The sequence below is a fragment of the Mycobacterium sp. NGS63 genome (assembly GCF_059812295.1).
In genome coordinates this window covers 55,051-170,393 of record NZ_JCALCJ010000008.1, presented here as the reverse complement: position 1 = coordinate 170,393, position 115,343 = coordinate 55,051, and the positions used below count along the sequence as shown (strand labels likewise).

At 70.5% G+C, this 115,343-nt stretch carries 102 protein-coding genes and 4 riboswitches (2 of these 106 only partly in view); of the genes, 63 read left to right on the top strand and 39 right to left on the bottom strand.

Annotation, left to right across the window (positions count from 1 at the left end; genetic code table 11):
* Both AC5Y4Z_RS20660 and AC5Y4Z_RS20655 read right to left on the bottom strand, forming a co-directional pair.
* Positions 1-1,641, bottom strand: the 5' portion of a protein-coding gene (locus AC5Y4Z_RS20660) for an FtsX-like permease family protein (protein WP_499966756.1). Its footprint begins 753 nt before the window's first position; the window shows 1,641 of its 2,394 coding nt (coding positions 1-1,641); its start codon is at positions 1,639-1,641; its stop codon lies beyond the left edge, outside the window.
* Positions 1,642-1,739: 98 nt separating this feature from the next.
* Positions 1,740-2,435 (bottom strand): ABC transporter ATP-binding protein, encoded by a 696-nt coding sequence (locus tag AC5Y4Z_RS20655; RefSeq protein ID WP_499966754.1) that lies wholly within the window; start codon positions 2,433-2,435, stop codon positions 1,740-1,742.
* Between the two features lie 239 nt (positions 2,436-2,674).
* Here AC5Y4Z_RS20655 and AC5Y4Z_RS20650 point away from each other — a divergent pair, with 239 nt between their 5' ends.
* On the top strand, positions 2,675-4,075 hold the full coding sequence (locus AC5Y4Z_RS20650) for a WS/DGAT/MGAT family O-acyltransferase (protein ID WP_499966606.1): 1,401 nt from the start codon (positions 2,675-2,677) through the stop codon (positions 4,073-4,075).
* Positions 4,076-4,093: 18 nt separating this feature from the next.
* Here the strand turns inward: AC5Y4Z_RS20650 and AC5Y4Z_RS20645 are convergent, their stop codons facing one another.
* Genes AC5Y4Z_RS20645 through AC5Y4Z_RS20635 form a run of 3 tightly spaced genes read right to left on the bottom strand, consistent with a single transcriptional unit; the run spans position 4,094 to position 5,884 of the window.
* A complete protein-coding gene (locus AC5Y4Z_RS20645) occupies positions 4,094-4,552 on the bottom strand; it encodes a hypothetical protein (protein ID WP_499966604.1) in 459 nt (152 codons plus the stop codon).
* Between the two features lie 49 nt (positions 4,553-4,601).
* A complete protein-coding gene (locus tag AC5Y4Z_RS20640; protein WP_499966603.1) occupies positions 4,602-5,273 on the bottom strand; it encodes a TetR/AcrR family transcriptional regulator in 672 nt (223 codons plus the stop codon).
* A gap of 29 nt (positions 5,274-5,302) precedes the next feature.
* Entirely contained in the window at positions 5,303-5,884 is a 582-nt protein-coding gene (locus AC5Y4Z_RS20635; RefSeq protein ID WP_499966601.1) for a TetR/AcrR family transcriptional regulator, read from the bottom strand.
* Between the two features lie 38 nt (positions 5,885-5,922).
* Between AC5Y4Z_RS20635 and AC5Y4Z_RS20630 the strand changes: the two genes are divergently transcribed.
* Together AC5Y4Z_RS20630 and AC5Y4Z_RS20625 are read left to right on the top strand one after the other, a co-directional pair.
* A complete protein-coding gene (locus AC5Y4Z_RS20630; protein WP_499966599.1) occupies positions 5,923-6,468 on the top strand; it encodes a class I SAM-dependent methyltransferase in 546 nt (181 codons plus the stop codon).
* Between the two features lie 113 nt (positions 6,469-6,581).
* On the top strand, positions 6,582-7,418 hold the full coding sequence (locus AC5Y4Z_RS20625; protein WP_499966597.1) for an enoyl-CoA hydratase-related protein: 837 nt from the start codon (positions 6,582-6,584) through the stop codon (positions 7,416-7,418).
* Here AC5Y4Z_RS20625 and AC5Y4Z_RS20620 read toward each other — a convergent pair whose 3' ends face one another.
* The 8 genes from AC5Y4Z_RS20620 to AC5Y4Z_RS20585 all read right to left on the bottom strand — a co-directional run bounded on the left by AC5Y4Z_RS20620 (position 7,419) and on the right by AC5Y4Z_RS20585 (position 15,966).
* On the bottom strand, positions 7,419-9,089 hold the full coding sequence (locus tag AC5Y4Z_RS20620) for an FAD-binding protein (RefSeq protein WP_499966595.1): 1,671 nt from the start codon (positions 9,087-9,089) through the stop codon (positions 7,419-7,421).
* Positions 9,086-10,417 carry an aromatic ring-hydroxylating oxygenase subunit alpha gene (locus AC5Y4Z_RS20615; protein ID WP_499966593.1) on the bottom strand — a complete coding sequence of 444 codons (1,332 nt, stop codon included), beginning with the start codon at positions 10,415-10,417 and terminating at the stop codon, positions 9,086-9,088. Before AC5Y4Z_RS20615 ends, AC5Y4Z_RS20620 begins: the two co-directional genes overlap by 4 nt.
* Before the next feature lie 12 nt (positions 10,418-10,429).
* Entirely contained in the window at positions 10,430-11,962 is a 1,533-nt protein-coding gene (locus tag AC5Y4Z_RS20610; RefSeq protein WP_499966591.1) for an acyl-CoA synthetase, read from the bottom strand.
* 9 nt (positions 11,963-11,971) lie between these two features.
* Positions 11,972-12,844, bottom strand: coding sequence for an enoyl-CoA hydratase-related protein (locus tag AC5Y4Z_RS20605; RefSeq protein WP_499966589.1), 873 nt, complete (start codon positions 12,842-12,844; stop codon positions 11,972-11,974).
* Positions 12,845-12,862: 18 nt separating this feature from the next.
* Positions 12,863-13,099, bottom strand: a complete 237-nt coding sequence (locus AC5Y4Z_RS20600) for a lipoyl domain-containing protein (protein WP_499966587.1) — start codon at positions 13,097-13,099, stop codon at positions 12,863-12,865.
* Positions 13,092-14,090 carry an alpha-ketoacid dehydrogenase subunit beta gene (locus AC5Y4Z_RS20595; protein ID WP_499966585.1) on the bottom strand — a complete coding sequence of 333 codons (999 nt, stop codon included), beginning with the start codon at positions 14,088-14,090 and terminating at the stop codon, positions 13,092-13,094. The genes AC5Y4Z_RS20600 and AC5Y4Z_RS20595 overlap by 8 nt, the downstream gene beginning before the upstream one ends.
* A gap of 3 nt (positions 14,091-14,093) precedes the next feature.
* Complete coding sequence (locus tag AC5Y4Z_RS20590) at positions 14,094-15,032, bottom strand: thiamine pyrophosphate-dependent dehydrogenase E1 component subunit alpha (protein WP_499966752.1); 939 nt, start codon at positions 15,030-15,032, stop codon at positions 14,094-14,096.
* 70 nt (positions 15,033-15,102) lie between these two features.
* Positions 15,103-15,966 (bottom strand): mycofactocin-coupled SDR family oxidoreductase, encoded by an 864-nt coding sequence (locus tag AC5Y4Z_RS20585; RefSeq protein ID WP_499966583.1) that lies wholly within the window; start codon positions 15,964-15,966, stop codon positions 15,103-15,105.
* Between the two features lie 208 nt (positions 15,967-16,174).
* On the opposite strand from AC5Y4Z_RS20585, the gene AC5Y4Z_RS20580 reads away from it, so the two are divergent.
* Positions 16,175-17,395: a CaiB/BaiF CoA transferase family protein gene (locus AC5Y4Z_RS20580; protein WP_499966581.1), complete on the top strand. Its 1,221-nt coding sequence runs from the start codon at positions 16,175-16,177 to the stop codon at positions 17,393-17,395.
* A gap of 370 nt (positions 17,396-17,765) precedes the next feature.
* Entirely contained in the window at positions 17,766-18,056 is a 291-nt protein-coding gene (locus AC5Y4Z_RS20575; RefSeq protein WP_499966750.1) for an ANTAR domain-containing protein, read from the top strand.
* A 121-nt stretch (positions 18,057-18,177) separates the two neighbouring features.
* On the opposite strand, the gene AC5Y4Z_RS20570 is transcribed toward AC5Y4Z_RS20575, so the two are convergent.
* The 3 genes from AC5Y4Z_RS20570 to AC5Y4Z_RS20560 all read right to left on the bottom strand — a co-directional run bounded on the left by AC5Y4Z_RS20570 (position 18,178) and on the right by AC5Y4Z_RS20560 (position 20,824).
* The gene (locus AC5Y4Z_RS20570; RefSeq protein WP_499966579.1) at positions 18,178-18,615 is read right to left on the bottom strand and encodes a DUF6941 family protein; all 438 of its coding nucleotides are present in this window, start codon (positions 18,613-18,615) and stop codon (positions 18,178-18,180) included.
* 100 nt (positions 18,616-18,715) lie between these two features.
* The gene (locus AC5Y4Z_RS20565) at positions 18,716-19,057 is read right to left on the bottom strand and encodes a DUF732 domain-containing protein (protein WP_499966577.1); all 342 of its coding nucleotides are present in this window, start codon (positions 19,055-19,057) and stop codon (positions 18,716-18,718) included.
* A 114-nt stretch (positions 19,058-19,171) separates the two neighbouring features.
* Complete coding sequence (locus tag AC5Y4Z_RS20560) at positions 19,172-20,824, bottom strand: DUF4407 domain-containing protein (protein WP_499966575.1); 1,653 nt, start codon at positions 20,822-20,824, stop codon at positions 19,172-19,174.
* Between the two features lie 196 nt (positions 20,825-21,020).
* On the opposite strand from AC5Y4Z_RS20560, the gene AC5Y4Z_RS20555 reads away from it, so the two are divergent.
* Complete coding sequence (locus AC5Y4Z_RS20555) at positions 21,021-21,578, top strand: hypothetical protein (RefSeq protein WP_499966573.1); 558 nt, start codon at positions 21,021-21,023, stop codon at positions 21,576-21,578.
* Between the two features lie 55 nt (positions 21,579-21,633).
* Positions 21,634-22,062 (top strand): type II toxin-antitoxin system Rv0910 family toxin, encoded by a 429-nt coding sequence (locus AC5Y4Z_RS20550; RefSeq protein WP_499966571.1) that lies wholly within the window; start codon positions 21,634-21,636, stop codon positions 22,060-22,062.
* 4 nt (positions 22,063-22,066) lie between these two features.
* Here AC5Y4Z_RS20550 and AC5Y4Z_RS20545 read toward each other — a convergent pair whose 3' ends face one another.
* The 5 genes from AC5Y4Z_RS20545 to malQ form a co-directional block, all read right to left on the bottom strand.
* Positions 22,067-22,303, bottom strand: a complete 237-nt coding sequence (locus tag AC5Y4Z_RS20545) for a LapA family protein (RefSeq protein ID WP_499966748.1) — start codon at positions 22,301-22,303, stop codon at positions 22,067-22,069.
* Positions 22,304-22,406: 103 nt separating this feature from the next.
* Entirely contained in the window at positions 22,407-24,152 is a 1,746-nt protein-coding gene (locus tag AC5Y4Z_RS20540) for a molybdopterin-dependent oxidoreductase (protein ID WP_499966746.1), read from the bottom strand.
* A 296-nt stretch (positions 24,153-24,448) separates the two neighbouring features.
* On the bottom strand, positions 24,449-24,928 hold the full coding sequence (locus tag AC5Y4Z_RS20535) for a nuclear transport factor 2 family protein (RefSeq protein WP_499966569.1): 480 nt from the start codon (positions 24,926-24,928) through the stop codon (positions 24,449-24,451).
* Between the two features lie 8 nt (positions 24,929-24,936).
* Positions 24,937-25,818, bottom strand: coding sequence for an LLM class F420-dependent oxidoreductase (locus tag AC5Y4Z_RS20530; RefSeq protein WP_499966744.1), 882 nt, complete (start codon positions 25,816-25,818; stop codon positions 24,937-24,939).
* 31 nt (positions 25,819-25,849) lie between these two features.
* Complete coding sequence (malQ, locus tag AC5Y4Z_RS20525) at positions 25,850-28,009, bottom strand: 4-alpha-glucanotransferase (RefSeq protein ID WP_499966567.1); 2,160 nt, start codon at positions 28,007-28,009, stop codon at positions 25,850-25,852.
* Between the two features lie 375 nt (positions 28,010-28,384).
* Here malQ and eccB point away from each other — a divergent pair, with 375 nt between their 5' ends.
* Together eccB and eccCa are read left to right on the top strand one after the other, a co-directional pair.
* Entirely contained in the window at positions 28,385-29,905 is a 1,521-nt protein-coding gene (eccB, locus tag AC5Y4Z_RS20520) for a type VII secretion protein EccB (RefSeq protein WP_499966565.1), read from the top strand.
* Positions 29,902-34,065 (top strand): type VII secretion protein EccCa, encoded by a 4,164-nt coding sequence (gene eccCa / locus AC5Y4Z_RS20515; RefSeq protein ID WP_499966563.1) that lies wholly within the window; start codon positions 29,902-29,904, stop codon positions 34,063-34,065. Before eccB ends, eccCa begins: the two co-directional genes overlap by 4 nt.
* A gap of 31 nt (positions 34,066-34,096) precedes the next feature.
* Here eccCa and AC5Y4Z_RS20510 read toward each other — a convergent pair whose 3' ends face one another.
* On the bottom strand, positions 34,097-35,272 hold the full coding sequence (locus tag AC5Y4Z_RS20510; protein ID WP_499966561.1) for a cytochrome P450: 1,176 nt from the start codon (positions 35,270-35,272) through the stop codon (positions 34,097-34,099).
* 607 nt (positions 35,273-35,879) lie between these two features.
* Between AC5Y4Z_RS20510 and fdxE the strand changes: the two genes are divergently transcribed.
* The 20 genes from fdxE (at position 35,880) to AC5Y4Z_RS20410 (ending at position 57,989) form a co-directional block, all read left to right on the top strand.
* The gene (gene fdxE / locus AC5Y4Z_RS20505; RefSeq protein WP_499966559.1) at positions 35,880-36,074 is read left to right on the top strand and encodes a ferredoxin FdxE; all 195 of its coding nucleotides are present in this window, start codon (positions 35,880-35,882) and stop codon (positions 36,072-36,074) included.
* Positions 36,075-36,493: 419 nt separating this feature from the next.
* Positions 36,494-37,753 (top strand): PPE family protein, encoded by a 1,260-nt coding sequence (locus tag AC5Y4Z_RS20500; RefSeq protein WP_499966557.1) that lies wholly within the window; start codon positions 36,494-36,496, stop codon positions 37,751-37,753.
* Positions 37,754-37,815: 62 nt separating this feature from the next.
* Positions 37,816-38,115: a PE family protein gene (locus AC5Y4Z_RS20495; RefSeq protein WP_067319719.1), complete on the top strand. Its 300-nt coding sequence runs from the start codon at positions 37,816-37,818 to the stop codon at positions 38,113-38,115.
* Between the two features lie 11 nt (positions 38,116-38,126).
* Positions 38,127-39,365 (top strand): PPE family protein, SVP subgroup, encoded by a 1,239-nt coding sequence (locus tag AC5Y4Z_RS20490; protein WP_499966555.1) that lies wholly within the window; start codon positions 38,127-38,129, stop codon positions 39,363-39,365.
* 445 nt (positions 39,366-39,810) lie between these two features.
* Positions 39,811-40,110 carry a PE family protein gene (locus AC5Y4Z_RS20485; RefSeq protein WP_071511529.1) on the top strand — a complete coding sequence of 100 codons (300 nt, stop codon included), beginning with the start codon at positions 39,811-39,813 and terminating at the stop codon, positions 40,108-40,110.
* A 164-nt stretch (positions 40,111-40,274) separates the two neighbouring features.
* Complete coding sequence (locus tag AC5Y4Z_RS20480; RefSeq protein WP_067929734.1) at positions 40,275-40,571, top strand: WXG100 family type VII secretion target; 297 nt, start codon at positions 40,275-40,277, stop codon at positions 40,569-40,571.
* A 50-nt stretch (positions 40,572-40,621) separates the two neighbouring features.
* Complete coding sequence (locus AC5Y4Z_RS20475; RefSeq protein WP_046182844.1) at positions 40,622-40,906, top strand: WXG100 family type VII secretion target; 285 nt, start codon at positions 40,622-40,624, stop codon at positions 40,904-40,906.
* Positions 40,907-41,019: 113 nt separating this feature from the next.
* On the top strand, positions 41,020-41,922 hold the full coding sequence (locus AC5Y4Z_RS20470) for an ESX secretion-associated protein EspG (protein WP_499966551.1): 903 nt from the start codon (positions 41,020-41,022) through the stop codon (positions 41,920-41,922).
* A 277-nt stretch (positions 41,923-42,199) separates the two neighbouring features.
* Positions 42,200-43,717 (top strand): type VII secretion integral membrane protein EccD, encoded by a 1,518-nt coding sequence (gene eccD, locus AC5Y4Z_RS20465; protein ID WP_499966549.1) that lies wholly within the window; start codon positions 42,200-42,202, stop codon positions 43,715-43,717.
* Positions 43,695-45,521 carry a type VII secretion-associated serine protease mycosin gene (locus AC5Y4Z_RS20460; RefSeq protein WP_499966547.1) on the top strand — a complete coding sequence of 609 codons (1,827 nt, stop codon included), beginning with the start codon at positions 43,695-43,697 and terminating at the stop codon, positions 45,519-45,521. Before eccD ends, AC5Y4Z_RS20460 begins: the two co-directional genes overlap by 23 nt.
* A 19-nt stretch (positions 45,522-45,540) precedes the next feature.
* Positions 45,541-46,737 (top strand): type VII secretion protein EccE, encoded by a 1,197-nt coding sequence (gene eccE / locus AC5Y4Z_RS20455; RefSeq protein WP_499966545.1) that lies wholly within the window; start codon positions 45,541-45,543, stop codon positions 46,735-46,737.
* On the top strand, positions 46,734-48,566 hold the full coding sequence (eccA, locus tag AC5Y4Z_RS20450) for a type VII secretion AAA-ATPase EccA (RefSeq protein ID WP_499966543.1): 1,833 nt from the start codon (positions 46,734-46,736) through the stop codon (positions 48,564-48,566). The genes eccE and eccA overlap by 4 nt, the downstream gene beginning before the upstream one ends.
* Before the next feature lie 69 nt (positions 48,567-48,635).
* Positions 48,636-48,812: riboswitch (M-box (ykoK) riboswitch) on the top strand.
* A 344-nt stretch (positions 48,813-49,156) separates the two neighbouring features.
* Positions 49,157-50,410, top strand: coding sequence for a PPE family protein (locus tag AC5Y4Z_RS20445; protein WP_499966541.1), 1,254 nt, complete (start codon positions 49,157-49,159; stop codon positions 50,408-50,410).
* A gap of 421 nt (positions 50,411-50,831) precedes the next feature.
* Positions 50,832-52,046 carry a PPE family protein gene (locus AC5Y4Z_RS20440; RefSeq protein WP_499966742.1) on the top strand — a complete coding sequence of 405 codons (1,215 nt, stop codon included), beginning with the start codon at positions 50,832-50,834 and terminating at the stop codon, positions 52,044-52,046.
* Between the two features lie 23 nt (positions 52,047-52,069).
* Positions 52,070-53,395, top strand: coding sequence for a PPE family protein (locus AC5Y4Z_RS20435; RefSeq protein ID WP_499966539.1), 1,326 nt, complete (start codon positions 52,070-52,072; stop codon positions 53,393-53,395).
* Entirely contained in the window at positions 53,392-53,721 is a 330-nt protein-coding gene (locus tag AC5Y4Z_RS20430; RefSeq protein ID WP_499966537.1) for a DUF732 domain-containing protein, read from the top strand. Before AC5Y4Z_RS20435 ends, AC5Y4Z_RS20430 begins: the two co-directional genes overlap by 4 nt.
* A gap of 370 nt (positions 53,722-54,091) precedes the next feature.
* Complete coding sequence (locus tag AC5Y4Z_RS20425; RefSeq protein WP_499966535.1) at positions 54,092-55,402, top strand: PPE family protein, SVP subgroup; 1,311 nt, start codon at positions 54,092-54,094, stop codon at positions 55,400-55,402.
* A gap of 5 nt (positions 55,403-55,407) precedes the next feature.
* On the top strand, positions 55,408-56,844 hold the full coding sequence (locus tag AC5Y4Z_RS20420) for a PPE family protein (RefSeq protein WP_499966533.1): 1,437 nt from the start codon (positions 55,408-55,410) through the stop codon (positions 56,842-56,844).
* Complete coding sequence (locus AC5Y4Z_RS20415; protein ID WP_499966531.1) at positions 56,841-57,164, top strand: DUF732 domain-containing protein; 324 nt, start codon at positions 56,841-56,843, stop codon at positions 57,162-57,164. The genes AC5Y4Z_RS20420 and AC5Y4Z_RS20415 overlap by 4 nt, the downstream gene beginning before the upstream one ends.
* A gap of 114 nt (positions 57,165-57,278) precedes the next feature.
* On the top strand, positions 57,279-57,989 hold the full coding sequence (locus AC5Y4Z_RS20410; RefSeq protein WP_499966529.1) for an MgtC/SapB family protein: 711 nt from the start codon (positions 57,279-57,281) through the stop codon (positions 57,987-57,989).
* Here AC5Y4Z_RS20410 and AC5Y4Z_RS20405 read toward each other — a convergent pair.
* The gene (locus AC5Y4Z_RS20405; RefSeq protein WP_499966527.1) at positions 57,986-59,185 is read right to left on the bottom strand and encodes an NAD(P)/FAD-dependent oxidoreductase; all 1,200 of its coding nucleotides are present in this window, start codon (positions 59,183-59,185) and stop codon (positions 57,986-57,988) included. The genes AC5Y4Z_RS20410 and AC5Y4Z_RS20405 overlap by 4 nt on opposite strands.
* Positions 59,186-59,203: 18 nt before the next feature.
* Here AC5Y4Z_RS20405 and AC5Y4Z_RS20400 point away from each other — a divergent pair, with 18 nt between their 5' ends.
* Positions 59,204-60,133, top strand: a complete 930-nt coding sequence (locus tag AC5Y4Z_RS20400; RefSeq protein WP_499966525.1) for a sterol desaturase family protein — start codon at positions 59,204-59,206, stop codon at positions 60,131-60,133.
* A 97-nt stretch (positions 60,134-60,230) separates the two neighbouring features.
* Positions 60,231-60,908 (top strand): Rv1815 family serine proteinase, encoded by a 678-nt coding sequence (locus AC5Y4Z_RS20395; protein WP_499966740.1) that lies wholly within the window; start codon positions 60,231-60,233, stop codon positions 60,906-60,908.
* Positions 60,909-60,928: 20 nt separating this feature from the next.
* Here the strand turns inward: AC5Y4Z_RS20395 and AC5Y4Z_RS20390 are convergent, their stop codons facing one another.
* On the bottom strand, positions 60,929-61,375 hold the full coding sequence (locus AC5Y4Z_RS20390) for a nitroreductase family deazaflavin-dependent oxidoreductase (protein WP_499966524.1): 447 nt from the start codon (positions 61,373-61,375) through the stop codon (positions 60,929-60,931).
* Positions 61,376-61,488: 113 nt separating this feature from the next.
* Here AC5Y4Z_RS20390 and AC5Y4Z_RS20385 point away from each other — a divergent pair, with 113 nt between their 5' ends.
* From AC5Y4Z_RS20385 to AC5Y4Z_RS20375, 3 genes are all read left to right on the top strand, one after another.
* Complete coding sequence (locus AC5Y4Z_RS20385) at positions 61,489-62,172, top strand: TetR/AcrR family transcriptional regulator (protein WP_499966523.1); 684 nt, start codon at positions 61,489-61,491, stop codon at positions 62,170-62,172.
* A 115-nt stretch (positions 62,173-62,287) separates the two neighbouring features.
* Positions 62,288-62,788 (top strand): VOC family protein, encoded by a 501-nt coding sequence (locus AC5Y4Z_RS20380; protein WP_499966521.1) that lies wholly within the window; start codon positions 62,288-62,290, stop codon positions 62,786-62,788.
* Positions 62,785-64,248, top strand: coding sequence for an FAD-binding protein (locus AC5Y4Z_RS20375; protein WP_499966519.1), 1,464 nt, complete (start codon positions 62,785-62,787; stop codon positions 64,246-64,248). Before AC5Y4Z_RS20380 ends, AC5Y4Z_RS20375 begins: the two co-directional genes overlap by 4 nt.
* Before the next feature lie 119 nt (positions 64,249-64,367).
* Here the strand turns inward: AC5Y4Z_RS20375 and AC5Y4Z_RS20370 are convergent, their stop codons facing one another.
* The gene (locus AC5Y4Z_RS20370) at positions 64,368-65,558 is read right to left on the bottom strand and encodes a PE family protein (RefSeq protein ID WP_499966517.1); all 1,191 of its coding nucleotides are present in this window, start codon (positions 65,556-65,558) and stop codon (positions 64,368-64,370) included.
* A gap of 239 nt (positions 65,559-65,797) precedes the next feature.
* On the bottom strand, positions 65,798-67,717 hold the full coding sequence (gene bacA, locus AC5Y4Z_RS20365; RefSeq protein ID WP_499966515.1) for a vitamin B12 ABC transporter pemease/ATP-binding protein BacA: 1,920 nt from the start codon (positions 67,715-67,717) through the stop codon (positions 65,798-65,800).
* 70 nt (positions 67,718-67,787) lie between these two features.
* Here bacA and AC5Y4Z_RS20360 point away from each other — a divergent pair, with 70 nt between their 5' ends.
* The 12 genes from AC5Y4Z_RS20360 to gcvP all read left to right on the top strand — a co-directional run bounded on the left by AC5Y4Z_RS20360 (position 67,788) and on the right by gcvP (position 81,051).
* The gene (locus tag AC5Y4Z_RS20360; protein ID WP_499966512.1) at positions 67,788-69,431 is read left to right on the top strand and encodes an acetolactate synthase; all 1,644 of its coding nucleotides are present in this window, start codon (positions 67,788-67,790) and stop codon (positions 69,429-69,431) included.
* A gap of 105 nt (positions 69,432-69,536) precedes the next feature.
* Positions 69,537-71,861, top strand: a complete 2,325-nt coding sequence (secA2, locus tag AC5Y4Z_RS20355; RefSeq protein ID WP_499966509.1) for an accessory Sec system translocase SecA2 — start codon at positions 69,537-69,539, stop codon at positions 71,859-71,861.
* A gap of 36 nt (positions 71,862-71,897) precedes the next feature.
* Entirely contained in the window at positions 71,898-72,527 is a 630-nt protein-coding gene (locus tag AC5Y4Z_RS20350) for a CDP-alcohol phosphatidyltransferase family protein (RefSeq protein WP_499966507.1), read from the top strand.
* The gene (locus AC5Y4Z_RS20345) at positions 72,520-73,431 is read left to right on the top strand and encodes a DUF881 domain-containing protein (protein ID WP_499966505.1); all 912 of its coding nucleotides are present in this window, start codon (positions 72,520-72,522) and stop codon (positions 73,429-73,431) included. Before AC5Y4Z_RS20350 ends, AC5Y4Z_RS20345 begins: the two co-directional genes overlap by 8 nt.
* Before the next feature lie 31 nt (positions 73,432-73,462).
* The gene (locus AC5Y4Z_RS20340) at positions 73,463-73,795 is read left to right on the top strand and encodes a small basic family protein (RefSeq protein ID WP_067318747.1); all 333 of its coding nucleotides are present in this window, start codon (positions 73,463-73,465) and stop codon (positions 73,793-73,795) included.
* Between the two features lie 7 nt (positions 73,796-73,802).
* Positions 73,803-74,636, top strand: coding sequence for a DUF881 domain-containing protein (locus AC5Y4Z_RS20335; RefSeq protein WP_499966503.1), 834 nt, complete (start codon positions 73,803-73,805; stop codon positions 74,634-74,636).
* Positions 74,637-74,662: 26 nt separating this feature from the next.
* On the top strand, positions 74,663-75,061 hold the full coding sequence (gene gcvH, locus AC5Y4Z_RS20330) for a glycine cleavage system protein GcvH (protein ID WP_499966501.1): 399 nt from the start codon (positions 74,663-74,665) through the stop codon (positions 75,059-75,061).
* Between the two features lie 178 nt (positions 75,062-75,239).
* Positions 75,240-75,716, top strand: coding sequence for a glycogen accumulation regulator GarA (garA, locus tag AC5Y4Z_RS20325; protein WP_499966738.1), 477 nt, complete (start codon positions 75,240-75,242; stop codon positions 75,714-75,716).
* Positions 75,716-76,471: a transcriptional regulator FtsR gene (ftsR, locus tag AC5Y4Z_RS20320; protein ID WP_499966499.1), complete on the top strand. Its 756-nt coding sequence runs from the start codon at positions 75,716-75,718 to the stop codon at positions 76,469-76,471. Before garA ends, ftsR begins: the two co-directional genes overlap by 1 nt.
* 59 nt (positions 76,472-76,530) lie before the next feature.
* A complete protein-coding gene (locus AC5Y4Z_RS20315) occupies positions 76,531-77,025 on the top strand; it encodes a bifunctional nuclease family protein (RefSeq protein ID WP_076058092.1) in 495 nt (164 codons plus the stop codon).
* 228 nt (positions 77,026-77,253) lie between these two features.
* The gene (locus tag AC5Y4Z_RS20310) at positions 77,254-77,880 is read left to right on the top strand and encodes a MerR family transcriptional regulator (RefSeq protein ID WP_499966496.1); all 627 of its coding nucleotides are present in this window, start codon (positions 77,254-77,256) and stop codon (positions 77,878-77,880) included.
* 106 nt (positions 77,881-77,986) lie between these two features.
* Positions 77,987-78,084: riboswitch (glycine riboswitch) on the top strand.
* A riboswitch (glycine riboswitch) is annotated at positions 78,085-78,189 on the top strand.
* Positions 78,190-78,216: 27 nt separating this feature from the next.
* Complete coding sequence (gene gcvP, locus AC5Y4Z_RS20305) at positions 78,217-81,051, top strand: aminomethyl-transferring glycine dehydrogenase (protein ID WP_499966493.1); 2,835 nt, start codon at positions 78,217-78,219, stop codon at positions 81,049-81,051.
* A gap of 132 nt (positions 81,052-81,183) precedes the next feature.
* Here gcvP and AC5Y4Z_RS20300 read toward each other — a convergent pair whose 3' ends face one another.
* The 10 genes from AC5Y4Z_RS20300 to AC5Y4Z_RS20255 form a co-directional block, all read right to left on the bottom strand.
* Entirely contained in the window at positions 81,184-82,347 is a 1,164-nt protein-coding gene (locus AC5Y4Z_RS20300; protein ID WP_499966491.1) for a serine hydrolase domain-containing protein, read from the bottom strand.
* Positions 82,344-83,816, bottom strand: coding sequence for a biotin carboxylase (locus AC5Y4Z_RS20295; protein WP_499966489.1), 1,473 nt, complete (start codon positions 83,814-83,816; stop codon positions 82,344-82,346). Before AC5Y4Z_RS20295 ends, AC5Y4Z_RS20300 begins: the two co-directional genes overlap by 4 nt.
* Positions 83,817-83,946: 130 nt before the next feature.
* Entirely contained in the window at positions 83,947-85,950 is a 2,004-nt protein-coding gene (locus tag AC5Y4Z_RS20290) for a substrate-binding domain-containing protein (protein ID WP_499966487.1), read from the bottom strand.
* A gap of 66 nt (positions 85,951-86,016) precedes the next feature.
* Positions 86,017-88,212 carry a malate synthase G gene (locus AC5Y4Z_RS20285; protein ID WP_499966485.1) on the bottom strand — a complete coding sequence of 732 codons (2,196 nt, stop codon included), beginning with the start codon at positions 88,210-88,212 and terminating at the stop codon, positions 86,017-86,019.
* A gap of 182 nt (positions 88,213-88,394) precedes the next feature.
* On the bottom strand, positions 88,395-89,444 hold the full coding sequence (locus AC5Y4Z_RS20280) for a hemolysin family protein (RefSeq protein ID WP_499966483.1): 1,050 nt from the start codon (positions 89,442-89,444) through the stop codon (positions 88,395-88,397).
* Complete coding sequence (locus tag AC5Y4Z_RS20275) at positions 89,441-90,805, bottom strand: hemolysin family protein (RefSeq protein ID WP_499966482.1); 1,365 nt, start codon at positions 90,803-90,805, stop codon at positions 89,441-89,443. Before AC5Y4Z_RS20275 ends, AC5Y4Z_RS20280 begins: the two co-directional genes overlap by 4 nt.
* A 190-nt stretch (positions 90,806-90,995) precedes the next feature.
* On the bottom strand, positions 90,996-92,432 hold the full coding sequence (locus tag AC5Y4Z_RS20270; protein ID WP_499966481.1) for a GuaB1 family IMP dehydrogenase-related protein: 1,437 nt from the start codon (positions 92,430-92,432) through the stop codon (positions 90,996-90,998).
* 37 nt (positions 92,433-92,469) lie between these two features.
* The gene (gene gnd, locus AC5Y4Z_RS20265) at positions 92,470-93,924 is read right to left on the bottom strand and encodes an NADP-dependent phosphogluconate dehydrogenase (RefSeq protein ID WP_499966480.1); all 1,455 of its coding nucleotides are present in this window, start codon (positions 93,922-93,924) and stop codon (positions 92,470-92,472) included.
* A 94-nt stretch (positions 93,925-94,018) separates the two neighbouring features.
* Positions 94,019-94,969, bottom strand: a complete 951-nt coding sequence (locus tag AC5Y4Z_RS20260; RefSeq protein WP_499966478.1) for a M56 family metallopeptidase — start codon at positions 94,967-94,969, stop codon at positions 94,019-94,021.
* Positions 94,970-94,983: 14 nt separating this feature from the next.
* Entirely contained in the window at positions 94,984-95,403 is a 420-nt protein-coding gene (locus AC5Y4Z_RS20255; protein ID WP_499966477.1) for a BlaI/MecI/CopY family transcriptional regulator, read from the bottom strand.
* A gap of 250 nt (positions 95,404-95,653) precedes the next feature.
* Here AC5Y4Z_RS20255 and AC5Y4Z_RS20250 point away from each other — a divergent pair, with 250 nt between their 5' ends.
* The 11 genes from AC5Y4Z_RS20250 to AC5Y4Z_RS20200 all read left to right on the top strand — a co-directional run bounded on the left by AC5Y4Z_RS20250 (position 95,654) and on the right by AC5Y4Z_RS20200 (position 107,185).
* Positions 95,654-96,079: a PaaI family thioesterase gene (locus AC5Y4Z_RS20250; RefSeq protein WP_499966475.1), complete on the top strand. Its 426-nt coding sequence runs from the start codon at positions 95,654-95,656 to the stop codon at positions 96,077-96,079.
* Positions 96,080-96,401: 322 nt separating this feature from the next.
* Positions 96,402-96,464, top strand: a riboswitch (guanidine-III (ykkC-III) riboswitch).
* Positions 96,465-96,578: 114 nt separating this feature from the next.
* Positions 96,579-97,742, top strand: a complete 1,164-nt coding sequence (locus AC5Y4Z_RS20245; RefSeq protein ID WP_499966473.1) for an agmatinase family protein — start codon at positions 96,579-96,581, stop codon at positions 97,740-97,742.
* 713 nt (positions 97,743-98,455) lie between these two features.
* Entirely contained in the window at positions 98,456-99,766 is a 1,311-nt protein-coding gene (locus AC5Y4Z_RS20240) for a PPE family protein (RefSeq protein WP_499966736.1), read from the top strand.
* The gene (locus AC5Y4Z_RS20235) at positions 99,763-101,142 is read left to right on the top strand and encodes a PPE family protein (protein WP_499966471.1); all 1,380 of its coding nucleotides are present in this window, start codon (positions 99,763-99,765) and stop codon (positions 101,140-101,142) included. The genes AC5Y4Z_RS20240 and AC5Y4Z_RS20235 overlap by 4 nt, the downstream gene beginning before the upstream one ends.
* A gap of 70 nt (positions 101,143-101,212) precedes the next feature.
* Complete coding sequence (locus AC5Y4Z_RS20230) at positions 101,213-102,802, top strand: APC family permease (protein WP_499966469.1); 1,590 nt, start codon at positions 101,213-101,215, stop codon at positions 102,800-102,802.
* Positions 102,803-102,864: 62 nt separating this feature from the next.
* Positions 102,865-103,167 (top strand): urease subunit gamma, encoded by a 303-nt coding sequence (locus AC5Y4Z_RS20225; RefSeq protein WP_499966468.1) that lies wholly within the window; start codon positions 102,865-102,867, stop codon positions 103,165-103,167.
* Positions 103,164-103,478, top strand: a complete 315-nt coding sequence (locus tag AC5Y4Z_RS20220) for an urease subunit beta (protein ID WP_499966467.1) — start codon at positions 103,164-103,166, stop codon at positions 103,476-103,478. The genes AC5Y4Z_RS20225 and AC5Y4Z_RS20220 overlap by 4 nt, the downstream gene beginning before the upstream one ends.
* Positions 103,475-105,208 carry an urease subunit alpha gene (locus AC5Y4Z_RS20215; RefSeq protein WP_499966466.1) on the top strand — a complete coding sequence of 578 codons (1,734 nt, stop codon included), beginning with the start codon at positions 103,475-103,477 and terminating at the stop codon, positions 105,206-105,208. Before AC5Y4Z_RS20220 ends, AC5Y4Z_RS20215 begins: the two co-directional genes overlap by 4 nt.
* Entirely contained in the window at positions 105,208-105,849 is a 642-nt protein-coding gene (locus AC5Y4Z_RS20210) for an urease accessory protein UreF (RefSeq protein WP_499966465.1), read from the top strand. The genes AC5Y4Z_RS20215 and AC5Y4Z_RS20210 overlap by 1 nt, the downstream gene beginning before the upstream one ends.
* A gap of 10 nt (positions 105,850-105,859) precedes the next feature.
* On the top strand, positions 105,860-106,540 hold the full coding sequence (gene ureG, locus AC5Y4Z_RS20205; RefSeq protein ID WP_499966464.1) for an urease accessory protein UreG: 681 nt from the start codon (positions 105,860-105,862) through the stop codon (positions 106,538-106,540).
* Positions 106,541-107,185 (top strand): urease accessory protein UreD, encoded by a 645-nt coding sequence (locus AC5Y4Z_RS20200; protein WP_499966462.1) that lies wholly within the window; start codon positions 106,541-106,543, stop codon positions 107,183-107,185. It begins immediately after the preceding gene.
* A gap of 105 nt (positions 107,186-107,290) precedes the next feature.
* Here the strand turns inward: AC5Y4Z_RS20200 and AC5Y4Z_RS20195 are convergent, their stop codons facing one another.
* From AC5Y4Z_RS20195 to AC5Y4Z_RS20185, 3 genes are all read right to left on the bottom strand, one after another.
* Positions 107,291-108,682: an NAD(P)/FAD-dependent oxidoreductase gene (locus AC5Y4Z_RS20195; RefSeq protein WP_499966461.1), complete on the bottom strand. Its 1,392-nt coding sequence runs from the start codon at positions 108,680-108,682 to the stop codon at positions 107,291-107,293.
* 175 nt (positions 108,683-108,857) lie between these two features.
* Complete coding sequence (locus AC5Y4Z_RS20190; RefSeq protein WP_499966459.1) at positions 108,858-109,775, bottom strand: LLM class F420-dependent oxidoreductase; 918 nt, start codon at positions 109,773-109,775, stop codon at positions 108,858-108,860.
* Positions 109,776-109,828: 53 nt separating this feature from the next.
* Complete coding sequence (locus AC5Y4Z_RS20185; protein ID WP_499966734.1) at positions 109,829-110,506, bottom strand: SDR family oxidoreductase; 678 nt, start codon at positions 110,504-110,506, stop codon at positions 109,829-109,831.
* A gap of 152 nt (positions 110,507-110,658) precedes the next feature.
* On the opposite strand from AC5Y4Z_RS20185, the gene modA reads away from it, so the two are divergent.
* The 6 genes from modA to AC5Y4Z_RS20155 form a co-directional block, all read left to right on the top strand.
* Positions 110,659-111,411 carry a molybdate ABC transporter substrate-binding protein gene (modA, locus tag AC5Y4Z_RS20180; RefSeq protein WP_499966457.1) on the top strand — a complete coding sequence of 251 codons (753 nt, stop codon included), beginning with the start codon at positions 110,659-110,661 and terminating at the stop codon, positions 111,409-111,411.
* Between the two features lie 3 nt (positions 111,412-111,414).
* The gene (locus AC5Y4Z_RS20175) at positions 111,415-112,206 is read left to right on the top strand and encodes an ABC transporter permease (protein ID WP_499966455.1); all 792 of its coding nucleotides are present in this window, start codon (positions 111,415-111,417) and stop codon (positions 112,204-112,206) included.
* Entirely contained in the window at positions 112,203-113,288 is a 1,086-nt protein-coding gene (locus AC5Y4Z_RS20170; protein ID WP_499966454.1) for a sulfate/molybdate ABC transporter ATP-binding protein, read from the top strand. Before AC5Y4Z_RS20175 ends, AC5Y4Z_RS20170 begins: the two co-directional genes overlap by 4 nt.
* Before the next feature lie 97 nt (positions 113,289-113,385).
* Complete coding sequence (locus tag AC5Y4Z_RS20165; protein WP_499966452.1) at positions 113,386-114,393, top strand: alanine and proline-rich secreted protein Apa; 1,008 nt, start codon at positions 113,386-113,388, stop codon at positions 114,391-114,393.
* A 198-nt stretch (positions 114,394-114,591) separates the two neighbouring features.
* On the top strand, positions 114,592-114,900 hold the full coding sequence (locus tag AC5Y4Z_RS20160) for a GlsB/YeaQ/YmgE family stress response membrane protein (protein ID WP_499966451.1): 309 nt from the start codon (positions 114,592-114,594) through the stop codon (positions 114,898-114,900).
* Between the two features lie 18 nt (positions 114,901-114,918).
* A protein-coding gene (locus AC5Y4Z_RS20155; protein WP_499966449.1) for a zinc-binding alcohol dehydrogenase family protein crosses the window boundary here: on the top strand, positions 114,919-115,343 show its start. 601 nt of this gene lie beyond the right edge of the window; 425 of the gene's 1,026 nt are visible here — the first part of the coding sequence; its start codon is at positions 114,919-114,921; its stop codon lies beyond the right edge, outside the window.

The window sequence follows — 115,343 nt, the reverse complement described above, 5'->3', positions numbered from 1 at the left end:
GGTCTGGCCGAGCGCGCGGTAGAGCGGGTCGGCGGTGCCGGGGGAGAAGCCGTCGAGCATGACGCGGGTGCCGCCCACCTCGGCGAACCCGAACGCCCCCTCGGTGACGCGCCCGACGCCCGGCACCGCGGCCACCGTCGCCGAAAGGCCTTGGGGCAGAGCGTCGGTGGGGTAGCTGTCGGGGGGATTCGCGCTCACCCAGACGGGCACGTCGGCGACCGGGGCGAAGATCCCGGTGGCCGACCGGATCATGTCGGCGTTGGTGCCGGTGATGGTGACGGTGGTGACCACCGCGATGAGCACCGTCATCACGGTCGCCCATACCCGTCGCGGCGCGCGCTGGATGGTCGCCGCGGCCAGCGCGCCGACGGAACCGAACACCCGGGCCGTCACGGCGGTCGCCTCGACGATGGGCGCGGCGAGCGCGAACCCGAGCGCGATCGGGGCCGAGAACACCCCCGCCATCGCCACGAACGCCCACGCGCCGCGCTGGGCGACGACGGCCCCGATCGAGACCGCGAAGACGGCGGCGGCCGCGACGCCGACCGCGGTCCGCAACCACCGCGGCACGCGGTCGGCCGCCGAAACCCCCACCGGCGCCAAGGCCTCGATGGGCGCGACCTTGTACACCTGCCGCGCCGCCATCGCCGAGGCGACCAGGCTGGTGAGTGCCGTCACCGCGACCGCGACCGGCACCGCGTAGCCGGGCAGCCAATAGTCGATACGAGCCTCGAGGCCCTGAGTGATGGCCGGCGGCAACCGGCCGATCGCGGTGCGTCCCAACAGGATACCGATGACCGAGCCGAGGGCACCGCCGAGGACGCCGAGGATCGCGGCCTCGGTGAGCATGTCGCGCACGATCACCGCGCGGCGCCCGCCGATGGCGCGCAGCATGGAGATGACCGGCCGGCGTTGGGCGATCGCCATGGTCATCGTCGTGTAGATCAGGAACGCGCCGACCATCAACGCGACCATGGCGCCCATCAACGCCATGTAGTTCATCAACTTGACGCCGTCGCCGGCGCGCGTGGCGCGCATGGCGGGCTCGGCGACGATGGCGCGACCGCCGACGGCGTCGGTGACCGCGGCGCGAAGCCGGGCGAGGTCCGCGGCGGGCTTGGCCGTGATGAGGATCGAGTCGAGCCGGCCCTGCCGCCCGGTGATGTTCTGCGCCAAGGTAAGTGGGGCAAGGACGTAGTGCCCGCCGTTCAGCGCGGCAACCTGCGTGCCCGCGAGCACCTGGGCGACACTCACCGAACCCGAGCCGAGCCGGAACGTCTCGCCCGCGGCGCGGCCGACGCCCGGGCCGACGCGGACGCCGTCGGGCCGCCCGGGCGCACCGCTGTCCCGCAGGGCGTCCTTGAGCGCGCCGCCCAGGGCGGCGAGGCGCTCGTCGGCGCCGAACAACAGGACGGGTCCAGAGGACGTCAGCGCCGTCGTGCGGATCATCGGCACCGCGGCCGCGACGCCGGGAACCGTTGCGACGTCGGCGGTTATCGTCTCGGAAAATCCCGCGTCGGTGATGCCGGACACCTCCAGGGCGGCGATGCCCGCGATGCCGTCGGACAGGCGGTTGACCGATCCGGTGATCGAGCCGAAGATGCCGAACACCGCGACCAGATACATTGCCGACGCGGCCATTACGGCGATCGACGCGACGGTGCGCCGGCGATGCACGGCAAGTTCGCGGAGGCTGAACAGGCGCAGCCGGCTCGCCGCGGCACCGATCGCGGTGCGCGCTACCACACCAGAACCTTTTCGTCGGTGCTGATCCGGCCGTCCTGCAGCGCGATCACCCGATCGGTTGCGTCGGCGGCCTCGGGGTTGTGGGTCACCATCACCACCAGCCGGCCGCGGCCGGGCTCGTGGGCCACCTCGGCCAGCAGCGTCAGGATCGAGGCGCCCGTCGTGGAGTCGAGGTTCCCGGTCGGCTCGTCGGCGAGGATCAGCGGCGGGTCCATCATCAGTGCGCGCGCCACCGCGACCCGCTGCATCTGGCCGCCGGACAGTTCGGCGGGCCGGTGCTCGCTGCGGTGGGACAGCCCGACGCGGTCGAGCAGCCGAAGCGCCTCGGGTTTGGCCCTGCCCAGGCGGACGCCGTCCAGCAGCCTGGGCACCGCGACGTTCTCCCACGCCGACAGGGCGGGCAACAGGTTGAAGAACTGGAAGACGAAGCCGACGCGGTGATGGCGAAACTCCGACCGCTGTTCATCGCTCAGGCGGCCGATCTCCTCGCCGTCGAATTCGATCGAGCCCGAATCGGGGGAATCCAGCGCGCCCAGCAAATGCAACAGGGTGCTTTTGCCCGCGCCCGAGGGACCGACGACCGACAGGAACTGCCCGCCGTCGAGCCGCAGGCTGATCCCGTCGAGCGCCCGCACGGACTGGCCGCCGATGCGGTATTGGCGCACCACGTCGCTCAGCTCGATGGTCAGCAGCTGGTGCTTGGGAGCGCTGCACGTGTCGACCCGTCTGGACATGATCCTCCCCGCGCGGCTGATACCGGGATCACGAGGCCGCGCCGCGATCGGTTCACGCCCGCCGGTGTGTCGGTCCCCGGCCACGAATATTTAACGAAAGCGAATTTTTTTCGCACTGGAGTCGCGCATTTGCGGTGCCTAGACTCTGTGGGGTTAGGGCGGGGATTTTTCGGTCACTAGTCGAGCGGGCGGCTATGGAACGACTCAGCGGACTTGACGCATTCTTTCTCTATTTGGAGACGCCGACGCAGCCGCTGAATGTGTGTTGCATCGTGGAGCTGGACACCTCGACCATGCCGGGCGGCTACACGTATGGGCGGTTCCGCGCCGCGGTGGCCAAGCGGGCGGCCGCGATGCCGGAATTTCGGATGAAGCTCGCGGATACGCAGCTGAACCTGGACCACCCGGTATGGGTGGACGACGACGACTTCCAGCTGCGGCGCCACGTGCGACGGGTCGGGGTGCCGGCGCCGGGCGGCCGCCGCGAGCTGGCCGACATCTGCGGCTACATCGCGGGGTTGCCGCTGGACCGCAATCACCCGCTGTGGGAGATGTGGGTCCTCGAGGGCGTCGCCCGCACCGGCGCGGTGGCGGTGCTGCTCAAGGTCCATCACGCCGTGGTGGACGGGGTCGCCGGTGCGAATCTGCTGGCCCAGTTGTGCAGCCTTCAGCCCGATGCGCCTGCGCCGCAGCCGGTTCGGGGGGCGGGCGGCGCCAATCCGCTGCAGATCGCGGTGAGCGGGCTGATGGGGTTCGCGCTGCGACCGTTGCGGCTCGCCACGGTGGTGCCGGCGACGATGCTGACGCTGGTGGAGACGGCACTGCGCGCCCGCGACGGCCGCGCCATGGCCGCGCCGTTCTCGGCGCCGCCCACGCCGTTCAACGGCCCGGTCAGCCGCCATCGCAACATCGCCTACACCCAGCTGGACCTGCGCGACGTCAAGCGGGTCAAGGACCGGTTCGGGGTGACGGTCAACGACGTCGTGGTGGCGTTGTGCGCGGGGGTGCTGCGGCGGTTCCTGCTCGAGCGGGGCGAGCTGCCCGACGACCCGCTGGTGGCCACCGTGCCGGTGTCGGTGCGCGAGAAGGCCGATCGTCCGGGCCGCAACCAGACCACGTGGATGTTTTGCCGGGTGCAGACCCAGATCGCCGACCCGGCCGAACGCATCCGCGCCATCGCGGCGGGCAACACCGCCGCCAAGGACCACACCGCGGCCATGCCCACCCTGCTGCACGACTGGACGCAGTTCGGCGGGCCGACGATGTTCGGTGCGGCCATGCGGATCCTGCCCCGCATCCCGATCTCGCACAGCCCCGCGTTCAACCTGATCCTGTCGAATGTGCCCGGCCCGCAGGCGCAGTTGTATTTCCTGGGCTGCCACGTGGACACCATGTACCCGCTGGGCCCAATCATCGGCAGCGCGGGGCTCAACATCACGGTCATGTCGCTCAACGGGGGCCTCGGCGTCGGCATCATCGCCTGCCCCGACCTGCTGCCGGAGCTGTGGGGCATCGCCGACGCGTTCCCCGAGGCGCTCAAGGAGCTGCTGGAGTGCCCGGTCAACGAACCCGAAGACGCCGGGGTCAGTCCATAGCGCCGAGCGGCCACGCCCTCACGTGACGTCGCTCGACCGGTGCAGGTAGGCGCCGGCGGCGCGCAGCGCGCCCCGGACCGTGTACACGGCGGTGACCACGCATAGCAGGATCAGCAGGATGAACATCGGCAGCCAGTTGCTGCGGCTGTGGCTGACGTCCCACCAGATGACGGTGAACAGCAGCACGCACAGCAACAGCACCGCGTCGCGCCAGTTGCCCTGATAGGTCTGCGCGGCCTTGCGCAGCGCGCGGCTCCTGTCGACGGACGCGATCAGGTCGTCGATTCGGGCGTCGATGGTGCGCTGCAGCTCGGCGCGTCGTTCGGCGGCCTCCGGCGGCAGCCGGTCGAGCAGGTCCATGTCCTGTTTGATCCCCTCGCGGTAGTCGGGGGCCCGAAACTGTCCGGCGGCGATGGCCAGCAGCGCGCCGCCGAACACGGGCGCGCTGTTCAGCGCGATCTGTCCCAGACCCACCACTTACGCTCCTCCTGGTGTCACGAGTTGCCTTGGCCCGCAACGTGTCCGATCAGGACGCTCTCGACGGGCGGCGGCGCGGCCGGGCGGGTTCGGCGCCCCGAAGGGCATCCGTCGCGCGCGCCAGCTGCGGATAGGCGATCGCCGGCCCGATCCAGCGCGTGAGGTAGCGCCGGAGCTCGGCGCCGCTGCGGGGCGGTCGGCCCGGGTCGGCGAGGAAGGAGTGCAGCACCCGCAGGCTGAACTCGTTCAGCTCGTCGAGTCCCGCTTCGTCGAAACCGTAACGCTCCCAGTCGATGTCGAAACGATGCAGCATCGAGCGTCCGAATGCCAACGCGGTGTCGGAGACGATGGGGGCGGCCGGCCCGCCGCGGTGGGGCCTGGTCAACACCAGGTCGACCTGGCCGTCGCGGGCCAGCTGTTCGATGGCGTACGCCATTCCCTCGGTCACGGCCACCACCGGGTCGCTGACGTCGTGGAGATGGGTGGCCAACCGCTCGAGAAACCCGTCGGCCGAACGCATCGCGGTGGCCACCAGCAGCGCCTGGGTGCCGGGGAAGTATCGGTAGACGGTCTGGCGGGTCACCCCGACGGCGCGCGCCACATCGGCGATCCGCATCGCCGGGCCGCGCTCGTCGATGATCTTGTCGGCGGCGTCGAGGATGCGCGCGATCGCCTCCTCGTCGGAGGAGGGCGTGTTCCCCGCCCAACCGTGGCTGCGCACAGCTGGGATCATAGTGAGCCGCAGCCTGTTTAGCCGACCGCTACGCCGAGAATGAGCTTGACGGCCTCGTCGAGCTGTCCGGCGATCTCCTGGTAGCTCACGAACCGGGCCGTCATGAGCGCCCCGGCGAACGTCATCTGCAGGGCGGACCGCACCGAGCGCGGCCAGCCGGGGCCCAGCGCGGCCCCGATGCGCCGGGACACCTCGTCGCCGATCTGCTCGCGCAGCGGCGCGACCGCCGGATCGTCGGCCATCAGCGCGGTGCCGCAGGCGGCGGCCAGCTCCGGCTCGTCGGCGACCATCAGCGCCATGTCGCGCAGCGTGGCGCTGACGCGGGCCGGGGTGGCGTCGTCGGCGCCGGTGTGTAAGGGCAGGTCGCGCAGCACGCGCAGGTACACCGCCGCCACCAGTGCGCTCTTCGACGGAAAGTAGGTGTAGGCGCTGGCCGGTGAGACCCCCGCGCGGGTCGCCACCGCGCGCATGGTCAGGTTGGCGTAGGACGACTCGCGCAGCTCCTCCAGCCCGGCGTCGAGGACCTTGCGGATGGTCTGCGCCGGGCGGCGGTCGGAGCGGCGCGATGGGCCGGCACCACTGTCACCGCTGTCGGACACCGGTTCAGTGTAGAAACGCTTCCAGGGAGGTGGCGCCGATGGCCGAGGGGGACCGGCGCCGCTGGGACGAGCGGTATGCCGCGCAGGGACCGCCGCCGCTCGGCGCGGTGGGGCCGCCCGCCTTCCTCGCACCCCATCTGGACCTGGTTCCGGCGTCGGGCCGGGCGCTGGACCTGGCCTGCGGGCAGGGTCTCGGCGCGGTGTGGCTGGCGCGGCGCGGGCTGGACGTCACCGGGTACGACGTTTCCGCGGTGGCGATCGGGCAGGCCCGCGAGGTGGCGCGGGTCGCCGGCGTCGCCGACCGCTGCCGCCTCGACGCCGTCGACCTCGACGACGGCCTGCCGGCCGGGCCGCCCGCCGACGTCATCCTGTGCCACAGATTCCGCGACCCCCGCCTCGACCGGGCGATCGCCGAGCGCCTGGCGCCCGGCGGGCTGCTGGCCATCGCGGCGCTCAGCGAGGTCGGGGCCGCGCCCGGGCCGTTCCGCGCGGCGCCGGGCGAGCTGATTGCCGCGTTCGGAGACCTCGAGCGCATCGCCGACGGCGAGGGCGACGGCCAGGCATGGCTGCTCGCGCGGCGCTGACGCTCCTCGGCGATCGAGCCTGCGCCCAGATCGCGATTTCGGCCAAATCCGCGATCTGTACGCAGGCTCGGCGGCCTCGTCGCGGGCCCGAAACCCCGGTAGTGTCCCCGGACATGGAGCGGCGCGTCCTCGAGGCGATCATCTATGAACGCGAACCGCCGATTGCGCGGATCATCCTCAACCGGGTCGACAAGGCCAACACCAAGGACGCGGTGTTGGTCACCGAGGTCGACAACTGCCTGCACGAGGCCGACCGCGACAACGAGATCAAGGTCGTCATCCTCAAGGCCAACGGCAACGGCTTCTGCGGCGGCCACGTGGCCCGCTGGGGCCCGGACGAGAACCCCTACCCCGACTTCGGAAACACCTTCGAGGAGCTGTACAAGGGGACCGCCGACCTGTTCTTGTGGCCCACCCTGTACCTGTGGGAGTTTCCCAAGCCGACGATCTCGCAGATCCACGGCTACTGCATGGGCGGCGGGATCTACCTGGGCCTGCTGACCGACTTCTGCGTGGCCTCCGACGACGCGTATTTCCAGATGCCCCTTGCCCAGAGCCTCGGCGAGCCGGGCGGGCACACCATGATCGAGCCCTGGTTGCTGATGAACTGGCATCGCACCATGGACTGGCTGCTGCTGGCGCCGACGCTGTCGGCGCAGCAGGCGCTGGACTGGGGCCTGCTGAACAGGGTTGTGCCACGCGAAGATCTGGAAGACACGGTCGAGGAGATGGCCCGCAAGATCGCCCAGATCCCGTTGACCACGCTGATGGCGGTGAAGAACAACGTCAAGCGGGCCTGGGAGCTGATGGGGATGCGGGTCCACCTGCAGGTCAGCCACATCCTGACCAACATGGTCGGCGCCGCCTCCGACGTCCAGGCACGCCGCGCCGAGCTCCTCGAATCGGGCATGAAGCCAAGGGATTTCGTCGCCCGCGACGAGGGTTCCTAGCTACCTGCCGGCGGCGTGCCGCGCGGCGACGTAGCCGAACACCATCGAGTTGGCGATGCTCGCGCCCGCGCCCGGATACGTGCGGCCCATCACCGTCGCGGTGGTGTTGCCGGTCGCGTACAGGCCCTCGATCACCAGGTCCTGTTCGTCGAGAACCTGGGCGTGCTCGTTGGTGAGCACCCCGCCGCACGTCCCGACGTCCGCGGGGAAGACCCTCGTGGCGTAGTACGGCGCGCGGTCGAGGGGACCCAGGGCGGCGTTGGGCCGATAGCCGGGGTCGCCCAGGCAGTCGTTGTAGGCCGACTGACCGCGCCCGAAATCGGGGTCCAGGCCCTTGGCGGCGAACCCGTTGAACCGGCCGATGGTGTTCGCGAGTTCGTCGGCGGGAAGGTCGATCTGGCGGGCCAGATCGGGAATGGAGTCGCCGCGCTTGACGGCGCCGCTGTCGACGAGCTGGGGCGGCAGCCGCCGCTTGAGCGGGTTGGTGCCCGCCACGTAGCGGCGCACGTAGCCGTCGTCGAAGATCATCCAGCACGGCACCGCCTTGTTGGCGTACATCGCCTTGCCGACCTCGACGTAGGAGTTCGACTCGTTGCAGAACCGCCGCCCGCTAGCGTCGACGTAGATGGCGCCGGGCCGCTGCCGGCCGGAGCCGAGCGAGGCGGCCGCCGCACCGCCGTTGGCGATGAAAACCGAAGGCAGCCACCAGGCTTCGTCGAGCAGGTCGGTCTTGGCGCCCAGCCGCATCGCGGCCTGCAGCACCTCGCCGGTGTCGCCGGCGTTCGCGATCGACCACTGCGCCTCGTTGGGCTGGTCGCCGCTGTACCGGCGGCGCATCTCCTTGTTGTGGCCGAATCCGCCCGCGGCCAGCAGGACGCCCTTGCGGGCCCGCACGTTCAGGGTTGCGCCGCCGCGCGTGAGGCGGGCGCCGACGACGCGGCCGTCCTCGACGATCAGGTCGTCGAGCGCCGCGTTGGTCCACAGCGGCGGCTGCCCATCGCTGAGATCGATCAGCGCCTTGAGCATCTGGCCGATCAGCGAGGAGCCGTTGGTGAGGATCTGGCGGCGCCGCGCCCGGGCGGAAGCGGTGCGCAGGAACACCTTGGTAGCCACCGCGAACGCCCGCGGCGAACGGTTGTAGTACTGCACCGAGCGCAGTTCGTTGGTCAGCAGCACGAACCCGTAATTCTTGGCCAGCGGCGGCTGCACCTTGTCGCTCCAGTCGCCCAGCTCGGCGGCGTCGAACGGGACGCCCTCGATGGCGCGCCCGGATTCGTTGCCGCCCTTGTGGTTGGGGTAGTAGTCGCTCCACCCGTCGCAGCGGACGAGCCGCACGCCCTTGCGGATCAGGAAGTTGGTCATCGCGTAGCCAGCGGTGAGGAACGCCTCGCGGCGCGCGGGCGAGGACGGCGCGCCGATGTCGCCGACCACGTCGGCCAGGTAGGCCAGCCCGTCGTCGTGCGAGTCCGCGACGCCCTGCGCCCGCATCAACGGGTTGTTGGGCAGCCAGACGATGCCGCCCGACAGCCCGGTGGATCCGCCGACCAGCGCCTGCTTTTCGAAAATCAGCGGTTCGAGCCCGCAGTCCAGCGCGGCCAGCCCGGCCACCATGCCGCCGCCGCCGCTGCCCGCGATGAGCAGGTCGACGGAGCGGTCCCAGTGTGTGCTCACCTTGCCTCCAGCCCCAGGTCGACGATCGGCACGTCGATGGTGGTGTTGGTCTTCTGGATTGCGGGCACCAGCGCCTCGTACGGCAGGCCGGCGAGGAAGCCGTCGACGACGCGTTCGAAGTTGGAGATCAGCCCCTCGATCCGGCTGGACAGCCGCATGTACTCAAACCCCTTGGAGTGCAGGCCCTTCTGCTGCTTGGGCAGGTTGGAGAAGTCCTGCGCGGGAATGGGGGGCCAGCGCGGGTCGTCGGGCGCCATCGGCTCCGGCGGGGTGGGCCGGCCCGCCGACTCGTCCGACGGCAACCGGGTGAGCGACCAGATCTCGAACAACGTCTCCTCTGGGCCGAGCGGGCGGATCCGGTACGACGAGGCGCTGCTGTATTGGGGCAGCAGGAAATAGTGGGGGAAGCAGAAATTGATCGCATCGAGGAGGCCGCGCCGCTCCAGGTCGTTGAGGTCGGGCATGTCGCAGCCCCGGGCGCGGTGCCAGTTGACGATCGCGTCGTTGAGGGCGCTGTGCCACGTGGCCATCGCCGCGGCCGGATCGGCCGGCAGGTCCATGGTCTGCAGGCCCTCGGCGATGCGGATGTCGTTCTCGTGGGTCATCCCGGCCATGCCCTCGCCGAGCGTGCGCATGAAGTACAGGTTGGTCTGGGCCAGGCCCGGCGTTTTCGACGTGTTCGGCATCGAGGACGGCAGCAGCTGCGGGTGGGTCTGCGGGACGTGATAGCCCTCCATGAACGCGGCCGTCGCCAGCCGCCAGTTCACCGGCAGCCGACAGGCCTGCCACCACTCCACCCGCAGTGACTCCACCTTCCACGCGTCGTATCGCGACGCGAACGGCTCGAAGCAGTCCCGCAGTGGCGGGGCGCCGTCGTCGAGGTTGATCCACGCGCACCCGCCCCAGAGCTCGCAGCGCACCGACACCAGCCGCAGGTCGTCGGGGTCCAGGTTGTGCTCGTCGAACTCCTCGGGCCGCAGCACGAAGGTGTTGCGCCCGTCGATGCCCCAGCACCAGCCGTGGAACGGGCACACGAAGGTGCGCCGGGACCCGTTACCCTCCACCAGCTTTACGCCGCGGTGGCGGCAGGCGTTGTGGTAGGCGCGGACGGTCTCGGCGTCCACCCGCACGACGATGATCGACTCGTCGAGGATCTCGTACTCGACGTAGTCGCCGGGCTTGGGGATCTCCTCGAGCCGGCACGCCATCTGCCAGACCCGCGGCCACAGCAGCTCCTTCTCCAGCGCGTAGAACTCGGGGTCGTAATAGCGCTGCTTGGGGATCCGGTCGGGGGTTTGCACCGCCCACGGCACGTTCCTAACTTTCATAGCCGCCCTCTTCTACACGATCCGTGACGTGCGTCCCTGCCAGTAACGCTCGCGGATGCGGCGCTTGTAAAGCTTCCCGTTCGGGTCGCGGGGCAACTCCGGGTCGAATTCGACTGTGCGCGGGCACTTGTAGCCGGCCAGGTGGGTCCGGCAGTACGCGATGAGTTCGGCCTCCAGCTCGGGCCCGGGAGCCACGCCGTCGACCGGTTGCACGACGGCCTTGACCTCCTCGCCGAACTCGTCGTTGGGCACGCCGAACACCGCGGCGTCGACCAGCTTGGGATGCATCACCAGCAGGTTTTCCGCCTCCTGGGGGTAGATGTTGACCCCGCCCGAGACGATCATGAACGTCGAGCGGTCGGTCAGGTAGAGGTATCCGTCGTCGTCGACGTAGCCCATGTCGCCCAGGGAACGCCAGCCGCGGTCGTTGGATACCGACGCGGTCTTGGCGGGATCCTTGAAGTACTCGAACGCGGGGCCGCCCTCGAAGTACAGCTCGCCGGACTGGCCGACCGGAACCTCCCGCCCGTCCGCGCCGACGACGTGGACGGGGGCCATGGGCACGCCCACCGAACCGGGGTGGGCCAGCCACTCCTCGGGGCCGATCGTGGTGCCCGCGAATCCCTCGGTGCCGCCGTAATACTCGTGGATGATCGGCCCGAACCACTCCATCATCCGGTGCTTGACGTCCACCGGGCAGGGCGCCGCCGCGTGGATGACGCACCGCAGGCTCGACACGTCGTAGCGGCTTCGCACCGATTCGGGCAGCTTCAGCATCCGCACGAACATGGTCGGCACGAACTGGGCGTGGGTGACCCGGTGCGTTTCGATCAGGCGCAGCACGGTCTCGGCGTCGAACTTGCGCACCAGGATCGACGCGGCGCCCACCCGGTTGACCGCCATCGTGTAGTTCACCCCGGCCGCGTGGTACAGCGGCGCGGGGGACAGGTACACGCTCGAGGAGTCCATGCCGTACTTGTGGATCAGGGCCATCTCCAGCACCGCCTGGGCCCAGGATCCGTTGCCGTCGACGGGAAGCGGCCGGCGCACCGCCTTGGGCCGCCCGGTGGTCCCGGACGAGTAGAGCATCTCCGACCCGTCCGACACCGGTGGCGCCTCGCCAGAGGATGCCAGCGCGTCGTGGTAGGAAGCCCAGCCCGGCAGCGGCCCGCCGGCGCCGATCAGGACGTCCGGCCGGGGGCTGTTGTCGCGGAGTTTGGCTGCCAGCTCGGCAAACTCCGAGTCGACGAACAAAGCCCGCGCCTCGCAGTCGGAGACGATGTAGGCGACCTCGTCGACGGTGAGGTGGGTGTTGACCGGCGTGTAGTACAGCCCCGAAAGCTGGCATCCCCAGGTGATTTCGAGAAATTCCGGTCGGTTGGCGACGAGGAGGGCCACGGCGTCGCCGCGCCGCAGCCCCGCCGCGTGCAGGACGGCGGCCACCCGCCGGCCGCGGGCATACAGGTCGCCGAACGAGATCGTGCCGCCCTCGGTGATCAAGGCCGGCGACTGCGCGGCCGCGCTCGCGTGGTCGGCGATGTTCACGCGCGGGACCTAAGCCGTTGTGGCGCCGTCGGTCTGGGCGGCGGCCGCGGCCTGGCGGCGGGCCTGCTCGGAGGGCAGCACCTTGTCCTTGAACACGGTCTGGATCAGCTGTTGGACGTCCTTGCTGATCGATGCGAGCGCGACCAGGTCGTTGGAGCTCTGCCAGTGCACGCGCATCCCCATCAGCTCCCAGGCGCGCTTGAGGTTGGCCTTGGTGGCCAGCAGCGTCGTCATCGGCGCTTGGGCGATGTGCCGGGCGATGGCGTCGACGCGCGCGTCGAGTTGGTCGCGGGGGACCACCTCGTTGACCAGGCCGACCTCCAGGGCCTTCTTCGCGTCGATGACCTCGGCGAGGTACAGGTAGTAGGCCGCGCGGCGCCAGTTCATGAAGATCCACGGCTCGATCGAGCACTCTCCGGAGGGCATGCCGAAGCCCTGCAGCGGCGGGTACGAGAAGTAGGCGTCCTCGGAGGCGATGACGATGTCGGTGGTCAGCCCGTAGTGGGTGCCGCCGCCGACGCAATAGCCGTGCACCTGCGCGATGGTCGGCTTCGAGAACTCCCACAGGTTCAGGATCGGCTTGACGAACAGGTCGGTCTGCGGTTTCCACGGGGTGCCCATCACCTGCGCGCCCTCGACGAAGGCCGGGTAGTCGACGGCGTTGTTGCCGATGGCGTGCCCGGAGCAGAAGCCCTTGCCGTTGGCCTTGAGGATCAGCACCTTGATGTCGTAGTCGCGGTCGGCATCGAGCAGGGCGGCGTCGACCTCTTCGGCCAGCTTCTGGTCCTGGGCGTTGGCCTTCTCGGGCCAGTTGAGCGTGACCCGTGCGATCGGGCCCTGCTTTTCGTAGATGATTCTCTCGCGGGTCTCGTTGAGGTCCATGTGGCGTGCCTTTCTGAGTTATGAAGTGATGACGCCGATTTCGGCGCCGATGTCGTAGGTGGTCCCCACCTGTCCCGTCCACCGCACGATGCCCGAGGCGCCGGCCTCGATTTCCTGTTCCACCTTTTCGGTGGCGATCACGTAGATCGGCGTGCCCGCCTCGACGTGCTCGCCGGCGTCGACGAGAAGGCCGGTGAGCTCGGCCTCCGACACCGCCACCGACACGCGCGGAATCCGAATCACGAAGTCAGCCACGCGTTCTCGCCTCCGCGAGCGTCCGCTGGGCGGCCGCGACGATGCGCGCCGGGGACGGGTAGACCTGCGCCTCGAGCGCCGCCGCGGCCGGGTTCGGGACGAACCGGGCGCCCACCCGCTCGACGGGCGCGGCCAGCTCGGAAAACAACTCGGCGTGCAGGATCGCCGCGATCTCGGCGCCAGGGCCGGCGAACCGCACCGCGTCGTGCACCACCACGACTCGCCGGGTGCGCCGGGCGGATTCGACGATGGTGTCGACGTCGAGCGGTACCAGGGTGCGCAGGTCGACGACCTCGGCGCTGACGCCGTCGGCGGCCAGCGCGTCGGCCGCCGCGAGCGCGTCGTGCACGGCGCGCCCGTAGCTGATCAGCGTCACGTCGGTGCCGGGCCGCTTGACGTCGGCCCGGCCGAGCGGAATGGAGAACCCGGGATCGACGGTGACGGGCCCCTTCTTGCCCTGCAGGCGGATGGTCTCGATGAACAGGCAGGGGTCGGGGTCGAAGATCGCCGCCGTCAGAAGGCCTTTGCCGTCGCGGGGGGTGGACGGCACGATCACCTTCATCCCGGGGATGTGCATGAACCACGCCTCCAGGCTCTGCGAGTGCGTGGCGCCGGTGGCCAGCCCGGCGTACACCTGGGTGCGAATGGTGATGGGCGCCGTGGTGCGCCCCGCGGTCATGAACCGCAGTTTGGCCGCGTTGTTGATCAGCTGGTCGGCGGCGATGCCGATGAAGTCCATGATCATGATCTCCGCGACGGGCAGCATGCCATCGATCGCCGCGCCGATCGCGGCGCCGACGATCGCGGCCTCGGAGATGGGGGTGTCCAGGACCCGTTCGTGGCCGTACTTCGTCGACAGCCCGGCGGTCGGCCCGGACGCGCCCGGGTCGGCAATGTCCTCGCCCAGCAGGAAGACTCGGTCGTCAGCGGCCAGCGCCTGGTCGAGCGCGAGGTTCAGCGCCTCGCGCATCGTCATCTCTTGATCGGCCATGAACTACACCGGAAACCCGATGGCCGTCGCGTAGACGTCGCGGTCGAGTTCGTCGGCCGAGGCTGGGTCCGCGGCCATGACAGTGCGCAGCGCGGCCTCCACCGCCGCCACCGCCTGCTCGTCGATGCGGTCGAGCTCGTCGTCGCCGCAGCTGCCGGCCTCGGCGAGGTGGGAGCGGAACCGGGGCACCGGGTCGGCCGCCAGCGCGGCGGCCAGCTGATCCTTGGGGATGTAGGGCATCCGGTCACCGAAGTAGTGACCGCGGAAGCGGAAGGTCACGCACTCGATGAAGGTGGGTCCGCCGCCACCCCGGGCGCGGTCCAGCGCCTCGTCGAGCGCCGATTTCACCGCGAGCGGGTCGTTTCCGTCGACGCGCACACCCGGCATGCCGTAACCGGCCGCGCGCTGCGCGACGTGTTCGAGCTTCATCGTGTCCGCCGTCGGCGTCATCTCGGCGAACAGGTTGTTCTGGCAGACGAAGACCAGCGGCAGGTCCCACAGCGCGGCCATGTTGGCCGCCTCGTGGAACGAACCGGTGTTGGTGGCGCCGTCGCCGAAGCTGACCACCGTAACGCGGTCCAGGCCTTTGCGTTTGGCGGCCAGCGCCAGCCCGACCGCCACCGGCGGTCCGGCCCCGACGATCCCGGTGGACAGCATGACGCCCTTGTCCGGGTTGGCGATGTGCATGGTGCCGCCCTTGCCGCGGCTCGCGCCGACGGTGCGACCCATCATCTCGCCGTAGATCTCCTCAAGCGGGACGCCCTTGCCGATCAGGTCGTGCAGCCCGCGGTAGGTCGTCACCAACTGGTCGTCGGGGCGCAGCGCCACCCCCATCGCGGCGGCGATGGCCTCCTGGCCGCGCGACGGCCAGTACACGCACATGAACTCGCCGGTGCCGATGCCCTTCGAAAGCCGGTCGTCGGCGGCCTTCATCAGGACCATCAGCTCGTAGAGTCGACGCTCGCTCACCATGAACCCCCGGTTACGTTGTCGCCCAAGCCGGTTCGCGGCATTACGCGCCCGACCACGGCTTGACCTTGAGGAAGCCGCCGCCGTCCACCCGGAGCTGCTGGCCGGTGATATAACGGGCCGCGTCCGAGGCCAGAAACAGCACGGCCTCGCTGATGTCCTCGGGCTCGACGTAGGGGATGGGCATCGCCTGGACCACCGGGAAGACAGGCTCGGCGTCCGCGCGGGTGGGTTCCTTCAGATCGGGCCGGAACGCGCGGTACATCGGCGCGCTGTGCAACATGTCGGTGTTGACGTTGGTCGGATGCACCGCGTTCATCCGGATGGAGAACTTCGCCAGCGCCAGCGCGAAGTCGTTGACGTAGTGTGCGGCAGCGAGTTTCGCGAACGCGTAGCCGGCCCCGCCCGGCCCACCATCGATTCCGGCGGTGTTCATCGAGGACATGAACGCCGCGTTGGACCCGATCACGATGATCGACGCGCCGGCCTGCAGGTGCTTGAGGCTGGCGTGGACCAGGTTGAGCACGCCGACCAGGTCGACGTCGACGGCGTCGGCGAACGCCTGCGGAGGCAGGCCCGCGGTAAGCGGGCAGATACCGGCGTTGGCGACGACGATGTCGAGGCGGCCGAACTCGGCCACACCCCGATCGATCGCGGCGGAAAGGGCGACCCGGTCGCGCACGTCGGCGATCACCGGGTACGCGCGCTGGCCCTCCTTCTCGACCAGGCGCGCCGTCTCGTCGAGGTCCTCGGGCCGGGCGAGCGGGTACTCGTTGGTGTCGATGTCGGCGCACAGATCCACCGCGATGATGTCGGCGCCCTCGGCGGCCAGTAGCCGCGCGTGGGAGCGGCCCTGGCCGCGCGCGGCCCCGCTGATCACGGCCACCTTGCCCGTCACCCTGCCCATCGCGCGTCCTTTGCCCCGGTTCCTACCTGAACGACCCGCGTTGGGGGCCAAGGTGATTCGCTACGGACGCGTGCGCGGCGCGCATCGACTGCACCGCGGATCGGGATCGGACCAATGGTCGGCTCCATCGCATGGGCTATCAATGTCCCTTAGAGTAGCTAGAATATCTAAAATAGCAAGAAATGGTGCCTGGCCCGAGGGGGTTCCTGTGACCGGTGTCCTACACGGGGTCCGGGTGGTCGAGTTGGCGTCGTGGACCTATGTGCCGTCAGCCGGGGCCGCGCTGTCCGACTGGGGCGCCGACGTGATCAAGGTGGAGGGCGTGGCCGCGGGCGATCCCGGCCGCGCGCTCGTCGTCGGCGGCTTCACCCGCGAGGCGGCGCGCCCGGACGCCGACTTCATCCTCGAGCTGGGCAACCGCGGCAAGCGCAGCATCGCCGTCGACATCAAGTCCGAAACGGGTCGCGCGTTCTTCGGCCGGTTGCTGGCCAGCGCGGATGTGTTCCTGACCAATTGGCTGCCCGGGGCGCTCGAACGGGCGCGGCTCACGGTCGACGACATCCGCGGGTTCAACCCGAAGATCATCATCGCGCGGGGGACCGGGCTGGGGGTCCGGGGCCCGGACCGGGATCGGGGCGGGTTCGACGCCGCCACGTACCTGGCGCGCGGCGGGGTGGCGTACACGCTCACGCCGTTCGGCACCGACACGCCGGCCGTCCAGGGTCCGGGGTTCGGTGACCTGCAGGGCGGGGCGACGCTGGCCGGCGGCGTCTGCGCGGCGCTGTTCCACCGGGAACGCACCGGCGAGCCCACGATCGTGGACTCCTCGCTGCTGGCCCAGGCAATGTGGTCGATCGCGCCGTCGATATCGGCGGCCGATTTCTTCGACATCGACGGCATCCCGGGAGCGCCGCCCGGGCTGGCCATCAACCCGCTGGTCAACCGGTACAAGACCAAGGACGGCAGGTGGATTCAGCTGGTCTTCCTGCAGCCCGACAAGTTCTGGGCCGGCTTCTGTGCGCGCATGGGCCTGGCGGAGCTGGCCACCGACGAGCGATTCGTGCCGTCTTCCAACCTGATCGCCAACGCCGCCGCGGCGACCGAGATCGTGGCGAACGCCTTTGCCCGCCACGACCTTGCGCACTGGCAGCGGGTGCTCGCCGACGAGCCCGGCGTGTGGGGCGCCCTCGCGACGCCCCGGGAAACCCTCAACGACCCGCAGGTCGAACCCAACGGGTACGTGGTGACCAACGTCGACGACCACGGCGAGCGCTACCGGATCGTCGCCGCGCCGGTGCAATTCGACGAGACCCCGCCGGCGCCCGCCCGCGCCCCGGAACACGGGCAGCACACCGAGGAGATCCTGCTCGGGCTCGGCGTCGACTGGGACGAGATCGCGGCGGCCAAGGACGCCAAGGCGATTCTGTAAGGGGCTCGCGCTGCGCCGAACGTGCACTGATGGCGGCCTTCCCGAGTCTGAGGGCGATTTTTTCGCCCTGAGAACACGCTCGGCGCGGCCACGTTCCCGGGCCGGGGCCGGTTGACCGCGGCGCTGGACCCGCTGTGACGGCCCCCGTCGCATAGTCGAGAGGACCGGCGCGCGCGGTGTGAAACGGTCCCGAAACGGTCACGAGCGGATACCGATGCGGGCAGCGCTCTGGCACAACGCGTTCGCCGCGCAAATCATTGCATAGGGGCGCCTTTTAAGGATTACGGGCGCAACGATGCGCACCGCGCGGATTCTCTTCCGCTTCGCACGTCGCGGATTTCGTTCGGGCGCAACAGGAGGGATCGACAGCATGATGGCGAACTGGGTTCCAGCCCAGACTTCGTACGGCCCGAATTCGGGCCGCATTCTCGACACCGCACGGGGCATTCTCATCGGCCTTCGCCGCTGCCCGTCGCATGTCGCTTTCGATGAATTGCACAGTGCCGCACTGCGTCACAAGGTGCCGGTGTTCGCCATGGCGTGGGCGCTGGTGCACCTGGCCGGCGATGGCGAGAAGACGCCCAGCTTCGTCGACGCGCAGTCCGCGGCCCGCCGCGAGTGGGGCTCGCTGTTCGGGAGGTCGGCCGCTGTGAGTTGGTGACGGGGGGTGAGGAACGTGGCGCGGCCGGGGTCCTGGGGGGTACCGCGGCCGCCGCCATCACCTCGCCGTCATCAGCCGCCCGCGAAAGCGGTACTGGCGACGCGTTTCTCGACCGGGCGCGTCAGGCCGAATGCGGCGCGCCGAGGACCACGAACGCCTCGACCGCGGTGGCCTGCTCGAAGCCCTCGACCTCCACGCGCCATTCGTAAATCCCCGGTTCCAAAGGGATTCCGCCCGGGATGTTGAGGGTGAGCGGCATGCGGACCGCGGTGCCGTGGATGGCGCCCGGCGGTCGCCCCGCCTCGGCCGACGCCTCGAAGGAGATCTTCTGGGCGCCCTGCGCGCCCATCACCACCACCGGTTCGCCGTCGGTGGTCAATAGCTGGCAGGTCAGCTTGTGCGGTTCGTTGGTCTCATCCCAGTCGATGTCCAAAAACAGCACCAAAGCGAAAGGGGGCGTGGGCGTTTGACACTGCCGCCACCCCAGCCCGAGGGCATGGACCTTGCCGGATTGGGCGTCGGCCTGCGCCGCGTCCGCGAGAAACAGGCTGATCTTCATTGCCGCCGCCTCACGCCATTCACCCGATCCTTCCCCCGCCTCGTGTCGGGAGGATCATACCTGCGCGCGCAGCGGCCAGCGCGGGTGCCGGTGACCTCGGCTATGCGCCGTTGGGCCGCGGCGCCGGGCCGTGCTCCTCGGCCTGGGCCAGCTTCTCCGGGCAGTACGCCGACGCCGCGATGGCCGCGAACTTGGCGGCGCCGGCGCCCTGGAACCCGGGGTTGCGCTCCTGCAGGTTCTTGACGATCTCCTGGCCGGTCATTCCGTCGTCGGCCAGGCTGCACACCTGCTTGCCCGCCGTGACCGCGCGGTCGGCGTTCATATAGGTCAGCCCGGCCTGCGTCAGGGCGGTCAAGAAGGCCTGGTCCTTGGCGTCGGCGTGGGCCGGGGCTGCGGTGCCTACCAGCACCGCGGCACACGCCGCCAGCAGCACGAGTCTCATATTCCGTGATTCTGGCAAAGCGCCTGCGCGCCCGCATCCGTTGCGGCCAACGGGAGTTTAATACCGGCTGACCGGCGAATGAACTTGTGCCGTAATGCCGTTCACGGCTGGCGGTCAGTCTCCGGGCGGTAGCTGGCGCGGTCCGTCGGGCGCGCGCAGCTCGGTCGCCGCATCGGGCCGCGGCAGCTGCGGGTCGCGGCCGCGCCCGGACACCGACCGCGACGGCGGGCGAGGCCGGTGGCTTCCGATCGCATGGGGGATGGCACGGCCCCCGCGCGTGGGCGCGCCGCGTGTGGGCCCGGGCGTGCCGGTGTCGGTGGTGTCCGAGTCGACCGTCACCCGGCGGGTGCGCTTGAGGGAGAACCTGATCTCCTCAACCTCTTCGAAGACCGTTCGCAGCGGCTGAGTCGTGGTGTCGATCATCCGCGCCACCAGCGGCGGCACCAACGGGCGGATCCAGCGGGCCGCGGCCTTGGTGGCGTCCGGGATCGACGGGATCAGCGGGGTCGCCCGCTCCGCGTGCGGTTGCACCGCGCGCGGCGGCTCGACCGGCGCGGGCAGGTTCGCGGGGGGCTCGGGCACCGGCTCGGCCGCCGACGCCGCGGCGATCGCGCGGCTGGCGGCCTCGGCTTCCGCGGCGATCGGCAGGTACACGTCGTCCTCGACCGCCGGCTCCAGGGCCGGCCGAACCGGTCGCAGCGACGGAGTGCTGACCGGGGCCTCGAGGGCCTCGGCCACCCGCCGGCGTTGCTGTTCGCGGTCGATCTCGGCCTGCGCCTCGATGGCGAGCCGCGCCTGGGTGAGGCGGTGTTCGGCCCACATGATTTCGGCCTCGCGGCGAACCTCGGCCCGCTTGATCGCGATCGCGGTGTCGGCGTCGAGCTCGGCGCGTTCCCGGTCCGTCCGCGCGGTCGCGTGGCGGTCGTGGCTGGTCTCACCGCGCCAGCGCCGCAGGATCAGGGGCAGCAGATACAGCAGCGCGCAGAGCGCGTCCGCCGCCAGCCGCAGCGCCAGCGCGCCGGCGCCGGCGAACGTGAGGTCGTTCATGGCGACCCAGCGCGCGCCGAGACCCCGGTCGGCGCCCGCGACGGCGGCCTGGTGCGCCTGTGCCACGACCCGTTCCTGGCGCGCGACGGCGGCGTCGAGCTCCGGTGCTTGGCGGTCCCGCGCCGCCAGCGCGTCGTCCAGCTCGTGCTGCGCGTCGGCGAGCAGCTCGTTTGCGGTTCGCGTTTCCGGTCCGGCGCCGGGAACGCCGGTGATCCGGGTCTGCGGGCACGGCGGGGTGGGGTGGTACTCACAGCGCGCGACCACCAGGGCCCGGTCCTGGTGCTCCCGGGCCTGCTCGACGGCGCGGTCGAGCCCGCCGCGCGCCTCCCTGGCCTGCTGCAGGGATGCCGACGCCCGCGCGACGGCCGGCGTGGCTTCGGCGTCGCGCAGGGCCCGTTCGTCGAGGCGGCGGTCGATCGAGCCGGCAAAGATGACCAGCGCGGCGAGCTCGCCCACCGCGACGCCGAGCGCCACGGCGACGGCCGCGCGGCCACCGATACCGGATCCGCCCCGGTCGGGCCGGCCGGCGATGCCGCGCGTCACCGCGCCGACCAGCAGGCCGACGACCAGCGTCAGTGGGACGACCGCGAGCCGCGGCCAGCGTTCGGCCTGGCTCACCGCCAGCCCCGCGACCAGCCAGGCCAGCAGGGCGCCGATCACCACGACCGCGTCCGCGACGTGGGCCGGCCGCCTTCTGTCAGCGATTTGTCGGGCGCACATCAGCTCCAAACACCTCCCCAGTCAGTCAAGGGTCCCAGGCCGGCGGCCGACACACCGAATCGAGGCGCCCCGCATGTGGTGTGGTTCACAGCCAGAGGGGCGCGAGACGGGAATGTGGGGCCGCGCCCGGCGCGAATGCTGCGACGCGGGCAGATCAGCGGTCGTTCCGGCGGGGGACGTGAGACGGTATAAGCCTATGCAAAACCACGACTATGTCAGCTACGAAGAGTTCGGCCGCCGGTTCTTCGAGGTCGCGGTCACGCCCGAGCGCGTCGCCGCCGCGTTCGCCGACATCGCGGGCAACGAGTTCGCCATGGAGCCCATCGCCCAGGGCCCGGGCGGGATCGCCAAGGTCAGCGCCAACGTCAAGATCCAGGATCCCAAGGTGACCCGGCGGCTGGGCGACGACATCACGTTCGTCATCCACATCCCGCTGTCCATCGATCTGCTGCTGGACCTGCGGCTGGACAAGCAGCGGTTCGTGGTCTCCGGCGACATCGCGTTGCGCGCCACCGCCCGGGCCGCCGAGCCCCTGCTGCTGATCGTCGACGTCGCCAAGCCGCGGCCGTCGGACATCACCGTCAACGTGTCCTCGAAGTCCTTCCGCGGCGAGGTGCTGCGCATCCTGGCGGGCGTCGACGGCGAGATCCGACGCTTCATCGCCGCCTACGTCGCCGAGGAGATCGACTCGCCGCAGTCGCAGGCCGCGCAGGTCATCGACGTGGCCCACCAGCTGCAGGAGGCCTGGCCCTGACGGGCCGCGCGCATCGGGGTTTATCGCGTCGGCGGGCCCGGGTATGCGGGAAGCCGTGGCACGAGTAGATGTTTCGATGTCGTCGGACGTGGACCCGGAAACCGCCTGGAAGCTGGCGTCCGATCTGCGCCGGTTCGACGAATGGATGACGATCTTCGGCGGGTGGCGCGGACCGGTGCCGTCCACGATCGAGAAGGGCACCTGCGTCTCGTCGTGCATCAAGGTCAAGGGCTTCCGCAACATCATCCACTGGGAAGTCACCCGCTACGACGAGCCGAAATCCATTGAGCTGCAAGGCCGGGGGCGCGGCGGGATCCGGATCGGGGTCGCGATGACCGTCACCGGCACCGACTCCGGATCGGATTTCCACCTGACCGCCGAATTGAAGGGCGGCCTGCTCGGCGGGCCCGTCGGGGGACTGGTGGCCCGGGTGTTGCGGTCGGACGTGCGCAAGTCGGTCAACAACCTGGCTTGCCTGCGCTGACGGGTTAGCGCGCGGGCCAGTCGCGTTCGGCGTCGCGGACTCGCCTGCGGTCCATGGCAAGCCACGCCAGCCCGCCGCCGAACGCCAGCAGGCCGACGATCGCCGCGGCGACGCCGCCACCGGCGATACCGAGCGCAAAGTTGGTCACGCAGACCGCGAACGCCACCACGGCTGCCGCGACGGCGACGAGCCCCGGCGACCACGCGGACTCCCGATGGTGGTGCGCGATCTGCCGTGTCACGAGTGCCACGAGCGTCTCCTCAGGTGTTTTTCGTTTTTCGCCGCTTTCTGCCGGCTACCCGAAACACCCTCGGAACAAACGACTTACGCGCGTTGGTGGCGAGCTACAGCGTCTGGTGCCGACCGAAGTACTTGTGGTCCTCGCTGTAGCCGCCGTAGCCGCTGCCGATGTCGCGGTAGTCGGAGACGAACTCGATCCCCTTGATCCACTTCACCAGTTTGAAGCCGTGCTGCAGCTCGTTGCGCAGCCGCAGCGGCTTGCCGTGCATGTAGGGCAGCGGCTGGTCGTTCATGTTGAACGCCAGCATCGTCATGTGGTGGTCCATCTGGCCGATGTGGTGGGCGTTGTAGTAGATGCCGCCGGTGGCGCCGAGACCCATCGAGTAGAACACCGCCCATTTGGCCTCGGGCAGCGGCTTGACGATGTCCATGATCGTCTTCATCTGCACGCCACCCCATTTGGCGACGCCGGACCACGCCTGGATGCAGAAGTGCTGGCTGATCTGCTCGTGGTAGGGCAGCGCCTTGAGGTCGTCGAGCGAGAACTCCATCGGGTGCTCGACGAGGCCGTAGACCTTGAGGCGCCAGTCCTTGAAGTCGTCGCGCTCCAGTTCCTTGTACTCGACGGTCTCGGGCAGCCGGCCGTTGCGCCAGTGATGCGGCGAGATGTCCTTCTCGGTGAACGCGCCGGGCTTGGGGTCCAGCTGCTCGAGCATGCGCTGGAACGGGCCCACCAGCGCGTAGCCGACCCGCTGCACCACCCGGGGGTGCTTGATGGTGAACGGGGTGGCCCAGACCCAGGCGATGGCCGTCACGACCATCGCGAGCGAGAAGATCCCGAATCCGATCCAGCTGTTGTCGTCGCGGGAGGCGAACATGTGGTTGAGATTGCGCAGCGCCTCGGTCGTCAAGACCATCGTCACGTGCACCAGGATGAAGAACAGGAAGTACACCAGCACCACGAAATGCAGCGATCGCGCGTGCTGGATGCTCAGGCGCTTGCTCAGCCAATGCACGCGCTGCGACAGCGCCGGTGACATGCCCAGGCCGGTGATCAGCGCGGCCGGGGCGGCGATGAACACGGTGGTGAAGTACGCCAGCAGCTGCAGGCCGTTGTAGGCGACCCAGCCGTTGTCGGTCGGCCAGTCCAGCGACATGTACTGGATCGCCACCGACAAGGCGTTGGGGAAGACGTCCCAGTTGGTCGGCACGATGTGGCGCCACTGTCCGGTGGCGAACAGCAACACGTAGAAGACCAGGCCGTTCACCAGCCATAGGACGTCGACGCCGAGGTGCCACCACCGGGCCAGGCCGATGGAGTGCCGGAAGCCGGGCAGCCCGAGTTGCGGGGGCAGCGCGACGGTGTCGGCGTTGGCGGTCCACAGTTCGTCATCGGGCACCGGCGGGCCGACCCGCAGCCACTCGTCCTTGCCGGGCGTGGCGTTGCGGCTGAAGTAGAGCCGGGGATGGTCGCAGAGGATCTGGATCCCGGTCCGGATGATGAACATCATCATGAACAGGTTGAAGAAGTGGGTCCAGCCGATCCAGGCGGGCAGACCGTGCGGTCCGGCGCTGGCGATGTCGGTGCCGGGGTGGCGCGCGATGAACTCCTGCACCGCGGGCACGTTGTGCAGGCCCTTGCCGATCGCGATCGCCGCGATCAGCAGAACCATGCCGATCGGGATCAGCCACAGCAGGTTGAACCATTTGTCGCGGCCGACGCGCAGCTTGGGCGCGGTCGCCCGGCGGGTGAGGTCGAAGCCGCCGCCGTAGGCCTCCACGTCGATGGTGTCGTGGGCGGTATGGATCTCGTTCCGGTAGTCCGGGATGGAGGTCAGCGGCGTGCCCACCGCCAACGTCGAGATTGAGCTGTTCCCCACCGGATCAACGTGCTTGCTTTCGGCATGCGTCACGGGGTTGAAAATACACGAGAGCACCCGGATAAATCCAAGTTTGGTTGGGAAAAATACCCGACGCCCGGCGCGCCGGGGCGTATTGCTGTCGGCAATAGTTGACGGCGGTCACACTTTGTCTGGGCGCGCATGGCGGTTTTGCCGCAGCTGCCACGGGACGGCGCGGTTATCGCCGCAGAATCGGTTTCTTGGCGCTCACTGTGAGTTTGGTTAAAACCGTCTGGCAGTCGCCGCTAGCCCGTGTCGGGCGGTCGCACGCGTCGGGCAGGGCGGGTCTCAATGGCGTTGATGGTCAGGGCGCGGCGGCCGATCCGCCAGCCGGCGTCGGTCAGCTGGTAGTCGTCGTCGTAGCGCAGGTGCCAGACCACGTCGGTCACGTCACCGGGGTCCGCGCCGCGGCGGCTCCAGTGGTGCGCGACGCACGCCACCCGCCCGGTTGCGGCCCCGGGCCGCGGCCCGTCGCCGTAGACCTCGCCGACGATCGCGTGCTGGGTGCGCTCGACCGCGGCGACGGCGGCCAGCGCGGCGGCGATGGCGTCGGTGCCGCGGTGGGAACGAACGGGCTCCAGCGCGCCCGGCGGCTCGGGCACGTTCAGCTCGGCAGTCGCCGTGAAAAGCGTTGCGACCGCGTCGAACTGGCGGTCGTCGACGCCGGCCGCATACCGGTGCACCAGGTCGCTGAGGGCCGCCCGGTCGTCGGCGGAAAGGGGCATGACGAAACCTACGCGATCAGCGACAGCCGCTGCGCACACGCCGACAGCATGTCCTTGGCCTCCTCGATGTCGGCGGTCGGCGGCGTCGACAGCACGATCCGGTCGGCGCCCTGGTCGACCAGGGCGCCCGCGCGCTCCGCGTCGATCTTGGTGACCGTGTGCCCCAGGGACACCTCCAGGGCCGCGGGGTCGCGGCCCGCCGCCGCCGCCTCGTCGCGCATCAGCGCGATCAGTGACGCGAGCTGCCGGCCGGCCACGCCCAGCGGTTGCAGGCCGTCGCCCAGGCGCCCCGCCCGGCGCGCCGCCGCCCTGCTGTGCCCACCGATGTGGACCGGAAGTCGTTCGCCGGCAACGGGTTTGGGATAGCACATGACGTCGTCGAAGTCGAAGAACTCGCCGTGGTGCGACACCCCCTGCGGCCGGTCGGCCCATAGTGCCCGCAACACGGCCAGCTGCTCGTCGGCCCGCCGGCCCCGGCTGTCGAACTCCGCGCCGCAGGCCTCGACCTCCTCCCGCAGCCAGCCCACGCCCACGCACAGCCGCAGCCGTCCGCCCGAGAGCGCGTCGACGGTCGCCGCGCGTTTGGCGAGCACCACCGGGTGGTGGTTGGGCAGCACCAGCACGCCGGTGGCCAGGCCCAACCGGCTGGTGTGGCCGGCCAGGAACGCCAGCAGGTCCAGCGGGTCGGGGATGGGGCAGTCGGCGGCCAGGCCGACCCGCCCGGAGCTGTCGTAGGGGTAGACGCTGTCGTAGCGGGTGGCCAGGACGGTGTGCTCGACGACCACGATCGACTCGAACCCGCACCGCTCCAGGTGGCCCGCGAAGGCCGCCATGTATTCGGGATCCGCGGTGACGCCGTCGGCGACCGGGGCCAGAACTCCCACTTTCACGGCAGCGTTCATGGCTCCTGAAGCTACAGGGCTATACCGCGGGCGTTATCGCCGCGCGGACGGCCTCGGCCAGGGCGGCCGCCCGGCGATCGGTGAAGACGTCCTCGAGCAGCACCGGGCGGCCGTCCGGTCCGGTCAGCGGCACCCGCCAGTTCGGGTACTCGTCGGTGGTGCCCGGCTGGTTCTGGGTGCGGCGGTCGCCGACCGCGTCGGTCAGCGCCACCCCCAGCAGCCGCGACGGGGTCCGGCCCAGGTAGCGGTACAGCGCGAGGACGACCGCTTCCGGGTCGTCTTCGGGGTTGTCTGAGCCCGCACCCAGCAGGCCCACCCGGCGCAGCTCGGCCATCCAGGCCGCCAGCTCGGCCCGATCGGATGCGAGCTCGTCGGCCGCGGGCCGGGTCAGCAAACCGAGGGACTCCCGCAGCCGCACGTGGTCGCCGGCCAGGTAACCCGCCGTCGGCGGCAGGTCGTGGGTGGTCACCGACGACAGGCAGTACTCGCGCCAGCGCTCGGCGGGCAGCGGCCCGCCGTTCCCGTCGCGGTCGGACTCGAACCACAGGATCGAGGTGCCCAGCACCCCACGCAGCAAGAGGTAGTCGCGCACCCACGGCTCGACGGTGCCGAGGTCCTCGCCGACGACGAGCGCCCCGGCCCGGTGCGCCTCCAGCGCGACGATGCCGATCATCGCCTCGTGGTCGTAGCGCACGTAGGTGCCCTCGGTGGGCGGTGCGCCCTGCGGGATCCACCACAGCCGGAACAACCCGATGATGTGGTCGATGCGCACGCCGCCGGCGTGCCGCAGCACGGCCCGGATCAGCGCGCGAAAGGGCCGGTACTCCTGCTCGTCGAGGCGGTCCGGGCGCCACGGCGGCTGCGACCAGTCCTGGCCGAGCTGGTTGAACTCGTCCGGTGGCGCGCCCGCCGTCACCCCCAGCGCCAGCACGTCCTGCAGGGCCCAGGCGTCGGCGCCGTCGGGGTGCACGCCGACGGCGAGGTCGTGCATGATGCCCAGCCCCATCCCCGCCCGCACCGCCTGCGACTGGGCCGCCGCGAGTTGTTCGTCGAGCTGCCACTGCAGCCAGCGGTGGAAATCGACGGCGTCCGAATGCTTTTCGGCAAAACGCCGCACGGCGGCGCAGTCGGGCCGGCGCAGCGACTCCGGCCAGCGGTGCCAGTCACCGCCGTATTCCTCGGCCAGCGCGCACCAGGTGGCGAAGTCGTCGAGCGCGCCACCCTCGCGGTCGCGGAACGCGGCGTAGGCCAGCTCGCGGCCGGCCGAGCGGGGCAGCCGGTGCAGCAGCTCCAGCGCCGCGCGCTTGGCCGCCCACGCGCCGTCGCGGTCGACGGCGTCGAGCCGGGCGGCCCGCCGCTGGACGTCCGAGCGCAGCCGCCGCACCCGGCCGCGCTTGGTCAGGTCGGCGTATTCCGGGATCGCCTCCACCCGCAGGTAGAGCGGGTTGACGAAGCGGCGCGAGGTCGGCAGGTAGGGCGACGGCTCCATCCGGCCCGTCGGCCCCGCGAACCCGGCGGCGTGCAGCGGGTTGACCAGCACGTAGTCCGCGCCGTGGCGCGCCGCCGACCACACCGCGAGGTCGGCCAGGTCGGTGAGGTCCCCGACGCCCCACGAACGCCGGGACCGCACGCTGTAGAGCTGCGCGGCCAGCCCCCACGCGCGGCGTGCCCCCAGCCGCTCCGGCAAACCCAGCCAGTCCGGCGTCACGATCAGCGCGGTGCTGGCCTCGAAGTCGCCGGAGCGCAGCCGCACCCGGTGGTAGCCCAGCGGCAAATCGCCGGGCAGGACGAAGCTGGCCTCGCCGATCAGGCGGCCGTCCAGGTCGAAGGGCGGCGTGAAGTTGTCCACCTGCCGGACCCCGCCGCGCACCGTGCCGTCCTCGAGCTCGACGCGCACCTCGGCGGGGTCGCCGTGGGTCACGTGCACCCAGAACCGGATCTGCTCACCGCTGCGCCCGACGATGGTCGCGGGCATCCGGCGCTCCCAATACGACCGCCGCCTGGCCGCCAGCGCGTCGTTGCGCTCCCGTTCGGTGCCCGCCGCGACACCGAGCGCGCCGAGCACGGCCACCAGCGTGTCCTGCCCGACGGGCACGCGCCGGCCGGTCCAGTCCTCGTAGTCGGTGGCGATGTGATAGCGGCGGGCGAGTTCGACCAGCGAGGGCGCGAGCTCAGTCATGTCGCCCATCTTGCTGGAGAACCGCGCGCCCAGGGGGTCCAGTGTGAGCTGACGGCTTTCAGTGTGCGCGTAGGGCGCGGTGGGGGCGGTTTTTCCGCCCTGGATTCACAGCCAACGCCGTGAACTCACACTCGATTGCGAGCGGGGTCGCCGGGTTGGACTGCCGGGCGGGCTCGCGGAGGTGCCCGTTCAACAGGACTAGTCGGCCAACCACGGCTAACATGCCCAATGAGACGTGAAGAATCCAGCCGGGGGATCAGTGGGGAAGACCGACGTTGCGGGCGCTGCTGCCCGCACCGGGTCCTCGCGGGTGATTCACGTAATTCGCGAGACGGACAATATCCAGGCGTTCGAACAGACCGGATGGTGAATTAAGTGGCGGAAGAGAGTCGCGGGCAGCGCGGGTCGGGCTACGGCCTCGGGTTGTCGACCCGGACCCAGGTGACCGGTTACCAGTTCCTGGCTCGCCGCACCGCGATGGCGCTGACCCGCTGGCGCGTCCGCATGGAGATCGAGCCGGGCCGGCGCCAGACCCTGGCCGTCATCGCCTCGGTCTCCGCGTCCCTGGTGATCTGCCTGGGCGCGCTGCTCTGGTCGTTCCTGTCCCCGTCGGGCCAGATCAACGAGTCGCCGATCATCGCCGACCGCGACTCCGGCGCCCTCTACGTCCGCGTGGGGGACAAGCTGTACCCCGCGCTGAACCTGGCCTCGGCCCGGCTGATCACCGGACGCCCGGACAACCCGCACCTGGTCCGCTCCAGCCAGATCGCGAACCTGCCCCGCGGGCCGCTGGTCGGCATCCCGGGCGCGCCGTCGCACTTCGCCCCCAAGACGCCGGCCGCGTCGTCCTGGCTGGTGTGCGACACGGTCGGCTCGACCGGTGTCGGCGCGCCGTCGGGGGTCACGGTGACGGTGATCGACGGCACCCCCGACCTCAGCGGCCACCGGCAGGTGCTCAACGGCTCGGACGCCGTAGTGCTGCGCTACGGCGACGACACGTGGGTGGTCCGGCAGGGCCGCCGCTCGAAGATCGACGCCATGAACCGCTCGGTGCTGCTGCCGCTGGGCCTGACGCCCGAGCAGGTCAGCATGGCCAAGCCGATGAGCCGCGCCCTGTACGACGCGTTGCCCGTCGGGCCCGAACTCACGGTGCCGGAGATTCCGAACGGCGGATCCCCGGCCGCCTTCCCGGGCGCGCCCGGCCCGGTGGGAACGGTCATCGTCACCCCGCAAATCAGTGGGCCGCAACAGTATTCGCTGGTACTGACCGACGGCGTCCAGACGCTGCCGCCGCTGGTGGCCCAGATCCTGCAGAACGCCGGCGGCCCGGGTTCTGCCACCAAGCCGGTCACCGTGGAACCGTCGGCGCTGGCGAAGATGCCGGTGGTCAACAAGCTGGACCTGTCGTCGTATCCCGACAACCCACTGAACGTGATGGACATCCGGGAGAACCCGGCGACCTGCTGGTGGTGGCAGAAGACCTCGGGCGAGAACCGGGCCCGCATCCAGGTGGTGTCCGGGTCGACCCTGCCCGTCGGGGCCAAGGAGACGAACAAGGTGGTGTCCCTGGTCAAGGCCGACACCACCGGCCGCGAGGCCGACCAGGTCTACTTCGCCCCCGACCACGCCAACTTCGTGGCCGTCACCGGCAACGACGCCGGCGCCAAGACGACGGAGTCGCTGTGGTGGCTGACGGACGCCGGCGCCCGGTTCGGTGTGGACGACACCCGTGAGGCCCGCGAGGCGCTGGGCCTGAAGACCACGCCGAGCCTGGCGCCGTGGGTGGCGCTGCGGCTGCTGCCCCAGGGCCCCACCCTGTCGCGCGCGGACGCTCTGGTGGAGCACGACACCTTACCGATGGACATGTCCCCTGCAGAGTTGGTGGTACCCCGATGAAACGCGGATTCGCAAGGCCCACACCGGAAAAGGCGCCGGTGATCAAGCCGGAGAACATCGTTCTGCCCACGCCGCTGAGCATCCCGCCGCCCGAGGGCAAGCCGTGGTGGATCGTGGTGGTCGGCGTCGTGGTGATCGGCCTGCTGGGCGGGATGGTCGCGATGACCTTCGCCAGCGGCTCGCACGTGTTCGGCGGCGTCGGCGCGATCTTCCCGATCTTCATGGTCGGCGGGATGATGATGATGATGTTCCGCGGCGGCGGCGGCCAGCAGCAGATGAGCCGGCCGAAGCTGGACGCGATGCGCGCCCAGTTCATGCTGATGCTGGACATGCTGCGCGAGACGGCCCACGAATCCGCCGACAGCATGGACGCCAACTACCGCTGGTTCCACCCCGAACCGACGACGCTGGCGGCGGCAGTCGGGTCGTCGCGGATGTGGGAGCGCAAGCCCGACGGCAAGGACCTCAACTTCGGCGTGGTGCGCGTCGGCGTGGGCATGACGCGCCCCGAGGTGACCTGGGGCGAGCCGCAGAACATGCCGACCGACATCGAGCTCGAGCCGGTGACGGGCAAGGCGCTGCAGGAGTTCGGCCGCTACCAGAGCGTCGTCTACAACCTGCCGAAGATGATCTCGCTGCTGGTCGAACCCTGGTACTCGCTGGTCGGGGAGCGCGAGCAGGTGCTGGGCCTGATGCGGGCGATCATCTGCCAGCTGGGGTTCTCGCACGGGCCCGACCACGTGCAGATGATCGTGGTCAGTTCCGATCTCGAGCAATGGGATTGGGTCAAGTGGCTGCCGCACTTCGGTGACCCGCGGCGCCAGGACGCGGCCGGCAACGCGCGGATGGTCTACAGCTCGGTGCGGGAGTTCGCCGCCGAGCAAGCCGAATTGTTCGCCGGCCGTGGCTCTTTCACGCCCCGGCACGCCAGCTCGTCGGCGCAGACCCCGACGCCGCACACGGTGATCATCGCCGACATCGCCGACCCGCAGTGGGAGTTCGTCATCAGCGCCGAGGGCATCGACGGTGTGACGTTCTTCGACCTGACCGGCGGGTCGATGTGGTCGGCCGTCCCGGAGCGCACCCTGCGGTTCGACGACCGCGGCGTCATCGAGGCCCTGCCGCGCGACCGCGACACCTGGATGGTCATCGACGAGAAGCCGTGGTTTTTCGCCCTCACCGACCACGTCAGCGTCGCCGAGGCGGAGGAGTTCGCGCAGAAGCTGGCGCGCTGGCGGCTGGCCGAGGCATACGAGGAGATCGGTCAGCGGGTGGCCCACATCGGCGCCCGCGACATCATGGCCTACTACGGGATCGACGACCCGGCCGACATCGACTTCGACGCGCTGTGGGGCAGCCGCACCGACTCGATGGGCCGCTCGCGGCTGCGGGCGCCGTTCGGCAACCGCTCCGACAACGGCGAATTGCTGTTCCTGGACATGAAGTCGCTGGACGAGGGCGGCGACGGCCCGCACGGGGTCATGTCGGGTACCACCGGTTCGGGTAAGTCGACGCTGGTGCGCACCGTGATCGAGTCCCTGATGCTCGGCCACCCGCCGGAGGAACTGCAGTTCGTGCTCGCCGACCTCAAGGGTGGTTCGGCCGTCAAGCCGTTCGCCGGGGTGCCGCACGTGTCGCGCATCATCACCGACCTGGAAGAGGACCAGGCGCTGATGGAGCGGTTCCTGGACGCGCTGTGGGGCGAGATCGCCCGCCGCAAGGCGATCTGCGACAGCGCCGGCGTCGACGACGCCAAGGAGTACAACAGCGTGCGCTCCCGGATGCGCGCCCGCGGCCAGGACATGCCGCCGCTGCCGATGCTCGTGGTCGTCATCGACGAGTTCTACGAGTGGTTCCGCATCATGCCGACGGCCGTCGATGTGCTCGACTCGATCGGGCGGCAGGGCCGCGCGTACTGGATCCACCTGATGATGGCGTCGCAGACGATCGAGAGCCGCGCCGAAAAGCTCATGGAGAACATGGGTTACCGGTTGGTGCTGAAGGCGCGCACCGCCGGTGCGGCGCAGGCCGCCGGCGTGCCGAACGCGGTGAACCTGCCGGCCCAGGCCGGCCTGGGCTACTTCCGCCGCAGCCTGGAGGACATCGTCCGGTTCCAGGCCGAGTTCCTGTGGCGCGACTACATCTCCCGCGGGTCGTCCATCGACGGCGACGAGGCGCCGGCGCTGGTGCACAGCATCGATTACGTTCGCCCGCAACTGTTTACCAACTCGTTCACCCCGCTCGAGGTCAGCGTCGGCGGGCCGCAGCTGGAGCAGACGCTCGCCAACGGCTCCAACGGCGAGGTGCTCGAGCCGGCCGAGGCCGAGGACGACGACGAAGGCGTCCGGACGCCCAAGGTCGGCACGGTGATCATCGATCAGCTGCGCAGGATCGACTTCGAGCCCTACCGGTTGTGGCAACCGCCGCTGAGCGAACCGGTCGCCATCGACGAGCTGGTCAACCGGTTCCTCGGGCACGCCTGGCAGCAGGACTACGGCAGCGCGCAGAACCTGGTCTTCCCCATCGGGATCATCGACCGGCCGTTCAAGCACGACCAGCCGCCGTGGACGGTGGACACCTCCGGCCCCGGCGCCAACGTGCTGATCCTCGGCGCCGGCGGGTCGGGCAAGACCACCGCGCTGCAGACGCTGATCTGCTCGGCCGCGCTGACCCACACGCCGGATCAGGTTCAGTTCTACTGCCTGGCCTACAGCGGCACCGCGCTGACCACGGTCGCCCAGCTGCCCCACGTGGGCGAGGTGGCCGGCCCGACCGACCCGTACGGCGTGCGCCGCACGGTCGCCGAGTTGCTGGCCCTGGTCCGCGAGCGCAAGCGCAGCTTCCTCGAATACGGCATCGCCTCGATGGAGGTGTTCCGGCGCCGCAAGTTCGCCGGCGAGGCCGGCCCGGTGCCCAACGACGGGTTCGGCGACGTCTACCTGGTGATCGACAACTACCGCGCGCTGGCCGAGGAGAACGAGGTCCTGATCGAGCAGGTGAACCTGATCATCAACCAGGGCCCCTCGTTCGGGGTGCACGTGGTCGTCACCGCCGACCGCGAGTCGGAGCTGCGGCCGCCGGTGCGCAGCGGTTTCGGCTGCCGCGTCGAGTTGCGCCTGGCCGCGGTGGAGGACGCCAAGCTGGTGCGTTCGCGCTTCGCCAAGGAAGTCCCGGTCAAGCCCGGGCGCGGCATGGTCGCGGTTAACTACGTCCGCCTGGACGCCGACCCGCAGGCCGGCCTGCACACGCTGGTGGCGCGGCCCGCGCTGGCCAGCACGCGCGACAACGTGTTCGCCTCCGACAGCATCGTCGAGGCGGTCAGCCGGCTGGCGAGCGGCCAGGCGCCGCCGATCCGCCGGCTGCCCGCGCGGTTCGGCGTGGAGCAGGTGCGCGAGCTGGCCGCCCGCGACACCCGCCAGGGCGTCGGTGCCGGCGGAATCGCCTGGGCCATCTCGGAATTGGACCTGGCGCCGGTCTATCTCAACTTCGCCGAGAACGCGCACCTGATGGTGACGGGCCGGCGCGAGTGTGGGAAGACCACGACGCTGGCGACCATCATGTCCGAGATCGGCCGGCTCTACGCGCCCGGCGCCAGCAGCGCCCCGCCGCCGCCGCCCGGGCGGCCGTCGGCCCAGGTGTGGCTGGTCGACCCGCGCCGCCAGCTGCTGACCGTGATGGGCTCGGAGTATGTCGAGAACTTCGCCTACAACCTCGACGGCGTGCAGGCGATGATGAACGACCTGTCCGCGCTGCTGGCCAGCCGCGAGCCGCCGCCCGGCCTGTCGGCGGAGGAGCTGATGTCGCACTCGTGGTGGAGTGGCCCGGAGATCTTCCTGATCGTCGACGACATCCAGCAGATGCCGGCCGGTTTCGATTCGCCGCTGCACAAGGCGGCCGCCTGGGTGACCAGGGCCTCCGACGTGGGCCTGCACGTGATCGCCACGCGCTCGTTCGGCGGCTGGTCGTCGGCGGGCAGCGACCCGATGCTGCGGGCGCTGCACCAGGCCAACGCGCCGCTGCTGGTAATGGACGCCGACCCCGACGAGGGCTTCATCCGCGGCAAGATGAAGGGCGGCCCGCTGCCCCGCGGCCGCGGCCTGCTGATGGCCGAGGACACCGGGGTGTTCGTCCAGGTGGCGGCCACCGAGTTCCGCAAGTAGGACCGGGCGTTGCGCTGGGGCTGATCGAAGGTCAGCCCCAGCGCAGCGGTAATTCCTTGAGCGCGAACGTCTTCGACGGGAATCTGATCTCCGGCGTGTAGTCCGCGGGCAGTTCGAAGTCGGGGATCTGGCGCAGCCATTCGTCGACGACGATGGTCAGCTCGATGCGCGCCAGATGCGACCCCAGGCAGCGGTGCGGGCCGCCGCCGAAGCCCCAGTGCCGGTGCACCTTGCCGTCCAAAAACAGCTCGTCGGTGGACATCTCGTCGCTGCCGTCGCGGTTCACCGCGGCCATGCACAGCCGCACCGGGGTGCCGGCGGGCAGCGTCATGCCGCCGATGGTGACCACCTGCGTCGTCACCCGGGGCGCCACTGGCGCCGACGGCTCCAGCCGGACGATCTCTTCGATGAAAACCCTGATCTGGCGGGGGTTTTCGCGCAGCGATTCGCGCAGCTGGGGTCGGCGCGCGAGTTCGAACAAGGAGAACCCGATCGCCGCGGTCACGGTGTCCAGGCCGGCCAGGATCAACAGGTGGCTCATGCCCAGCAGCTCGAGATCGGTGAAGTCGCCCGGGCCGGTCATCACCCGCGACAACATGTCCGGGCCCGGGTTTTTGCGGCGCTGCGCGATCGCGTCGGTCAGATACGCCATCAGCTCGCCCGCCTTCTCGAGGTCCTCCCGCGTCGAATAGGGCCGGTCGCCGACGATGGCGTCCTTCCAGTCGATGATGCGGTCGCGATCGTCGACGGGCAGCCCGTAGAGGTCGAGGAAGACCTGGAAGGGATAGAGGTTCGCGAAATCGGCCATCGCCTCGCACTTGCCCTGTGCGGCGAGCGCGGCGATCATCTCGGCGGCGTGGCGCGACAGCACGGGGCGGGACTTGCTCAACCCGTGCGGGCTGAAATAGGGCTGCAGGATCTTGCGGTACCGGGTGTGCTCGGGCGGGTCGAACGCCAGGGGCACCACCGGCAGCGGGCTGCCGGGCGGTTGCAGGGCCAGGCGCGACGAGAAGACCTGCGGGTTGCGCAGCGCGGTCAGGACGTCCTCGCGCCGGGTCAGGTAGTAGTGGCCGTTCATGAACACCACCGGCCCGGCGTCCCGCAGCGTCTTCCACCCGACGCCACGGTCTACGGCCATCGGCAGCTTGGAGTACTCGAGCCGCGGCAGGTGGAAGGCGCCCGGCTGGCCTGCACCGAGAGTGCTCATGCGTCTGAACTCCGCGTGTCCGTTGGGTTTTCGTGGATTGTGGGCAAAGTCACCGTCGCGGCCCGGCGGGCTCGGATCGCGTCACGACGGCTTTGCCGGCGGCACCCCAATATCGCACGCGGGCCATGGGGGCACCACCCGTGTCGCCCGCGATCGTCGGCTTCGGCGCCCGGTGCCGCACACGGCGGCTTTATCCGCGGCGGGATTTTATTGCGCGCCGGGCCGCCGGCACCCCGGGCGGGCACTGCCAACCGTCATCGCGCGACCGCGCGGGCGACCGCCCGTCGTTCGCCCGCCGGCCGATTGTCGCAGCTCATGGCGACCGGAACCGGGTTGCGGCGGGCGTCGGGGGAGACGGCGCCACCGCTGAGCACCGCCGGCGGGGCGGCACGCGATGGTCGGCCGCCTGCCAGGCCCCGGCTTCGCCAGATTGCCGATCGGCCGCGGCGAACTAACGTGACGCACAGCCCAAAGGCCGACGAGATTCGAGGGAGGCGACACGTGTCGTTCGGGACCGCACAGCCGGCGGCTACGGCCGCGGCTCGGGCCGTCTCCGCGTCGGTAGAGTGGACCGGCACAGCCCCGAACCGTCGTAGAAGGGCATCGCGTGAAGGTTCGCCTCGACAAGTCCAAGTGCGTCGGCCACGCCCAGTGCTACGCGGTGGATCCGGAGCTGTTCCCGATCGACGAGTCGGGCTATTCGATCCTCGAGGAGCACGAGGTGCGGCCCGAGGACGAGCAGGTGACGCGCGACGGCGTGGCCTCGTGTCCCGAGATGGCGTTGCTGATCGACGAGGACTAGCGCCGGGCGACCGCGCCCCGTTGAGCAAACTGCACATGAACACTCGGCGGTCGCCGGTGAACGGCGGCTGACCGGGAATGAACATTGGTTGGCCAATTACCAACAGTCGCCGATGTAGCTCGGCGTGCCCTGTCTGAGCAGCTAATGTCAACCGCGAGCGGCAGTTCCAGTACGACAAGAGCTGTCGCTCGGTTGCTGAAAGCGGGGTAGTCGAGGCACGTTGCGCACCGTGGTCCTGACCGGGCATCCGGGAATCCTGGTGGCGGAGAGTTTCTCCGGGCCGACGGGACCGGCGCGCAAAGTCACGAAATTCCCGCCCACTGGGTTAGCTGGTCCACAGGGTTGTGACCGCGCCCATCAAGCTTTTTGCCCGACAGCCGAGATTGCCACCGCGATCATGGCCGATTGAGGAGGACACGGTGTTCGACTTCGGTGCGTTACCGCCCGAAATCAATTCCGGTCGTATCTATGCCGGCCCCGGGGCCGAGTCGATCATGGTTGCCGCCACCGCCTGGGACGAACTGGCGGCGGAGCTCGGGACGGCGGCCAGCAGCTACGACTCGGTGCTCACCGAACTGACCAGCGCGCCCTGGGTGGGGCCGTCGTCGACGGCGATGGTGGCGGCCGTCGCGCCCTACGTCAGCTGGCTCGGCGCGGCCGCCGGGCTGGCCGAGGAGAGCGCCAGCCAGGCGCGGGCGGCCGCGGCCGCCTTCGAGACCGCGTTCGCGATGACGGTGCCGCCGCCCGTGATCGCGGCCAACCGGGTGTTGCTGATGACGCTGGTCGCGACCAACTTCTTCGGGCAGAACACCCCGGCGATCATGGCCACCGAGGCCCAGTACATGGAGATGTGGGCCCAGGACGCCGCCGCCATGTACGGCTACGCCGCCGCGTCGGCGACCGCCGCGCAGCTGACCCCCTACCAGCCGCCGCCGAACACCACGACGCCGGAGGGCGTCGCCAATCAGGGCGCCGCGGTGGCCCAGGCCGCCGCCGAGCCGGCCGGCAACTCCGGCCAGACGGCCGCGGCGACCGTCACCCAGCTCGTCCCCGCGGCGACGGTTCCCCAAGCGCTGCAACAACTTTCGACGGGCGTCTCGACGACCTGGCCGTTCTCGATGTTCGAAAGCCAGCTCAAGGACTTCTTGACGTACGGGTTGCCCACCCCGACCAACAACTGGCTGGGGCTGGCATCCAGCCAGTACACCCCGATCCTGAAGAACACGCTGCAGGCCTACTTCGGGGTGGGCATGGGACAGTTCGCCGTGTCGATCGGGCAGCAGTTGACCTTCGGTACCGGTACGACGGCCGGTGCGGGCGGTGCCTGGTACCCGACCCCGCAATTCGCCGGCCTGCACCTGGGCACCGTGGGCGGTGGGGCCGCCGCGGGCGCCCACGCCGCGTCGGCCGCCTCGGCCGTGTCGGCGAGCGCGGGCCAGGCCGGCAAGGTCGGGCTGCTGTCGGTCCCGGCGAACTGGACGACGCCGACCTCGGAGGCCGGCGTCACGCTGGCGGCGGCCGAGGAGGCTCCCGCGAACGCCGGTGCGGGCGCCCCGACCAACGCCGTGCTGCGGGGCATGCCGCCCGGCGCCGTGGGCCGCCGCACCGCGGGCTACGGCTACACCAACAAATACGGGTTCCGCTACAGCGTGCTGACGCGCCCGCCGTCGGCCGGATGACGGGGGGGCGACGGGCAGACATGACACGACCAACAAGCCGGGAAAACTGAGGAGGAAAGCGAATGTCGTTTGTGACCACGCAACCCGAGGCGCTGGCCGCGGCGGCGGGCAGCCTGCAGGGCATCGGCTCGGCGCTGAGCGCCCAGAACGCGGCGGCGGCCGCGCCGACGACGGGTGTGGTGCCCGCGGCCGCCGATGAGGTGTCGGCGCTGACCGCGGCGCAGTTCGCCGCGCACGCCCAGATGTATCAGGCCGTCAGCGCACAGGCTGCGGCAATCCACGAGACGTTCGTCAACACCCTGGGCATCAGCTCGGGGTCGTACGCGGCGACCGAGGCGGCCAACGCGGCCGCGGCCGGCTAGGAGATGAGGACATGACAATCGATTTGGGTGCGCTGCCCCCGGAGGTCACCTCCGCGCAGATCTATGCGGGTCCGGGCTCGACGTCGCTGGCGACGGCGGCCTCGGCCTGGAATGGCATTGCGGCCGAACTGAATTCGGCCGCAATGGGCTACGACAAGCTGATCACGCAGCTGTCCAGCGAGGAGTGGCTGGGGCCGGCCTCGGCGTCGATGGCTGCGGCGGTGCAGCCGTACGTGACCTGGATGACCACCACCGCCGCGCAGGCGGAGGAGGCGGCCGCCCAGGCCCAGTCGGCCGCGGCGGCCTACGAGACCGTGCTCGCCTCCGTGACGCCGCCGCCGCTCATCGCGGCCAACCGCACCGAACTGGCCCAGGCCACGGCGACCAACGTGCTGGGCCAGAACAACGGCATCATCGCCCAGCTGGAGGCGCAGTACACCGAATTCTGGGCGCAGAACGCCGCGGCGATGTACAGCTACGCCGGCCAGTCGGCGTCGGCGACCAAGGTGACGCCGTACCAAAGCGCCCCGACGATCACCAACCAGGCGGCCACGGGCACCCAGACCGCCGCGGTCGCGGCGGCCCAGGCCGGCCCGGCCGCCTCGGTGCAGCAGAGCCTGCAGGGCTACCTGAGCCAGATCCAGAGCCAGCTCGGCCAGCTGGCCGGGCCGCTGGCCAACCCGACCGCGACGTCCTCGGCCGTCTCGCAGTTCCAGTCGACCAACCCGATGCTGCAGGAAGTCTGGTTCCTGCTGACCGGGCAGACCTCGCTGCCCACCAACCTGGGGGCGCTGGCCAACGGCTACACCCCGTTCGCGGGCTTGTTCTACAACACCGAGGGTCTGCCCTACTTCAGCATCGGTATGGGCAACAACTTCGTTCAGGTCGCCAAGAGCCTCGGGCTCATCAGCGCGCCCGCGGCGGCGGCCGCGGCCGCCGTCCCCAAGGGCCTGCCCAACCTGGGCGGCCTGCTGGGCGGCGGCGCCGGCGCCGCAGCGCACCTGGGCAGCGCGACCTCGATCGGCAAGTTGTCGGTGCCGGCGTCGTGGGCGGGGTCGGCGCCGGTGGCGGCGCCGCACGCCGCCATCCCGGTGAGCAGCATCAGCGCGGCGCCGGAGGCCGCCGCTGGACCCGGAAACCTGCTGGGCGGCATGCCGCTGGCCGGCGCGGGCGCCGGCGGCTCGCACGGCGCCGGGCCCCGCTACGGGTTCCGCCCCACGGTCATGGCGCGGCCGCCCCTCGGTGGTTAGCGGGCCGGCGGTGACTGCCCGACACGCCCGCCGGCGCGTTATCCGCGACGGGATTTTTTCCGGGCGCGGTTACCCGGGCGCGCCGGCGCGGGACCTGGGCCCACAGGGCGGTGCTTGCGGTCCGTTCGGTTCGCCCAGCGAGCGACCGTTCTCGCATTTGCTCCTACGCGATGTCGGCGGGCCGGTGTTATCCTCCATACGTGCTGGCCAGCAGGCTTGCACCGGCCCCTCGGGCGGGTTCGCTGCGGCGGTTTGCTGTGACCGTCCTGTGAAGGCCACCGCCGGGGGCCGGACGCTGTTACTGTGTCGTTACCAAAAGTGAATTTGCCGTGCCGTCCAGTGAACATTTGCTAACAGGGGGCTCGGACCCAGGCTTGAAACGGACGTTGTCATCTACTCTCGTGCACGGAAGTGGTGCCGGGAGGCGATCTAGGAGGGAAAAGCTATGTCATTCGTGACCACACAGCCGGAGGCGCTGGCCGCGGCCGCCGGAAGCCTGCAGGGCATCGGTTCGGCGCTGAGCGCACAGAACGCGGCCGCGGCTGCCCCGACGACCGGGGTGGTGCCCGCCGCCGCCGACGAGGTGTCGGCGCTGACCGCCGCCCAGTTCGCCGCGCACGCGCAGATGTACCAGGCGGTGAGCGCCCAGGCCGCCGCGATTCACGAGCAGTTCGTGAACACGCTGGGGATCAGCTCGGGCTCCTACGCCGCGACCGAAGCCGCCAACGCGGCCGCCGCCGGCTGACCGGCTCAGGCGATTCACGCCCGCAACGGGTATGCCTCCGGCCGCCGGCCCGGCGGCGGGGGGACCGAATCTTTACTCCCTCGGCTCGGCGCGCCAGCGCAGGGCCGAGCTCATCACAACTGAAAACAACCGAGAGTTACTGAGAACCTAAGGAGACAGCCGACATGGCAACACGTTTTATGACTGACCCGCATGAGATGCGGGCGATGGCGGGCCGTTTTGAGGTCCACGCGCAGACGGTGGAGGACGAGGCGCGCAAGATGTGGGCGTCGTCGATGAACATCGCCGGTGCGGGCTGGAGCGGCCAGGCGCAGGCGACCTCCTACGACACCATGGGCCAGGTCAATCAAGCGTTCCGCAACATCGTGAACATGCTGCACGGGGTGCGTGACGGTTTGATCCGCGACGCCAACAACTACGAGCAGCAAGAGCAGGCCTCGCAGCAAATCCTCGGCAGCTAGCGCGAAAAGCGCAGGTTGCGTACCCTTTGAGACGTTAGGAGAACACCGACATGACAATCAATTACCAGTTTGGCGATGTGGATGCCCACGGTGCGTTGATCCGCGCCCAGGCCGCGTCGCTGGAAGCCGAGCACCAGGCCATCGTTCGTGATGTGCTGGCCGCTGGTGACTTCTGGGGTGGCGCCGGTTCGGTGGCCTGCCAGGAGTTCATCACCCAGTTGGGTCGCAACTTCCAGGTGATCTACGAGCAGGCCAACGCCCACGGCCAGAAGGTGCAAAGCGCCGGCAGCAACATGGCCAGCACCGACAGCGCCGTCGGGTCCAGCTGGGCCTAGCTCCCAACTTCAGGCGCGGCAGCACACGTCGGTGTGCTGCCGCGTCCTGCAGTTTCCGACCAGTTCCACATAGTCGCCACCTTTTCCGACCACCTTCGAACCCTGAGGTATTGATGGACCAGCAGAGCACCCGCACCGACATCACCGTCAACGTCGACGGCTTCTGGATGCTTCAGGCGCTGCTCGACATCCGGCACGTCGCACCGGAGCTGCGGTGCCGGCCGTTCGTCTCCACCGACTCGAACGACTGGCTCAACGAACACCCCGGCATGGCGGTGATGCGCGAACAGGGCATCGTCGTCGGCGACGAGGTGCAGGAGCAGGTCGCCGCGCGGATGCGAGTCCTCGCCGCGCCCGACCTCGAGGTCGTGGCCCTGCTCTCGCGGGGCAAGCTGCTCTACGGGGTCGTCGAGGACGAAAACCAGCCGCCCGGTTCGCGCGACATTCCCGACAACGAGTTCCGCGTGGTCCTGGCCCGGCGCGGCCAGCACTGGGTGTCGGCGGTGCGCGTCGGCAGCGACATCACCGTCGACGACGTCGCCGTCGCCGACAGCGCCTCGATCGCGTCGTTGGTGATCGACGGCCTGGAGTCGATCCACCACGCCGAACCGGCGGCGATCAACGCCGTCAACGTGCCGCTGGAGGAGATGCTGGAAGCGACCAAGTCGTGGCAGGAGTCCGGTTTCAACGTGTTTTCCGGCGGCGACCTGCGCCGGATGGGCATCAGCGCTTCCACCGTCGCCGCGCTCGGCCAGGCCCTGTCGGACCCGGCGGCCGAGGTTGCCGTCTACGCCCGCCAGTACCGCGACGACGCCAAGGGCCCCAGCGCCTCGGTGCTGTCGCTGAAGGACGGCTCGGGCGGCCGCATCGCGCTGTACCAGCAGGCGCGCACCGCGGGTTCGGGGGAGGCCTGGCTGGCGATCTGCCCGGCGACACCGCAGCTGGTTCAGGTGGGCATCAAGACCGTGCTGGACACGCTGCCCTACGGCGAATGGAAAACGCACAGCAGGGTCTAAAAGGGTCGGACACACGCGTGAAACACAAACTTCACCAACGCTTTTGCCGACAACATGCGGCCAGGGGGCGAAGACGGCATACTTCTCTAGAATCATCAGCAAATCTTCACAGCAGTGTCACCACAATTCCGTAACGCAAGGCGAGGCAGATGAAAACCGAACTAGTCGTGCGGCACCTGTCCGGGGGCCACGGCGTCCCGGCGCGTGAAGCGACCGGCGCCGCCGCCCGCCTGGCAACGCGGGACCACACATTCACCAGGGCAGGGGGCGCAGGGCGATGACCGCGGTAGGAGTAGCTGACGCTCTACAGGCAGACATCGAGGGGATTTCGCAACCCCGGGCGGTAGTGGTCGGCGTGATGGCCGGCGAGGGCGTCCAGATCGGCGTCCTGCTGGACGCCAACGCCCCCGTCTCGGTGATGACCGAGCCGCTGCTGAAGGTGGTCAACAGCCGGCTGCGGGAACTCGGCGAGACCCCGCTGGAGGCCGCCGGCCGCGGCAGGTGGGCGCTGTGCCTGGTCGACGGCACGCCGCTGCGCTCCACCCAGTCGCTGACCGAGCAGGACGTCTACGACGGCGACCGGTTGTGGATCCGGTTCCTGGCGGACACCGAGCACCGGTCCCAGGTCATCGAGCACATCTCGACGGCCGTCTCGGCAAACCTGAGCAAGCGGTTCGCCGCGATCGACCCGGTCGTCGCGGTCCAGGTCGGCGCCTCGATGGTCGCGGTGGGGGTGACCGCGGCATCGGCGTTGCTGGCGTGGTGGCGTTGGCACCACAACTCCTGGCTGCCCACGGTGTACGCCGCGATCATCGCCGCGATCGTGTTGTCGGTGGCGATCATGCTGGCCATGCGCGCGAAGACGCAGGCGGACCGGCGCGTCGCGGACACCATCCTGCTGAGCGGCCTCGCGCCGCTCACGGTGGCCGCCGCCTCGGCGCCGCCGGGTGGCGTCGGTTCCCCGCAGGCGGTGCTGGGCTTCGGCGTGCTGACCATCGCCGCGGCGCTGGCGCTGCGCTTCACCGGCCGCCGGCTGGGCATCTACACCGCGATCATCACGATCGGCGTGGTGACCGCGATCGCCAGCCTGTCCCGCATGGTCGCGATGACCAGCGCGGTCACCAACTTCACCTGCGTGGTGCTGGTCTGCGTGCTGGCCTACCACGCCGCACCGGCGCTGTCCCGGCGGCTGGCCGGCATCCGGCTGCCCGTCTTCCCGTCGGCCACCAGCCGCTGGGTCTTCGAGGCGCGACCCGACCTGCCCACCACCGTGGTGCGCCCCGACGGCGGCGCCCCCGTGCTGGAGGGGCCCGCGTCGGTCCGCGACGTGGTGCTGCAGGCCGAACGGGCCCGCTCGTTCTTGACCGGTCTGCTGGTGGGGCTGGGCGTGCTGATGGTGGTCTCGCTGACCGCGCTGTCGGATCCGCGCACCGGTCAGCGCTGGCTGCCGCTGCTGCTGGCCGGCTTCGCCGCCGGTTTCCTGATGTTGCGCGGCCGCTCGTACGTGGACCGCTGGCAGGCGATCACCCTGGCCGCGACGTCGGTGATCATCGTCGCCGCGGTGGTGGTGCGGTACGCGCTGGTGCTGCACTCGCCGCTGGCGGTGTCGGTGAGCGTGGCGATTTTGGTGCTGCTGCCCGCGGCGGGCCTGACGGCCGCGGCGGTCGTGCCCAACACCATCTACAGCCCGCTGTTCCGCAAGTTCGTGGAATGGATCGAATACCTGTGCCTGATGCCGATCTTCCCGTTGGCATTGTGGTTGATGAATGTCTATGCGGCGATCCGTTACCGCTAGCCGTAAGGTGCGGCGCCGGAGCGCGGCCCGCGCGACCGTCGCCGCGCTCCTGCTGACCACCGGCGCGCTGGCCGGGCTGCCGCCCGCGTCCGCGATCTCGCCGCCGGCGGTCGATCCGGGCGCGCTGCCGCCCGACGGTCCGCCGTCACCGCCGGCGCCGATGAAGCAGAACTCCTACTGCACCGAGGTCGGGGTGATCCCCGGCACCGACTTCCGGCTGCCGCCGAAGTACATGGAGATGCTCAACCTGCAGGAGGCGTGGCAGTTCGGGCGCGGCGCCGGGCAGAAGGTCGCCGTCATCGACACCGGCGTGACCCCGCACCCGCGGTTCCCGCACCTGATCCCCGGCGGCGACTACATCATGTCGGGCGACGGGCTTTCCGACTGCGACGCGCACGGCACCATCGTGGCGTCGATGATCGGCGCGGCCCCGGCCAACGGCGCGGCCGCGCCGCCGGCGGCTCCGCGCAAGCCGGTCACCATCCCCACCACGGAGCCGCCCCCGAAAGCGCCGCCGCCCCAGACCGTGACGCTGTCGCCGTTGCCGCAGACGGTGACGATGGTGCCCCCGCCGCCGGAATCCCCGCCGCCCGGGCCGTTCGGCGCGCCGCCGGCACCGCCCGCGCCGCCGGCGCCCGCGGGACCCGCGCCCGCCCAGGCCCCGTCGGCCAACCACGGCGGGCCGGGCACGGTGACGATACCGAGCTATGCCGGCGGCCGGCAGGTCATCGGTGTCGACCACCCAGCTGTCCCGCGCGCGCCGCGGCCCCTCGACCCGCCCAAGCCGCCGCCGCCACCGCCGGCTCCCGCCCCGGCGGCGCCGCCCGACGCCTATAGCGGGATCGCCCCGGACGTCGACATCATCTCGATCCGCCAGTCCAGCCAGGCCTTCGGCCTCAAGGACGCCTACACCGGCGACGAGGACCCGCAGACGCGGGCCAAGATCGACGACGTCGAGACCATGGCGCGGGCGATCGTGCACGCCGCCAACATGGGCGCCACGGTCATCAACATCTCCGACGTGAGCTGCATGAGCGCGCGCAACGTCGTCGACCAGCGCTCGCTGGGCGCCGCGGTGCGCTACGCGGCCGTCGACAAGAACGTCGTCATCGTGGCCGCCGCCGGCGACACCAGCAAGAAGGACTGCAAGCAGAACCCCGCCTACGATCCGATGCAGCCCAAGGATCCCCGGGGCTGGAGCGGCGTGACGACCGTGGTGACGCCGTCCTGGTTCAGCGACTACGTCCTGACCGTCGGCGCGGTTGACACCGACGGCCGGCCGCTCGTGCAGAACGGCGGGCAGGGCTCGTCCAGCGTCGCCGGGCCCTGGCTGGGCATCGCCGCGCCGGGGACCGACGTCATCGGGCTGTCGCCCCGCGACGACGGGTTGATCAACGCCATCGACGGCCCGGACAACACGCTGCTGGTCCCCGCCGGCACCAGCTTCTCGACCGCGATCGTGTCCGGGGTGGCCGCCCTGGTCCGCGCCAAGTACCCCCAGCTATCCGCCTACCAGGTCATCAACCGGCTGGAACGCACCGCCAGGGCGCCCGCGCGCGGGGTGGACAACCAGGTCGGCCACGGTGTCATCGACCCGGTGGCGGCCCTGACCTGGGACGTTCCCGACGGCCCAGCAAAGCCTCCGCAGCAGCTGTCGGCGCCACTGAACCTCCCGAAAGCGGCCCCCCACCGCGATATGGTGCCAGTATGGGTGGCAGCCGGAGGGTTGACCGCAGCTCTACTGATCGGCGGCGCCGTGTTCGGTATAGCGATGTTCATCAAGCGAACACGCAAGCAGCAATGAGGTCGGAGCAGCGATAGCAATGAAGGCTCAGCGCAGTTTTGGTTTGTCTCTGTCGTGGCCGCGGGTCACGGCGGTGTTTCTGATCGACGTCCTGATCCTGTTGGTGGCCAGCCACTGCCCGGCGTCGTGGCAGGGCGAACACCGCATCGCGTTCTGGGTGGGCGTGGGCCTGGCGGCGCTGGTGACGCTGCTGTCGCTGGTCACCCACCACGGGCTGACCGTGACCTCCGGCCTGGCCACCTGGCTGTGGGACTGGTCGGCCGACCCGGGCACCGCGCTGACGGCCGGCTGCACCCCCGCGATCGACCACCAGCGCCGCTTCGGGCGCGACACCGTCGGCGTGCGGCAGTACGAGGGCCACCTGGTGACGGTGATCGCCGTCGACGGCGGCGACGACGACTCCGGGCGCCACCGGCACAAGACCAAGGCGGCCGTCCTGCCGCTGGACGCGGTCGCGGATGGCTTGCGCCAGTTCGATATTCACCTCGACGGCATCGACATCGTGTCGATGAAGGTGCGCCGCGGCGGGAACGCGGCCGAGAAGTCGTCCAAGCTGGACGACTGGGGGCCCGAGGAGTGGGGGCTGGTCAGCGACGAACCCACCTCCTACGTGCGCCGCACCTGGCTGGTGCTGCGGATGAACCCGCAGCGCAACGTCGCCGCCGTCGCGGCCCGCGACTCGCTCGCGTCGACGCTGGTGGCGGCCACCGAGCGGCTCGCCCAGGATCTCGACGGCCCCAACTGCGCGGCCCGGCCGCTGACCGCCGACGAGCTCGCCGAGGTCGACAGCGCCGTGCTGGCCGACCTGGAGCCGACCTGGAGCCGTCCCGGCTGGCGGCACCTCAAGCACTTCAACGGGTTCGCCGCCAGCTTCTGGCTGACGCCCGCGGACATCAGCACGGAGACGCTGGAGGACCTGTTGTCGCCCGACGTGGGCGCCGCGGTGGTCACGATCCGCCTCGTCACCCGCGGCGGCCGGCCGCAGCTGTCCGCCTGGGTGCGCTACCACAGCGAGCGCCGGCTGCCCAGGAGCGTCTGGTCGGGACTCAACCGGCTCACCGGGCGCCAGCTGGCGGCGGTGCGCGCCAGCCTGCCCGCCCCGGCGGCCCGCCCGCTCTTGACCGTGCCCAGCCGGCCCCTGCTCGACGACGATGACCTCGTGCTGTCCGTCGGGCAGGTGCGGGAGGGCGCGGCGAGCGTGCCCGCGGCGCAATGACGCGCTCCCAATCGACCGCCGAAGACGCCCGCAACGCCATGGTCGCCGGCCTGCTGGCGTCGGGCATTTCGGTGAACGGGCTGCAGCCCAGCCACAACCCGCAGGTGGCCGCGCAGATGTTCACCACCGCGACCACGCTGGATCCGGCGATGTGCGACGGCTGGCTGGCTCGCATCCTGGCCGGGGACCAGAGCATCGAGGTGCTCGCCGGCGCGTGGGCCGCGGTCCGGACGTTCGGCTGGGAGACCCGCCGCCTCGGGGTCACCGACCTGCAGTTCCGGCCCGAGGTCTCCGACGGGCTGTTCCTGCGCCTGGCCGTCACCAGCGTGGAGTCGCTGGCGTGCGCCTACGCCGCCGTGCTCGCCGAGGCGAAGCGCTACGAGGAAGCGGCCACGCTGCTCGACGGCGTCGAGCCCCGGCACCCGTTCGACGAGGAAGTGGTCAACTACGTGCGGGGCGTGCTGTACTTCCGCACCGGGCGCTGGCCCGACGTGCTGCTCGCGTTCCCCGAGGGAAAGACCTGGCGCCACCCGGAATTGAAGGCCGCCGGCGCGGCGATGGCGACGACGGCGCTGGCGTCGCTGGGGGTCTTCGAGGAAGCGTTCCGGCGCGGCGAGGCCGCGGTCGAGGGCGACCGGGTGCCGGGCGCGGCGAACATCGCGCTGTACACCCAGGGCATGTGCCTGCGGCACGTCGGCCGCGAGGAGGAGGCCGTCGAGCTGTTGCGGCGGGTGTACTCGCGGGACCCGAAGTTCGGCCCGGCGCGCGAAGCCCTGGACAACCCCAACTACCGGCTGGTGCTGACCGACCCCGAGACCATCGAGGCACGCACCAACCCGTGGGACCCCGACAGCGCGCCGAGCCGCGCGCAGACCGAGGCCGCCCGCCACGCCCAGGAGGCCGCCAAGTACCTGGCCGAGGGCGACGCCGAGCTCAACGCGATGCTGGGCATGGAGCGGGCCAAGCGGGAAATCAAGCTGATCAAGTCGACCACCAAGGTGAACCTGGCCCGCGCCAAGATGGGCCTGCCGGTGCCGGTGACGTCGCGCCACACCCTGTTGCTGGGGCCGCCCGGGACCGGCAAGACGTCGGTGGCGCGGGCGTTCTCCAAGCAGCTGTGCGGGCTCACGGTGTTGCGCAAGCCCGTGGTGGTGGAGACCAGCCGCACCAAGCTGCTGGGGCGCTACATGGCCGACGCCGAGAAGAACACCGAGGAGATGCTCGAGGGCGCGCTGGGCGGCGCCGTCTTCTTCGACGAGATGCACACGCTGCACGAGACGGGCTACCACCAGGGCGACCCCTACGGCAACGCGATCATCAACACGCTGCTGCTGTACATGGAGAACCATCGCGACGAGCTGGTGGTCTTCGGCGCGGGCTACGCCAAGGCCATGGACAAGATGCTCGAGGTGAATCAGGGTCTGCGGCGGCGCTTTTCGACCGTGATCGAGTTCTTCAGCTACACCCCCGAGGAGCTGGTCGCGCTGACCAAGCTGATGGGCCGGGAGAACGAGGACGTCATCGCCGACGAAGCGGCCGAGGCGCTGTTGCCGTCGTACACGAAGTTCTACGTCGACGAGAGCTACTCCGAGGACGGGGACCTGATCCGCGGCATCGACACCCTGGGCAACGCCGGCTTCGTCCGCAACGTGGTGGAAAAGGCGCGCGACCACCGCAGTTTCCGCCTGGACGACGAGGACCTGGACGCGGTGCTGGCCAGCGATCTCAGCGACTTCAGCGAGGCCCAGCTGCTGCGGTTCAAGGAGCTGACGGCCGAGGACCTCGCCGAGGGCCTGCGCGCGGCGGTGGCGGAGAAGAAGACGACCTGAGCCAAAGCTGTTGCAAGCGTTTCGCAACGAACTTGACTGGCTTGCGCTTCGATGCCACGATGGCCTCTGCAAGCACCTCGCTAGGTGAGGCGTCTGCACGGATACAGGCCACTGACCTCCAACGTCGAAAGACGCCCAGGGTCAGGACAGCTCTTCCCGGCTTAAGGGTTGAGCCCAAGTGGCTTCCGGCCCGAAACGAGCCGGATACGCCGTGTGGTGCCAAAGCTCTGACGAGAGGGGTGCCGCGTCCGGGCGTTTTTCCGGGCGCTTCTCCCCGCGTGCACGTAGTGGCATCCCCGTGTGCCCTGGCCGTGAGGAGGTGAGAGCGAAATGAGTCCCGACGATAGTCCGTATCCCAGATCGACCATTTCGTCTCGATCCGAACCCGGCGTCTCTCTGACAGTCTGAACGGTCCGTTCCGACCGGTCTCCTCCGCGCGCCCCGCCCGCGGAAAGTGGCCAGAACTCGCCGGTAGCCCGGGTTCGGTCCCCTTTCGTGAGGAGCATTCCGATGTCGTTTGTCATTGTGCGCCCGTCGGCGCGGATCGAGGTATCCGCCTGGGGCGCAACACCATTGGGGGAGGGCTGACGATGACCGTCGCACTGGACTTCGCAATGTTTCCGCCCGAGGTGAACTCCGCCCGGATGTACTCGGGCCCCGGTTCGGGACCGATGCTGGCCGCCGCGTCGGCCTGGCACGGGCTGGCCGCCGAATTGCGTTCCACCGCACAGTCTTACGGCTCGGTGCTGTCGACGCTGAGCGGCGACGAGTGGCACGGCCCGGCGTCGGCGGCGATGTCGGCCGCGGCCGCGCCGTACGTGGCGTGGCTGGACACCACGGCCGAGCAGGCCCTGCAGACCGCCGCCCAGGCCGAGGCCGCGGCGGCGGCCTACGACGCCGCGTTCGCCGCCACGGTGCCGCCGCCGGTGATCGCGGCCAACCGCGCCCAGCTGATGGCGCTGATCGCCACCAACATTCTGGGCCAGAACACGCCGGCGATCGCGGCCACCGAGGCGCAATACCTGGAGATGTGGGCGCAGGACGCCGCGGCGATGTACGGCTACGCCGCGTCCTCGGCGGCGGCCACCCGGCTGAGCGAGTTCGTCGGGCCCCGGCAGACCACCACCCCCGGCGGGCCGGCCGCACAGTCGGCCGCGGTGGCCCAGGCCGCCGCGACCCCGGCCGGCACCCAGCAGGGCACGCTGTCGCAGCTGATGTCCGCGCTGCCCACCACGCTGCAGGGCCTGTCCTCGCCGGCGTCGTCACAGGCGACGGGCCTGGGCGGCGGCCTGGGCGCGATGGATCCCTTCGCGCCCGGCTCGGCGAGCGAGACCGCCGGGCTGGACGGGCTGATGAACCTGATCGGCGGCGACAACACCGCCTTCGGGCAGTTGCTGAACGCCAACATCTGGAACACCGTCTTCTCGTCCGGGTTCTACATGCCCAGCAACACGATGGCGCCGTTCCTCGGGCTGGCAAGCGCCCAGGCCGCCGGCAACGCCGTCGGCGACGCGGCGGGGCAGGCGGCCACCGGTGCGCTCGGCGAGGCCCTCGCGGGTCCCGTCGGCGGCATCGGCGGGCTGGGCAACGCCGTCTCGGCCGCCCTCGGCCACTCCCCGACTATCGGCGCGTTGTCGGTGCCGCCCAGCTGGACGGCGCCCGCGCCGCTGGCCAGCCCGCTGGCCTCGGCGCTGGGCGGAACGCCGATGACGCCACCGCCGGCCGGGACGCCCGGCGTGCCCGGAATGCCGATGGCGCCGATGAACGCGCAAGCGTACGGGCGCGCCGTGCCGCAGTACGGCTTCCGTCCCACGTTCGTCTCGCGCCCGCCGGCGGCGGGGTAGCGCGCCGGATCCCGTCAGCCGCAACGCCGTTGGCGTTAGTTGCCCATATCAACATTTGCCCAGGGCCGTCTTTCGGTCGCGCCGGTCCCCGAAAGGCCGTCGGACACTGGACATCTCGGTGAGTCAGAGGCCGATCTGATGGATTTCATATGAACCACACAAAGTTGACAGCTGGCCCACAGGTCCCTGATTAGCATGGCGGCCATCTAAGGAACCGGAGGAATGCGTAAGGCCGCCAGGTTCCTAGCAGCATGGCGACCAGGGAGGTAATCCATGTCCGTAGTGACCGCGGGGGCGGAGTCGCGGTGGCGGCGGGAAGTGACTCTCGTTGCCGCCGAAGGGCTTTCGGTGGCGTCCGCACCGACCGAGGCAGTCAACGCGCCCGCACACCGTAAGTAATCCGGAGGCGACCGGCGTGTTCGTGGATTTCGGGGCGCTTCCGCCCGAGGTCAATTCCGGGCGGATGTACCTCGGTCCGGGGTCGGGACCGATGCTGGCCGCCGCGGCGGCCTGGGATGCGTTGGCCGCCGAAATGCATTCGGCCGCCGCGTCCTATCGCTCGACGATCGAGGGCATGGCCGTCGGGCCCTGGCAAGGCCCGGCGTCGGCGGCGATGGTGGCCGCCGCCGTCCCGTATGTGGCGTGGATGACGGCGACGGCGGGACAGGCGGAGCAGGCGGCGATGCAGGCCACGGCCGCCGCCGCGGCGTACGAGAGCGCGTTCGCCGCGACGGTGCCGCCCCCGGTGATCGAGGCCAACCGCAGCCTGCTGGCGGCGCTCGTCGCCACCAACGTCTTCGGCCAGAACACCGCCGCGATCGCGGCCACCGAGGCGCACTACGCCGAAATGTGGGCACAGGACGCCGTGACGATGTACGCCTACGCCGCCTCGTCGGCGGCCGCCACGCGCCTGACCCCGTTCACCGAGCCGCCCCAGACCACCGACGCGTCGGCGGCCGCGGCCCGGGCGGCCGCCGCGCCCGTGTCGGAGCTGCAGACCCAGTTGTCGGCGCTGATCGGCGTGGTGCCCGGCGCGCTGCAGGGCCTGGGTTCAGTGAAGCCGGCGGCGTCGATCATCGACGCCCTCTATCCCGTCGTGTCGAATCTGCGGCCCTTTTTCGCGGCCGTCACCGGCGCCTACAGCCCCATCGGGGCGGTCATCGTGCCCGGCGGCTGGTGGCTGTTGTCGCTGCAGGCCCTCGGCCTGTCCCAAAACGCCCCGGGCGTCGTCGAACTGCTCAGCGGTGGCAAGGGCATCTCCGGGGCGCTGGCGCCGCTGCGGACCGGATACATCTCCTGGGTGGCGCCGGACCCGGCGGCCGCGGCGGTGTCGGGGTCCATGGGCCGCTCCACCCTGGTCGGGTCGCTGTCGGTGCCGCAGGGCTGGGTCACCGCCGCCCCGGTGCTCAGGACGGTCTCGTCGGTCCTGCCGTCCGCGCCCCTGGGCGCGCTCCCGGCGGGGACCGCGGTCTCGCCCGGCGCGCTGTTCGGCGGGATGGCCGCGGCGAGCCTGGCCGGGCGCGCCCTGGCCGGCACCGCCGTGCGCAGCGCCGGCGGGGCCGCCGGTGTCGGGGTGGCCGAGGACCTGACCGCGGCAGCGACCACCGCCACCATCATCGTGATCCCGGCGGACTAGACGAGGGATTTCGAGGTGCCGCAATGACTTTCGCATTCCAACCGCCGGAGATCACCTCCGCCGCCATGTACGCCGGCCCGGGGGCGGGGCCGATGCTCACTGCCGCGGCCGCCTGGGACGGGCTGGCCGTTGAATTGCAGTCCGCGGCGGGCTCCTACGCCTCCGTCGTCGCCAGCCTGGCCAACGACGCGTGGACCGGTCCGTCATCGGTCGCGATGGCCGACGCGGCCGCGCCGTACGTCGCGTGGATGTCGAAAACCTCGGCGCAGGCCCGCGCCGCGGCCGAGCAGGCCAGGGCGGCCGCGAGCGCGTACGAGACCGCGTTCGTGGCGGTGGTGCCGCCGCCGGAGATCGCCGCGAACCGCACCCAGCTGGCAATCCTGGTGGCCACCAACGTCTTCGGGCAGAACACCGCCGCCATCGCCGCCACCGAGGCGCAGTACGCCCAGATGTGGGCGCAGGACACGTCCGCGATGCTCGGCTACGCCAGCTCGTCGGCGGCCGCCTCGCGGCTGGCGCCGTTCACCGAGCCGCCGCCGACCGCCGCGGCATCCGGGATCGCCGCCCAGGCGGCCTTCCCCTTCGACGTCGTCACGCAACTGCTGGAGGCGATCGGCAACGCGTCGCGCGGCTACATGGAGTTCTGGGGCCAGCTGCTCAACACCATGACCGGGTCGCCCCTGGCGGCGGCGACGTGGGAGAACAGTTTCGGCATCCTCGCCGACATCGGCCGGTTCAGCACGGTGGCCAACGACAGCATGAGCCCGGTCAACCTCGGCATGACCGAGTTCAAGATGTTCTGGACGCCCCCGGCCGCGGCCCTCGACATCCCGAAGTCGGCGCTGGGCGCCGGGCTGGGGTTGCGCTCGGCCGGCCTGGCCGGCGCGGTGTCGGCGAGCGCGGGCGACGCGAACGTGGTGGGCCGACTGTCCGTGCCGCCCAGCTGGGCGTCGGCGACGCCGGCGATCAGGATGGCCACCAGCGCGCTGCCGGCCACCAGCCTGGCCGCGGCCGCCGAGGCGGGCATCCCCGGCAGCCTGGTCGGCCAAATGGCGCTGGGCGCCATGACCGGGGGCGCCCTCGGCACCGTCCCGCAGGTGCTCAGCGGGAGCGGTGCCCGCGCCCGCGCCGCCGGCGGCAAGGGGACCGTCGAGCCCGTCAAACTCGACCACGTCATCGCCAAGCTGCAGAAGGAACCGGAGGCGGTGCAGCACTGGAACGTCGACAAGGCCGGGCTCGACGCCCTGCTCGACCGGTTGTCGAAGAAGCCCGGCATCCACGCGGTGCACGTCTCCGGCGGGGACAAGCCGGCGGTGACACCGCCCGGCGCGCAATCGAGGGTGCCGTGAAACGGCTACTGGCGCTGGCCGGCGCGGTCACCGCGATCGGGCTCGCGGTGCCCGCGCACGCCGAGCCGCCCGGCGACCCCGACGCGGACGACGCGGCCTTTCTGGCCGCGCTGGACCACGCCGGGTTCACCTACGCCAGCCCGGGCCAGGTGATCGCGTCCGCCCAGGCCGTGTGCGGGATGATGCGCAAGGGCGAAACCGGTTTGCAGGTCGTCCACGACATCAAGGATCAAAATCCCGGCATGACGATGGACGGCGCGGCCCGCTTCGCCGCGATCGTGTCCAATACCTACTGTCCCGAACACCTGACGCCCAAGGGCCGTTAATCGCCGCATTATGGTGTGCGCAACAAAACGACTTTATTTGACGCCCGCCAAAAGATAATCGACAATTCTGGCGCATCGCTGGTTCCCGGCTGGCAGTTTCCTGGAAATGCCGCGATCCGGCTTTCAGCCGCTTGACCGGTGCCTCACACGCGACCTCACGGGCCAGAGAGTTTCTTTTTACGTCGCGATTACCAAGCGGGAACGCCCGCTGAATATTCTCCGTCAAAATGGTGACTAGCTGACGCGATTCCGTAACGCGCGTACGCCGGCTTCATCAATCGGTTTTGTGTTGATTCACCGTCGAATTCAACAATTCGTATTTGGCCGCAAAGCCGCGCGCGCCTGGCCGCCGGGGACCGGAGGGGAGTAGATGTTCGATTTCGGTGCGCTGCCGCCGGAGGTCAACTCCGGCCGGATGTACGTCGGCGCCGGTGCGGGGCCGCTGCTGGCGGCCGCGGCGGCGTGGGACGACCTGGCGACGGAACTTCAGTCGGCGGCGGCCTCCTACGGCTCCACGATCGAGAGCCTCGCGACCGGGCCCTGGACCGGCCCGTCCGCCGTCGCGATGGCGGGCGCGGCCGCGCCCTACGTGGCGTGGATGAGCGCGGCGGGCGCGCAGGCCGAAGCGGCGGCCAGCCAGGCCAAGGTCGCCGCCGGCGCCTACGAGGCGGCGTTCGCGGCCACGGTGCCCCCGCCGGTGGTCGCGGCCAACCGGGCGTTGCTGGCGGCGCTGATCGCCACCAACTTCCTGGGCCAGAACACGCCGGCGATCGCGGCCACCGAGGCGCACTACGCCGAGATGTGGGCCCAGGACGCGACCGCGATGTACTCCTATGCGGCCGCGTCGGCAACGGCGTCGCAGCTGATGCCGTTCACCGAGCCGCCGCAGACCACCAACCCCGCGGCCGCGCCGGCGCAGGCGGCCGCGGTTTCCCAGTCCGCCGGGACCGGCGGGGCGAACATCGGCACCGAACTGTCCCAGCTGGTCAACTCGCTGCCCACCGCGCTGCAAAGCCTCGGCAGCGGACTGGTCAACTCGCCGACGACGTCGGGCAACCTGCTGGCGGGCCTGCAGCTGCCGCAGCTGGCCAACCTGCCGTCGCTGTCGGGCTGGCCGGCGGGCCTGGGCACCGACCTGTCCAACTGGAACACCATCGTGGGGGCCCTCACCGGGACGTACTCCCTGCAGGGCTGGAGCGCGATTCCCGGCGGCCCCTTCCTGTCGTTCGGGCAGGCCTACGCCTGGGGGCAGAACGGGCAGGGCGCCGCCGCCTATCTGGCGGGTCCCAAGGCCATCAGCGGGGCGCTGGCGCCCCTGACCCAGGGCGCCGTGAAACCGATGCTGAGTTCGGCGGTGGGGTCGCCGGCGTCGGGCGCCATGGGCAAAGCGGCCCTGGTGGGGAGCATGTCGGTGCCGCAGGGCTGGACCGAGGCCGCGCCGGCGATCCGAACGCTCGCGCAGGTGCTGCCCGCCAACGCCGCTGCGGTGCCGGCGGCCTCGCTCGCCGACGAGGGCGGCGTGTTCGGCCAGATGGCCCTGTCGAGCCTGGCGGGCCGCGCGGTGGGCGCCGCCGCCTCGTTCCAGTCCGCCGGTGGCGGCGCCGCCGGCTCGCTGGGCGGCGTCGTCGAAGGCGGTGCGGCCGCCGCGACGATCATCGTCATTCCCGCCATGGAGGACTGAGAGCGATGTTCTACGCAGCGTTTCCACCGGAGTTCAACTCGGGCCGGATCTACGCGGGTCCGGGCGCAAGCTCGATGCGGGAGGCCGCGGCGGCCTGGGAGGGGCTGGCCGGCGAGCTGCAGTCCGCGGTGTCCGCGTATTCGTCGGTCATCGACGGCCTGACGAGCCAGTCGTGGCTGGGCCCGTCGTCGGTCGGCATGGTCGCCGCCGTCACGCCGTACCTGGCGTGGATGCAGGGGGCCGCGGGCCAGGCCGCCGAGGCCGCCGCCCAGGCCATCGTGGCGGCGACGGCCTACGAGACGGCGTTCGCCGCGCACGTCCCGCCGGCGGTCATCGCGGCCAACCGCACCCAGCTGACGCAGCTGGTGGCCACCAACGTCTTCGGCCAGAACACCGCCGCGATCGCGGCGACCGAGATCCAGTACGCCGAAATGTGGGCGCAGGACGCGTTGGCGATGGACAGCTACGCCGGTTCGTCGGCGGCCGCGTCCGACGTCAGCCCGTTCACCGCGGCCCCACCGATCACCAACGGCGGTGGGACGGCCGGCCAGGCCGCGGCACTGACTCAGGCCGCCGCCACGTCGGCCGGCAGCGCGCAGTCGGCCGTCTCGTCGCTCTCGTCGCTGTCCAGCCCGGCGTCGTGGCTGCTGCAGACCGGCGCCAACCTGAGCAACTCCTACACCGCCACCGTCACCGGCCTGCTGAACGGCCTCTTCGGCCCGAACGGGGCCTCGACGTTCGCGGCCCTGTACTCCGCGGTGAAGGTCCCGCTGGGGTTCACCACGCAGTTCAACGACGTCGGGCTGCTGATCAACTTCCCGCTGTCGCAGGTCCTCAAGTTCGCCCCGCCGGCCGGATACGGCGCGCTGCCCAAGGACGCGCTGGGCGCGGGGCTGGGCGCGCTGGGATTCGGCCGGGGCACGCTGTACAACGCGGTGTCGGCGGGGATGGGCAACGCCGGCACGCTGGTGGGCAAGCTGTCGGTCCCGCCGAGCTGGGCCACGGCCACCCCGGCCATCCGGACGGTCGCGGCCGCCCTGTCGGCCGCCGGGCCCGACGCGGTGCCCGCCGCCGCGCTCGGCGAGGGCGGACTGCTCGGCGCGATGTCGCTGGCGGGGATGCTCGGCAGCGCCGCGGGCGCCGGCGCCCCCGACGTGGTGCGCCGCGCCGGCGTCCGGGGCCGCATCACCCCGATCAAGGACCTCAAGGACGCCAACTCCCCGGAGCACCTGAAGCGGGTGGTCGCCCAGATTTCGGAAAAGCCCGAAAGCGTGCAACACCACGACGTCGACCAGGACGGTCTGGACGCGCTGCTCGAGCAGTTGTCCAAGAAGCCCGGCATCCATGCCGTGCACCTGCGCAAGGGCGACAAACCACAGGTCGTGGCGCCGATGCCTAATGCGGTTGGCGCGCAACGCTATTGGGAAGGTGATGAATCATGAGACTGGCACTGACGACGGTCGGGGTCGCGGTGATGATCGGCATCGCCGCACCCGCCTACGCCGACCCGCCGCCGCCCGTGGCGGGTGACGACGCCGGCTTTCTCGCCGCGCTGCACCAGGTCGGCATCGGCTACGCCAGCCCTGATGCGGCCGTCGCGTCGGGCAAGGCGGTGTGCACGTGCCTGAACAACGGCGAGTCCGGCCTGGAACTCGTCCAGGACGTGAAGACCCACAACCCCGGATTCGACCTGGAGAACGCCTCCCATTTCGCCATGATCGCCGCGAAATACTATTGCCCCCACCAACTTTCGAAGGCGTAGCGCCCGGCCGACGCCTACCGCGCGCGGGCGGTCCACCTGCCGTTCACCTCGGTGTGCTTGGCTGCAGGCCCCCGCGACCGTCCGTCGTCGCGGGCGGGGAGGGAAAATCGGGTCGTGCACACGCTGACCATCGCGGATTTCGCGCTCCGGCTGGCCGTCGGGGTGGGTTGTGGCGCGCTCATCGGCCTCGAGCGCCAGTGGCGGGCGCGCCGGGCCGGGCTGCGCACCAACGCGCTGGTGGCCGCCGGGGCGACGCTGTTCGTCTTGTATGCGGCGGCCACCACGGACAGCAGCCCCACCCGGGTCGCGTCGTATGTGGTGTCGGGCATCGGGTTCCTGGGCGGCGGTGTCATCCTGCGCGAGGGCGTCAACGTCCGCGGCCTCAACACCGCGGCCACGCTGTGGTGTTCGGCGGCCATCGGCGTGCTGGCGGCGTCGGGGCACCTGGTCTTCACGTTGATCGGCACCGGCACCGTCATCGCCATCCACCTGTTCGGGCGGCCGCTCGGCCGGCTGATCGATCGTGACAACACCGACGACGAGGACGAAGGCTTGCAGCCCTACCGGATTCAGGTGATCTGCCGCCCCAAATCCGCGAAGTATGCCCGCGCCCAGATCGTGCAGCACACCGCCAGCAACGACATCACGCTGCGCGGCATCCACACCGGGCAGGCCGGCGAGGACGGCAACATCACGCTGACCGCCCACCTGCTGATGGGCGGCCACACGCCCGCCCGCCTGGAGCGGCTGGTGGCCGAATTGTCGCTGCAGCCGGGCATTTACGCCGTGCACTGGTACGCCGGCGAGCAGGCGCAGGCGGACTAGACCTGAGGCCGGTCCTGCAGCTGCGGTGCCGCCGCCGCCAGCAGGTCGGCGCGGTTGCCGGTCAGCGGGGGATAGATGCGGCGGGTGTTGATGGTCCGCTTGACGTCCTTGGCCTGCGCGCCCGTTGTCACCACGGCGCGGTCCCACCCTTCGGTGTAAACCGCGCCGGCCGGTCCGAGATCGAGAACCGTGACGTACCAAGGGATCCGGAGCGCCAGCGGCGGCGCCCCGAGCAGGTCGCTGACGACGTTGTAACCGGCGTAGCGGCCCATCGGGCGCCCGTGCTGACACGACATCACCGACAGGTGCTCGTCGTCCATGCGGGCGGCGGCCACGTCGCCCGCGGCGTAAACCGACGGCACGCCGACCACCCGCAGGAAGTCGTCGACCTCCACCCGGCCCAGTCGGTCGCGTGGCACCGGCAGCTGCTCGGTCAGCGGGCTGGCCCGCATGCCCGCGCTCCACACCACGGTGGCCGCGTCCAGCTGCTCACCCGTCGACAGCGACACCCCGCGCCCGGTGACCTCCGCGACCCCGGCCGCCGTCCTGGTCTCGACGCCCGCCTCGGCCAGGGCCCGTTCGATCACCGGCCGCGCCGAGTCGCCCATGTCGGAGCCCACCGCGGGGTTACGGTCGACCAGAACCACCCGGGGTCGCACGCCCGGGAACAGGGCGCGCAGCCGTCCCGGCAGCTCGCAGGCGGTCTCGATGCCGGTCAGCCCGGCACCCACCACGACGACGGTGGCCGCCGCCGGCGTCGGCGCCGCGCCGGCGAGCGCGCTCAGGTGGCGCTGCAGCGCGAGGGCGCCGTCGTACGTGTCGACGTCGAAACCGAACTCGCGCAATCCCGGCACTGCGGGTTTGAGCACGTGGCTGCCCGCGGCCAGCACGAGGCGGTCGTAGCGGCAGGTCAGTCCGTCCGAGGCGGTGACGGTGCGCGCGCGGGTGTCGATGGCGGTGACCTCGGTGGCGACGTGCGCGACCCCGACGGGGTCGAGCAGGCCGGCGAGCGGGATGCGGCAGGCGCTGAGGTCGGCCTCGTAGTTGCGCACCCGGATGTCGTGAAACGGCTGGGCGCTCAACACGGTGATGTCGAGCGTGCCGGCGAGCTCGTCGCGCCGCCGCGCCGCGCCGAGCGCGGCCCACAACCCCGCGAATCCCGAGCCGATCACCACCACGCGCTTCGGGCCGGTCACGAGTCGTAATCTATCCATGTGAACGCCTTCGCCGGGTTCTTGTCCGCGCTGCCACCGCCGATGCGGGACCCTGTGCTGTTCGCGATCCCGTTTTTCCTGCTGCTTTTGACCCTGGAGTGGACGGCGGCCCGCAAACTCGAACAGCTCGAGGACGCCCGGCCCGCCTCCGGGGCCCACTTCACCCGCGACTCGGTGGCGAGCATCTCGATGGGGCTGGTCTCGGTCGCCACCACCGCCGCCTGGAAGACGCTGGCCCTCTTCGGCTACGCCGCGATCTACGCCTACCTGGCGCCGTGGCACCTGTCGCCGGCGCGCTGGTACACCTGGGTGATCGCGATCCTCGGCGTCGACCTGCTGTACTACGCGTATCACCGCATCGCCCATCGGGTGCGGCTGATCTGGGCGACGCACCAGGCCCACCACTCCAGCGAGTACTACAACTTCGCCACCGCGCTGCGCCAGAAGTGGAACAACAGCGGCGAGATCCTGATGTGGATCCCGTTGCCGCTGTTGGGGATTCCGCCGTGGATGGTGTTCTTCGCGTTTTCGGTGAACCTGATCTACCAGTTCTGGATCCACACCGAGCGCATCGACAAGCTGCCGCGGCCGTTCGAGTTCATCTTCAACACCCCGTCGCACCACCGCGTGCACCACGGGATGGACCAGCCGTATCTGGACAAGAACTACGGCGGCATCCTGATCGTCTGGGACCGGTTGTTCGGCACCTTCCAGGCCGAGGTGTTCCGGCCCCACTACGGGCTGACCAAGCGGGTCGACACGTTCAACATCTGGAACCTGCAGACCCGCGAATACGTCGCGATCGCCCGCGACTGGAGATCGGCGAGCCGGCTGCGCGACCGGCTGGCCTACGTGTTCGGCCCGCCCGGCTGGGCGCCCCGCGCGGCCGGCCAACCCGTGGCCGCGGCCCCGCTGGCCACCCCGGGGTAACGCCGCGGCCGCCGGTAACGAAATGATCAACGCGGGGTGACGTTAAGACATAGCCTCAACCCGTGGGTCGGTTTGTTTCCCGGACGGATCGGAGCTCATCGTGCACCGCCTGGCAATGCGCTCACTGGCCGCGTCGGCTTGCGCCGCGGCACTCGCATCCTGGTTGACGCCTGTGACGGCCAAAGCAGACCCCCCGGTGGTGTATCCGGGCATGGAAATCCGCCAGGACAACCGCGTCTGCACCCTGGGCTACGTCGACCCCGCACTGAAGATCGCCTTCACCGCGGGCCACTGCCGGGGCAATGGCACCGTCTTCGATCGGGACCACAACGTCATCGGCCGGCTGGCGACGTTCCGCGACAACACGCCCAGCGGCACCACGGTGGCCACCGACCAGGTGATCTCCGACTACGAGGCGATCGTGCTGGACAGCGGCGTCAGCGCCAACAACATCCTGCCGGGCGGGCGCCCACTGGAATCGAACCCCGGCGCGGCGCTGCAGCCCGGGCAGGCGGTCTGCCACTTCGGCGTCATCACGGGTGAGACGTGCGGGACCGTGGAAAGCGTCAACAACGGCTGGTTCACCATGTCGCACGGCGTGCAGAGCGGCAGGGGCGATTCCGGGGGACCCGTCTACCTGGCGCCCAACGGTGGCCCGGGGCAGATCGTCGGGATCTTCAACAGCGTCTGGGGGGATCTGCCCGCGGCGGTGTCGTGGCGGGCCACCTCCGACCAGGTCCGCCAGGACCTCGGGGCGACGACCAATCCCAGCTGAGTCCCTGGCTGAGTCCCTGCCTAGGCGGCCGGCGTCAGCGCGAACACCGGGATCCGCGGCGCCCCCGCCAGCAGCTGCTCGTCGGTGGAGTCCGGCGTCAGGCCGCCGACGTAATCCTTGACCTGCCAGTACCACCGGGCCAGGTAGCGCCGCAGCACCTCCGGCTTGGCGGCGTCGTCCAGCTCGGCCGCCCGGGCCTCTCGCCGGCGCCAGCGCGGGCCCACCTCGACGGCACCGGCCGCCCGCACGTTGCGCGCCCACTGCGTGTTGCCGCGGGGCGAGACGAGGTAGTCCACGCCGTCGAGGGTCAGCAGGTTGATCACCACCGCGCGCGGTTTGCCGCTCTTGCGCCCGCGCACGCGCAGCGCGCGGGTCCCGGCGATGCTGATGCCCAGCTCGGCGAGCCAACGGATCACCGCGTTGGCGGCGCGGGCCGCCCGGTTGGGTTCGTCGTAGCGCGTGGCCATTTGGTGCGTCCTTCCGCCAGGCTCGAGAGAGCGGTGCTCTCGTTGGCGGACACGCTGCCACAGCGCGGGCCGAAAAGCAAGAGCAGTGATCTCGGTTGTGCCAGACTGGCCGCGTGGGCAAGCGCCAGGAGTCGCGGGAGCAGATCGAGGCGCGAATCGTCGACCTGGGTCGCCGGCAACTGGTGGAGCGCGGCGCCGGCGGGCTGTCGGTGCGGGCGATCGCCCGCGACCTGGGCATGGTGTCCTCGGCGGTGTACCGGTACGTGTCCAGTCGCGACGAGCTGCTGACCCTGCTGCTGGTGGACGCCTACTCCGACCTCGCCGACGCCGTGGACCGGGCCCGCGAGACCGTCGGCGAGCTGTGGAGCGACGACGTCATCGCCATCGCGCGCGCGACGCGGCGGTGGGCGGTGGCCCACCCGTCGCGCTGGGCCCTGCTGTACGGCAGCCCCGTCCCCGGATACCACGCGCCGCCGGAGCGCACCGTCGCCGCCGGAACCCGCGTGGTGGGGGCCTTGTTCGACGCGGTGGCGGCCGGGATCGCCACCGGCGACATCCGGTTGACGAATGATCTTGCGCCGCAACCGATGTCGTCGGACTTCGAACGCATTCGCCACGAATTCGGGTTTCCCGGCGACGACCGGGTGATCGCGAAATGCTTCCTGCTGTGGGCGGGCGTGCTGGGCGCGATCAGCCTCGAGGTGTTCGGGCAATACGGCGCCGACACGCTGACCGACCCGGCGGCGGTGTTCGACGCGCAGCTTCGGCTGCTGGTGGACGTGCTGAGCCAGCACTGATCGCGGCAAATTAGAACGTGTTCATTGCGCTTTTGCGGTGGTGGCGCGGATGCCCGCGGCAAAGCCTTTCCCGGGCCTTCCCGCCCGAGCGCGGGCTGGGATATCCTGCGTTGCGATGACCCTTCCCGTTCAGTCGCCGACGCAAATCGCGTGGGTCACCCAGGACCTTGACGCCACCGAAACGGCCCTCACCGGCCTGTTAGGCGTTCGGAAATGGGTACGCATCCCCGACGTGCACTTTGCTCCGGATGCCTGCAGCTACCACGGCGAGCCCGCCGATTTCGTCGCCGGCATCTCCCTGAGCTATCTCGGGGACATGCAGCTGGAGCTGATCTCACCGGTGCGCGGGGAGAACATCTATAGTGACTTTTTGCGGGAGTCCGGGCCGGGCTTGCACCACATCTGCGTGGAGGCCGACAGCCCCGCGCAATTCGACGCGGCGTTGTCGGCGGCGGCCGAGCGCGGCGCCCCGGTGGTGCAGCAGGGCGTGATGCCCGGCGGCATCCAGTTCGCCTACATCTCGGCGCCGCAGGCCGGGGTGCCGTTTCTGGAAATCGCCTACGTCTCACCGGAGATGCGGGCCTTCTACGACTACATCAAACAGGAGCAGCGGTGAGCACCGAGATCCCGGCAACCATCAACGCGGACGCCGTGACGTCGTGGTCGGACGACGTCGACGTGGTGGTGATCGGTTTCGGCATCGGCGGCGGGTGCGCGGCGGTCAGCGCCGCAGAGGCCCTGGGCGCCGGCGCGCGGGTGCTGGTGCTCGAGCGCGCCGCGGCGGCCGGAGGCACCACTTCGCTTGCGGGGGGCCACTTTTACCTCGGCGGCGGGACGGCCGTCCAGCAGGCGACCGGCCACCCCGACTCGCCCGAGGAGATGTACAAGTACTTGGTCGCCGTGTCGCGCGAGCCGGACCACGCCAAGATTCGCGCCTACTGCGACGGCAGCGTCGAGCACTTCGACTGGCTGGAGGCGCTGGGATTCCAGTTCGAGCGAAGCTACTTCCCGGGCAAGGCGGTGATCCAGCCCAACACCGAGGGGCTGATGTTCACCGGCAACGAGAAGGTGTGGCCCTTCCTGGAGCGGGCGGTGCCGGCGCCGCGCGGGCACAAGGTGCCCGTGCCCGGCGACACCGGCGGCGCCAGCATGGTGATCGAGCTGCTCCTCAAGCGCGCCGCCAGCCTGGGCGTGCAGGTCCGCTACGAGACCGGCGCCACCCAGCTCGTCGTCGACGGGTCGGGAGCCGTCGCGGGCGTGGCGTGGAAGCAGTTCTCCGAGACCGGTGCGATCAGGGCAAAGTCGGTGATCATCGCTGCCGGCGGATTCGTGATGAACCCGGAGATGGTTGCCGAGTACACCCCGAAGCTGGCGGAGAAGCCGTTCGTCCTCGGCAACACCTACGACGACGGGCTGGGCATCCGGATGGGCGTGTCCGCCGGCGGCGCCACCCAGCACATGGACCAGATCTTCATCACCGCCCCGCCGTACCCGCCGTCGATCCTGCTGACCGGGATCGTCGTGAACAAGCTCGGCCAGCGCTTCGTCGCCGAGGACTCCTACCACTCCCGAACCGCGGGGTTCATCATGGACCAGCCGGACAGCGCGGCGTTCTTGATCGTCGACGAGGCGCACCTCGAGCATCCCAAGATGCCGCTGGTGCCGCTGATCGACGGCTGGGAGACCGTCACCGAGATGGAGGCCGCGCTGGGTATCCCGGCCGGCAACCTGGTCGCGACGCTGGACCGCTACAACAGCCACGCCGCGCGCGGCGAGGACCCCGACTTCCACAAGCAGCCGGAATTCCTTGCGCCGCAAGACAAAGGACCGTGGGGCGCGTTCGACATGTCGCTGGGCAAGGCCATGTATGCCGGCTTCACGGTCGGGGGGCTGGCCACGTCGGTGGACGGGGAGGTGCTGCGCGAGGACGGCTCGGCGGTGCCCGGCCTGTACGCGGTGGGCGCGTGCGCGTCCAACATCGCCCAGGACGGCAAGGGGTACGCCAGCGGCACGCAGCTGGGTGAGGGTTCGTTCTTCGGGCGCCGCGCCGGAGCGCACGCGGCGGCAAGCCGCTAACCCGCCGCTAACCCGCGAGTGTGAATCACACGACGCGACACGCGGGCGACGCGTCGCGAATTTCACACTCGGCACCGCCGCAGCGCACGCGGCCCGAGGGGCCGGGGGCGCGGCGCCGACTACTCCGGCTTGAACCCATCGTGTCCGTCGGCGCCCAGCAGCCCACCCGCGCCGCCGGCCCCGATGCGGCCGGCGTTTCCGCCTAGCCCGGGGTTGCCCCCGTTACCGCCGTTGCCGATCAGGACGGCGTTGCCGCCGTGTCCGCCGTTGCCGCCCGGACGTATTCCGCCGCCGTATCCGCCGGCGCCACCGTCACCGCCGTCGCCGAACAGCCCACCGGCCCCGCCCCCGCCGCCGTCACCGCCGGCACCCGACAGCGTCCCGCCATTGGCGGAGACGCCTGTGACGCTGGAGCCGCCGGCTCCGCCGTCACCGCCCGCGCCGAACAGCAAGCCGGCGTTGCCACCGATCCCACCGGCACCGCCCGTCCCACCGGCGGTGCCGTAGCCGCCGCCACCCCCGGTGCCGCCCGCGCCGAACAGCAGCCCACCGGCGCCGCCGGCACCACCGGCCCCGCCACCACCGGTGGCGCCCAATCCGCCCACCCCGCCGACTCCACCGGCCCCGCCGAACAGCCCACCGGCCCCGCCGGCGCCACCCGCCCCGCCGGCACTGAAAAAGGCAGCGGGTCCGCCGACACCACCGGCGCCGCCCGCGCCGCCGGCGCCGAACAGCAGCCCACCAGCGCCGCCGGCGCCGCCTGCGCCGGCGTAGCCCGCGCCGGTGTCCCCACCCGCACCGCCGGTTCCACCCGTCCCGAACAGCAATCCGCCCGCGCCGCCGTGGCCGCCCGCTGCGCCGGGGCTACCCGAGCCACCGGCCCCGCCATTGCCGATCAATATCCCGCCGTCCCCGCCGTTTGCCCCGGTCCCCGGCGCCCCGTTGATGCCGTTGCCGATCAAGGGTCGGCCCAACAAGGCCAGCGTGGGGGCATTCACCAGATCCAGCAGTCCCTCTAGCGGGTTGACACTGGCGGCCTCGGTGGCCGCGTACGAGCCCGCCGCAGCGGCGAGGACGCGCACGAACTGCTCATGAAACGACGCCGCCTCGTCGGCGAGCTGCTGCCAGTCCCGCGCGTGTCCGGAAAAGACCGCAGCGACAGCCGCCGACACCTCGTCACCACCGGCGGCCGCCAGCTCCGTCGTCGCGGCGGCCGCAGCCGTATGAGCAGTCATGACCGCCGAACCCAGACTTGCCAAATCCGTCGCCGCCGCCTCCAAAATCGGCGGCGCCGCAATCACGAACGACATGTGAGACCTCCGAACGGCGATGGCTACGTGCCGCGACGATATGGGGCGGGTCCCGCCAGCGTCATGACCACAACGAGGCATTTCGGCGGTGCTGCTGGATAGTCAGATCTGCCTATCGACCCCGGCTGCACCGGGGGCGGGACAATATCCACGCGAGTGTGAATCCTGCGACGCGACACGCGGGCGACGCGTCGCGAATTTCACACTCGGCAACGCCGCGGCGCAGGCGCCCGAAGGCGTCAAACCTGAGCGGGTTCCTTCTCCACCGGGCCCAGGCGCCATTGGCCCCCGCCGAGCAGGTGCAGCTCCTGCTCGTGGTGCTGCTCGACGGTGTGGCGATGGCTGACACTGACCACGACGCACTCGGGCAGCTCGGCGCGCAACAGCTGGTAGAGCGCGAACTCCAAACCCTCGTCGAGCGCGGAGGTGGACTCGTCGAGGAAGACCGCCCGCGGCTTGGTCAGCAGGATCCTGGCGAACGCGACCCGCTGCTGCTCCCCGGGGGAGAGCACCTTGGCCCAGTCCTCCTCCTCGTCCAGCCGGTCGTACAGCGGCGTGAGCGCCACCTTGGTCAGCACGTCGCGCAGTTCGTCGTCGGAGACGTTGTCCGGCGCATTCGGGTAGCACACCACCCCGCGCAGGCTGCCCAGCGGCACATACGGCAGCTGCGACAGGAACATCGTCGCGTTGTCGCCCTCGGGCCGGCACAGCGTCCCCGACGCGTACGGCCACAATTCGGCCAGGCTGCGCAGCAGGGTGGTCTTGCCGGCGCCCGAACGCCCGGTGATCACCAGCGTGTCCCCGGTGTCCAGCTGGACGTCCAGCGAGTCGATCAGCTGATCCCCGTCGGGCGTGCGCACCTCGACGTGGGCGAGCTCGACGGCGGTGTCCTCGCTGGGTTTGACCAGCAGCGCGGGCAGCGCCCGGCCGCGGGCGTTGGCGTCGACGAGACCGTGCAACCGGATGATCGCCGCCCGGAACGCCGCGAACGCGTCGTAGTTGTTGCGGAAGAACGACAGTGAGTCGTTGATGTTGCCGAACGCCTGCGCGGTCTGGGTGACATCGCCGAAGGCGATCTCCCCGGCGAACAGGCGCGGCGCCTGAATCGCCAACGGCAGCGGAATGATCGTCTGCGTGGCCGACCAGTTCCACCCGTTGAAGATGATGGTCCGGCGGACGAACCTGCGGTAGTTGCCGATGATCGGCGTGAAGCGCCGCCACAATTGGGTGCGTTCGACGCGCTCACCGCGGTAAAAGCCCACCGCCTCCGCGGCGTCGCGCAACCGCACCAGGGCGTAGCGGAACGCGGCGTTGAGTTTCTCGTTGTTGAAGCTGAGCCAAATCAGCGGGCGCCCAAGCCAAATCGCGACCACCGTCACAATCAAGACATAGATCAGGACGGTCCAGAACATCGCCCGCGGCACGTTCACACCGAAGAGATCGAAGTTTCCGGACAAATTCCACAGGATCGCGGCGAACGAGATCACCGATGCCACCGCATTGACGGCGCCGAACAGCAGGGTGTTGGTGGTCCCGTTGGACGGGATGTTCGGGGTGCCGCCAACCCCCGCGGTGAAGATGTCGACATCCTGCTGGATGCGCTGGTCAGGGTTGTCAATCGTGTTGTCGATGAACAGGTCCCGGTAATAAGCGCGGCCGTCCAGCCAGTCGTCGGTGAGATGTCCGGTCAGCCACACGCGCCACGCGATGATGTACCGCTGGGTCAGGTAGATGTCGAGGATCACCCGGGCGATGAAGATGGCCGCCAGCAGGATGAAGATCCCCAGCGAGACCCAAAAGTTATGCATCCCAGACTGTTTGACCTCGTCGTTACCCGTGGCGAGCCCTTTGAGTGCCACCTGCAACGCGGTGTACATGTCGTTGCTCTGATAGCTGAACAGCACGTTGAGCCGGACCGAAAACAGCACCAGCAGCAGCAGCACACCGAGCCCGAGCCACGCCTTGACGGCGGTCGGGCCGACGAAGTAGCCGCGAGTGATCCGCCAGAACTGCCGCCCCCAGGGGGTGAAGTACCGGAAGGCCACCAGCACGGCCAGCAGGCAGACGGCGCCGATCAGCCACGCGATGGCGAGCCACCGCAGGGAATCCTGCAACGCCGTCGACCAATCGATGGACGGTTTGAACAGCTTCGAGTCCAACTTCGACGTCTCCTTCTGCGGCGATTGCTTCCCCGCAAGCTACCCGAGCGATTCTCGATAGGCTGCGCAGATGAGCATCGACGCTCCATCCAGCCAGACCGTGCATGCCGGCCGACTCATCGCCCGCCGGCTCAAAGCCAGCGGCGTCGACACCGTCTTCACGCTGTCGGGTGGCCACCTGTTCTCCGTCTACGACGGCTGCCGCGACGAGGGCATCCGGCTGATCGACACCCGCCACGAGCAGACCGCGACGTTCGCCGCCGAGGGCTGGTCGAAGGTCACGCGCGTACCGGGCGTGGCCGCGCTGACCGCCGGGCCGGGCGTCACCAACGGGATGAGCGCGATGGCCGCCGCGCAGCAGAACTCCTCGCCGCTGGTGGTGCTCGGCGGCCGCGCGCCCGCGCTGCGCTGGGGCATGGGCTCGCTGCAGGAGATCGACCACGTGCCGTTCGTGGCCCCGCTGGCGCGGTTCGCGGCCACCGCGCAGTCGGCCGCCGACGCCGGGCGCCTGGTCGACGAGGCGCTGCGGGCGGCGGTCGGCGCCCCGTCGGGCGTGGGTTTCGTCGACTTTCCGATGGACCACGCCTTTTCGATGTCCGAGGACGACAACGGCCCCGGCGCCCTGGCCGCGCCGCCGCCGGACCCCGCCGCGGACGGCGACGCGATGGACCGCGCGGCGGCCCTGCTGTCGGGGGCGCGCCGGCCGGTGATCATGGCGGGCACCAACGTGTGGTGGGGCCGGGGCGAGGCGGCGCTGCTGCGGCTGGCAGAGCAACGGCGGATCCCGGTGCTGATGAACGGGATGGCCCGCGGCGTCGTGCCCGCCGACCACCCGATGGCGTTCTCGCGCGTCCGCGGCAAGGCGCTCGGCGAGGCCGACGTGGCGTTGATCGTCGGCGTGCCAATGGATTTCCGGCTGGGCTTCGGTAAGGTGTTCGGGCCCGAGACCCAGCTCGTCGTCGCCGACCGTGCCGAACCGGCGCGCGAGCATCCGCGCGCCATCGCGGCCGGGCTGTACGGCGACCTCACCTCGACGCTGACGGCCCTGGCGGAAACGGGCGGCGCCGACCACCAGGGCTGGGTCGACGAGCTGCGGGCGGCCGAGACCGCCGCGCGTGGCCAGGAGGCGGCCGAGCTCGGCGACGACCGGATCCCGCTGCACCCGATGCGGGTGTACGCCGAGCTGGCGCCGCTGCTGGACCGCGACGCCATCGTGGTGATCGACGCGGGGGACTTCGGGTCGTACGCGGGGCGGGTGATCGACAGCTACCTGCCGGGCTGCTGGCTGGACAGCGGCCCCTTCGGCTGCCTCGGCTCGGGCCCCGGCTACGCGCTGGCCGCCAAGCTGGCCCGGCCCGATCGCCAGGTGGTACTGCTGCAGGGCGACGGCGCGTTCGGCTTCAGCGGCATGGAGTGGGACACGCTGGTCCGGCACAACGTGCCGGTGGTGTCGGTGGTCGGCAACAACGGGATCTGGGGGCTCGAAAAGCACCCGATGGAAGCGCTTTACGGCTATTCGGTGGTGGCCGAGCTGCGTCCGGGCACGCGCTACGACGAGGTGGTGCGCGCCCTGGGCGGCCACGGCGAGCTGGTCTCCGCGCCCACCGAGCTGCGGCCCGCACTCGAACGCGCTTTCGCCAGCGGCCTGCCCGCCCTCGTCAACGTGCTGACCGATCCAGAGGTGGCCTATCCGCGCCGATCCAACCTCGCCTGATCGGTCCCGACGGGCGGCGAGCGTCCGCATTTGTACGCAAAACCTCGGCGCGTCGCGTGCAAACACGCGCGCTCGCGCTGTCGGGTGGCCCGGTACCGTTGACCTGTGCCGAAGACCACCCGGACCCAGCCCGGCCGCCTGAGCAGCCGCTTCTGGCGGCTGCTGGGCGCCAGCACCGAAAAGAATCGCAGCCGGTCCCTCGCGGACGTCACCGCGTCGGCGGACTACGACAAGGAAGCCGCCGAGCTGTCCGACGAGAAGCTGCGCAAGGCGGCCGGGCTGCTCAAGCTCGACGACCTCGCGGACGCCGCGGACATCCCGCAGTTCCTCGCGATCGCCCGGGAAGCGGCCGAGCGGGCGACCGGCCTGCGCCCCTTTGACGTTCAGCTCCTGGGGGCCCTGCGCATGCTGGCCGGCGACGTGATCGAGATGGCCACGGGAGAGGGCAAGACGCTGGCCGGCGCGATCGCGGCCGCCGGATACGCCATCGGCGGGCGCCACGTCCACGTGGTGACCATCAACGACTACCTGGCCCGGCGCGACGCGGAATGGATGGGCCCCCTGCTCGAGGCCATGGGCCTGACGGTCGGCTGGATCACCGCGGAGTCGACCAGCGAGGAGCGCCGGGCCGCCTACGGCTGCGACGTCACCTACGCCTCGGTCAACGAAATCGGCTTCGACGTGCTGCGCGACCAGCTGGTGACCGACGTCGACGACCTGGTGTCGCCCAATCCCGACGTGGCCCTCATCGACGAGGCCGACTCGGTGCTGGTCGACGAGGCGTTGGTGCCGCTGGTGCTGGCCGGCACCACCCACCGCGAGACGCCGCGGCTGGAGATCATCAAGCTGGTCGGCGAGCTGTCCGCCGACACCGATTTCGAGACCGACGCCGACAGCCGCAACGTCCACCTCACCGACGTGGGCGCGCGCAAGGTCGAAAAGGGGCTTGGCGGCATCGACCTGTACTCCGAGGAGCACGTCGGCACCACCCTGACCGAGGTCAACGTGGCCCTGCACGCCCACGTGCTGCTGCAGCGCGACGTGCACTACATCGTTCGCGACGATGCCGTGCACCTGATCAACGCCTCGCGGGGCCGCATCGCGCAGCTGCAGCGCTGGCCGGACGGCCTGCAGGCCGCCGTCGAGGCCAAGGAGGGCATCGAGACCACCGAGACGGGCGAGGTGCTCGACACCATCACCGTGCAGGCGCTGATCAACCGCTACGCCACGGTGTGCGGCATGACCGGGACCGCGCTGGCCGCCGGCGAGCAGCTGCGCCAGTTCTACAAGCTCGGCGTGTCGCCAATCCCGCCGAATACTCCCAACATTCGCGAGGACGAGTCCGACCGCGTCTACATCACCGCGGCCGCCAAGAACGACGCGATCGTCGCCCACATCGCCGAGGTGCACGAGACCGGGCAGCCCGTGCTGGTGGGCACCCGCGACGTCGCGGAATCCGAGGAGCTGCACGAGCGGCTGCTGCGCCGCGGCGTGCCCGCGGTGGTGCTCAACGCGAAGAACGACGCCGAGGAGGCCAAGGTGATCGCCGAGGCCGGCGAGTTCGGCACGGTGACGGTGTCCACCCAGATGGCCGGGCGCGGCACCGACATCCGCCTCGGCGGATCCGACGAGGCCGACCACGACCGGGTCGCCGAGCTGGGCGGGCTGCACGTGGTCGGCACCGGCCGCCACCACACCGAACGCCTCGACAACCAGCTGCGTGGCCGCGCCGGCCGGCAGGGCGACCCGGGCTCGTCGGTGTTCTTCTCCAGTTGGGAGGACGACGTCGTCGCGGCCAACCTCGACCGCAACAAGCTGCCCATGCAGACCGACGAAGATGGGCGCATCGTCAGCCCCAAGGCGGCCGGGATGCTGGACCACGCCCAGCGCGTCGCCGAGGGCCGGATGCTGGACGTGCACGCCAACACCTGGCGCTACAACCAGCTGATCGCCCAGCAGCGCGCCATCATCGTCGACCGGCGAAACACGTTGCTGCGCACCGCAACCGCGCGCGAGGAGCTGGCCGAGCTGGCGCCGAAACGCTACGAGGAGCTGTCCGAATCGCTGTCGGAGGAACAGCTCGAGAGAATCTCCCGGCTGATCATGCTGTATCACCTCGACCGGGGCTGGGCCGACCATCTGGCGTATCTGGCCGACATCCGCGAGAGCATCCACCTGCGTGCGCTGGGCCGGCAAAACCCGCTGGACGAGTTCCACCGGCTGGCCGTCGACGCCTTCGCGTCGCTGGCCGCCGACGCGATCGAGGCCGCGCAGCAGACGTTCGAGACCGCCAACGTGCTCGAGGAAGAGCCCGGCCTGGACCTGTCCAAGCTGGCGCGGCCGACCTCGACGTGGACCTACATGGTCAACGACAACCCGCTGTCCGACGACACGCTGTCCACGCTGAGCCTGCCCGGCGTTTTCCGCTAGGCGCGGCCCCCAAGCGTTCGACTAATGTCACGGCTCATGGAGCCCGTGCTTCCGCCCGATCGGGTGCTGACGGTGCCCAACGCGCTGAGCGCCATCCGGCTGCTGCTCATCCCGGTCTTCGTCTACGTCCTGCTGTTCGCCCACGCCAACGGCTGGGCGGTGGCGATCCTGATGTTCAGCGGCGCCTCGGACTGGGCCGACGGCAAGATCGCCCGCACGCTGAACCAGTCCTCGCGGCTCGGCGTGCTGCTGGACCCGGCGGTGGATCGCCTCTACATGGTGGCGGTGCCGATCGTGTTGGCGATCGGCGGGATCGTGCCGTGGTGGTTCGTCATCACGCTGCTGGCGCGCGACGGGCTGCTGGCCGCGACGCTGCCGCTGCTGCGCAGCCGCGGGCTGTCGGCGCTGCCGGTGACCTACGTCGGCAAGGCCGCCACCTTCGCGTTGATGTCCGGCTTCCCGTTGGTCCTGCTGGGCACGGGCGGCGCGGCGTGGAGCCGGGTGCTGCACGCGTGCGGCTGGGGCTTTCTGGGGTGGGGTTTGTACACCTACCTGTGGGCGTTCGTGCTGTACGTGGTGCAGATGGCGTTGGTCATGCGCACCATGCCGAAGCTGAAACAGCCTGCCCGCCAGTCGATCTCGCCCAAGGCGGGTGAGCATGGCTGACGCCGATCGCCTGCTGGGCGGCTACAACCCCGACGCGGGCCGCGGTGCGCACGACGCGGAGCGGCCGCAGCTGATCCCGGTGCCGTCGCTGCTGCGCGCCCTGCTGTCCGAGCACCTGGACCCCGGCTACGCCGCGGCCACCGCCAAGCGCGGCGAGACGCCCGCGCGCCCGCGCGCCGCCGGCTGGCTGTGGCAGGCCCTGGCGGCGCTGCTGATCGCCACGGTGTTCGCCGCCGCGGTCGCGCAGGCCCGCTCGGTCGCCCCCGGCGTGCGCACCGCGCAGCAGTTGCTGTTGCAAAGCGTGCGCGAGTCGGAAGCCACCGCGGCAAGACTGGGCCGCGAGCGCGGCGCCCTGTCGTCCCGCGTCGACGACGTGCAGCGGCACGCGCTGGCGGACAACGCCGAGGGGCAGCGGCTGCTGAAGCGTCTCGACGCGCTCAGCCTGGCGGGGGCCAGCACCGCGGTCATCGGTCCCGGCCTGTCGGTGACCGTGACGGATCCCGGTGCCGGGCCGAACCTTTCCGACGTGTCCAAGCAGCGCGTCAGCGGCAGCAGGCAAATCATCCTGGACCGCGATCTGCAGCTGGTGGTCAACTCGCTGTGGGCCAGCGGGGCCGAGGCCATCGCCGTCGGCGGTATCCGGATCGGACCGGACGTGACGATCCGGCAGGCCGGGGGCGCGATCCTGGTCGACAACAACCCCACCGCCAGCCCGTACCAGATCCTCGCGGTCGGGCCCCCGCACGCGATGCGGGACGTCTTCGACAACAGCCCCGGGCTGCAGCGCCTGCGGCTGCTGCAGGCCTCCTACGGCGTCGTCGTCACCGTCGACGTCGCCGACGGCCTGTCGCTGCCCGCCGGATCGATCCGGGACGTCAAGTTCGCCAAACAGATTGGGCCGTAGTGAGACAACTCCTGCTGAGACGGAACCGGGCATGATCGGCATCGCGGCGCTCGCGGTCGGCATCGTGCTGGGCCTGGTGTTCCATCCCGCCGTCCCCGAGGTCATCCAGCCCTACCTGCCGATCGCGGTGGTGGCCGCTCTCGACGCGGTGTTCGGCGGGCTGCGCGCCTACCTCGAGCGGATCTTCGACCCCAAGGTCTTCGTGGTGTCGTTCGTGTTCAACGTCTTCGTGGCCGCCCTGATCGTGTACGTCGGCGACCAACTGGGCGTCGGCACGCAGCTGTCCACGGCCATCATCGTCGTGCTGGGCATCCGGATCTTCGGAAACGCCGCCGCGCTGCGGCGCCGCCTGTTCGGAGCATGAGGTCACCGTGAGCCAGGATCCGCCCGAAACCGCCCGCCCGCCCGACGGGGACGGCGCGCACCGGGGCCGCCACGAGCTGCCGGCGAAAAGCCCGCGCCCCGAAATCGGCCAGGTGCACCGCAGGGGCCTCTCGGGCGTGCTGCGCGGCGGCCGCACCCGCCTGGTGTTCGGGACGCTGGCCAGCCTGCTGTGCCTGCTCCTGGGGATCGCGATCGTCACCCAGGTGCGCCAGACCAAGTCGGGCGACTCGCTGGACACCGCCCGGCCCGCCGACCTGTTGGTGCTGCTGGACTCGCTGCGGCAGCGCGAGGCCACCCTGAACACCGAAGTCGGCGAGCTGCAGAACACGCTGAATTCGCTGCAGGCCTCCGGCAACACCGACCAGGCCGCCATCAACAGCGCGCAGGCCCGGCTGGCCGCCCTGTCCATCCTGGTCGGCGCGGTGGGCGCCACCGGGCCGGGTGTCACCATCACGATCGAGGACCCCGGGCCCGGCGTCTCGCCGGAGGCCATGCTCGACGTGCTCAACGAGTTGCGCGCCGCCGGCGCCGAGGCCATCGAGATCAACGACGCGCACCAGTCCGTGCGCGTAGGTGTCGACACCTGGATTGTGGGTACGCCAGGCTCGTTGACCATCGACACCAAGAACCTGTCGCCGCCGTATTCGATTCTGGCGATTGGCGATCCGCCCACGTTGGCGGCGGCGATGAACATTCCGGGCGGCGCGGACGACAGCATCAAGCGCGTCGGCGCCAGGATGTCCGTGCAGCAGGCCGACCGCGTCGACGTAACCACCTTGCGACAACCAAAACCGCACCAATACGCTCAGCCCGTCAAATGAACGTGCCGACCAGAACAGGATCACCCGTGAGCGATATCCCCACCGATCTGCACTACACCGCCGACCACGAATGGGTTCGACGCGGCGGTGACGACACCGTGCGGGTCGGGATCACCGACTTTGCCCAGTCGGCGTTGGGCGACGTCGTTTTCGTCCAGCTGCCCGACGTGGGCGCCCAGGTGACCGCGGGCGAATCCTTCGGCGAGGTGGAATCGACGAAATCGGTATCCGACCTGTTCGCACCGCTCTCGGGCACGGTGACCGCGGTCAACGGCGAACTGGAGCGCAGCCCCCAGCTGGTCAATTCCGACCCGTACGGGGCCGGCTGGCTGGTGGACGTCCAGGTCTCCGACGGCGGCGAGCTGGAATCGGCCATTTCGGCGCTGCTCGACGCCGAGTCCTACCGCGGGACGCTGACCGAATGACGCTTGCTCACGAGGGGTGGGGACATGGCGCGGCGGTGCGCGGTACGGTCGACAGATCGACACTTGATAGACGTTCGACAGCACGAGACAGTCAGCTCGAAAAACCCAGGGGAGAGCCGGGCCGGTGGCCCGATCGGATAACGCCACAGCGGCCAGTGAGGAGCAGCGCGTGACGGACATGGACTCAGGAAGTCAGCAGGACCAGACCTCTGACGAAGTCACGGTGGAGACGACTTCCGTCTTCCGGGCCGACTTCCTCAACGAATTGGACGCACCCGCCCAGGCGGGGACCGACAGCGCGGTGTCCGGGGTCGAGGGGCTCCCGGCCGGCTCGGCGTTGCTGGTCGTCAAGCGGGGGCCGAACGCCGGGTCGCGATTCCTGCTCGACCAGGCCATCACGTCCGCCGGCCGGCACCCGGACAGCGACATCTTCCTCGACGACGTCACCGTCAGCCGCCGTCACGCCGAATTCAGGTTGGAAAACAACGAATTTCACGTCGTCGATGTCGGTAGCCTGAACGGCACCTACGTCAACCGCGAGCCCGTGGATTCGGCGGTGCTCGCCAACGGCGACGAGGTGCAGATCGGCAAGTTCCGGTTGGTCTTTTTGACCGGACCCAAGCAGGGCGACGACGACGGAGGTTCGCAAGGGTAGTGAGCGCGCCCGATAGCCCGGCGCTGGCCGGGATGTCGATTGGGGCGGTCCTGGACCTGTTGAGGCCGGATTTCCCCGATGTCACGATCTCCAAGATTCGCTTCCTGGAGGCCGAGGGACTGGTGACGCCCCAACGCGCCGCGTCGGGCTATCGGCGGTTCACCGCCTACGACTGCGCGCGGCTGCGCTTCATCCTCACCGCCCAGCGCGACCACTACCTGCCGCTGAAGGTGATCCGCGCGCAGCTGGATGCCCAGCCCGACGGCGAGCTGCCCCCGATCGGATCGCCTTACGGGGTACCGCGATTGGTGTCGGTGCCGGACCCGGCAACGAAAGCCGGCGGGGGCGAGTCCGAACCCGACGCCGCCGCAGTGGCCCCCACCCGCGTCCGGCTGAGCCGGGAGGACCTGCTGGAGCGCTCCGGGGTGGACGACGCCCTGCTGACGGGGCTGCTCAAGGCCGGCGTGATCACCCCCGGGCCGGGCGGCTTCTTCGACGAGCACGACGTGGTCATCCTGCAGTGCGCGCGGGCGCTGGCCGAGTATGGCGTCGAGCCGCGGCACCTGCGCGCCTTCCGCTCCGCGGCCGACCGGCAGTCGGACCTGATCGCCCAAATCGCCGGGCCGGTAGTCAAAGCCGGCAAGGCCGGCGCCCGCGACCGCGCCGACGACCTGGCGCGTGAGGTGGCCGCGCTCGCTATCACACTGCACACCTCGTTGATCAAGTCCGCCGTTCGCGACGTTCTGCACCGCTGAGGATTAGACTTCGTTGGACAGCTAGGTGTTCGACGGCGGCATGCGGAGGGCAGACACAGATGGGTGAAGTTCGTGTTGTCGGCATTCGCGTCGAACAGCCGCAGAACCAGCCGGTCCTGTTGCTGCGGGAGGCCAACGGTGACCGGTACCTGCCGATCTGGATCGGCCAGTCCGAAGCCGCCGCCATCGCGCTCGAGCAGCAGGGCGTCGAGCCGCCCCGCCCGCTGACCCACGACCTGATCAGGGATCTCATTGCCGCGCTTGGGCATTCGCTGAAAGAGGTCCGGATCGTCGACCTGCAGGAGGGCACGTTCTACGCCGACCTGGTTTTCGACCGCAACATCACCGTCTCGGCGCGGCCGTCGGACTCGGTCGCGATCGCGTTGCGGGTGGGCGTCCCGATCTACGTGGAGGAGGCCGTGCTCGCCCAGGCCGGCCTGCTCATCCCCGACGAGAGCGACGAAGAGCCCAACACCGCCGTCCGGGAGGACGAGGTGGAGAAATTCAAGGAGTTCCTCGACAGCGTCTCGCCCGACGATTTCAAGGCCACGTAACCGGCTCACCGGACATCACGGATGTGTCTCAACTAACACCGCGATGTCGACACGCTGGCGGATAGCGCGCCCAGTTGGCCCGGCGGCCGCCATACTTTGATCACGACTTAAGGGCGCGGCGGCTATCGAAAAGCGTAAGCTCTCTAGCACTCGGGCCTGACCAAACGCGGCTGCGGTGCAGCCAGACGCAGCTAAACACCTACAGCGCGATCGGCGAGAGGAACCACCGTGAGCGAGCAGCCACGTCAAGAGCAGTTGGACCTAGCTGACCACGCCAACGCGAGCGGTGACCAGGCCGTCGCCGCGCCCGGCGCGCCCGTGCAACCGGGGCTGTTCCCCGACGACTCCGTGCCCGACGAGCTGGTGGGCTACCGCGGGCCGAGCGCCTGCCAGATCGCCGGGATCACCTACCGGCAGCTGGACTACTGGGCGCGGACGTCGCTGGTGGTGCCCTCGATCCGCAGCGCGGCCGGCTCCGGCAGCCAGCGGCTCTACTCGTTCAAGGACATCCTGGTCCTCAAAATCGTCAAGCGGTTGCTGGACACCGGGATCTCGCTGCACAACATCCGGGTCGCCGTCGACCACCTGCGCCAGCGCGGCGTCCAGGACCTGGCCAACATCACCCTGTTCTCCGACGGCACCACGGTCTACGAGTGCACCTCGGCCGAAGAGGTCGTCGACCTGCTGCAGGGCGGGCAGGGCGTGTTCGGCATCGCGGTGAGCGGCGCCATGCGCGAGCTGACCGGCGTCATCGCGGACTTCCACGGCGAGCGCGCCGACGGCGGGGAGTCCATCGCGGCCCCCGAGGACGAGCTGGCGTCGCGGCGCAAGCATCGCGACCGCAAGATCGGCTAGTTTTTCTGGCGCGAGCGTCCGCGTTTGTACGCGCTTTGCGGCGTGTCGGCGTACCGACACGCACGCTCGCGGGGGTTTTAGCCCGCGGGTAAACTGGCGCACGCGTCGCACTCGAGCGGGAGAGTTCCGTGATCGCCAGTCACGGACGCCGAAGGAGCAACACCTCTCCGTCAACCTCTCAGGCACCCGGACCGCGCGAGTTAACGATGCCTCTGGAAAGCGGTGCGATCGGCACCCGCCGATGGGGAAAGGCGCCCGGCGCCGAATCTCTCAGGCGCCCGGCGAACGGGTGAAGACAGAGGGGGAGGGCCGCTCGTCCTACCCCAGGAGCTCGCCTTGCCTGAATCCAAGTCCGACCAGTCAACGTTCGCCGCCCGGCACATCGGCCCGGACGCCCAGGCCGTCGCCGCGATGTTGTCCGTCATCGGTGTCGACTCGTTGGACGAGCTGGCCGCCAAGGCCGTCCCGACCGGCATCTTCGACAAGCTCACCGGCGACACCGCGCCGGGCCTGGAGCAGCTGCCGCCCCCGGCCGGCGAGGCCGAGGCGCTGGGCGAGCTGCGGCGGCTGGCCGACGCGAACACCGTGGCCGTGTCGATGATCGGGCAGGGCTACTACGACACGCTCACCCCGCCGGTGTTGCTGCGCAACATTCTGGAGAACCCCGCCTGGTACACCGCGTACACGCCGTACCAGCCGGAGATCAGCCAGGGCCGGCTGGAGGCGCTGCTGAACTTCCAGACGATGGTCGCCGATCTCGCCGGCCTCGAGGTCGCCAACGCGTCGATGCTCGACGAGGGCACCGCGGCCGCGGAGGCGATGACGCTGATGCACCGCGCGGCGCGGGGCGGGGCCAACCGGCTGGCCGTCGACGCCGACGTGTTCGCCCAGACCGCGGCCGTCCTGGCCACGCGCGCCAAGCCGCTGGGCATCGAGATCGTCACCGCCGACCTGCGTGACGGCCTGCCCGACGGCGACTTCTTCGGCGTCATCGCGCAGCTGCCCGGCGCCAGCGGCCGCGTCACCGATTGGTCGGCGGTGGTGGCGCAGGCCCACGAGCGGGGCGCGCTGGTCGCCGTCGGCGCCGACCTGCTGGCCTGCACGCTGGTCACGCCGCCCGGGGAGACCGGGGCCGACGTCGCGTTCGGAAGCACCCAAAGATTCGGTGTTCCAATGGGATTCGGCGGCCCGCACGCCGGCTATCTGGCCGTGCACGGCAAGCACGCCCGCCAGCTGCCGGGCCGGCTGGTCGGGGTGTCGTTGGACGCCGACGGTTCGCCGGCCTACCGGCTGGCGCTGCAGACCCGCGAGCAGCACATCCGCCGCGACAAGGCGACGTCCAACATCTGCACCGCGCAGGTGCTGCTGGCGGTGATGGCCGCGATGTACGCCAGCTATCACGGCGCCGACGGGCTGACCGCGATCGCGCGGCGCGTCCACGGTCACGCCGAGGCGATCGCGGCGGCGCTCGGCGATGCTTTGGTGCACGACAAGTACTTCGACACCGTGCTGGCCCGGGTTCCCGGCCGCGCCGACGAGGTGCTCGCCGCGGCCAAAGCCCGCGGGATCAACCTGTGGCGGGTCGACGACGACCACGTGTCGGTGGCGTGCGACGAGGCCACCACCGATGAGCACGTCGCCGCGGTCCTCAAGGCGTTTGGCGTGAAAGCCGCCGAGCCGGTGTGTGCGGGCATCGCCACCCGCACCTCGGAGTTCCTCACCCATGCCGCGTTCACGCAATACCGCACCGAGACGGCGATGATGCGCTACCTGCGCGCGCTGGCGGACAGGGATATCGCCTTGGACCGCAGCATGATTCCGCTCGGCTCGTGCACGATGAAGCTCAACGCCGCCGCCGAGATGGAGCCGATCACCTGGCCCGAATTCTCCCGGCTGCACCCGTTCGCCCCGGCGTCCGACAGCGCGGGGATCCGCCGGCTCATCGCCGACCTGGAGGGCTGGCTGGTGGCCATCACCGGCTACGACGCCGTCTCGTTGCAGCCCAACGCCGGCTCGCAGGGCGAGTATGCCGGCCTGCTGGCGATCCACGACTACCACGCCAGCCGCGGCGAGCCGCACCGCGACGTGTGCCTGATCCCGTCCAGCGCGCACGGCACCAATGCGGCGTCGGCCGCGCTGGCCGGGCTGCGGGTGGCCGTCGTGGCCTGCCGCGACAACGGCGACGTCGACCTCGACGACCTGCGCGCCAAGGTCGCCGAGCACGCCGACCGGCTGGCGGCGCTGATGATCACCTACCCGTCCACCCACGGCGTCTACGAGCACGACATCGCCGAGATCTGCGCGGCCGTGCACGACGCGGGCGGCCAGGTCTACATCGACGGCGCCAACCTCAACGCGCTGGTCGGGCTGGCCCGGCCCGGGAAGTTCGGCGGCGACGTCAGTCACCTGAACCTGCACAAGACGTTCTGCATCCCGCACGGCGGCGGCGGGCCGGGCGTCGGTCCGGTGGCGGTGCGCTCGCACCTGGCGCCGTTTTTGCCCGGCCACCCGTATGCGCCGGAGTTGCCCGGGGGCCCGCCGGTGTCGTCGGCGCCGTACGGGTCGGCCTCGATCCTGCCGATCAGCTGGGCCTACATCCGGATGATGGGCGCCGAGGGACTGCGGGCTGCCTCGCTGACCGCGATCGCGTCGGCCAACTACATCGCCCGGCGGCTCGACGAGTACTTCCCGGTGCTTTACGCCGGCGAGCACGGCATGGTCGCCCACGAGTGCATCCTGGACCTGCGCGGCATCACGAAGTCGACCGGGGTGGCCGTCGACGACGTGGCAAAACGCCTGGCGGACTATGGGTTTCACGCGCCCACCATGAGCTTCCCGGTGGCGGGCACGCTGATGGTGGAGCCCACCGAGAGCGAGAACCTGACCGAGATCGACGCGTTCTGCGAGGCCATGATCGCGATCCGCGCCGAGATCGACCGCGTCGGCGCGGGGGAGTGGCCGGTGGACGACAACCCGCTGCGGGGCGCCCCGCACACCGCGGAGTGCCTGCTGGTCGCCGACTGGGATCACCCGTACACCCGCGAGCAGGCCGCCTACCCGCTGGGCAAGGGGTTCCGGCCCAAGGTGTGGCCGCCGGTGCGCCGCATCGACGGCGCCTACGGCGACCGCAACCTGGTCTGCTCGTGCCCACCGGTGGAGGCGTTCGCCTGACGGGCGGCTTTTGGGTGTGAACCTACGGCTTCGATTGTGAGCCTATGGCGAGATCCGGCCGAATTTCTCGCCCAGGATTCACTATCAAAGCCAAGGATTCACACTCAAGCCCGGTCCGGATAGGCCGGCGGCTCAAGCCAATTCGCGTGCCACCGCGTCGAAGGCGCACAGCGTGTCCACCATGTGCGGCTCGTGGGAGTGCGGCTGGGTGGACACCTTGGCGGCGACCACGTCCGCGGCGCGGTTGACGTAGATCATCTGACCGCACATGCCCAGGCACAGCACGACGTCGCTGCCGTCGTAGGGAAGCCACATCTGGTTGCGGTACATCCCGCCGGGCATTTCGGTGTCGTCGGGGCTGGCGGCGAAGGCCCGCCGCGAGTCGGGGCCGCCGTCGACCGTGTCGGCGATCCACGCCGGCGGCACCGCCTGCTGCCCGGTCAGCGAGACGCCGTCGCGCACGAACAGCGAGCCGAACCGGATCATGTCGACCAGACAGGCGCTGACGCCGCCGTCGAAAAATCCGGTGCCGGCGGCGTCGACGCCGATGGTGGCGTCGCTACCCGGGCCAATGCGGCTCCACAGCAGCTCCGACATCAGCCCGGGCATCCGCTGGCCGCCGGCGACCTCGCAGACCCAGCCGAGCACGTCGGTGTCGCACGAGCGGTATTCGAACGGGCCGCCGTGCGCCGACTTCTGCCGCAGGGTCAGCAGGAAGTCGTACAGCGTGGCGGGGGTGTCCGGACCGGTCCTGGGTGCCCACCCCATCGCCTGGTCGAGGAGGTGGATCTCCGCGGCCGGGTCGTCGTAGTTCTCGGAGAACGCGATGCCCGAGCGCATGTCCAGCAAGTGACGCACCGTCGCGCCGGCGTAGCCGCAATCACCAAGCGCCGGAACGAATGTCGTGACCGGCGCGTCGAGTGCGATCGCACCGCCCCCGTGCAGAACGCCGACGACGGCGCCCACCAGCGACTTGCTCACCGAGAACAGCAGGTGCCGGGTGCCGGCCGTCATGCCGCCGAGATAGTGCTCGGCCACCAGCGACCCGCGGTGGGCGACGGCCCACCCGTCGGTGTCGGTGGCCGCCATCACCGCGCCCACGGTGGTGGCCGCCCCGCCGGTGACGGTCACCGGGATCTCGGCCAGCGCGGCGGTGTCACCGGGCAGCGCCGCCACCGGCCCGGCCCCGCGCGAGATCACCGCGGTGGGCACGAAGTCCTCGACGTGCTGGAAAGACCAGCGCGAATGGGGCGGCGAGAGCCAGTTGTCCAGTGAGATACCGGCCGGCCGGCTCACGCTCGTGCGACGAGCCGCGAGACGATCGGCGCGGCGGGCGTCAACGGCGTCGAGACGAACTTCGCCTTCATGCCCTTGACCCAGCGCTGGCAGCGCTCGCTGAGCTGATAGTCGTCGGTCTGCAGGTGTGAGCGAGTGACGAGCACGCCGAGTTGCGCGCCCTCCGAACGTAAGTCGCCGGGTGCCGCGACGCGCATGTAGAAGGCTTCGGAACCGTCGAGCAGCGTGGCCCAGTCGTTGGCGGTCCGCGAAAAGGAGACCCGGCCGTCGTCGTCGATGCGCCACACGCCGGTGCGTGGCGTCGCGGTGAAGATCTCGATGTCCGGCGACGTCTCCGTGATGATCACCTGCCCCCACACCTCGTCCTCGCCGTAGCCGCGCTCCCAGCGCGCGTTGATGTCCTCGATGTCGAGCTCGTAGTCGACGTCCATGTACTCGAGCAGATGAAAAAGGAACAGCGGCATGTCTGCGTAGGCCTCGGTCGTCAAATTCGTCATCGGGCTGGCGCCGGACAGCCGCGGATTCACCTCGCCGAGGTAGAGCTCGTCGGAGTCCAGGTCATGCAGGAGGTCCACCTCGAAGTAGCCGACGTAACCCTCGCGGCGCATGACGTCACCCAGCTTTGCCACCATTTCTCGCGCCGCGCGGGTCTGCGCGGGCGGCAGCACCTCGTGCCAGATGTCGTTGCCGCACCAGCTGCCCCGGCTCGGAGTCAGCTCCGAATAACCGACCAGGCTCGTCATCGCGGGGCCGACCACGGTGCCGTGGCGGGTCACGGCGCCCTCGAGGCACACCTCGACATTGCGGATGCGCTTCATGACTTTGATTTCCTGCTGCGAGGTCAGGTCGCCGGCGTGCTCGTCCCAGTCGCGCTGACCGTGCACAAAGAACGTCCCGCTGCCGGCGTTTCCGTAAGCGACCGAGATGACCAGGTCATCTCCCAATCCGGCGTTCTGTGCGAGCGCCTGCAGTTCGTCGTAGGAGCCGGCCCGCCCGATCGCGTGCGGCACGCTCGGTATGCCCGCCTCGTTGGCCAGCCGCGTCATGACGATCTTGGAGCCCAGGCGCTGGCGCAACTCGATCGGCGGATGCATGATCTCGAGGCCCGCCGACCGCGCGAGGGCATGGATTTCCTCGTTCAGCATCACAAAGCAGCACTTACCGCCGGGGCCTTTGCCCGCGATGAACTCGAGCGTCTCCGAGTCGGACAGCAGATGGCTGCACACCTCGTCCATGGAGTCGAAATCGCGGCGGTCGCGCCGGCGGGGCACGAAGACGCGCGAATGCGTGCCCTCGAAGGAGTCAAAGTACGTCAGGTAGAAGAAGTTTCGTATCCAGCGGTCGACGCCCAACAGGTTGAACGGCGTGGGCGAGATGAAGTAGAGCGGCACCTTGTTCGTGTGAAAGAACGCGCGCACGTCCGAGATGCCGTTCAGCTTGCGGGGTGGCTCAATGTCACGATCCTGCATCGCACAAGTGTGGACCCGCCCCCGGCCGGGACGCCACTGCGGGTTTGTTGTTCGCGAGCCGAACCTCACTGCGATTTTCGGCCGCATATTTCGCAGTGCGGTTCGGCCGGCGGCGGGGCCGGCCGGCGGATCAGCTCAAAAAGGCGTTGAGGGCCGCGGCGAGGTCGGGGGACGCCGACGTGGGCAGGTTCTGGTAGCCGCCGCCGCTGAGCTGGGCGACGGCCTCCCAGGTGGCCCGGTCGGGGTCGGCGCCGAAGTCGATGACGTTGACCGCGATCGGCTTGGCCGGATCGGCGCTACGGCGGATGAAGTCCTGCAACCCGGCCCCGTCCAGGGTCTGGTCGGTGTGCGGCCCTGCCGTGATCACCAGGATCGAATTCGTTTGGCCGGCACGGTAATTGGCCTGAAGTTCCTGGTAGATCATGCGCAGCGTGGTGAACGACACCGCGCCCCCGGCCGACGAGTACTGCTTGTCCAGCGCGGCCGCCAGCGCCGCCGAGCGCGGCTGGCCGTTCACCGGATCGCCCAGCGGCCCGCCCGCCACCTCGGAGCGGCCCTCGTGGCCGTCGAAGGTCCACAACCCCACGGCCGCGCTGGGCGGCAGGGATTTGATCTTGTCCTGCAGCGCCGCAACCACATTGGCCAGCCGCGTCTTGCCGCCGTCGTCGGTGGGCAGCGACTGGTCGAGCATGATGGTCGCGGCCAGCCCGCTCGACGGGGCCGCCATGGCCTCGGCCAGTGTGGCGCGCATCGCGTCGTCGCCGACCGACAGGGTCGACGGCAGCGCCGGGAAGCCGGTGACCGGACTGCTCGGGGGTTTGACGCCGTTGACCCGGAATCCGGCCTTGGCCAGCTTGGCGAGCTGCTCGGGTTTCTGCAGGAAGCGGGCGAACCCGCTGGCCGCCGAGGTCTGCTCCTGGGTCAGCCAGGAGCCGCTGAGCAGCACCGCGGGGTAGTCGGCGACGGGCGCGGCCCCGGGCGGCAGCCAGGCCGCCAGCAGGTTCTTGGCCTCGGGCAGCGACTGGCCGCGCGCGAACACCTGCTGCTCGGTGGTGACCACCGCGTGCACCGGCGCGGTCGCCGCGTCCGTGGAGCCGATCAACACGTTCAGCGCCTCGGTCAGCGATTTGTCGGCCAGCTTGGGCTGGGCGCCCAGCAGCGTGCGCACGGCGCCGGTGCCCTGCGTCGGCGGCGCGCCGGTGGGCACCGACCCCGCGGCCACCGCCTCGCCGGCCAGGTACGACGCGTCGCCGTTGCCGTTGGCCGGCAGCGCCAGCCGCAGCGATCCCCACGTCGGCAGGTTCAGGCCGGCCAGTGAGTTCGGGCCGGTCTGCAGGCCGGGCAGCGCCGCCCAGTTCTTGGTGCCCAGGGCCTGCCCGAGTTCCGGCCGGACGGCGAGCACCACCGGCGACGTCACCAGCGAGTGGCTTTCGGTGATCGTCTTCTGGCCCGCGCCCGCGGCCAGCCGGGCGGCGGAGATCGAGCTGCCCGGGATCCACAGCGCCGGCTGCCCGCCCAGGTCGGCCGGCCACTTGCCGACGAAGCCGTTGAGGACGGCGTCGGAGCCCGCCGGTTTGACGCTCACCACCATGCAGTGGTCGCCGACGGGGCCGGCCGTGGCGTTGTAGCCCTCGGCGAGCTGCTGCACGGACTCGGCGATCGACGGGTCGGCGATGACGGCGACGTTCTCCTTGCCGCCCACGCAGCGGGCGGCGGCGCTGTGCGAACGGTTGGACAGCGCGTCGCCGAAGAAGCTCCACAGGATCACGGTCCCGACCACCACGACGACGGCGACGAGCGCGACGATCACGCCGATGCTGACCCCGCGGCGCCCGCCCTCGCTGCGGTGGCCGCCCCGCCATTCGGCCAGGCCGCGGTGCCCGCCCCGGAACCGGGACGACAGCGACGACGAGGCCCCCGGCTCCTCGTCCGCCGGGGAAGCCTTGCGCGGCGGGAAGTCAGGGTAGTCGTCGGCGGGCAGGGGTTCGTCCCCTGCGGCGAAGCCGTCCTCGGGCGCGTAGCGGTGGTGGTGGCCCGTCTCGGCGGCGCCGGACGCGTCGTCGACGAGGTCATCGGGCTCGCCAACCTCCGAATCGACGGCGTCCTCGGGGTCGGGCATGCTGTGCCTACCCATACCGGTACCCGCCGCCTTTCCGTCGACTTGTCATGAGGTTTGTTGTGGACCCGGCGCAGATTCTAGTCACTCACCGGCGGCGCGGGCTTTGAACTCGCGCCGGCGCCGATGCAGGATCGGCTCGGTGTAGCCGTTGGGCTGCTGCGTCCCCGACAGGATCAGCTCCTCGGCGGCCAAAAAGGCGATGCTGTCGTCGAAGTTGGGCGCCATCGGCAGGTACTTCGCGTCGCCTTCGTTCTGCTGGTCCACCATCGGGGCCATCCGCTCCAGGCTGGCCCGCACGTCCTCTTCGGTGATGACCCCGTGGCGCAGCCAGTTGGCCAGCAGCTGGCTGGAGATGCGCAGCGTGGCGCGGTCCTCCATGAGCGCCACGTTGTGGATGTCGGGCACCTTGGAGGACCCGACGCCCTGGTCGATCCAGCGCACCACGTAGCCCAGGATGGACTGGCAGTTGTTGTCGACCTCCTCGCGGATCTCCTCGGGGGCCCACGCCAGCTCCTTGGCCAGCGGAATGGTCAGTAGCTGCTCGATCGTGGCCCGCTTCTTGCCGGCGAGTTCCTTCTGCACCTCGAACACGTCGACCTTGTGGTAGTGCAGGGCGTGCAGCGTGGCCGCCGTCGGCGAGGGCACCCAGGCGGTGCTGGCGCCGGCCCGCGGCTGGCCGATCTTCTGCTCGACCATGTCGGCCATCAGCTCGGTCATGGTCCACATGCCCTTGCCGATCTGAGCGTGCCCGGCGAAACCGGCGGCCAGGCCGGTGTCGACGTTGTTGTCCTCGTAGCCCAGGATCCACGGCTGGCTCTTCATGGTGCCTTTGCGCACCATCGGGCCGGCCTCCATCGAGGTGTGGATCTCGTCGCCGGTGCGGTCCAGGAACCCGGTGTTGATGAACACGATCCGGTCGGCGGCCGCCTTGATGCACGCCTTCAGGTTGACCGTCGTGCGCCGCTCCTCGTCCATGACGCCGACCTTCAGGGTGGTCTGCGGCAGGCCGAGCACGTCCTCGACCCGGCTGAACAGCTCGGCGGTATACGCCACCTCGTCGGGGCCGTGCATCTTGGGCTTGACGATGTAGATCGAGCCGGTGCGGCTGTTGGCCAGCGGGCCGTTCGCGTCGCTTTCCGTCAGGCCGTGCACCGCGCACAGGCCGGTGAACAGCGCGTCCTGGATGCCCTCGAATATCTCGTTACCCTCGGCGTCCACTATCGCGTCATTGGTCATCAGGTGCCCGACGTTGCGGACGAACAGCAGCGCGCGCCCCGGCAGCACCAGCTCGCCGCCGTCGGGCGTGCTGTAGCGGCGATCGGCGTTGAGCACCCGGGTGAACGTCTTGCCGTCCTTGTCCACCTCGGCGGCCAGGTCACCCCGCATCAGGCCCAGCCAGTTGCGGTAGGCGGCGGTCTTGTCGTCGGCGTCGACGGCGGCCACCGCGTCCTCGAAGTCGATGATCGTGGTGACCGCGGACTCCAGCACGACGTCCTTGATGCCGGCGCGGTCGGTCTTGCCGATGGGCGACTCGGGGTCGATCAGGATCTCGATGTGCAGGCCGTTGTTGACCAGCAGCACCGACCAGTCGGGGGAGCCGAGCTCGCCGCTGTAGCCGACGAACTTCTCGGGCCCGGCGAGCCCGACGGGCTCGGCCTCGGAGCCGAGGGTGACCTGCAGCTGCCCGTCGTCGATGCTCAGGCCCGTCGCGTCGGTCCAGGAGCCCGACGCGAGCGGCACCGCCTCGTCGAGGAACTCGCGGGCGTAGGCGATCACCTTGTCGCCGCGGACCTTGTTGTAGCTGGTGCCCTGTTCGGCGCCCTCGTCCTCGGGGATGACGTCGGTGCCGTACAGCGCGTCGTAGAGCGAGCCCCAGCGGGCGTTGGCGGCGTTGAGGGCGAACCGGGCGTTGGTCACCGGCACCACCAGCTGGGGACCGGCCGTGGTGGTGATCTCGGGGTCGACGCCGGAGGTGGTGATGTCGAAGTCTTCGGGCTCGGGCCGCAGGTAGCCGATCTCGGCCAGGAACTCGCGGTAGGCCTCCGGGTCGATGGGCTCGATCACCCGGTGCCGGTGCCACTTGTCGATCTGGGCCTGCAGCTCGTCGCGGCGGTTCAGCAGGTCCCGGTTCCGCGGCGTGAGGTCGGCGACGACCTTGTCGACGCCCGACCAGAAGCTGTCCGGGTCGATGTCGGTGCCGGGCAGCGCCTCGTTGTTCACGAAGTCGTAGAGCACTCGGGCGACGCGCAGGTTCCCCACCGACACGCGATCAGTCATGTTTCTCCTCCATAAAGGGCCAGGTGAAAGCTCACTGGGCCGCAAATACGCCAAAAGACTTTGTCGTCAGCCTACCGACCGGCAGCCGGACAAACGCCATCCGGGCGACCCGCAACAGCAGGTCAGGCCCGCGCGGGCCGGTAGCCCTGGGAGATCATACGGGCTGCGCGCCGGAGAACCGGTTACGTGTCGCGCATGGTCCCGACCAGGTCCTCCACCAGGTCTTCCATCGCCACCATCGCGACGACGCCGCCGCCGTCGGCCGCGCCGTCGGTCACCAGCGCCAGGTGGCTGTTGTTGCGCCGCATCCGGGTCAGCGCGTCGGCCAGTGGCAGCGACTTGGGCACCCGCGGCAGCGGGCGCACCACGGGCAGGTCGATCACCGTCTGGCGGTCGGCGCCGAGCGCCAACACGTCCTTGATGTGCACGTAGCCGATGAACTTGCGGCCCGGGTCCACCACCGGGAAGCGGGAGTAGCCGGTGCGGGCCAGGGCGTCCTCGACGGCGCCGACGGTCGGGCCGAAGCCCGCGGCGGCCACCGGCACCGCCTCGATGTCGGCGAGCGGGCGCGCCACCTCGCCGACCATGCGGTAGCGCAGCTGCAGCGCCCGGGTCAGCCGGGTGTGCTCCTCGGCGTCCAGCAGGCCCTCCGACACCGATTCGGTGATCATCACCCGCAGCTCCGTGGTCGACACCGCGGCGTCGAGGTGCGTCTTGGGTTCGACGCCCAGCGCGCGCAGCACCACGTTGGCGCACTTGTCGTAGAACGCGATGAACGGCCGCGCCGCCCGCACGTAGGCCAGATACGGCGGGACCAGCAGCATCGCGGCGCGCTCCGGGCCGGCCAGCGCGATGTTCTTCGGGACCATCTCGCCCAGCAGCACGTGCAGCGTGACCACGATGGCCAGCGCGATCACGAACGACAGCGTGTGCAGCAGCGCCGCGTTCATGTTGGTCAGCCCGAGCCCGCTGCGCAACAGGCCGGCGACGGCGGACTCGCCGATCCGGCCGAGCAACAGCGAGGCGACCGTCACCCCGAGCTGCACTCCGGCCAGCATGGACGACAGTTGCTGGCCGGCGCGGATCACCGTGACCGCACGGGTCTTGCCCTGCTCGGCCAGCGCCTCGAGGCGGTCGCGGCGCGCCGAGATCAGCGCGAACTCCGCGCCGACGAAGAACGCGTTCACCCCGATCAGCAGGACCGCCAGCACCAGCCCCAGCGCCTCGCTCATCGCTGGCCCCGTCCTATCTCGGCGCGCCCGCCCAGTTGCTCGAGTTCGAGCACGTCGATGCGCCGGCCGTCCATGCCGACCACGGTCGCCTGCCAGCGCGCCGACGCGTCCAGCAGGCCATCGGCGTCCAGCGCGGTCAGTTCGACGGTTTCCCCGGCGGCCGGGATGTGGCCGAGCTCGCGCAGCACCAGGCCGCCGATCGTCTCGTAGGGCCCCTCGGGGGCGCGGAATCCGGTGGCCGCGGCGACCTCGTCGATGCGCAGCAGCCCGTTGACCCGCCAGCCGGCGCCGGCGGCGACCACGTCGGGGGTGGCGTCGTCGTGTTCGTCGCGGACGTCGCCGACGATCTCCTCGACCAGGTCCTCGAGGGTCACCATGCCCGCGGTGCCGCCGTATTCGTCGACGACCAGCACGGTCTGCAGGTCGTTGGCCCGGATCTCGGCCATCACCGCGTCGCCGTCCAGCGTCGACGGCACCACCGGCACGTCCTTCGCGAGCGCGGTCAGCGGGGTGCTGGCGCGGTCGGTGGGCGGCACCGCGAACACCTGCTTGACGTGCACGATGCCGACGGTCTCGTCGAGGTCGCCGTCCACGATGGGGAACCGGGAGAAGCCCGACTCGGCCGTCGCGGCGACCAGGTCGGCGACGGTGTTGCCGGTCTGCAGGGCGACGATCTTGGAGCGCGGCGTCATCAATTCCTCGGCGGTCAGGTCGCCGAATTGCAGCGACCGCCGCACCAGGGCGGCGGTGGCCGCGTCCATGGTGCCGCTGCGCGCGGAGTTGCGCACCAGCGACGCCAGCTCCTGCGGTGAGCGGGCCGAGCGCAGCTCCTCGGCCGGCTCGACGCCCAGCTGGCGCACGATCCAGTTGGCCGCGCCGTTCGTCAACCGGATGGCGGGGGTGAACACGAGCGAGAACAGCAACTGGAAGCCCGCGACGGCGCGGGCGCTCGACAGCGGGCGCGCCACCGCGAGGTACTTCGGGACCAGCTCACCGAACACCATCGACACCGACGTCACGACCACCAGCACTAGAAACGCGATGATCCCGTCGGCCAGCCGGTCGGGAATTCCGAACGCGCGCAACGCCGGATGCGGCAGGTGCTCGACCATCGGCTCGGTCAGGTAGCCGGTTGCCAGCGTGGTGATCGAGATGCCCAGCTGGGCGCCGGACAGCTGAAACGACAGCCGGCGCTGGGCGCTGAGGATGAAGCGGTCGCGGCGCCCGCCGGTGCGGGCGTTGGCCTCGACCACGCTGCGATCCAGCGCGGTCAGCGAGAATTCGGCCGCGACGAACACCGCATTGCCGAAGATCAGCGCCGCGATGGCCAGCACGCTGACGAGCGTGACGGTGACGTTCATGACGCGGTTTTAAGGGGCGCCGGGAACGCCGTGGGTGGCCGCTGGGCCCCGAAGGCCGGGCTCGGTCTTCGGGCCTTGACGCGTGCCTGGGGCACGTCAAACCTTTCCCGCGATGCGGCGCAGCACTTTGCTGCGAGCCGGAAGTTCGCGTGAATTCACATGTTAGCCAAGACGTCCAGGCGAGTTGTGCTTACCAACCCAGTGGCAGGGGATGGCCCTCGGCGAACCCCGCGGCCGACTGCACGCCGACGACGGCCCGCTCGTGCAGCTCGGCCAGCGTCGAGGCGCCGACGTAGGTGCAGGTGCTGCGCAGCCCGGAGGTGATGTGGTCGAGCAGGTCCTCGACGCCGCCGCGGTCGGGGTCCAGGCCCATCCGCGCCGTGGAGATGCCCTCCTCGAACAGCGCCTTGCGGGCGCGGTCGAACGCGGTTTCGGCGCCGCTGCGCGCGACCACCGCCCGCTTGGACGCCATGCCGTAGCTCTCCTTGTAGGGCTGGTCGTCGCGGTCGCGCATCAGGTCCCCGGGCGACTCGTAGGTGCCGGCGAACCACGACCCGATCATCACGTTCGACGCGCCCGCGGCCAGCGCCAGCGCGACGTCCCGCGGATGCCGCACGCCGCCGTCGGCCCACACATGACCACCGAGTTCCCTTGCCGCAGTGGCGCATTCGAGCACGGCGGAAAACTGCGGCCGGCCGACGCCGGTCATCATCCGGGTGGTACACATCGCGCCCGGGCCGACGCCGACCTTGACGATGCTCGCCCCGGCGCCCAACAGGTCGCGGGTGCCGTCGGCCGACACCACGTTGCCGGCCACCAGCGGTAGACCCAGGCCCAGCTCGGCGACCGCGGTGATCGCCTCCAGCGTCTTGATCTGATGGCCGTGGGCGGTGTCGATGACCAGGACGTCGGCCCCGGCCTCGGCCAGGGCACGGGCCTTGGCGCCCACGTCGCCGTTGATGCCGACGGCCGCGCCGACGCGCAGCCGCCCGCGCGCGTCGGTGGCCGGGGTGTACAGCCCGGCGCGGACGGCCGCGGTGCGGGTGAGCACCCCGGCCAGCGTGCCGTCGGCGTGGGTGACCACAGCGACGCCGATCGGGGCGTGCTCGAGCAGGTCGAAGATCTTGCGCGGCTCGGCGCCCGCCGGGGCGGCCACGAAGTCGGTCACGGCCACGTCGCGCACCCGGGTGAACCGGTCCACCCCCAGGCACGACGCCTCGGTGACCAGGCCGATCGGGCGGCCCTCGAAGGCGACCACGGCCACCCCGTGCGCGCGCTTGTGGATCAGGGCCATCGCGTCGGACACGGAGTCGTCGGGCCCCAGCACGACCGGGGTGTCCAGCACCAGGTCGCGGCTCTTGACGAACTCCACCGTCTGCTGCACCGCCGGGATCGGCAGGTCCTGCGGCAGGATCACCACGCCGCCGCGGCGCGCAATGGTCTCGGCCATCCGCCGCCCGGCCACCGCGGTCATGTTGGCCACCACCACCGGAATGGTGGTGCCCGAGCCGTCGGTGGTGGACAGGTCGACGTCGAACCGGGACGCGACGTCCGAGCGGTTCGGCACGATGAAGACGTCGTTGTAGGTCAGGTCGTAGCCGGGTCGATGCCCGTCGAGAAACCTCATGGGATTCGGCTTGCCCCCTTCGCGAACTCTTACACGACTATGCGGGCACTTCGCTGCGGTCGCCGCTCCACAGCGTGTGGAAGCGCTTGTCCGGCTCGTCGTCGATGCGGCCGTAGGTGTGCGCGCCGAAGAAATCGCGCAGCCCCTGCGTGAGTGCCGCGGGCAGCCGCTCGGTGCGCAGCGCGTCGTAGTAGGACAGCGCCGAGGAGAAGCCCGGGATCGGGATCCCCAACTGCGTGGCGGTCACCACGACGCGACGCCAGCCGTCGATCGCGGCCTCGATCGCGCTGCGGAAGTACGGCGCCACGATCAGCGTCGGCAGGTCGGGGTCCTCGTCGAACGCGTCCTTGATGCGGTTGAGGAACTTGGCCCGGATGATGCAGCCGCCGCGCCAGATGGTGGCCAGGTCGCCCGGCGTGATGCCCCAGTCGTATTCGGCGCCGCCGGCCTGGATCTGGTTGAACCCCTGCGCGTAGGCGATGATCTTCGACGCGTACAGCGCCTGCCGGACGTCCTCGACGAATTGCGTTGCGTCGGTGGGCTTTTCGCCGAGCTGTCCCGCGGCCAGCCCGGTGGTGGCCTTGCGCTGGGCCACCGAGCCGGACAGCGCGCGGGCGAACACCGCCTCGGCGATGCCGGTGACGGGGACGCCGAGGTCCAGCGCGGACTTGACCGTCCAGCGCCCGGTGCCCTTCTGCTCGGCCTCGTCGAGGATGACGTCGACGAGCGGCTTGCCCGTCTTGGCGTCGTTCTGGCGCAGGACCTGGGCGGTGATCTCGATGAGGAAGCTGTCCAGGTCGCCCTCGTTCCATTCGGCGAACACGTCGGCGATCTCGCCGGCAGTCTTGCCGAGGCCGTCGCGCAGCAGCTGGTAGGCCTCGCCGATCAGCTGCATGTCGGAGTACTCGATGCCGTTGTGCACCATCTTGACGAAGTGGCCGGCGCCGTCGGGTCCGATGTGCGTGCAGCACGGCACCCCGTCGACGTGCGCGGAGATCTCCTCGAGCAGCGGGCCCAGCGACTTGTAGGACTCGGCCGGGCCGCCCGGCATGATCGACGGGCCGTTGAGCGCGCCCTCCTCGCCGCCGGAGATGCCGGCGCCGACGAAGTGCAGCCCGCGATCGCGCATCGCCTTCTCGCGGCGGATGGTGTCGGTGTAGAGGGCGTTGCCGCCGTCGATGATGATGTCGCCTTCCTCCATGGCGTCGGCGAGCTCGTTGATGACCGCGTCGGTCGGGTCACCGGCCTTGACCATGATCAGCACCCGCCGCGGCTTCTCCAGCGCGTCGAGGAACTCCGCGATGGTCTCCGAGCGCACGAACTTGCCCTCGTCACCGTGCTCTTTGAGCAGCGCATCGGTCTTGGCGACCGACCGGTTGTGCAGGGCGACCGTGTAGCCGTGGCGGGCGAAGTTGCGGGCGATGTTGGAACCCATGACGGCGAGGCCGGTGACGCCGATCTGCGCGGTACCAGTCTTGTCCGACGAACTCATGTCTTGGCCTTTCACGTCAATTCAGGTCAATTCCGGAAAGCTGTCGCCACACACTGTGGCATACCGGACTTTCGGCCCGCCAAAGCGTTTCGCGCTACAGGTTGAACAGTCGCTGCAGCTCCGTCAGCCACGGCACGACCAGCGCCACGGTGGGGACCACGAGAATCGCGGCGGCGGTCAGGTAGGCGGCCGCCGACAGCACCGGGCTGTTGCCGCGCCCGGAGAGCCGGCGCACCCGCAACACCGTGCTGGTGCCGCCGACGGCCAGCGCGCCCGACGGCGCCCGCCCCGACGCGCAGGCGACCAGCGCCCGTGCCAGGGGAGCGCGGCCCGCGGCGCGCACCGCGGCGTCGTCGGCGAGCAGCTCGACGAGCAGTTGCACCGAGCGCAGCGCGTGGGTGCTGCGGACCAGCCGCGGGAAGGCCGCGTGCACCGCGGTGAACGCCTCGAGCACCAGGTCGTGACGGGCCCGCAGGTGGGCGCGCTCGTGGGTGAGGATGGCCGACACCTCGTCGTCGGTGAGCGCGCTCAGCGTCCCCTCGCTGACGACCACCCGGCTGCGCACGCCCGGCAGGCAGTAGGCGAGCGGCTGCGCGACGTCCAGGACGCGAAGGTCGCGGGTCCGGGCGCAGGGCGTGGTGCGCGCGGCGTCGTGGCCCACGCCGACGAGGTCGACCACCATGCGGTGATGGGCGCGGCGGCGCCGGTTGGCGATGGCGACCCGCGCCAGCGCGACCGTCAGCCGGGCGCCGACCAGCACGGTCAGCGCGAAGACCGCGACGTAGGCCGTCCACAGCGGCCAGCCGAGCCGCCCCTCGGCGCCCAGGATGGTGGCGGTGGGCCGCCCGTCGGGCCCCGGCACGAGCAGCCGGCTGGCGATGGCGATGCCGGCGCTGAACGCCGAGAGCACCGCGGCCAGCGCGACCGCCTGCCACAACACCATCGCCGCGCGCGGGGCGCGCAGGGGCCACGTCGCTCGTGCCAATAAAGCCGGCGCCGGGCCGACCAACAGCACCGCGAGGAGGGTGAAGGCCAGCGCGGACACGCTGCCAGTCTCCCTCAGTCCTCCGCCGGAGCGCCAGCAGGTCGGGTGTTATTGCGTTGATTGGCTTCCAGTTCGGCCAGCGCGCGCCGCAGCGCCTGTGCCTCGTCGGCGCCGACGCGCTCGACGAAATGCACGAGCGCGGCCTGCCGGCCGCCGGAATCCTCTGCCTGGGCGAGCGCGTCGACCATCAGGCCGGCAACGAGCTCGTCGCGCCCGTGCACCGGCGCGTACCGGTGCGCGCGGTCGTCGCGGATCTGGGAGACCAAATTCTTCTTCGCCAACCGCTGCAGCACGGTCATGATCGTCGTATAGGCCAGGTCGCGTCGCGCCGACAACGCTTCGTGGACCTGACGAACGGTTTGGGGTTCCGGCGTGGACCACAGATGGTCCATCACCGCGCGTTCCAGATCCCCCAGCCGGGTCAGCTTGGCCATAGTTCGTTCATCTCCTGAGCGTCGAAGTAAGCGTACTCCCGTTTACTACTGGGCGTCGTACCGAAAGCCTCGATCCACAGGCGACTCTAACCCTTGCGAAATTAGGACAGCCTTGCCTATGCTGATGGCGGTCGAGCGACAATGACCGCGGCAGAGTCCTGAGGGCTGCAGTGACCCCCGGTCTACTCGATCGGCGAGCCCCGCGCCCAGCGCGGGGCTCGCCTGTTTCTCGATGGTGTAGACACTGAACGTGCCTCCGAACGTGCCTCAGCCCGACGCGATCCTGCCGCCAGATTTCTCCGCGCCGTTCGACCGCGAACTGGGGCTGCGGTTCACCGAGCTCAGCCCCGATCGCGCCCGCGCCCAACTCGAGGTCACCCCCAAGCTGTTGCAGCCGATGGGCCTGGTGCACGGCGGCGTCTACTGCTCGGTGATCGAGAGCATGGCCAGCGTGGCCGCCTACACCTGGCTGAACACCAAGGGCGACGGCGGCAACGTGGTGGGCGTCAACAACAACACGGACTTCCTGCGCTCGATCGGTTCCGGGACGGTGCACGGCACGGCCGAACCGATCCATCGCGGCCGGCGCCAGCAGCTGTGGCTCGTCACGATCACCGACGACGACGAGCGGGCGGTGGCCAGGGGCCAGGTGCGGCTGCAGAACCTCGAGGCCTAACGCCGATACCGGCCACCCCAGGCGCCGAGCGTCCCCCGACGCCGAGCGTCCGCAAAATGCCGGGCCGACCGGCGCGTCGCCGTACAGACACGCACCCTCGCGAGATGATGCCAGGGCGCGGGGCCGAAATTCCCAGCAACTTCCCAGCAGCCGCGCGCCGGCGCCCCGCGGCCCGGTCGGCGGTGAAATGGCTTGGCGTGGAAGGTTTTTCGATAGGGCTATAGCTCGGCCGCCCGCGCGACGGCTACCGCGCCCGTCGTCGTGGCGGGACACGAGCACCGCCTAAGTTGCGGACGCAAAGCGACCCGGTACCTTCTATAGCGGCGCGCCGCACTGGCCGCCCGGACGAGTTCGCCGTACCCGGAAAGCGACAAGACGGTGACCGCGGGATGCCTGGCGCGCCGGATCACCGAAAACGGGCTCGTGGCTCCGCCTTCCGCTTAGACACCGGTCGCCGGGGCATCCTCCGCCGTGAAATTTCGCGACGAGAGGACTAGTGATGATCAATCCGTTCGCCGGGCAGGCCGACATTCCCAACCGGGAAGGCGCGTGGGCCCAGCAGGCCGAAGCCGAGCTCTCCACCCGCCGCCACCGCGAGGAGATCGACCGGTGCATCAGCCACGGGCTGGAGGCCGCCCCCACGATCAACGACCGCACGCTGTCGACGTTCGCGCGGGGCGAGCTGCCGCACTTCGCCGGGGAGCGGGGAACGTTCCTGAAGTGCCCCTTCCTGGAGGACGTGCACGACGTGGGCGACGCCGAGGTGGCCGTCTTCGGGGCGCCGCTGGACGCCGGCACCACCTACCGGCCGGGCACCCGGTTCGGCCCGATGGGGATCCGCCGCTCCACCAACCTGTTCGGCACCTATTGCTATGAGCTCGGGGTGGACCTGCGCGAGCAGCTCAACATCGTCGACATCGGCGACGTGGTCACCATTCCGGCCAACATCGAGAAGTCGTTCGACCAGATCAGCACCGCCATGTCCCACGTGGTCTCGCAGGGCGTGTTCCCGGTGATCCTCGGCGGCGACCACTCGATCGGGTTCCCGACCGTGCGTGGCCTGGCCCCGCACATGGACGGCAACGTCGGCATCATCCACTTCGACCGCCACGTCGACACCCAGGAATCCGACCTCGACGAGCGGATGCACACCACGCCGTGGTTCCACGCCACCAACATCAAGAACGCGCCGGCCACCAACCTGGTGCAGATCGGCATCGGCGGCTGGCAGGCCCCGCGCGCGGGGGTCCGGGTCGGCCGCCAGCGCGGCAGCACCGTGATCACCGTCGGGGACGTCGAGCGCGTCGGGATCGAGAAGGTCGCCGAGATCGCTTTGGAGACCGCGTGGAAGGACGCCAAGGCGGTGTACCTGTCGTTCGACATCGACGTGATCGACGCCGGTTTCGTGCCCGGCACCGGCTGGCCCGAGCCGGGCGGCCTGCTGCCCCGCGAGGCGCTCAACCTCATCCGGCTGATCTCCGAGCCCGGGCTGAACGGCATCGAGGTCGTGGAGTGCTCGCCGCCCTACGACTGGGCCGAGCAGACCGCCCTGATGAGCAGCCGGGTCATCCTGGACAGCCTGGCCGTCATGGTGCGCGCCGGAAAGCTCGGCAAGAAACCCGCCGCCATGAAGCGGCACGCGTGGGGGCCATACAGCGACTAGGCGTCCCGCGGGGCCCGACGAGCGCCGCCCGGCCGTCCGCCCGGGCGGCACGGTCGGTTGCTCGACCGACCGACGGCAAAGCCAACCCCGCGGGCGGGCTCCGGCCTGGCGGTGGCCCGAGACGGCTCGCCGCGGCGCCCGCGCACATCGTCCGCCGGAGGCGCGATCGATTCCGAACGGCCGTGCGCCGGCGGGCGCCGGCCGCCGCCGCGGGCGGTGGCGTCGTACGTTCCCGTCGACGCACTGAAACGCCTGCCGGACAACGGCTTTGCCGCCATGCCCAGGCGAGCCGGTCGTGTGCCCGGCGCGACATTCCGTGACGGCCGGGTGCGGCCCCCGCCGATCGGCGGTGAGCCTGGGCGGGCCACGTCTTGCCGGGCCGTATCGAGTTCGCCGGCGCGCGTCCGCGGGAGCCGGGATCCAACGCCTCCCAGCTAATTCCCAGGAGTTAACCAGGACCACTACAGGGTTGGCTGACACTATTAAGCACTTGTGCGGCAACCTCAGCGCCGGTATGGCGATATGCACATCGGTGCGGTGATACGCACATCGAGGGGGACACCATATCGCGCGCCGCGTCTTGAATTCAAAGGCTTGCGCCAAACCACCATTCGGGAAGTGGTGGCGGCCGCAAAGTTTGCGCCGGACGCGCTTGCTAGGGGGGGTTAGCGGTGGATTTCGCGTTGTTTCCACCCGAATTCAATTCCGGGCGGATGTATGCGGGCGCTGGCCCGGGCCCGATGGTCGCGGCCGCCGCCGCGTGGGACGGGCTGGCGGCGGAGCTGAATTTCGCGACGAGCGGGTACCGGTCGGCGATCGCCGAGCTCACCGGCGGGCCCTGGGTGGGCCCGTCGTCGACGATGATGACCGCCGCGGTGGCCCCGTACATGTCGTGGATGACCGTGACGGCCGCGCAGGCCGAGCAGGCCGCCAGCCAGCTCAAGTCGGCGGTGGCGGCCTACGAGGCGGCGTTCACGGCCACCGTGCCGCCGCCGGAGATCGAGGTCAACCGGGCGTTGTTGGCGGCGCTGGTGGCCACCAACATCCTGGGCCAGAACACCCCGGCGATCGCGGCCACCGAGGCGCAGTACGCCGAGATGTGGGCCCAGGACGCCGCGGCGATGTACGGCTACGCCGGTGCGTCGGCGGCCGCGACGAAGCTGACCGCGTTCACCGCGCCGCCGCAGACCACCGACCCGGCCGGGACCGCCGCCCAGGCCGCCGCGGTCACCCAGGCCGCGGCCGTCCCGGGCACGGCGTCGGGGCTGAATCAGGCGATGGACCTGGTCCCCGGCGCGCTTCAGGCCCTGGGGACGGGCGGCGCGTTCGACCCGATCTCGTTCCTGGAGGAAGTACTCGGCACCACCACGGGCCAGGCCCTCAACGTCTTCACCACCGATGCGGGTAACTGGACCCTGGTCATCAGTGGCTTCCTGTTCACCGCGTCCGGCATCACGCCCTTGTTGGGCGGCCTCTACGGCCTCGCGGTGCCGACCGCCGCGGCCGTGGCCGGCGACGTGGCGCCCGACGCAGGTCTGGGTGCCCTGGTCAATTCGGCCGGGCCGGGAACCGGCGGACCCATCTCGGCGAGCGTGGGCGGGGCGGACTCGATCGGCAAACTGTCGGTACCGCAGTCCTGGACTTCCGGGCCGGGGATCCGGCTCGCCAGCAGCGCATCGCCGCTGGCCGAGGCCGCGCCGGGCGCCGCGGCGGCGGCCGAGGGGCAGGGAGGCTTCCTCGGCGGCATCCCGCCCGTCGGCAGCCTGGTCAACGCTCCCCGCGGCGAACAGACCCGCACCCGATCGGGCACGGGCCAAAAGGTCGTTCCGGCGATGCCCGGCGAGCAGGCCCCCGAGCAGGGGGCGCCCGCCCCGGCCCCGCAACCGCAGCGCACGGTCCGGCACGTCGCCAGCGCGCTCAGCGCCGGGGAACGCGAGGAGCTCGACAAGCTGCGCAAGGAGATCGCCGAAGCCGCGATGGAGCGCGACGCGGCGGCACGCCTGATCAAGGAGGCGATGCTGTGATTGCCCTCCTGGATTTCGCGGGGCTGCCGCCCGAGGTCAATTCCGCCCGGATGTACGCGGGCCCGGGGGCGGAGTCGCTGGCGGCGGCCGCGACCGCCTGGACCACGTTGGCCACCGAGCTGAGTTCGACGGCAAGCGAGTACCGGGCGGTGGTGGCCACGCTCGCCGGCGGGCCGTGGGTGGGCCCGTCGTCGGCGTCGATGGCCGCCGCGGTGAGCCCGTACCTGTCGTGGATGACCGCGACCGCCGCGCAGGCCGCGCAAACCGCCGGCCAGCTCGGGTCGGCGATCGCGGCCTACGAGTCGGCATTCGCGGCGACGGTGCCCCCGGTGGAGATCGAGGTGAACCGGGCGCTGCTGGCGTCGCTGGTCGCCACCAACACCTTCGGGCAGAACACCCCGGCGATCGCGAGCACCGAGGCGCGGTACGCCGAGATGTGGGCCCAGGACGCCGCGGCGATGTACGGCTACGCGGGCGCCTCGGCGGCCGCGACGAAGCTGGCGTCATTCACCGAACCGCCGCAGACCACCAACCAGGCCGGCACCACGGCGCAGGGCCCGGCCGTCGGCCAGGCCACCGCCCAGGCGACCGCCTCGAACGTGCCGAACCTGCTGCAGAGCATGTCGTCGGGATCCGCGGCCGCCACGCCCGCGTCAAACCCGATTATCGACTACCTCAACGGGCCGAACCCGATCCTGAATGTGCTGAACAGCTACCCGTTCCAGACGTTCCACACGCTGAGCGGCGGGACGGTGGGCTATCAGATCCTCTCCGAGGGGCTCAACTTCGACGCGTCCGGCGCCATGCTGACCCTGGCGCCACCGGTGGCCGCGGCCTGGAACCCGCTGGTGAGTGCGCTGTCGGCGCCGGCGACCGCCGCCTCCGACGTGACGGGGGCGGGCCAGGCCGGCTCGTCGCTGGTGGGCTCGTCGGGACCCACGGCCGGGATGGGCGAGGCGGCCACCGTCGGCAAGCTGTCGGTGCCCCAGTCCTGGAGCGCGTCTCCGGGCATCCGGCTGGCCGCCACCGCGTTGCCGGCCACCGGGCTGGGCGGCGCGCCGGAGGCCGGGCTGGGCGGGTTCTACGGCGGCATGCCGATGGGGCCGGTGGCCAGCGTGGTCAACGCGCCGCGCGGCGACGCGCCCCGCACGCGGTCCCGGCACAAGGTCGTCGCGGCGCTGCCCGGCGAATCCGGCATGGACGACGACGCCGCGGCGCGCTGGGTCAAACCGTCCGCCGCGGCGGAGGGTGACGGCGCGCTCAGCGAGCGCGACGAACTCAACCAGCTGCGCAAGGCGATCGCCGACGTGACCAGGCAGCGCGATGTGCTCAAGCGCACGGCCTCCACGCTGATCAAGGAGGCTTCGGAAAAGTAGTGCAAAGAAGTTGCGAAACCTGCAGTAACACAACAGATTTCGACGATTGGGGTCGGTTCAATTGTTTTTCATGAAGTTCGCCGGTACTGACAACAGGCTGGAGAGCGAAGTGGCCGAGGACATCGCGGCGGGCGTACCCGCGCACGACGGCGTGGACGACGCGCGGCTGCGCACCGGCGCGGCCACCGAGGTCGCGCCCGACACCGGCGCCGACGACGAGGACCTCGCGCAGCTGAAGGCGCTGGGCTTCTCCTCGGAGTTCAAGCGCGACATGAGCCCGTGGGCGAACTTCTCGCTCGGCTTCACCTACCTGTCGCCGGTGGTCGGCATCTACACCGTGTTCGCGTTCGCGCTGGCCACCGCCGGCCCGCCGATGATCTGGAGCCTGCTGATCGTCGGCGCGGGACAGATGCTGGTGGCGCTCGTCTTCAGCGAGGTCGTCGCGCAGTTCCCGGTGGCCGGCGGCGTGTACCCGTGGGCGCGCCGGCTGTGGGGACGCAAATGGGCGTGGATGACCGGGTGGATCTATATGTTCTGCCTGCTGGCGCTGATCGCCGACGCCGCCTTCGGCGCCGGCCCGTACGTGGCGGCCATGTTCGGCTTCGCGCCGACCGTGCCGGCCAAGGTCTGTTGCGGCCTGGCCGTGCTGGCGGTGGCCACCCTGATCAACCTGACCGGCACCAAAATCCTGGGCTACTTCGCGATCTTCGGCTTCACCGCCGAGCTGATCGGCGCCCTGGTGGTCGGCGTGTGGCTGCTCATCTCCCACCGGTTCCACGGGCTCGGCGTGCTGTTCCACAGCTTCGGCGCCGAGGGCAACCACAGCTTCCTTTCCGCCTTCTTCGCCGCCGGCCTCATCGGCCTCTACCAGTTCTTCGGGTTCGAGGCGTGCGGCGACGTCGCCGAGGAGGTGCGCAACCCCGGCATCCAGATCCCGAAGGCGATGCGCCGCACCATCTACATCGGCGGGGCCGCATCGACATTCGTCTGCCTGAGCCTGATCCTGTCGGTCACCGACTTCGGCGCGGTGATCCGCGGCGAGGACACCAATCCGATCGACACGATCCTGGCGAGCGCGTTCGGGGACATGGGGTCGCGGATCGTGCTGGGCATCGTGCTGATCTCGTTCGTGTCGTGCGCGCTGAGCCTGCAGGCCGCCGCGAGCCGGCTGATCTTCTCCTACGGCCGCGACGGCATGATCATCGGGTCAAAGCTGCTGGCGCACTTCAACCACAAGCGCCACGTGCCGCCGTACTCCCTGCTCGCCGCGGTCATCATCCCGGGCGGACTGATCCTCGCCGCCCTGCTGTCCGCGCACCCGCTCAACAAGCTGGTCAGCTTCGGCACGGTCGGGGTGTACCTCGGGTTCCAGATGGTGGTGCTGGCCGCGCTGCGCGCCAGGCTCAAGGGCTGGAAACCGACCGGCAAATACCAGCTGGGCCGCTGGGGGATGCTCGTCAACGTCGGCGCCCTGATCTACGGCGTGTCGGCCATCGTCAACGTCTGCTGGCCGCGCACCCCCGAGGCACCCTGGTACGACAACTGGGTGGTCCTGCTGATGTCGGGCCTGATCATCGGCTTCGGCCTGGTGTACATGGCGTTCTCCCGCTCTTACGCCAAGAGCGACGCCCCCTACGCCGACGCCATCCCGGCGCGGTAGCGGCCGGGCGGTCGGTGTAGCCCGTTGGGGCCGCAAGGCCCCGACTGGCAGGATTTACAGCCATGCTCCTCACCCCGCACGAGCAAGAGCGACTGATGCTGTCCTACGCCGCCGAGCTGGCCCGGCGGCGCCGGGCCCGGGGGCTACGCCTGAATTTCCCGGAGGCCGTCGCCGTCATCACCGACCACATCCTCGAGGGCGCGCGGGACGGCCGCAGCGTCGCCGACTTGATGGCCAGCGGGTGTGACGTGCTCAGCCGCGACGACGTGATGGAGGGAGTGCCCGAGATGATCGACGACGTGCAGGTGGAAGCGACGTTCCCGGACGGCACGAAGCTGGTCACCGTGCATCACCCCATCCCATGATTCCCGGCGAAATCCTTTACGGCACGGGCGATATCGACATCAACGCGGGCGCCCAGCGCCTGGAGATGCGGATCGTCAACACCGGCGACCGCCCGGTGCAGGTCGGCAGCCACGTGCACCTCCCGCAGGCAAACGCGGCCTTGTCGTTCGACCGCGCGGCCGCCCACGGTTACCGGCTGGACGTCCCGGCGGCCACCGCGGTGCGCTTCGAGCCGGGCATCGCCCAGACCGTCCGGCTCGTCCCGCTGCGGGGACGGCGCGAAGTGCACGGCCTGAGCCTCAACCCGCCCGGACGGCTCGACCCCGCATGACGTCGCTATCCAGGCAGCGCTACGCCGAGCTGTTCGGCCCGACCACCGGCGACCGGATCCGGCTGGCCGACACCGACCTGCTGGTGGAGATCACCGAAGACCGCAGCGGGGGACCGGGTCTGGCCGGCGACGAGGCCGTGTTCGGCGGCGGCAAGGTGTTGCGCGAATCGATGGGCCAGGGGCGCGCGAGCCGCGCCGAGGGCGCGCCGGACACCGTGATCACCGGCGCGGTGATCGTCGACCACTGGGGAATCATCAAGGCCGACATCGGGATTCGCGACGGCCGGATCGTCGCCATCGGCAAGGCCGGCAACCCCGACGTCATGTCGGGCGTGCACCCGGACCTGGTCGTCGGCCCGTCCACCGAGGTTATCGGCGGCAACGGCCGGATCCTGACCGCCGGCGCGATCGACTGCCACGTGCACCTGATCTGCCCGCAACTGATGCCCGAGGCGCTCGGGTCGGGCATCACCACGATCATCGGGGGCGGCACCGGGCCCGCGGAGGGCACCAAGGCCACCACGGTCACGCCCGGCGAATGGCATCTGGCTCGGATGCTGGAGGCGCTGGATTCGTGGCCGCTGAACTTCGCACTCCTCGGCAAGGGCAACACCGTCAACGCCGAGGGGCTGTGGGAGCAATTACGCGGCGGCGCTTCGGGTTTCAAGCTGCACGAGGACTGGGGTTCCACACCCGCGGCCATCGACGCCTGCCTGACCGTGTCCGACGCGGCGGGCGTGCAGGTGGCGCTGCACACCGACACGCTCAACGAGATGGGGTTCGTCGAGGACACCCTGGGTGCCATCGCCGGCCGCTCGATCCACACGTATCACACCGAGGGTGCAGGCGGCGGGCACGCGCCCGACATCATGCGGGTCGCGGCCGAGCCGAACGTGCTGCCCAGTTCCACCAACCCGACGCGCCCGCACACGGTCAACACGCTCGACGAGCACCTGGACATGTTGATGGTGTGTCACCACCTCAACCCGGCGGTGCCCGAGGACCTGGCGTTCGCCGAGAGCCGCATCAGGGGATCGACGATGGCCGCCGAGGACCTGCTGCACGACATGGGCGCGATCTCGATGATCGGCAGCGACTCGCAGGCGATGGGCCGCATCGGCGAGGTGGTGATCCGCACCTGGCAGACCGCGCACGTGATGAAGCGCCGCCGCGGCGCACTGCCCGGCGACCCGTCTGGCCCCCAAGCCGCAGACAACAACCGCGCGCGGCGCTACGTCGCGAAATACACCATCTGCCCGGCGATCACGCACGGCCTCGATCACGAGATCGGCTCGGTGGAGGTGGGCAAGCTCGCCGACCTGGTGCTGTGGGAGCCCAAGTTCTTCGGGGTTCGTCCGCACCTGGTCCTCAAGGGCGGCGCGATCGCGTGGGCGGCGATGGGCGACGCCAACGCATCGATCCCGACGCCCCAGCCGGTGCTGCCGCGCCCGATGTTCGGCGCCGCGCCGGCCACGTCGGCCGCCACCTCCCTGCACTTCGTGGCGCCGCAGGCGATCGAGGCGGGCCTGGCCGAAAAGCTGGCGGTGAACCGGCAATTGGTGCCCGTTCGCGACGTCGGCCACATCGGCAAGGCCGACCTACCGCTCAACGACGCGATGCCGGCCATCGACATCGACCCCGACACGTTCACCGTGCGCATCGACGGCGAGGTCTGGCCGGAGCAGCCGGCGACCGAACTGCCGATGGCGCAACGATATTTCCTGTTCTGATGTTCGAGCCCGCACTGACCACCCTGCTCGCGCTGGCCGATTCGCGGCTGCCCACCGGCGCGCACGTGCACTCCGGCGGCGTCGAGGAGGCCGTCGCCCAGGGCATGGTGGCCGACCTGGTCACGCTGAAGGCGTTTTTGGTGCGCAGGATTCGCACCCAGGGACTGGTCTCGGGATCGGTGGCGGCCGCGGTGCACCGCGGCGACCTCTCCGTCGACGACGCCGACGCCGAAACCGACGCGCGCACACCGGCACCCGCGGCCCGGCACGCCTCGCGCAGCCAGGGCAGGGGGCTGGCGCGGCTGGCGCGGCGGGTCTGGCCCGACGCGGACTTCGACGACCTGGGCCCGCGCCCGCACCTCGCGGTGGCCGCCGGGCGTGTCGGGGCGTGCAGCGGCCTGCTGCCCGAACACAGCGCGCTGCACGTCGTGTACACCACGATGACCGGCTCGGCCACCGCCGCCCAGCGGCTGCTGGCGCTGGACCCCGCCGCGGTCGCCGCCGTCACCTTCGAGCTGTCCGGCCTGTGCGCGAGCACCGCCGCCGAGGCCGGCAAGGGGCTGGCCGACCTGTCCGATCCCTTGCTCGACACGCTCGCCCAGCAGCACTCCGAGCGCGAGCGGCCCCTGTTCGCATCCTGAAAGGCCAAGCATGCCAACGCATTCCCACACCCACCCGCATCCCGTTCACGATCGGCCGAAGCGGGTCCGGCGGCCGGGCGAGCCGCTGCGCATCGGCGTTGGCGGGCCCGTCGGCTCCGGCAAGACGGCGCTGGTCGCCGCGCTGTGCCGGCAGTTGCGCGACGAGCTGTCGCTGGCGGTGCTCACCAACGACATCTACACCACCGAGGACGCCGACTTCCTGCGCCGCAACGCGGTGCTGCCCGACGACCGGATCGCCGCGGTGCAGACCGGCGGCTGCCCGCACACCGCGATCCGCGACGACATCACCGCCAACCTGGACGCGATCGACGACCTGATCGCCGCCCACGCGGATCACCGGGCGCTCGACCTGATCCTGGTCGAGTCCGGCGGCGACAACCTCACGGCCACCTTCTCGTCGGGCCTGGTGGACGTGCAGATCTTCGTCATCGACGTGGCCGGCGGGGACAAGGTGCCCCGCAAGGGCGGGCCCGGCGTCACCTACTCGGACCTGTTGGTGGTCAACAAGATCGACCTGGCGCCGCTGGTCGGCGCCGACCTGCAGGTGATGGAGCGCGACGCCGGCGCCGTGCGCGGCGGCCGGCCCACCGTCATGCAGTCACTGACCAAGGACCCGGCCGCCACCGAGGCGCTGGCCTGGGTGCGCGACCAACTGGCCGCGTCGCCGTAGATGCACTCCGAGGTCCTGCTGGTCGCGTCCGGCAACCGGGTGCCGCGCATCGAATGCCGCGGCGGCGGCGTCCAGGCCCGCTGCACCGCGCCCGGCACCGTGCACCTGGTGTCGGCGGCGGCCACGCCGGTGGGCGGCGACACCATCGCCATCCGTGTCGTCGTCGAGCGCGGCGGCCGGTTGCGGCTGCGCAGCGCCGCCGCGACCGTCGCCCTGCCCGGGGCGGGCTCCCCGACGTCGCACGCGCACTGGGAGATCGAGGTGACCGGCTGCCTCGACGTCGACCTCGAGCCGACCGTGGTCGCCGCCGCGGCCCGGCACGTGTCCAGCGTGGCCCTGTCCCTGCGCGACGAGGGCCGGATCCGGTTTCGCGAGCGGGTGCAGATCGGCAGATGCGGTGAGCGCGAAGGGTTCTGGTCGGGGTCGCTGCGCGCCGACCGCGACGGCCGCCCGCTGCTGCGCCACCGGGTGGAGCTGGGCGCGGGATCGCTGGCCGACGACGCGATTTGCGCACCGCGCGCCGCCGTCAACGAATTGCGCTACCCCGCCGAGGATCTGGGTCCCGCGCTCGACGGGTGGACCGTGCTGGCGCTGGCGGGCGGCGGAACGCTGAGCACCTGGCAGGCCGACCGGCTGACCGGCTAGCTCGTCGAGAGTGAGCTGAGGGCTTTCAGTGTGAGCCAGTGGCGGGATTCGGGGCGATCTTCCCGCCCAGGATTCACAATCGATCCCGGCCGACGCGTTCGCGGGCTAGCTGGCAACCCGCGCGACGGCCGCGGAGCCGCGGGCCTCGGCCGCCAGTTCGGCCAGCTGCTCGAGCCGCGTTCGCGCGAAGGCCTGCTGGTCGGTGATCGTCAGCTGGCCCCGCCGCGTGCTCAGGAAGGTGACCGTCCACGACAGCAGCGTGGTGATCTTGGTCTTGAACCCGATCAGGTACACCAGGTGCAGCACCAGCCACATCAGCCAGGCGATGAAGCCGCTGAACTCCAGCGGGCCGATCTTGGCGACCGCGGAAAACCGCGACACCGTGGCCATCGAGCCCTTGTCGAAGTACTGGAAGGGCTCGCGCTCGGCCGGGTCGGCCCCACCGAGCTCGGCCTTGATCGTGCCGGCGACGTACTTGGCACCCTGGATGGCGCCCTGCGCCACCCCCGGCACGCCCTCGACCGCGGCCATGTCGCCGACGACAAACACGTTGGGGTGCCCGGGGATTGACAGGTCGGGAAGGACTTTGACCCGGCCGGCCCGGTCGAGTTCGGCCGACGACTGCTCGGCGAGATCCCGGCCCAGCCCGCTGGCCTGCACGCCGGCGGACCACACCTTGCAGGCCGACTCGATGCGCCGCACGGTGCCGTCGGAGTCGCGCACCGTGATGCCGTTGCGGTCCACGTCGGTGACCATCGCATCCAGCTGGATCTCGACGCCCATCTTCTCCAGCCGCGCGCGCGCCCGCTCGCCCAGTTTCTCACCCATCGGCGGCAACACCGCGGGGGCGGCGTCGAGCAGGATCACCCGCGCCCGGGTCGAATCGATGTGGCGGAACGCGCCTTTCAGCGTGTGTTCGGCCAATTCGGCGATCTGCCCGGCCATTTCGACACCGGTGGGGCCGGCGCCGACCACGGTGAAGGTCAGCAGCTTCTTGCGGCGCTCGGGATCGCTGGACCGCTCGGCCTGCTCGAAGGCGCTCAAGATCCGGCCCCGCAGCTCCAGCGCGTCATCGATCGACTTCATGCCCGGCGCGAATTCGGCGAACTGGTCGTTGCCGAAGTACGACTGACCGGCACCGGCGGCGACGATCAGGCTGTCGTAAGGGGTTTCGTAGCTGTGTCCGAGCAGCTCGGACACCACACTCCGGTTGGCCAGGTCGATGTGGGTGACGTTGCCCAGCAGCACCTGGACGTTGCGCTGCTTGCGCAGCACCACGCGGGTGGGCGGGGCGATCTCGCCCTCGGAGATGATGCCCGTGGCCACCTGGTACAGCAGCGGCTGGAACAGGTGGTGGGTGGTGCGGGCGATCAGCTTGATGTCGACGTCGGCGTGCTTGAGCTTCTTTGCCGCGTTGAGTCCGCCGAATCCCGAACCGATGATGACTACCTGGTGACGACGCTTGGGTGCAGCAGTGAATTCTGGCTGCGGGCTCATGTTTGGGTTGCTCCTGACGGGGGCTCCTGGACGCGCGAGATCAGTTAGCTATCACGCTAGTGAGCCGATACGGCGAAACCCAGATTATTAGCGTGTGCAATGAACCACATCGCGCCATCGGGGCTGGTCGGGCCGACGTGATGCTCGTCATGTCGGCCGCCGAATGCGACGTGCGTTACAGCCCGACCAACGGGCGCAGGGCTTCGCCGGCCGCGGCGATGACACCCGGTGTGTAGAACGGCATGTTGATGATTACGCCGCTGATCCCGGCGTCCAGCACCTTGGACTTGATCTGCTCGGCGACCGAGTCGGCGCTGCCGACCACCATCCGCTGATCCATCCCGGGGGGAATCTGGTCGGCCTTGAAGTTGTCGTCGACGACGACTGTGGTCAGGTGGCTGGTTTCCAGCGTGGCCGGATCGCGCCCGATCTCCTCGCAGCGCTCGCGGACCACCTTGAGCTTGGCGGGCAGCTCGTCGAACCCGGCGATCACATTGAGGTGATCGAAGTGGCGCGCCGCGAGCGGGATCGTCTTCTTCTCGCCGCTGCCCCCGATCATCAACGGAATGTGGTCGCGGAAGCGGGGATTGGCCATCGCCTGCTCGGCGCGATACCACTTGCCGGAGAACGTCGGCCGTTCCCCCTTGATCATCGGCAGGATGATCTGCAGCGCCTCGTCGAGCCGGTTGAACCGGTCGGTGAAGGTGCCGAACTCGAAGCCCAGCTGATCGTGCTCGAGCTCGAACCATCCGGTGCCGATGCCCAGGATCGCCCGACCGCCGCTCACCACGTCCAGCGTCGTGATGATCTTGGCCAGCAGCGTGGGGTTGCGGTAGGTGTTGCCGGTCACCAGGGTGCCCAGCTGCACCCGTTGGGTCCCGGTGGCCAGCGCGCCCAGCGCGGTGTAGGCCTCCAGCATCGGCTGGTCGGGATCGCCGAGCATGGGCAGTTGGTAGAAGTGGTCCATGACGAAGACCGAGTCGAAGCCGGCCTCGTCGGCCTCGCGGGCCTGGGCCAGGACGGTGGGGAAGAGCTGCTCCACCCCGGTGCCGTAGGAGAAGTTGGGAATCTGCAGACCGAGTCGAATAGCCACGCGATCTACCGTAATGCCGCGCGGCGCGGCGGGATACGGCTCGAATTACGCCCTCAGGCGAACTGGGCCAGCGCCCCGTGGCTGACGTGCAGGGTCTGGCCGGTGATGTGGCGGGCCGCCGGGGTGGTGAGGAACAGCGCCAGGCGGGCGACCTCCGCCGCGACCGACGGGGGCGTGCGGGACAGGCCGTCGTAGCCGGGCTGGGCGCTGCGCCCGCTGGCCACGACGTTCACCGTGATCCCGCGGGTTCCGAAAACGCTGGCCTGTCCGGCGGTCCAATTCGACAGGGCCGCTTTGATTGCGGCGTCGACGCTGCCCGCGGCCGGGTTGTCCGCGACCACGCTGACGATGGTGCCCCCGGAGCGGAGGTGATCGCCGACGGCCTGCACGGTCAGGGCCACCGACAGCACCGACGCGTCGAGCGCGTTGTGCCAGGCTTTGGCCGTGTCGGACATCGAGTGGGTGCGCGGGTCACCCGCGTCCCAGGCCGGTGCCGGCACGTGGACGATGGTGTCGAGGTGATGGGGGAACAACCCGCGCGCCTCGGCGAGGCTGGCCGGGTCGGTGGTGTCGCAGACGATGGCGTCCACGTCGAGTTCCTTGGCAGCGATCTCCAGGTCGCTGCGGCGCGCGCCCACGAGGGTTACCTTGTGCCCTTCGTCGCGGAAGCCTTCGGCGACCGTGCGTCCCAGCTCGGTGTCTCCGCCGGTGACCAGTACCTCCACTGGCAGACCTCCCCTCGGTTCGACGTCGAACGCTTATAGTCCTGCCAATGTTACTGGACGGTAGCTACTTGGCGAAATCCCGAGCCCCGCGACGCGCGGACAATTTTTGGTAACTATCCGGGCGTCACTCCGTCATCGGCACGCTTTAGGGTGCTGCCATGCGGCGGATCGCGGTGGTGTGGGCGGCGCTGGCGGCGGTCCTGGCCGGGTGCGGTTCGACGCCGCCGTCCCGGGCCGACGCCAAGGTCGTGGTGTTCGCAGCGGCCTCGCTGAAGCCGGCGTTCACTCAAATCGGTCGCCAGTTCAAGACCGAAAACCCCGGCAGCAGCGTCGATTTCGAGTTCGCCGGCTCCTCGGAGCTGGCCACACAGCTGACCCAGGGCGCGACGGCCGACGTCTTCGCCTCGGCGGATACCGCGCAGATGGACACCGTCGCCAAGGCGGGCCTGCTCGCCGGCGACCCGGCGAACTTCGCCTCGAACACGCTGGTCATCGTCACCGCACCGGGCAACCCGAAGAACGTCGGCTCGCTGGCCGACCTCGCCCGGCCGGGGCTGGGCGTGGTGATCTGCCAGAAACCGGTGCCGTGCGGCGCGGCGACCCAGCGCATCGAGGACGGCAGCGGGGTGCGCCTGAACCCGCTCAGTGAGGAACTCAGCGTCACCGACGTCCTCAACAAGGTCACCACCGGCCAGGCCGACGCCGGGCTGGTGTACGTCACCGACGCCCGCGCCGCGGGCGACAAGGTCGCCACCGTCACCTTCCCGCAGGCCGCCGGGGCGGTGAACGTCTATCCGATCGGGGTGCTGAAGAAGGCGCCCCAACAAGCGCTGGCGCAGAAGTTCGTGGCCCTGGTGACCGGCGGCGCCGGTCAAAACGTCCTGGCCCAGTACGGCTTCGCCAAACCCTGAGCCGTGCACGGGACCACGAACCTTCCCCGCTGGGTCTACATCCCCGCCGCGGTGGGGATCGTCTTCGTGGCGCTGCCGCTGCTGGCGATCGCGGTCAAGGTCGACTGGCCGAACTTCTGGTCGCTGATCACCAGCGCCTCGTCGCGCACCGCGCTGCTGCTGAGCCTGCGGACCGCCGCGGCCAGCACCGCGCTGTGCGTGCTGTTCGGGGTGCCGATGGCGTTGGTGCTGGCCCGCAGCACGGCCCGCGTCGTGCGGCTGCTGCGGCCGCTGATCCTGCTGCCGTTGGTGCTGCCGCCGGTGGTCGGGGGCATCGCGCTGCTCTACGCGTTCGGCCGGCTGGGGTTGATCGGGCATTACCTGGAGGCCGCCGGGCTCAGCATCGCGTTCAGCACGACCGCGGTGGTGCTGGCGCAGACCTTCGTGTCGCTGCCGTTCCTGGTGATCTCGCTGGAAGGCGCCGCCCGCACCGCGGGCGCCGACTACGAGGTGGTGGCGGCGACGCTGGGGGCGCGCCCGAGCACGATCTGGTGGCGGGTGACCCTGCCGCTGCTGGCGCCGGGCATGGCGTCGGGGGCGGTGCTGGCGTTCGCCCGGTCGCTGGGGGAGTTCGGCGCGACGCTGACGTTCGCCGGCTCGCGGCAGGGTGTCACCCGGACTCTGCCGCTGGAGATCTATCTGCAGCGGGTGACCGACGCGAACGCGGCCGTCGCGCTGTCGATCCTCCTGGTGGCGGTGGCCGCGCTCGTCGTGCTGGGGCTGGGCGCGCGCCGGCTGACCGGAACCGCGCCATGACCGAGTTGCGGCTGCGCGCCGTCGTCGCCGAACGCCGCCTGGACGTGGAGTTCTCGGTGTCGGCGGGCGAGGTGCTCGCGGTCCTCGGGCCCAACGGCGCGGGTAAGTCGACCGCGCTGCACGTCATCGCCGGCCTGGTCCACCCCGACGAGGGGGTGGTGCGGTTGGGGGACCGGGTGCTGACCGACACCGCGGCGGGGGTGAACGTGGCGACGCACGACCGCCGGGTGGGGCTGCTGCTGCAGGACCCGCTGCTGTTCCCGCACCTGAGCGTCGCCGCCAACGTGGCCTTCGGGCCGCACAGCCGGCGGCCGCTGCGAGCCCGCGCCGCCCACAAGGCGGCGGCGCTGCGCTGGCTGCGCGAGGTGGGCGCCGAGCAATTCGCCGACCGCAAGCCGCGGCAGCTGTCCGGCGGCCAGGCCCAGCGGGTCGCGATCGCCCGCGCCCTGGCGGCCGAACCCGACGTGTTGCTGCTCGACGAGCCGCTGGCCGGGCTCGACGTCGCCGCCGCCGCGGGCATCCGGGCGGTGCTGCGCGACGTGGTCACCCGCACCGGCCGCGCGGTCGTCCTGATCACCCACGACCTGCTCGACGTGTTCACCCTGGCCGACCGGGTCCTGGTGCTCGAATCGGGGCGCGTCGCCGAGGCCGGGCCGGTGGCCGACGTGCTCACCGCCCCGCGCAGCCATTTCGGCGCCCGCATCGCGGGGGTCAACCTGGTCAACGGCACGCTCGGCGCCGACGGCTCGCTGCACGCCCGCTCCGGCGCGCACTGGCATGCCGCCGGTGACCGGCCCGTCGCCGGCGCCCGCGCGGTCGCGGTGTTCCCACCCACGGCGGTGGCCGTGTACCGGGACCAGCCGCACGGCAGCCCCCGCAACACCGTCGAGGTGACGGTGGCCGAGCTCGACGCCCGCGGGTCGGCGGTCCTGGTGCGGACCTCCGAGCAGCCCGACGGCGCGCCCGGGCTGGCCGCGGAGATCACCGCCGACGCCGCCGCCGAGTTGCGACTGGCGCCCGGACAGCGCGTGTGGTTCTCCGTCAAAGCGCACGAGGTGACGCTGTACCCGGCGCCGGGATGACCTGCTCCGACACGAGGAAGATTGCACATCGGCAACATTGGTCGAACCGCAGCAAGGCATCCTTGCGTCACAGCCGCAACACGGTAGGTTCGTCGCCATGGAGCAGGTGGACGCGAACTCGACCCCGCGCAAAGGACTCTGGGCGACGCTGGCGATCGCCACGGTGACCGGCGCCAGCGCCGTCGCCATCGCCTTGCCGGCGACGTCGTACGCCGATCCGGAACCCGCGCCCCCGCCGCCGTCGAACACGGCGGCGCCCGCTCCCGGCGCGCCGGGAGCCCCGCAGGGCCAGCCGGGCGACCCCAACGCCGCGCCGCCGCCCCCGGCCGACCCCAACGCGCCCCCGCCCGTCGACCCGAACGCGGGCCGGATCGGCAATGCCGCCGGCGGTTTCAGCTTCGTGCTGCCGCCGGGCTGGGTGGAGTCGGACGCGACCCACCTCGACTACGGCTCGGAGTTGCTCAGCAAGATCACCGGCCCGCCGCCGATGCCGGGGCAGGCGCCGCCGGTCGCCAACGACACCCGCATCGTGATGGGCCGGCTGGACCAAAAGCTCTACGCCAGCGCCGAAGCCACCAACTCCAAGGCCGCCGTCCGGCTGGGCTCGGACATGGGTGAGTTCTTCATGCCCTATCCCGGCACCCGGATGAATCAAGACGCAGGCCCGCTGACGGGTGCCAATGGGATCACCGGCAACTCGTCGTATTACGAGGTGAAGTTCAGCGATCCGGCCAAGCCGACCGGCCAGATCTGGACGGGTGTGGTCGGTTCGCCGGCGGCCGGCAACGGGCCCGCGCAGCGCTGGTTCGTGGTGTGGCTGGGGACCTCGAACGACCCGGTGGACCGGGGTGCGGCCAAGGCGCTGGCCGAGTCGATCCAGCCCTGGACGCCTCCCGCGGCGCCGCTGGCCCCTGGCGCGCCGCCGCCCGCTCCCGGCGCTCCGGCGCCCGCTCCCGGCGCGCCTGCTCCTGCACCGGCTCCCGGCGCGCCTGCTCCTGCACCCGCTCCTGGCGCTCCGGCGTCCGCTCCGGCCCCGGGCCAGGCGCCCGCGGGCGAAGTCACTCCCACGCCGACGCAAGCGCCGCAGCAGACCTTGCCGGCGTAGCGGCGGGCGCCGTTCATCCGCGAGAGTGCAACTAGCGAGGCATCGCCCGAGAGCGAGTGTCGGTAGTCGCACTGTCGTGGCGGTCGGGGCTCGGCGCCGACGGCGCAATTCGGCACATGTTTTTTGAGCAGAAATTGGGTACTCCCAGGGAGCCCAGCGTCCCAGCTGGGCTTTGCCAGCGATTGCAAGGAGACCCCTATGGACGTCATGGCAGCAACCGAATTCCTGGCGCGATCGAGCACGTTGACGAGCGTCGGCTGGATCGGCTACATCATCATCGGCGGTCTGGCGGGGGCGCTCGCCAGCAAGATCATCCGGGGCAGCGGCGCCGGCATCCTGATGGACATCGTGATCGGCATCGTCGGCGCGTTGATCGGCGGCTTCATCCTGAGCTTCTTCGTCGACACCGCCAGTGGCGGCTACTTCTTCACCTTCCTGACCGCGCTATTCGGTGCCCTGATCCTGCTGTGGATCGTCGGCATGGTGCGCGGGGGCAACCGCACCTGATAGCGGCATGATGGAGTGATGGCCCGGGCGGCGACCACGACGATGCGCGCGTGGCGGGTGCGCCGGCCCGGACCGATGCGCACCCGCCCCCTCGAGCAAGTGGATGCCGAGGTGCCGCGGCCCGGCCCGTCGGAGTTGCTGGTCGCCGTCAAAGCGTGCGGGGTGTGCCGCACCGACCTGCACGTCACCGAGGGCGAGCTGCCCGTGCACCGCGAGGGCGTGACGCCCGGCCACGAGGTGGTGGGGGAGGTCCTCGAAGTCGGGGCCGACGCCGGGGGCGAGTTCAAGCCGGGCGACCGGGTGGGCATCGCCTGGCTGCGCCACACCTGCGGGGTGTGCACGTACTGCCGCCGCGGCAACGAGAACCTGTGCCCGGACTCGCGCTACACGGGCTGGGACGCCGACGGCGGCTACGCCGAATTCGCCACCGTCCCAGCGGGTTT

Bases quoted from the DNA above. Each gene is read 5' to 3' on its own strand.
- AC5Y4Z_RS20650 (WP_499966606.1), top strand. From the start codon at position 2,675: ATGGAACGACTCAGCGGACTTGACGCATTCTTTCTCTATTTGGAGACG.
- AC5Y4Z_RS20630 (WP_499966599.1), top strand. From the start codon at position 5,923: ATGGCCGAGGGGGACCGGCGCCGCTGGGACGAGCGGTATGCCGCGCAG.
- AC5Y4Z_RS20625 (WP_499966597.1), top strand. From the start codon at position 6,582: ATGGAGCGGCGCGTCCTCGAGGCGATCATCTATGAACGCGAACCGCCG.
- AC5Y4Z_RS20615 (WP_499966593.1), bottom strand. From the start codon at position 10,417: ATGAAAGTTAGGAACGTGCCGTGGGCGGTGCAAACCCCCGACCGGATC.
- AC5Y4Z_RS20605 (WP_499966589.1), bottom strand. From the start codon at position 12,844: ATGGACCTCAACGAGACCCGCGAGAGAATCATCTACGAAAAGCAGGGC.
- AC5Y4Z_RS20595 (WP_499966585.1), bottom strand. From the start codon at position 14,090: ATGGCCGATCAAGAGATGACGATGCGCGAGGCGCTGAACCTCGCGCTC.
- AC5Y4Z_RS20590 (WP_499966752.1), bottom strand. From the start codon at position 15,032: ATGGTCCTGATGAAGGCCGCCGACGACCGGCTTTCGAAGGGCATCGGC.
- AC5Y4Z_RS20585 (WP_499966583.1), bottom strand. From the start codon at position 15,966: ATGGGCAGGGTGACGGGCAAGGTGGCCGTGATCAGCGGGGCCGCGCGC.
- AC5Y4Z_RS20575 (WP_499966750.1), top strand. From the start codon at position 17,766: ATGATGGCGAACTGGGTTCCAGCCCAGACTTCGTACGGCCCGAATTCG.
- AC5Y4Z_RS20570 (WP_499966579.1), bottom strand. From the start codon at position 18,615: ATGAAGATCAGCCTGTTTCTCGCGGACGCGGCGCAGGCCGACGCCCAA.
- AC5Y4Z_RS20565 (WP_499966577.1), bottom strand. From the start codon at position 19,057: ATGAGACTCGTGCTGCTGGCGGCGTGTGCCGCGGTGCTGGTAGGCACC.
- AC5Y4Z_RS20560 (WP_499966575.1), bottom strand. From the start codon at position 20,824: ATGTGCGCCCGACAAATCGCTGACAGAAGGCGGCCGGCCCACGTCGCG.
- AC5Y4Z_RS20555 (WP_499966573.1), top strand. From the start codon at position 21,021: ATGCAAAACCACGACTATGTCAGCTACGAAGAGTTCGGCCGCCGGTTC.
- AC5Y4Z_RS20535 (WP_499966569.1), bottom strand. From the start codon at position 24,928: ATGCCCCTTTCCGCCGACGACCGGGCGGCCCTCAGCGACCTGGTGCAC.
- malQ (WP_499966567.1), bottom strand. From the start codon at position 28,009: ATGACTGAGCTCGCGCCCTCGCTGGTCGAACTCGCCCGCCGCTATCAC.
- eccCa (WP_499966563.1), top strand. From the start codon at position 29,902: ATGAAACGCGGATTCGCAAGGCCCACACCGGAAAAGGCGCCGGTGATC.
- AC5Y4Z_RS20510 (WP_499966561.1), bottom strand. From the start codon at position 35,272: ATGAGCACTCTCGGTGCAGGCCAGCCGGGCGCCTTCCACCTGCCGCGG.
- AC5Y4Z_RS20495 (WP_067319719.1), top strand. From the start codon at position 37,816: ATGTCGTTTGTGACCACGCAACCCGAGGCGCTGGCCGCGGCGGCGGGC.
- AC5Y4Z_RS20490 (WP_499966555.1), top strand. From the start codon at position 38,127: ATGACAATCGATTTGGGTGCGCTGCCCCCGGAGGTCACCTCCGCGCAG.
- AC5Y4Z_RS20485 (WP_071511529.1), top strand. From the start codon at position 39,811: ATGTCATTCGTGACCACACAGCCGGAGGCGCTGGCCGCGGCCGCCGGA.
- AC5Y4Z_RS20480 (WP_067929734.1), top strand. From the start codon at position 40,275: ATGGCAACACGTTTTATGACTGACCCGCATGAGATGCGGGCGATGGCG.
- AC5Y4Z_RS20475 (WP_046182844.1), top strand. From the start codon at position 40,622: ATGACAATCAATTACCAGTTTGGCGATGTGGATGCCCACGGTGCGTTG.
- AC5Y4Z_RS20470 (WP_499966551.1), top strand. From the start codon at position 41,020: ATGGACCAGCAGAGCACCCGCACCGACATCACCGTCAACGTCGACGGC.
- eccD (WP_499966549.1), top strand. From the start codon at position 42,200: ATGACCGCGGTAGGAGTAGCTGACGCTCTACAGGCAGACATCGAGGGG.
- AC5Y4Z_RS20460 (WP_499966547.1), top strand. From the start codon at position 43,695: ATGCGGCGATCCGTTACCGCTAGCCGTAAGGTGCGGCGCCGGAGCGCG.
- eccE (WP_499966545.1), top strand. From the start codon at position 45,541: ATGAAGGCTCAGCGCAGTTTTGGTTTGTCTCTGTCGTGGCCGCGGGTC.
- eccA (WP_499966543.1), top strand. From the start codon at position 46,734: ATGACGCGCTCCCAATCGACCGCCGAAGACGCCCGCAACGCCATGGTC.
- AC5Y4Z_RS20445 (WP_499966541.1), top strand. From the start codon at position 49,157: ATGACCGTCGCACTGGACTTCGCAATGTTTCCGCCCGAGGTGAACTCC.
- AC5Y4Z_RS20435 (WP_499966539.1), top strand. From the start codon at position 52,070: ATGACTTTCGCATTCCAACCGCCGGAGATCACCTCCGCCGCCATGTAC.
- AC5Y4Z_RS20425 (WP_499966535.1), top strand. From the start codon at position 54,092: ATGTTCGATTTCGGTGCGCTGCCGCCGGAGGTCAACTCCGGCCGGATG.
- AC5Y4Z_RS20420 (WP_499966533.1), top strand. From the start codon at position 55,408: ATGTTCTACGCAGCGTTTCCACCGGAGTTCAACTCGGGCCGGATCTAC.
- AC5Y4Z_RS20415 (WP_499966531.1), top strand. From the start codon at position 56,841: ATGAGACTGGCACTGACGACGGTCGGGGTCGCGGTGATGATCGGCATC.
- AC5Y4Z_RS20390 (WP_499966524.1), bottom strand. From the start codon at position 61,375: ATGGCCACGCGCTACGACGAACCCAACCGGGCGGCCCGCGCCGCCAAC.
- AC5Y4Z_RS20380 (WP_499966521.1), top strand. From the start codon at position 62,288: ATGACCCTTCCCGTTCAGTCGCCGACGCAAATCGCGTGGGTCACCCAG.
- AC5Y4Z_RS20370 (WP_499966517.1), bottom strand. From the start codon at position 65,558: ATGTCGTTCGTGATTGCGGCGCCGCCGATTTTGGAGGCGGCGGCGACG.
- AC5Y4Z_RS20360 (WP_499966512.1), top strand. From the start codon at position 67,788: ATGAGCATCGACGCTCCATCCAGCCAGACCGTGCATGCCGGCCGACTC.
- AC5Y4Z_RS20350 (WP_499966507.1), top strand. From the start codon at position 71,898: ATGGAGCCCGTGCTTCCGCCCGATCGGGTGCTGACGGTGCCCAACGCG.
- AC5Y4Z_RS20345 (WP_499966505.1), top strand. From the start codon at position 72,520: ATGGCTGACGCCGATCGCCTGCTGGGCGGCTACAACCCCGACGCGGGC.
- AC5Y4Z_RS20340 (WP_067318747.1), top strand. From the start codon at position 73,463: ATGATCGGCATCGCGGCGCTCGCGGTCGGCATCGTGCTGGGCCTGGTG.
- garA (WP_499966738.1), top strand. From the start codon at position 75,240: ATGGACTCAGGAAGTCAGCAGGACCAGACCTCTGACGAAGTCACGGTG.
- AC5Y4Z_RS20315 (WP_076058092.1), top strand. From the start codon at position 76,531: ATGGGTGAAGTTCGTGTTGTCGGCATTCGCGTCGAACAGCCGCAGAAC.
- AC5Y4Z_RS20295 (WP_499966489.1), bottom strand. From the start codon at position 83,816: ATGCAGGATCGTGACATTGAGCCACCCCGCAAGCTGAACGGCATCTCG.
- AC5Y4Z_RS20290 (WP_499966487.1), bottom strand. From the start codon at position 85,950: ATGGGTAGGCACAGCATGCCCGACCCCGAGGACGCCGTCGATTCGGAG.
- AC5Y4Z_RS20285 (WP_499966485.1), bottom strand. From the start codon at position 88,212: ATGACTGATCGCGTGTCGGTGGGGAACCTGCGCGTCGCCCGAGTGCTC.
- AC5Y4Z_RS20280 (WP_499966483.1), bottom strand. From the start codon at position 89,444: ATGAGCGAGGCGCTGGGGCTGGTGCTGGCGGTCCTGCTGATCGGGGTG.
- AC5Y4Z_RS20275 (WP_499966482.1), bottom strand. From the start codon at position 90,805: ATGAACGTCACCGTCACGCTCGTCAGCGTGCTGGCCATCGCGGCGCTG.
- AC5Y4Z_RS20270 (WP_499966481.1), bottom strand. From the start codon at position 92,432: ATGAGGTTTCTCGACGGGCATCGACCCGGCTACGACCTGACCTACAAC.
- gnd (WP_499966480.1), bottom strand. From the start codon at position 93,924: ATGAGTTCGTCGGACAAGACTGGTACCGCGCAGATCGGCGTCACCGGC.
- AC5Y4Z_RS20255 (WP_499966477.1), bottom strand. From the start codon at position 95,403: ATGGCCAAGCTGACCCGGCTGGGGGATCTGGAACGCGCGGTGATGGAC.
- AC5Y4Z_RS20245 (WP_499966473.1), top strand. From the start codon at position 96,579: ATGATCAATCCGTTCGCCGGGCAGGCCGACATTCCCAACCGGGAAGGC.
- AC5Y4Z_RS20240 (WP_499966736.1), top strand. From the start codon at position 98,456: ATGTATGCGGGCGCTGGCCCGGGCCCGATGGTCGCGGCCGCCGCCGCG.
- AC5Y4Z_RS20230 (WP_499966469.1), top strand. From the start codon at position 101,213: ATGAAGTTCGCCGGTACTGACAACAGGCTGGAGAGCGAAGTGGCCGAG.
- AC5Y4Z_RS20225 (WP_499966468.1), top strand. From the start codon at position 102,865: ATGCTCCTCACCCCGCACGAGCAAGAGCGACTGATGCTGTCCTACGCC.
- AC5Y4Z_RS20220 (WP_499966467.1), top strand. From the start codon at position 103,164: ATGATTCCCGGCGAAATCCTTTACGGCACGGGCGATATCGACATCAAC.
- AC5Y4Z_RS20215 (WP_499966466.1), top strand. From the start codon at position 103,475: ATGACGTCGCTATCCAGGCAGCGCTACGCCGAGCTGTTCGGCCCGACC.
- AC5Y4Z_RS20210 (WP_499966465.1), top strand. From the start codon at position 105,208: ATGTTCGAGCCCGCACTGACCACCCTGCTCGCGCTGGCCGATTCGCGG.
- ureG (WP_499966464.1), top strand. From the start codon at position 105,860: ATGCCAACGCATTCCCACACCCACCCGCATCCCGTTCACGATCGGCCG.
- AC5Y4Z_RS20200 (WP_499966462.1), top strand. From the start codon at position 106,541: ATGCACTCCGAGGTCCTGCTGGTCGCGTCCGGCAACCGGGTGCCGCGC.
- AC5Y4Z_RS20195 (WP_499966461.1), bottom strand. From the start codon at position 108,682: ATGAGCCCGCAGCCAGAATTCACTGCTGCACCCAAGCGTCGTCACCAG.
- modA (WP_499966457.1), top strand. From the start codon at position 110,659: ATGCGGCGGATCGCGGTGGTGTGGGCGGCGCTGGCGGCGGTCCTGGCC.
- AC5Y4Z_RS20170 (WP_499966454.1), top strand. From the start codon at position 112,203: ATGACCGAGTTGCGGCTGCGCGCCGTCGTCGCCGAACGCCGCCTGGAC.
- AC5Y4Z_RS20165 (WP_499966452.1), top strand. From the start codon at position 113,386: ATGGAGCAGGTGGACGCGAACTCGACCCCGCGCAAAGGACTCTGGGCG.
- AC5Y4Z_RS20160 (WP_499966451.1), top strand. From the start codon at position 114,592: ATGGACGTCATGGCAGCAACCGAATTCCTGGCGCGATCGAGCACGTTG.